Raw genomic sequence first — 113369 nt, forward strand, 5'->3', positions numbered from 1 at the left:
GACCGGGCATCCGGGCGGCGTCCAGCCCCTCACCGGGTGCGGAAGGGGAGAGGTGGAGCGGGTCGTGGTGGCCGATGGTCGCCATGTGCGTGCCTCGCTTCCTGCCGGCGCTCCTGCTTCTCGCTCAGCCCTACCTTAATGTTCGGCTTTGCCCGCGTACGGGGCCGGATGTCCCTTCCCTCTGGGGTCCACCGGCCCGCGCGCCACAACTTCGGCAACACGTTCCGCACGCACGGGTGCCGCCCGGCAGAAGGCCCCGGCCCGTCCACGGTCCCGAGGTGCCGGCCGGCCCCTGCGGCCGGGACGGTCCGCCCGGACACAGGGACCCTCGGGCCCCTGGTCCGTCGGCTGGCCGCGACCTGCAGGCTCGGCATCACCTGGCAGGCCTCGGTGCTGTAAGCGGTGGCCTCCGGCGGTTACGTCGCCTTCTCCGTCTACCTGCCCGTCTACCTGCCCACCCACCTGAAGACCGGCTACGGCCTGGGCCAGGCGGACGCCGCGAACCGGATGGCCGGGTTCGTGCCGCCGGCCGTGGCGATGCGGCCGGCCGGCGGCCGGCTGTCGGACCGCATCGGCGCGGTGCGCGTGCTCGTCGGAGCGCTGACCGTGGTGTTCGCGGGCGCGCCGTGCAGTCCGTGACCCCGTCGCCGGCCCCGACCGGCACCGTCGCCTTCCTCGCCATGGCCGCCGCGCTCGGCGCGGGCAGCGGCGCCGTGTTCGCCCTGGTGGCCCTGCCGGCCCCGGCCGAACAGGTCGCTCGGTCACCGGCATCGTCGGCACCGGCGGCGGCCTGGGCGACTTCCTGCCACCCTTGGTGATGGGGTCGCTGTACGGTGCCTACGGCTCGTACGCGATCGGCCTGGTCCTGCTGGGCCTGGTCGCCGCCGCGGCCCTGGCCCTTACCGGAACCGGCGTGCGCAGTGCCGTCACCCGGCGCGGTCGCCGGGTCGCCCGGCCCCAACTGCGCCGACCGGACGAGCCGGACGAGGAAGAGGGGCCGAACGGCCCCCGTCCCGAGCCCGGGCGGCCCCTGTCCGGGCTCGCCGGGGCGCGGGACGCTGGCAGGGAGAGCGGATCGGAGCGCGGGAGGTGTGGGTCATGGGTTTGCCCGTCGTCGCCGGGGTCGATGGTTCGGAGGAGAGTCTGGCCGCTGCCGAGTGGGCCGCGCGTGAGGCCGAGCGCCGGGGGCGGAGCCTGCGGCTGTTCCACGCCTGGAACTGGCACCCGGACCCGGCCGACGGCGTGCGGGTGGACGCGGCCCGGCGGCGTCTGGCCCGGCAGGTGCTGAGCCGGGCGGAGGACCGGGTGCGCGGCGCCTGCCCCGGTGTGCGCCTGGAGGAGGAGCAGGTCCTGGGGCCGGCGACCACGGCCCTGCTGCGGGCGGCCGGGCGGGCCGAGGTGCTGGTGCTGGGCTCACGCGGCCTGAGCGGCTTCACCGGCTTCCTGGTGGGCTCCGTCGCCCTGGGCACGGTGGCCCGGGCCGGCTGCCCGGTCGTCCTGGTGCGGGCCGGTGAGGAGGCCGCCGACGAGCACCTCCCGGCGGCCGACGGCAGCGCCTCCACCCGTACCGGCTACCGGGACGTGGCGCTCGGCCTGAACGTCGCCGTGCCGTGCGACGAGGTGATCGAGTTCGCCTTCCGGCAGGCGCAGCTGCGCCGGGCCCGGCTGCGGGCCGTGTACGCCTGGCAGCAGCCGTCCGCGCTGAGTCTGGGCCCCGGTGAGATCGCGCTGGTGGACGGCCCCGGGCGGGCCGAGGAGTGGCAGGGTTTCCTGTCCGCGGTGCTCCAGGTGTGGCGGGACAAGTACCCGGAGGTGGAGGTCGTCGAGACGGTGGTGCGGGACAAGCCCTCGACCGCGCTGGTGCGGGCCGCCTCCGGCGCGAGCCTGCTCGTCGTGGGCCGCCGCCCGTCCGCCCGCCCGGCGGGCCCGCACACCGGCCCGGTCACCCACGCGGCCATCCACCACGCCGGCTGCCCCGTGGCGGTCGTCCCCCACGGGTGAGAGGACCGCGATCTCCCCGGCGAGGGCCTCCAGGTCCCTCCCGGCCGTGAGCTCGGCGGCCTGCGCAGCGGGGACGGGCCTCTTCGCCGCGCCGGGTAACCTGGCGGGGTGACCGGCTCGGATGCAACTGTCTCGTTCCGGCTCGCGTACGTCCCCGGGGCGACGCCCGCCAAGTGGGTGCGGACCTGGAACGAGCGCCTGCCCGACGTCCCCCTCGCCCTCGTCCAGGTCCCGGCCGCCGAGGTGTCCGAGGTGCTGCGCGGCGGCGCGGCGGACGCGGGGATCGTACGCCTGCCGGTGGACCGCACGTTCTTCAGCGCGATCCCCCTCTACACCGAGACGACGGTGGTGGTCGTCCCCAAGGATCACCTGGTGACGGCCGTGGACGAGGTGTCCCTGGCGGACCTCGCCGACGAGGTCGTCCTCCACCCCCTCGACGACGTCCTCGGCTGGGAGCGGCCGCCCGGCGAACCCGCCTTCGAGCGGCCCGCCACCACGGGGGACGCCGTCGAGCTGGTGGCTGCGGGCGTGGGCCTGCTCGTCGTCCCCCAGTCGCTGGCCCGCCTCCACCACCGCAGGGACCTCACCTACCGGCCGGTCGTCGACGCCCCGCAGTCGAGCGTCGCGCTGTCGTGGCCGGAGGAGGCGCACACCGACCTGGTCGAGGAGTTCATCGGGATCGTCCGCGGCCGAACGGTCAACAGCACCCGGGGACGCACCCGGACCCAGCCCCAGGCCCCGGCCCGGAATCCGGCCCGGCGAGCCGACGGCAAGGACACCCGCCGCAAGTCCACGGCAACGGGCCGGTCCGCCAGGGAGACCCCCCGCAACCAGCGGGGCGGCGGCGCCAAGGGCGGCAGCCGAGGCAGGCCGGGCCGCAGGTCGTAGCCGCGAGACGCGGGGAAGGGGGCCTCGTGGGGTGCACGGCCCTGGCAGCGTGTCCTCGGCTTGGTCAGACCAGAAGCGGTCGGCTGCTGCCTTCGCCGCGAAGGGGACGGCCGGGAGGGGACCGCGGCGGCAGGGGGGCGACGGGCGGGAGCGGCGGGCGTTCATCGGGTCGTCCACGGGGCGGGAGGGCCCGGGACCGTCACCGCGGCCGTGGCCGAGCGCGGTGGGGCGTTGACCGTGCTGAGCGACGTGGGCGGCGTCCCCGACCCGCCCTGCCCGGCGCCGTCCCACGACGGCGGCACGCTCTACGCGGTCAGCGAGACGGCCGAGGGCGCGGTGGACGCGTACCGCGTGAAAGGCGGGACGGCCGAGCTCACCGGGCCCCGGTGCGGCCGGCGGCAGCGGACCCACGCACCTGAGCCTGCTCGACGGGCACGTCCTCACCGCCGAACACGGCTCCGGCAGCGTCAGCGCCGTCCCCTCCGCGCCGACGGCAGCTTCGCCCGGGCACCGGCCGCCGTGCTGCGGCACACCGGCGCCGGCCCGCACGCCCACCAGGTGCTGCCGGACCCGAGCGGCCGCTGGGCCGTCAGCGTGGACCTCGGCACGGACCCGGTCAGGGTGTGCACGCTGACGGACGGCCGGCTCGCCGGGCACCGGGAGATCGCGCCGCGCCCCGGCTCCGGGCCCCGCCACCTCGCCTTCCATCCTCCGGACGGCACGCACGCCTACGTCGTCAACGAGCTGACCCCCACCGTCACTGTCTGCCGCTGGGACGCCGCCGGCTCGCTCGGACCGCCGGCCGAGACGCGGGTCCTGCCCGCCGCCCCGGCCGGCGACGCCTCCCCCTCCGGCCTCGCGGTCGCGCCGGACGGCCGGTTCCTGTGGACCGCGACACGCGGCGAGGGCGTCCTGTCCGTGTTCGCCCTCGAGACGGACGGGGAGCGGCTGCGGCTGGTCGGCACGATCCCGTGCGGCGGTCACTGGCCGCGGGCGCTGACGCTGTCCGGAGGCTTCCTGTACGTCGCCGACGAGCACTCCGGGGACGTGACTGGTTCGCCGTGGACGAGGAGACCGGGCTGCCCGCGCGGGCCGGCGCGGTCGAGGTGACGGCCGCGTCCTGCGCGGTCTTCGGCTGAACGCGGCAAAAGGGCCCGCCCCTCACGGCTGAGGAGCGGGCCCTTGTCGTACAAGGATGAACTGTGCGTCAGCGGACCGGCGCGCCCTGCGGCTGCTGCGGGGCGATGCCCAGCGCCGTCGTGTACTTGGCCAGGGCGAGCTTGCCGATCGCCGGGTACGGGCCGAGCGCCTCCGCGGCGGAGCAGCCCGCCTCCTTGGCGGCGGCGTCGACCAGCTCGGCGTCGATCTCCGGACCGATCAGGTACGGCGCAAGGGCCAGCTGCTGCGAGCCGGAGGACCGCAGCTGCTCGGCGACGCCGGCGATCGAGCCCTCCTGGTCCAGGGCGGCCGCCATCACCGGCACGGCGAGGCGGGCTGCGAGCAGCATGCCGGTGATCCCGGCCGCCTGCACGGCCTCCTCGCCGCCGACCGACGCGAGGATGATGCCGTCCGCCGCGGTCGCCACGGTGAACAGGCGAGCGCGGTCGGCGCGGGCCAGACCCGCCTCCGACAGACGCACGTGCAGCGCCTCGGCGAGCAGCGGGTGCGGGCCGAGTACATCGGTCAGCTCGGCCGCGACCCGGCTGTCCATGACCGCCTGCCGGACCTGGCGCAGCAGTGCGTTGTCCGGACCGGCCAGCAGCGGCACGACGACCGCGACGGGACCCTCGGGTTTCCTGGCCTCCACACCGGCGGCGACGGCCTGCTCGTAGCGGGCGGTCCGCTCCTCGGCCGCGTGGGCGAGCACGGACCGCAGGGTCGGGTACTCCGCGTCGTCCCCGTCGAGGTACCCGATCCGGGCGTCGAGGCCGGGGAGCTCGGAGCGGGCGATGCTCACGACCTCCTCGGCGAGGCTGCGCGTGGCGGTGCCGGGCGTGCCCGGCACCGCGAGGACGAGCGCGGGCGCGCCCTCGGGTGCCGCCAGCGGTTCGGGTCGGCGGTGCCGGCCGGGCTGGCGGGGGCGCGGCATTCGTACTGGCAGGCCGGACGCGGGCCCAGTGGGGGAGCTCATGGCGCCGCATGTTACTGGCTTTGGGGGCTCCCCTGTTCGGGGAGGGTGCAGGTGAGCGGTATCCGTCCGGTTTTGTCTGATGAGTTACGTACGGATTCGAGCCGATCGGTCTGGGTGCGGGATCAATCCCCTTGTGGAGGTGGTACGTACAGCAACTTCTCGTCACCCGGCAGCGCCAGGACGTCCCTGGCCAGATCGGTCGCGATCCGCACGCAGCCGTGCAGCGGATCGCCCTCGGCGCGCACCCGCCGCGCGTGCGGCAGCCGCCCGGCCAACTCCTGCTCCAGCGGTACGACGAGAGGGCCGCCCAGCTTGAACAGGCCGCCGGTCAGGGCCAGCAGAGGCTCCCCCGCGGTCGGGCAGACCGCCGCGGCCGACTCGGCCATGTGCCGGGCCGCCGCGCGCAGAATGCCCGCCGCGACCGGGTCGTCCGGAGCGCAAACCGCCACCTGGGGCGCGAAGGAGGCCAGGACGGCGGCGCGGTCGGAGCGCGGGTAGAGCCTGCCGGGCAGTCCCGGCGTCGGCCCGAACGCCTCCTCCGCGAGGGCCAGCAGCCGCGCCGAGCCGCCGTCCCGCCCGTCGTGGGCGCGCAGCGCCGCCTCCAGGCCCGCCCGGCCGATCCACGCGCCGCTGCCGCAGTCGCCGAGCAGATGGCCCCAGCCGTCCGCGCGGCGCCAGCCCGTCAGATCGGTGCCGATCGCGATCAGACCGGTCCCGGCGGCGATCACCGCGCCCGGCCGCGGCCCCAGGGCGCCGGTGTACGCGGTGACCGCGTCGGCGACCAGCGCGACCCTGCGCACCCCGAGGTGCCGTGCCAGCGCGTCGGGCAGTTCGGCGCGCAGCGCGTCGCCCAGGGTGGCGAACCCGGCGGCGCCCAGCACGGCCGTCTCCAGCCGCTCCACCCCCGCCTCGGCGGCCAACGCCCACGCCATGGGCACCAGTTGCTCCATGAGGTGCCCCGGGTCGATGCCCCGCGCCCCGGTGCGCACCGGCTCCCCGGACTCGCGCCGCGCCAGCGGCCCGCGCCCGGGCACGCCGACCACGACCCGGACCCCGGAGCCGCCCGAGTCCACGGCGAGGAAACCGGTGGCGCCGGCCGCGGCCCCGCCCGTCACGGCAGGCGCCAGTCCACCGGCTGTCCCCCCTGCTCGATCAGCAGGTCGTTGGCGCGGCTGAACGGGCGTGAGCCGAAGAACCCGCGGTCGGCCGACATGGGGGAGGGGTGGGCGGACTCGACCGACGGGAGCCGGCCGAGCAGCGGGCGCAGGTTGCGGGCGTCGCGGCCCCACAGGATGGACACCAGCGGCTTGCCGCGCGCCACGAGCGCCCGTATCGCCTGCTCGGTGACCTCCTCCCAGCCCTTGCCGCGGTGGGCGCCCGGCTTGCGCGGGGCCGTGGTGAGCGCCCTGTTGAGCAGCAGCACGCCCTGCCGGGTCCACGGCGTCAGGTCGCCGTTGGACGGCTGGGGCAGCCCCAGGTCGCTGTTCAGCTCACGGAAGATGTTGATCAGGCTGCCGGGCAGCGGCCGCACCTCGGGCGCGACGGAGAACGACAGCCCCACCGCGTGCCCCGGGGTCGGGTAGGGGTCCTGCCCGACGATCAGGACGCTTACGTCGTCGAAGGGCTGCTGGAAGGCGCGCAGGACGTTCGGCCCGGCCGGGAGGTAGGTACGTCCCGCGGCGATCTCCGCGCGCAGGAAGTCGCCCATCCGGGCGATCTGTCCGGCCACGGGTTCCAGGGCCTTCGCCCAGCCCGGTTCGACGATTTCATGCAAGGGTCGTGGAGCCACGGGCGTCACCCTACTGCCGGACAGGGTCCGACGATCAAGCGGTGGCCCGAGCCCGGCCGAAGCCGACCGGACCGCCGGCTCTGGTGTGCGCAACTTTCCTTCCTTCTCCGGTGCGTTCGCTATCCCCGGGGCGCGTCGCGGTGGTCAACCGATCACCGCCGCGCGCACGCAGAGCACGTCCGGCAGATGCGAGGCCAGCTGCTGCCAGCTGTCGCCGTCGTCCGCCGACGCGTACACCTCGCCGTTGCGGTTGCCGAAGTACACGCCCGCCGGGTCCGCGTCGTCGGTGCACAGCGCGTCACGCAGCACCGTGCCGTAGTGGTCCTCGCCCGGCAGGCCCGCCGTGAGCGGCTCCCAGCTCCTGCCCGCGTCCGCCGTACGGAACACCCGGCAGCGGCGGTCGGCGGGCACCCGGTCCGCGTCCGCGTTGATGGGGAAGACGTACGCCGTGTCGCCGCGGTGCGGATGAGCGGCCACGGCGAAGCCGAACGTCGACGGCAGGCCCTCGCCGATGTCCGTCCAGCGGCCGCCCCCGTCGTCGCTGCGGTACACCCCCCAGTGGTTCTGCAGATACAGCCGGTCCAGGTTCTCCGCGTCCTGCGCGACCTTGTGGACGCACTGGCCGAACTCCGGGTTCGGATCCGGCAGGAACACCGCCGACACGCCGGAGTTGGACGGCGTCCAGCTCGCCCCGCCGTCGGACGTGCGGAACACGCCCGCGGTGGAGACGGCGACTGTGACCGCCTGCGCGTCGCGCCGGTCCGTCACCACGGTGTGCAGGCCCTCACCGCCACCGCCCGGCACCCACTTCGACCGGGTGGGGTGCTCCCACAGCGGGCGGACCAGCTGGAAGCTCTCACCGCGGTCCTCGGAGCGGTACAGCGCGGCCGGTTCCGTGCCCGCGTACACCACGTCCGGCTCCGCGGCCGCCGGGTGCAGCTGCCACACCCGCTCCAGCGAGGTGCCCGTGTCCTGGGGGAACTTCACGGCCGGCCGGGCCGGTTCGGTCCACGTGCGGCCCAGGTCGTCGGAGTGGAACACCGACGGCCCCCAGTGCGCGCTGTCGCCGCCGGCCAGCACCCGCGGAACGGTGCCGCGGGTGTCGACGGCGACCGAATACACGGCCTGTGCGTTGAAGTACGGACTGTCGTCGAACTCCCAGGCGCCACCGCGCCGCCGCCCGATGAACAGGCCCTTGCGCGTGCCCACGGCGAGCAGTACCTCGGTCATGCCGATCACCTCCGCGAGGTCTTCGTCCGGACTCCTTTGTCCCGGACATCGGCCAGTTTGCACCCCACCACTGACAGTCACCCTCGTGGTGGCGTCGTCGCAGGTCACACGTGTGGCTGGTCGAGATGGTCGTCACTGGGTCGCGGTTTCTGTCACTGCGGCAGCCCGACACCGTCCAGCGTCGCACGAGGTCGCTGACCCGTGACACGTCAGTGCTGCTGTTGGTGATCTTCACTCGGTTGGGTGAAGTCTGCGGGCCTTGTCTGTGTCGATGCCCTGGTGGTGCTGCGCTGGTGGGAGCGGGGCGGTTTCGGCGGTCGAAGGGGTGGCCGCGGTGGCAATGGGTTCGGGCCCGGGGCGGGTGATTCCGCCGCTGACGGTGCGGATGGCGCGGGCGAGCAATCCTCGTGGCACGGCCGCGATGTGGGTGCATGATCGGTTGGATGGTCTGTTCGCGGATGCGGACTTCGCCGACTGGTATCCGGCCAACGGGCGGCGTGGGCTTTCGCCGGCCCGGTTGGCGCTCGTGTCGGTGCTGCAGTACGCGGAGAAACTCACCGACCGGCAGGCGGCGGGCGCGGTCCGCTGCCGTCTGGACTGGAAGTACTGCCTGGGCCTGGAGCTGGATGATCCAGGGGTCGACTTCACTGTCCTGACACAGGGCGTGCCGGGAATGCGACGACCGCCTGAAGTGCACCGGCAACGTCGACGGCAAGGGACGCCACATCCTCCTGCTGCCAGAGCCTCGGCAGAAGACCCAGACGCAGGTCCGGAAAGGCCAGAAGGCCGGCACCTGGCAGCGGCGTCATGCCATCCGCGCAGGCTGCGAGGCCACCGTCTCCGAAACCGTCCACACTCACGGCCTGCGGCACTGTCGCTACCGCGGCCTGACGAAGACGCACGTCCAACACGTCCTCACAGCCGCCGGAACCAACATCGTCCGCCTCGGCGCATGCTTCCCACCCGGCACCACACCAGCTTCTCCGCCCCGACCACCCAGCCACTTCCAGCGACTCTGCCAAAGGCTGACGACCTAGAGATCACCAACAGCATCCAGAAGTTGAGCCAGAACCCGACTTCGGGAGGCGGCCGGGGACGACGGCGTTCGAATGGTCCGCGCGTTCCGGCAGCACCGGATGCGGGAGAATGCCTCGGAGAGCCTGGCACAGCAGACGGCGATGGAGCACCCCCGGGTTCACCCGGCGCTCTCTGAGCCGATGTGGGCGAGAAGCGAAGCGGTGCCGTCCTCTACGGCGATCCCGCGGGCGAGTTCGGCCGCGCGGCGGCGGTGGGCCGGCTCGGACAGGCAGGCCGTGATCGCGTCGCCGAGGGCTTCGGCGGTGAGGTCCTGGAACGGCACGGGCCGGGGGGCAACTCCCAGCTCGTACAGCCGGGACGCCCAGAACGGCTGGTCGGCCATGACGGGAACGGTCACGGCGGGCACTCCGGCCCGCAGTCCGGCTGCGGTGGTACCCGCCCCGGCGTGATGGACGACGGCGGCGGTGCGAGGGAACAGCCAGTCGTGCGGGACGTCGCCGATGGTCAGGACGTCGGCGCCGCAACCGCTCAAATCGGCCCACCCCGCCTGCACCACCGCACGCGCACCTGCCCGCTTCACCGCCGCAGCCACCAGCTCACTGAGCCGTTCCCCCTGCCCAGCCGCCATACTGCCGAACCCGATGAACACCGGGGGCGGACCGGCCTGGAGGAAGTCGACCAGTTCGGCCGCGGGTTGCCAGCCGTCCGGCCGCGCGGGCCACCAGTAGCCCGCCACTTCGACCCAGGCCGGCCAGTCCTCGGGGCGCGGCACCACCAGCGGGCTGAAGCCGTGGAAGACCGGCCGGATGTCCACCGGTGCCGAGGGCGCGCCGGCGGGCAGCCCGAGGCGGGCACGCAGCCGGGTCACGGCGCCCGCGAAGACCCCTTCCGCGCGCCTCAGCACATCCCGGCCCGCGGCGAGGTTTCCCTCCGGCCCCAGGGCGTCGGTGTTCCGTGCGTTGGGCAGCGGGAACTGTCCGGTGGCGAACGCCGGTACGAGGTAGGTGCCGATGACGGGGACACCGAGCGCTTCGCCGGCCGTCCGGCTGAGCGGTGCCGGGCCGAAGGCCGTGAGCAGCAGGTCGACTCCGCCCGCCACGGCCTCCACCACCCCATCGGCGAGCCCGTCCGCGTACGCCCTCGTCAGCGCCTGGGCCTCATCCCGCGACGTCGCCCGGGCCCAGTCCCGGATCAGCCCCTGCGGGTCTCCCGGCACAGGCCGGTGGTCGAGACCGCACCCGCCGACGAGTGCGGCAAAGGACGGGTGAGCGGCCACGGCGACCTGATGGCCCGCGTCCAGCAGCCGCCGCCCCAGGCCTGTGAAGGGCGCGACATCTCCCCGTGAACCGGCGGTGATGATCAGAATCCGCATGCAGCGATCCTCCTCGGCGGATGCCGCCCGGTCACCGTCGCCGGCCAAGGGGACCCTTAGCGCACCCATCTGCTGCAACCCCGGGCGTATGTGCTGTCGTTACTCATGAACATCGAACACCGCCAAGTCGGCGTGCTGCTCAAAGCCCCCGTGCATCCGCTGTCAGAACTCGGGCTCCGGCACACCTTCTGGAGTGGAGGTCTAGGGTCGGCCCGTGGACAGCACCCCCTGGTTCGTAGTTGAAGACCCTCAGGAGGACGGCGAGGAGCCCTGGGACTTCGATGCGGGCGAGCCGGCTTTCCTCGCGGCCCTGCAGACCCGAGCCGCTTCCTGGCACGTGTCGCCGGTATACAGCAGCGTCGGCCGCCCCGAAGACCTCACGGAGCTCGTCCGGGTATTCACGGGGTGCTGCCATGGTGCTGGTGGTTCTCCTTCGCCAGGACCGTAACCCTGGCATCAGGGACTCCACAAATCCCAGTACAGCTCAATTTGGTGACGACTATGTCGACCGGATTTTGAGGAGAAGACCAGGTCGTCCACCAGACTCGGTGACAACTGTCTCGATCAGTCACAACAGCGGCACGGTCGGGACACCGCCCAGCCTCGCGCGCGCCCCGGGAGGATCCATGCGGACGCCGGGGCGGGGAACTCGTCGTGAGCATCGGGGAGCCGCCCTTCGTATGGGAGGGCGGTCCGGCAGGTCCATTGGCTCGTGAGGAGGATGCCGTCGATGGCGTTCCGTGGTCCGAAGGTGTGGCTGTGGCGGTGGCGCCGCAATCCGCTCAAACGCCGCACCGACACGGTGGAGGCCTGGGTCCTGCTCGGCACCTGGGTGCTCACCGTTCTCGTCGGGGTGCTCGCCGGCTGGACGGCGTCCCGGGGAGTGGAGCGCGGACTGGCCCAGGAGCGCCTTCAGTGGCGGCCCACGGCAGCGCAGGTGACCGAGCGGGCGCCCGGCTCGCCCGCCGGGAGCGGCCAGGAGTCCGGCACCGCCCTGCGGGTGTGGGGAAAGGTGCGCTGGACCGCCCTGGACGGCACCGAGCACACCGGCCAGGCCCGGGTACGGCCCGGCAGCGAGGCCGGCACCCGCGTCACCGTGTGGACCGACCCCCGGGGCCGCCTGGTGACCCAACCGGCCACGTCCGCCCAGGCCCGCACCCGGGCCGGGATGATCGGCGGCCTGGTGGGCGCGAGCACCGCCGCCGTCCCCCTCGTCACGGGCCGCCTCCTGCGCACCCGCCTGGAGTGCCGCCGCATGGCCCAGTGGGATGCCGAGTGGGCCCGCTTCGGCCCGCTGTGGAGCCGCAACACCTGGTGACGTGGGCCGGGACCAGGGCCCGTCCGGCGGATCAAGTCGCGGGAAACCGGCGGCCGGCTGTCGGCCCGGGTGAGCGGGGGCGATGGGGTCCCCCTGCTCGAGCGAAGCCGAGAGCTCGGGGGAGTCGGCGACCGACGACAACGCCGTTGGGGTCCCCCCTGCTCGGAGAGCTTGGGGGAGTGCCGGCCCCCGCGTCTGCGGCATGATCCGCCGGACGGGCCCTAACCCGGCAGGGACCGATTCAGGATGGCGTCGAGGTCCGCGTCGGCCGGCAGTGTGCCGAAGGAGTGGCCCCAGTCGCCGCCGAGCCGGGTCGCGCAGAACGCGTCGGCGACGGCGGGCGGAGCGTGCCGGACCAGCAGGGACGCCTGGAGGGTCAGCGCCATCAGCTCCACCAGGCGGCGCGCGCCCACCGGGGACGCCTCGCCCAGACCGGACTTGAGACGGGTCACGGCCGCGTCCAGACGGGCATCGGCGCCGCGGGCCGGGGCGAGTTCGGCGAACAGCGCCTCGGCGGTGCCGGGCTCCCGGCCGAGCGCCCGCAGGACGTCCAGGGCGTTGACGTTCCCCGAGCCCTCCCAGATCGACAGCAGGGGCGCCTCACGGTAGTGCCGGGGCATGCCCGACTCCTCGACGTAGCCGTTGCCGCCCAGGCACTCCAGGGCCTCCGCGGTGAAGGCCGGGCCCCGCTTGGTGACCCAGAACTTGCCGACGGCGGTCGCGATCCGCCGGAACGCCACCTCGTCCCCCTGGTTGCCGTCCCCGCGCACCGCCCGGTCGGCCGCACCGGCCAGCCGCAGCGTGAGCGTCGTGGCGGCCTCCGACTCCAGCGCCAGGTCGGCCAGCACATTGCGCATCAGCGGCTGGTCGATCAGCGGCGCACCGAAGGCGGCGCGGTGCCGCACATGATGGCCGGCCTCCACGAGCGTCTTGCGCATCAGCGCCGCCGACATCATCACGCAGTCCAGACGCGTGCAGTTGACCATCTCGACGATGGTCTTGACGCCCCGCCCCTCGGGCCCGACCAGCCAGGCCACGGTGTTGTCGAACTCCGGCTCGGAGGAGGCGTTGGACCGGTTTCCCAGCTTGTCCTTGAGCCGCTGGATCCGGAAGGTGTTGCGGCTGCCGTCGGGCAGCACGCGCGGCACCAGGAAGCAGGACAGGCCGCCCGGGGCCTGCGCAAGGACCAGGAAGACGTCGCACATGGGCGCCGAGGTGAACCACTTGTGCCCGCGCAGGGTGTAGACGCCCGGCTCGGCGGTCGGCGTGGCGGTCGTCGTGTTCGTCCGCACATCCGAACCGCCCTGTTTCTCGGTCATCCCCATGCCCGCCAGCAGGCCCTGCTTCCGGGCCGGCGCCCGCAGCCCGGGCTCGTACACCCGGCTGGTCAGCAACGGCTCGTAGGCGGCGGCGAGTTCGGGCTGCGCGCGCAGGGCGGGGACGGCCGCGTACGTCATCGACGTCGGGCACCCGTGCCCGGCGTCGGTGTGTCCCCACACCAGCCCGCCCGCGGTACGGGCCACATGGGCGCCGGGCCGGTCGTCCGCCCAGGGCGCGCCGGCCAGCCCCTCGGCGACCGCGGTCCGCATCAGGTGGTGCCAGCCGGGGTGGAAGTCGACCTCGTCGATCCGGTTGCCGTACCGGTCGTGGGTGCGCAGCTCGGGCTCGTACCGGTTGGCCTGCTCGGCCCACTCCTGCGCCTGTTCGCTGCCCGCCAGCGTCCCGAGCCGCCGCAGGTCCGGCTCGGCCCACCCCGCGCCCTCCCGGCGCAGACCCTCCAGCAGCGCCGCGTCGTCGGACGCGTCGTACAGGGCCAGGGGAGGAGCCTGGTTGGTGACGGCGTGGGTGGAGGGCGACGGTGCGTGCGCGAGTGTCGAGGCCATGCGCTCAGTGTTGCACTGTCACTTCGATTGTAGCAATGATGCAACACGGTGGAAGTACAGTACGTGACCATGAACGCCTCCCAGGAGCCCGCCGGAGTCGACCTGCGCCCGCTGTCCGCGCGGTCGGTCGTCCTGAGTCTGCTGCTGGGCACACACCCGCCCGAACTGCCGGTGAAGGACCTCGTACGGGCCGTCGAACCCTTCGGGGTCGGCGGATCCACCCTGCGGGCGGCGCTGAGCCGGATGGTGGCCGCCGGCGACCTGCGGCGCTCGGACACCGTCTACGGCCTCAGCGACCGGCTGCTGGAGCGCCAGCGGCGCCAGGACGCGGCCGTGCACCCGGCCACGCGGCCCTGGGACGGGGAGTGGGAGATGGCCGTGGTGACGGCGACCGGCCGGGGGCCCGCCGAACGCGCCGATCTGCGCGCCCGGTTGACCGCCCTGAGGCTCGCCGAACTCCGCGAGGGCGTCTGGCTGCGCCCCGCCAACCTGCGCCGCCTCTGGCCCGACGACCTGGACCGGGTGACCCGGCGCTTCAGCGCCCGCCCCGAAAAGTCCGCCCCCGGCCTGGCCGCGAGCCTGTGGCCGGTCGACGGCTGGGCGGCCACCGCCCGGGCGCTGCTCGCCCATGTGGCGCGCGCGGACCGGCCGGCCGACCGCTTCACCGCCCTCGCGGCCGTCGTACGGCACCTGCTGGCCGACCCCGTCCTGCCCGCACCGCTGCTCCCCGCCGACTGGCCCGGCCCGGCGCTGCGCGCCGCGTACGCCGACTACCAGCGGGAGTTGACCGAAGAGATGCTCGGCCGCGCGAGGCGATGAGCCGCGCGAGGCGATGAGCGGACGGCGGCAGCGCGCGACGCCCAGGGGACGCCGCGCGCTGCCGCCGTCATCGCGAGGGGCTCACTTGTACGTGATGTCGGACGCCGCGTACTTGCAGTACGTGCCGTCGGCGTCCGTGCCGCCCTTGGTCGGCTCGGCGCCCGTGTTGTTGCCGATGTACTTCTGGCAGGGGATGATCTTCTTGCCGGAGTCCCCGATGATGGTGATCTTCTTCAGGGTCGCGCTGTCGCCGTAGTTGGTGTTGATGCCGGCGAGCCGGCCGCCCTTGTAGGTCGCCTCGATGGTGTTGAGGTTGATCGTCCGCTTGTACTGCGTCTTGCAGTTGCCGCACGAGCGGACGAAGGTGCCGAAGTTCTGCACCGCGAAGTTCGAGACGTTCAGCGTGCCGGCGCCGTTGAACTGGAAGACCTTGTCACTGGCCTCCTTCGCGCCGCCGCCGGAGACGGTGTAGACGTTGGAGGACGAGGAGCCGAGGAACGTGGCCGCGTCCTCGCCGACGTCCTCCCACCAGACGTTCTGCAGGGTGCAGCTGCCCAGGCAGTGGACGCCGTCGGCGGCGGGGGCGCCGATGATGACGTTCTTCAGGACGGTGCCGGCGGCCAGTTCCAGGATCGGCTTCTGGTTCTCGTCCTGACCGCCGGTGCCCAGGGCTCCGCTGCCGTACAGGCGCTTCATCCCGTAGTCCTTGGTGCCGGACACCGAGATGGTGGAGGTGACGGCCTGGCTGCCGTTGGCGGTGGGCCAGGTGGCGGCGCTCGCCGGAGACAGTGCCCCGTCTGTCATGACCATGGCAATCGAGAGACCGAGTGCGGCCAGGCCTCCGGTCAGTGCGCGCTGTCGCACGCGCGGTCGTGCTGCAGAAGTCATGTCCCGGTTCCTTCTGTGCGGTTGGCTGGTGAGTGAGCGGCTGTCAGAGCTTTCCGGCACCCGCGCCGGCGGTCACCGAGGCGACCACGCTCGATGCGGGCTCGGCGGTGTAGCCGTACGGCGGGCTGGTGAAGCCGCCCGTCTGCGAGACCTCGGTGGCGGCCCCGCCGAGGTCGTTGCCGCGCAGGTCGGCGTAGCCGTCCGTCTTGCTGTCCCGGTTGGTGGTGACGGCGACCTGGGTGCTGCGGAAGACGTTGTTCTCGACGAGCATCTGGGCGCCCATCCGCGAGTGCACGGCGGTCCCGGCGCCCACGACGTAGTTGTCGTAGAAGTGCCCGGTGCCGAAACGCAGGCTTGGGATGCGGGAGTTGACGTTGTTGAACCAGTTGTGGTGGTACGTCACCCGCAGATGCCCGGTGTCCTCGCTCGCGTTGCTGTCGCTGTGTCCGACCAGTGAGCCCTTGTAGTGGTCCTTGAAGGTGTTCCAGGACACCGTGACGTAGTCGGAGGCGTGCGAGACGTCGAGCAGGCCGTCGTAGTAGTCCTTGCCGTGGTCGCGGTCGGAGGACAGGGAGTTGTGGTCGATCCACACCTTCGTCGAGGACTGGACGGTGATGGCGTCCGTCTTGACGGCCTTGCTGATGTCGAGGTTGCGGATGACGACGTTGCCGACCTTCTTCAGCCGCAGCCCGCCGCCGGTGAACCCGGAGGACGAACCGACGCCCAGCACCGTGGTGTTGGAGCCGATGTCGACCTGACCGCTCAGTGGGATCGTGCCGTTGACCTTGACCACCTTGGCCGTGTCGCCGGCCACGGCCGACTTGAAGGCGTCGAGCGTGGAGACGGTCACCGCCGGGGCGCTGCCGCCACCGGTCGTGCCGGCGCCGAACCCGACCGGCGAGCTCTCGGCGGCCCCGGCCTGCTGGGGCAGGGCGAGCGCCGCGACCGTGGCGGCAGCGGCGACGGCCGCCGCCGGCGCCGACCGTCGCGCGTGTGTGCGTGGGGGGCGAGTACGCATGCGGGTGTGTCCCTTCGGGAGGACGAGGGGGGTCGTATACGTGAATGACGTACGCCTTGCGGAACGTCGCGCGCGGGCGACGTGACACAGAGGGCCCGGAGGGGCGCCTTTGGGTCACGCTGCTGAACGGACCGTAGGGTGAAAGCGCTTTCTGGTCAACGTCTCGCGCAATCCGCGTCCGATTGGCGCAGGGTGGTGGCGAAGGGTGCCCGGCCATTGTTGTGGGAGCGGTTCCATGAGGGGTGTGTACATGCCACCATGCCAGGCGCCCGCACCCTTGCAGACGCACCGGAGAACGCCATGACACCGCCTGTGGGTCCACCAGCCACCCCGCCCGGAAGAACCCGGCTCGTCGACCTGGTCACCGCCTGCGTCCTGGCGCCGGCCCTCCTCGTCACCGCCTCCGCCGTCACCACGCTCGCACAACGGCCGGACCGCGCGCCCACCGCCGGCCGGCCGCCGGCCGCGCCCCAGTGGCACTGGGTGAGCACCTGGACGGCGATGCCCCAGCTCACCGAACCCGGCAACCTCCCGCCGGCGCCCTTCACCGGCGACGGTGCCGTTCTGGTCGACACCACGCTCCGCCAGACCCTGCGCGTCTCCACCGGCGGCCACCGCGTCCGGCTGCGCTTCTCCAACGCCTTCGGCGACACCCCGCTGCCCCTCACCGCCGTGACGGTGGCGCTCCCGCTCCACGGCGAGGCCGGTGCCGGCGCCGTGGAGCCCGGTACGACCCGGCGGGTGACGTTCTCCGGACGGGCGTCGACGACCGTGCCCGCCGGGGCCCAGGCCGTTTCCGACCCGCTGGACCTCGAGCTGCGCCCCGCGTCCGACCTCACCGTGACGGCGTACCTGGCCGACGGCCAGCGCTCCCTCGCCCTCACCTCGCACCCGGGTTCGCGCACGACGTCGTACCTCGTCCACGGCGACCACACCCGGGACACCGACCTGCCCGGGGCGACGCCGGTCGACCACTGGTACCTGATCAGCGACGTCGAGGTGCGGGCCGACGCCCCGACCGAGGCCGTCGCCGTCGTGGGCGACTCGCTCACCGATGGGCGGGGCTCCACCACCAACGCCGACGACCGCTGGCCCGACCAGCTCCACGACCGGCTGCGCTCCCGCCGCGCCACGGCGCACGTCGCCGTCCTGAACCAGGCCGCCGGCGGCAACCGCGTCCTCCAGGACGGCCTCGGCCCCAACGTCCTCGCCCGCCTCGACCGCGACGTCCTCGCCCGCAGCGGGGTCGCCTGGCTGATCGTCTTCGAAGGCGTCAACGACATCGGCACCGCCGACGCCACCCCGGCCGCCCAGCGCCGGGTCACCGACGACCTGATCGCCGCCTACCGGCAGATCGTCGTCCGCGCCCACGCCCAGGGCATCCGCGTCTACGGCGCCACCCTGCTGCCCTTCGGCGGCAACACCCTCTACGACGACCCGGCGGGCGAGCGGAAGAAGTCCCGGCAGGCGGTCAACACCTGGATCCGCGCGCACGGGAACTTCGACGCGGTGATCGACTTCGACCGCGCCGTCCGCGACCCCGCGAAGCCGGGCCGGCTGCGGCCGGCGCTCCACGACGGGGACTGGCTGCACCTCAATCCGGAGGGCTACCGGATCCTCGCCGACGCCGTCCCGGAGGGGCTGTTCCGCCGGTCCTGACCCGGGCCCGGGGTTCCCTCCGACGCCACGCGGCGACGGAGGAAGTCCGGTGGCGGGGACGCGGTCGGTGACGTTCCCTGAGAGAGACGGGATGGCCAGCACGGTTGCGGGCACCCGAGGGGCACGCAGGACGATCTCACCCCGCGAGGAGAGTCATGGCTGAGCAGAAGTCGTCGTCGGCCCTTGCGGCGCCGCTCCACGGCGCGGCCGCGGTGCTGCGAAGGGTGCCGGGCGCCGGGGTGGTGAGCAGGGCCGCGCAGGAAACGCTGGACAAGGTCGGCGCCGTGTCGCCGCGAGGGCGGCGGATCGCGGTGTACACGGGGGCCGGAGTGCTCGGTGTCGCCGGTGTGGTGGAGTGGCCCGTCGCGCTCACCGGCGCGGCGGTGGCCTGGCTCACCCAGCCACGCCCCGAACACCCCGCCGGCGACGGGCAGAAGACCCTGGAGCAGACACCGGGCACGGGAACGACGCCCGAGGACACCGCGCCCGGCACGGGCATCACGGCCCGGGACGCCGCACCGGACACCGCAGCCGCGGCGAACGCCGCACCGGAGGGCGGCACGACCGCCCGGACCGCCGCCGCGGACACGGCACCCACCGCTCAGGACGCCGCACCGGATACCGCCGCCGCGCCCCAGCAGCCCGCGGAGGACATCGGCACGGCGGCGCTGAGGTCCGGAGGAGGGACCGGTTCCGAGGGGCGGGCCGCCCCGCCGGACACCGGGACCCGGGGCAAGGAGCCCAAGGGGCACGCGTCCACCGGACCCCTCGGCCCGACGGCGCGGCCCGGCCGCACCACCCTCTGAGGGCGCGCCATGGTGCTCGGTTTGCTGCCGGTGCCGTCGGCCGCCGCCCGCCTGCTCGCACGGACGGCGGCCCCGGCGGTGGGCGTGGCCGCCGGCGCGGTGGCCGGAACCGCGCGAGCCGGTGTCCGCGGCGCGGACACCGCCGTGCGGGTCACGCGCGTCGCCTGGAACGCGCTGCCCGGTGGGGGCGCCCACTGGCGGTCCGGCACGCGGGCGCACCTCGCGCTGCGGCCCGCGGACCCGGACCGGGTGCGGCGCGCGGGCGGGACGGAACACCTGGCCCGGCGCATGGCCGTGGCGCTGGCCGAACGGCCCGACGTGCTCTTCGCCTACTGGGACCAGGGACTCGCGCGCCTGGTCGTCACCGTGACGGAGGACGAGGCCGCCGACCGGGTCGTGAACCACGCCTCCGCCCTCGCAGCCCGGCAGGGGCTGGTCCTGGCGGGCGGCGACCCGGAGGAGATCACGCACCCCGCCGACCCGGCCGGGGTGCGGGCCGCCGCGGGCACGCTCGCCGCCGACGGGGTGGGCATCGCCGCGGGACTCGCCGCCTACTTCCTGCGTCTGCCCCCCTCTCCCCGCATGGCGACCGCCGCGGTGACGCTGCTGCGGGAGAATCCGCACTTCCGTGCCTGGCTGCGCGCCCGGCTGGGCAGGTCCCGTATGGAACTCCTGCTGGCCTGGGCGAACGCGGCCGTGCACGGCGCTGGCCAGACCCCCACCTCGCTGGTGCTGGACGGGGCACTGCGCGCCTGCCAGCTGGCCGACACGGTGGCCCGCTCGGCCGCCTTCGACGCGGTCCACGACCAGCTGTGCGCACCCCACCGCGCCAGCGTGGCCCCGGACCTCTCCTCGCGCCCGCCGCTGCGCATCACGCCGGCCCAGGAGTACGCCAACCACGCCTCCGCCGGCAGCCTGCTGGGCGCGGCGGTCACCCTGCTGGTCAAGCGGCAGGCGGGCGAGGCGGCCGAGGCGGTGCTCGCGGGTTCGCCCAAGGCAGCGCGCTACGGACCCGCCGTCTTCCACGCCGTACTCAGCACCACGCTCGCCCGGACCGGCGTGCTGGTCCGCGATCCGGAGCGGCTGCGGCAGCTGGAGATGGCCGGCACCGTCGTCCTGCACCCGAGCGCGCTGCGCACCGACGACGGCGAGGCGGACCCGTGGACCGAGCCGGTCCTGGACGCGGCCCGCCGGGCCGGCCTCAGGGTCGTCGTGGTGGACGACCCTGCCCTGGAGGACTTCACCCCCCTCGCCGACCAGGTCGTGGACGCCCGGCGCCCCCTGGACGACGTGGTGTACGGGCTGCGCGGTGAGAAGGGCGCGATCATCACCGTCGCCCGGATGCGGTCCGTCGACGACCACGACGTCCTGGCCGGGCTGCGCGGCAGCGACATCGCCGTCGCCCTGACGGACGACGGCGCCGCCGTCACCTGGGGCGCGGACATCATGGCCGTGCACGGACTGCCCGACGTGTGGCGCGTGCTGACCGCCGTCCCGGCCGCCCGAAAGATCGGCCACCGGGCCCAGACCCTGGCCCGGTCCGGCGCCGCGCTGTCCGGGCTGCTCGTGGCCGTCGGCGAGTCCAAGGGCGGACACGGGCGCCGCACCGTGTTGCCGGGACTGCGGCACGCACCGGTCGACGCCGCCGCGGCGACCGCCCTGCTGTCCGGGGCGCGCGCCGCCCTCGGCGTGGCGGCGGCCCGCGCCCCGCACCCGCGCCCGCGCGTGCACTGGCACGAGCTCGACCTGGACGAGGCCCAGGAACGGCTGGAGCACCAACCAGTCGCCGTACCGACCCCGTTCGAGCAGGTCACCGGCCGGGTCCGCAAGGTCGTCGGCCGCCTCACCCGGCACCCCGTCCTCGCCCCGGCCCGCTGGACCTACGACCTCGGTCAGGCCGTGCGCGGCGAACTGCGCGACCCCCTCACCCCGGTCCTGGCCGTCGGCTCGGCGGCCTCCGCGATCCTCGGCTCCGTGGTGGACGCCCTGCTCGTCGTCGGCGCCCTCGACCTGAACGCCCTCGTCGGCGGCGTCCAGCGGCTGCGCGCCGAGCGTGCGCTGTCCGGGCTGGTCGCCGGGCAGAAGCAGAAGGCGCGCGTCGCGCCGCCGAAGGGCGAAGCCCCGGTCGGCGGCACCCGTACGGTCGACGCCGGAAAGCTGCGGCCCGGCGACGTGATCGAGCTGAAGGGCGACGACGTGGTACCCGCCGACGCCCGGCTGCTGTGGGAGGACGGCCTGGAGGTCGACGAGTCCGCGCTGACCGGGGAGTCGCTGCCAGTGCAGAAGCAGACCGCCCCGACCCCGCACGCGGCGGTCGCCGACCGGCTCTGCATGGTCTTCGAGGGCACGACCGTGGTGGCCGGACAGGCCCGGGCCGTCGTGGTCGACACCGGGGACGACACCGAGGCCGCCCGCGCCGTGCACCTGGCCGCCCGCACGCCTCCGGCCGCGGGCGTGCAGGCCAGGCTGCAGGAACTCACCCGCAAGGCCCTGCCGCTCACGCTGGCGGGCGGAGCCGCGGTGACCGGCCTGGCGCTGCTGCGCGGCACCCCGATCCGCGAGGCGGTCAGCGGTGGCGTGGCCGTCGGCGTGGCCGCCGTCCCCGAGGGCCTGCCACTGGTGGCCACGGTGGCGCAGTTGGCGGCGGCCCGGCGGCTCAGCCGCGGCGGCGTCCTCGTACGGACCCCGCGCACGCTGGAGGCGCTGGGCCGGATGGACACCGTCTGCTTCGACAAGACCGGCACCCTCACCGAGAACAAGCTGCGCGTGGTGCGGGCGTCCGACGCCGCCGGAAACGTCCACGCGGTCGGCGAAGCGGCGTCCGCCGACACGCTGCGGGTCGCCGCGCGGGCCTGCCCACGGCTCAACGGCGGCTCCGACCGGCCGGTGCACGCCACCGACGAGGCCGTCCTCGACGCGGCCGGCCCCGACCCGGACTGGGTGCAGCTCGAGGAACTCGGCTTCGAGGCCGCCCGCGGATACGCCGCCGGCGTCGGACGTGCCGCGGACGGCCCCCGCATGCTCGTGGTCAAGGGCGCCCCCGAGACCGTCCTGCCCGCCTGCGCCGGCCTCCCGGCCCACGCCATCGACACCTCGCGCGCGCTGGCCGGCCACGGACTGCGGGTGCTGGCGGTGGCGCAGCGACGGCTCGACGAGCACGAGGACATCGAGAAGGCACTCGAACAAGATCTGGGGGGACTGGAGTTCATCGGCCTGCTGGCGCTGTCGGACGTGCCCCGCGAGACGTCCATGGCCCTGGTGCGCGGTCTGTACGAAGAGGGAGTACGACCGGTCATGCTCACCGGCGACCACCCGCAGACCGCCCGGGCGATCGCCACCGAACTGGGCTGGCCCGAGGACACCACCGTGGTCACCGGGGACGAACTCGCCGCCGCGGACCGCTCGGCCCGGGCCCGCATGCTGCGGGACGCCGGCGTCGTGGCACGGGTCGCGCCCGAGCAGAAGCTGCAGGTCGTCGAGGCGCTGCGGGACGCGGGCCGGGTGGTCGGCATGGTCGGCGACGGCGCCAACGACGCCGCGGCGATCCGTGCCGCCGACATCGGCGTGGGCATCAACGCCCGCGGCTCGGCGGCCGCGCGCAACGCCGCCGACATCGTCCTCACCGACGACGATCTGACCGTCCTGATCGACGCGGTCGGCGAGGGCCGCGCCCTGTGGCACAGCGTCGCCGACGCCATCGCCATCCTGATCGGCGGCAACGCCGGCGAGGTCGGCTTCGGCCTCCTCGGCACGCTGCTGTCGGGCACGGCACCGCTGTCCACCCGCCAGATGCTCCTGGTGAACCTGTTCACGGACCTGTTCCCGGCGATGGCGGTGGCGGTGACCCCGGAGGAGGACGGCGTGCGGGCGCAGTCGGCGGCGCCGGAGGACGCGGCCGGCGGGGTCCTGGGCGATGCGCTGATCCGGCAGATCCGCCACCGTGCCCTGACCACGTGTCTGGGCGCGCTCACGGCCTGGCTGATCGGCCGCTTCACACCCGGTACCAACCGCCGCTCCAGCACGATGGCCCTGTGCGCCGTGGTCGGCACCCAGCTCGCCCAGACCCTGCTCGACCGCCGCGACAGCACGCTGGTCCGGGTGACGTCCCTGGGCTCCGCGGTCGCCCTCGTCGCGCTGATCCAGACCCCCGGCGTCAGCCGGGCTTTGGGCTGCACCCCGCTCGGCCCACTCGCCTGGACCGGCGTCGCCGCGGCGATCGCCCTGGCCCTGGCGGGCCAGCGGGCCCTGCCCCGCCTGGAGGAGACGGTCGTCCGCCTGCTCCCGAAGAACAAGCCCCTGGAACCGGCTCAGCCCTGACGGCCGACGGCTGCCAACCGGCGACCACCCGCCACCGAGGGCTCGTTTTCGCCAGGTCCGGCGTCGGACGTCCGCAGTGCCCCGGCGCCGGAGCCCCCTCGACAGGCACGCCCGGAGAGCTCGGGGAGAGCGTGCCGGGCGCCGTCGGGCCGACGGGGGTTCGGCGACCGGTCCTACGAGGCCCCGCTGCGTGCCGCCGTGCGCAGGGACCCCCAGTCCGGGAGCTTGACCGCGCCGCGGCCGAGCGAGGCGCCGAGGGCCGCCTCGGCTCGTTCGATGGCCTGCCAGCCCGCCCATTCCACGGGCTCGACGCCCTCGGCGCGCAGGGCGGGGACGGAGTCGTCGGGGACCTGCCTGCGTACGAGCGCGGGCGCGTCCGCCAGCAGTGACGTGACCGTCTCCTTCGCGCAGGGCCGGTTGGTGCCGATGACGCCCGTGGGGCCCCGTTTGATCCAGCCGGCCACGTACTCGCCCGGCGCGACGGCCCCGTCGCGCAGGACGCGCCCGCCCTGGTGCGGCACCGTGCCGGTGCCGGCATCGAACGGCAGCCCGTCCAGGGGCGCTCCGCGGTAGCCCACGGAACGCAGCACCAGCTCGGCCGCGATGTCCTCGTACCGCCCCGTCCCGGTCACGCCGCCGTGCCCGTCCGGCACCGTACGTTCCAGCCGCACCGCTCCCACCCTGCCGTCCGCGGCGAGCAGTTCGGCGGGCCGCAGGAAGAAGCGCAGCCGGATCCGGCGGGCGCCGCCCTTCGCGGGCGCCGCCGCCCAGCCGCGCAGGACCTCGATGTTGCGGCGCTGGGCGGCGGGCAGCGCCGAGGGGTCCGTGTACGCCGGATCCAGCGCCAGCTCCTCCGGGTCGACGACGACGTCGGTGTCCGGCAGGGTGCCCAGCTCGCGCAGCTCCTTGGTCGTGAAACGGGCCTGCGAGGGGCCGCGCCGGCCCACCATGTGGACCTCGGTCACCCGGCTCGCCGCGAGCGCGGCCAGCGCGCCCTCGGGCATGTCGGTGCGGCTCAGCTCGGCCGCGCCGCGGGCCAGCATGCGGGTGACGTCCACGGCGACGTTGCCCACGCCGATGACGACGGCCGACCGCGCGCCGTGGACGAAACCGTCGTCCACGGCGTCGGGGTGGGCGCTGTACCAGGAGACGAACTCGGTCGCCGACCAGCTGCCCGGAAGGTCCTCGCCCGGGATCTGGAGGTGGCGATCGGTGGCGGCGCCCACGCAGTACACCACCGCGTGGTACAGCTCCCGCAGCCGCCCGGCGTGCAGCCCGCCGGAGCCGCCGACCTGCACGCCGCCCAGGAACCGGACCCGCTCGTGCTCCAGGACCGTACGCAGGTTGTTCTGCAAGGACTTGATCTTCTCGTGGTCCGGTGCCACGCCGTAGCGCACCAGCCCGTACGGGCACGGCAGCCGGTCGAGCACGTCGACGCACACCGAGGAGTCCTGCTGGACGAGGCCCTGAGCGGTGTAGCACCCGCTCGGCCCCGAGCCGACGACGGCGACACGCAGCACGGCGGAACTCCTTACCCCGGCGGATCGGAGGAGATCGCTGATGGCTCCAGCATCGCACCAAGCGGCCCGCCGGGGGAGACCGGCGGCACGGAACCGCCCGCGTGTCGCGCCGACGAGTCGTACGTCGGCCGCCGGACCACGGCTTCGGGGCTGCCGGACTACCGCTCCGGCGGGTGCGCCGGGTGCCGGTCGGTGGCGAAGAAGCGGGACAGGTCGGTGTCGCGGGATCCGCCGGGCGGCTGGGCCTCGGGCGGCAGGCCCATGTCCCGGTCGAGCCGGTAGCGCTTGAACAGCTCCGCCCGCAGCACCGGCACCGGCATCGGCGCCCCGGGCACCAGCGCCGCGTAGACGGCTCCCATCAGCAGGGCCCGCAGCATCGGGTAGTCGGCGTCGACGTCCGTCGAACCGCGCCGGGCGACGGTGTCCCGCAGGAGCTGGGAGAGCCGCTGCTGCTCCGGGCACTGCACGAAGCCCTCCGCCTGCAGGATCCCCGCCATGTGCTGCCGCATCAGCACCGGCCGGTCACGGGCCAGCCCCAGGATCGCGTCGATGGCCCGCGCCAGCCGCTCCCGGCCGTCCTCGGTGCGCGGCTCGCGTTCCAGCGCCTCCTCCAGCGTGCGGTGCATCAGCCGGTGCACGGCGGACTGCACCAGCTGGCGCTTGCCGGGGAAGTAGTAGGAGACCAGGCCGCGGGCCGCCCCCGCGCGGTCGGCGATGGCGCCGAGCGTCGTCGCGTCGTACCCGTGCTCGCCGACCAGCTCGACCGCCGCCTGCAGAAGCCGCTCCCGGGAACGCCGCCGCAACTCTTCATTGACCGAGGCGCTGCGCGGGGACATGCGAAACTCCTGTGTTGACTGGCTGCCGGCCAACTATACTCAGCGCGAGCCCACCGACTCCGGCAAGGGGACCGGTCGGGCTGCCGTCCGTCTCGGGCGACGCGGGGGATCGTCCGAGACGGACTCGTGTGTGCCCGGCGTTCGGCTCGGGCCGCTCGGCCGGCCAGGCCGAGCACCGGCAGAAGCGCGTCCGGCCGGTCCGTGACCGGCAGGTGGTCCACGAAGTGCACCCCGCAGCCCAGAGCCGCCGCACCGCCGTCCGCGCGGCGGTCGTCGCCGACCATCAGCACGTCCTTCGGGTCGGCGCCGAGCTCCGCGCAGGCGGCCGCGAACAGGCGCGGGTCCGGCTTCTGGATGCCGTGCTCGTACGACAGCACATAGGCGTCGACGTACGGGGCGAGGCCGTGGGCGCGGAACACCGGACGCAGGTCCCAGCCGATGTTGCTCACCACGCCCACGCCGATCCCGCGCTCGCGCAGCATGCGCAGCACCTCGGCCGCGTCCGGGTAGGGGGCCCAGGCCGCCGGGGTCTGCTCGTCGGGGAGCGTGTATGGCGTGTATGAGGCCGGTTTAGCTCGATCGTGTGATGGCCAGCTGCCTGCCTTGCGGTGTGCTGGGCCGGTCGGGGTAGCGCTGCCGTGCGATCTGGGACGCCGGGTGCGGTGCCGGCGTGCGGGGCCCCTGATCCACCAGAGAGATGGTTCAGGGCCTCCCCGTCGCCTCTGGCCGCTCCCACAGGCCAGGTCGCAAGGGACTCCGCCCGCCCGGCCCGGACCACGGACACGATCCGTGTCGCCGCCCGGGATGCGGCAGCATCCATCAGCGACCTCCGGTCGCGGAGGACGACCAGTGCGCCCAACTACCGTTCGGGGCGTGCGGCTGACCGGGCTCACTCCCGCTCAGTCCATAGGAACGGTCCCGGAGAAGTCGAAGAACACGACAGCCATGAAGTGATCATCGCTTACCCCGGTCGCCCCGGCCACCTGTTGTGGACGATCACCGCCACCGGCCGGGGCCACAGGTCAGCCCAGCGCCCTCAACCCCGGTACGAACGCCACCAGCACCGGCACCACCGGGACCAGCGACGCGAGCGCCGTCAGCCGCAGTCTGCGGGCCGCCGTCAGCCGGGCCGGGGGAGTGAGGAGGCGGTGCACCCGCTCGGGGACCTGGGCCCCGGAGGCGGGGCAGGGGCCGAACACGCCGCGGTGCTCGTTGAGTTCGACCGGGGCGAGGGCGGTCGTCAGACGGCCGAAGCGGCGCGAGGCCATGTCGTCGTCGGCGAGCTCGACCAGCCGGTGCATCTCGTCGCGGAACGCGGCGAACACCGGCACCTGCGGAAAGCCGCCCGCCAGCGCGGAGGAGCAGTGCAGCAGCCAGTCGTGCCGGGCCCGCGCGTGGCCCTGCTCGTGCGCGAGGACGGCGTCCAGCTGCCGTCCCTTGAGCCGTCGCAACGCGGCCGTGGTGATGACCAGCCGGGGCGAAGGACCGGGCAGCCACCAGGCGTCCGGCCGCTCGCCCTCCAGCACGACGAGCCGGTCGTTGCCGGGCTCCTCGCCGGGCAGCAGCGGGACACGGACGAGGAGTTCGGCCCGCCGGCGGCGGCGCCGCGCCCGGGCCCGTACGACCTCGCGGACCAGCATCGCCGCGCTCCAGACCCCGCCGCACGCGAGTGCCACCGCGGCCGCCGGCGCCCAGGCCCTGGCCGCGCCGAACGCGTACGCCTCCACCACCGAACGCGGAGCCGGGGCGAAGGGCCGGGCAGCCACCAGGCGTCCGGCCGCTCGCCCTCCAGCACGACGAGCCGGTCGTTGCCGGGCTCCTCGCCGGGCAGCAGCGGGACACGGACGAGGAGTTCGGCCCGCCGGCGGCGGCGCCGCGCCCGGGCCCGTACGACCTCGCGGACCAGCATCGCCGCGCTCCACACCCCGCCGCACGCGAGTGCCACCGCGGCCGCCGGCGCCCAGGCCCTGGCCGCGCCGAACGCGTACGCCTCCACCACCGGACGCGGAGCCGTGGCGAACACATGGCCGCGCACCCCGTGCCAGGCGGCCGCAGCACTGAGCGTCATCGACAGCACGCAGCACAGCAGGACTGCGGCCACCACGCACTGCCACGCCCACAGCGCCAGCACCGGCTCCCGGTCCGGCCAGTCGGCCCGGGCGAGCAGCCGAGGGGCGGCGACGGCGGTGAGGGCCCCGAGCGGCAACAGGACCGCGGGGACCACCATGCGAGCACCCTATGAGCGGCCGACTGTCCAGGGGTACGGCTCCACGCGGCAAAGTGACGCAGACCACGGCGCCGTACCCCCGTCCTCGCCGTTCCGGAGGGTGCCGTCTCACATGGTCAGCAGCATGGCCACCATGGCCATCCCCATGGACAGCCGGCACACCCGCGCCAGCTCCGGCCGGTCGCCCCACCTCGTGCCCCCGCCCACCGCGCTTCCGCCCACCGCGCTTCCGCCCACCGCCCCGGCGGGGACCAGCCGGGCGCCGGACAGCAGGACGTAGCCCGCGAAGTACAGCAGCAGCGCGCCCGTGACCAGTGGCGTCCCCGCCCCGCCGTGCATGTGGTGGGAGCCGGGCGAGACGGCCATCACCACCGACATGTAGACCATGGCCGACGCGCCTATCAGGTGGTGCAGATGGTGCGGACTCCGCCATGCCGACCACAGGGCATGCAGCGCTGCCGCCCCGAAGACCACCGCGTAGGTCGACCATGTCCACGCGGGTGGCGTGAACACTGCCGCCGGCACGGCCATGACGGCCATGCCGAAGCCCATCAGCGCCTCACCGCCCGCGGCCCGGCGCTGTTCCTCGTCGGTGCTGCGCATGCGCAGCAGGCAGTACGCCCCGGTCGCCGCGCACAGCGCCACCAGCAGCCAGCCGGCCGCAACCGATCCGTGCACCCCCACCTCCCCGCTCGACGGATCCCGGCCGCCGCCGGGCGGCAGGCCGTCGGTCAAGCGATGCCCGCGGCACGCGGTGTGCATACGGGCGCAAAGGGGTACGCGGGGAGCATTCGTCGGAGCATGGCAGGTCATCGCCGGGCCCCGGATATGTTTTACGAGTAAAATACCTGCTAAGCTTATTCGTCATGAGCAGTGTGACCCCCACCCCCACCGGCCGGTTCGCCCGGCGGCTCCCGCTCGCCGGCGTACTCCGGCTCGGGCGCCCCTCGGACATCTGGTTCAAACCCGCTCTGAGCGCCGTCGCCTCGGCCGCCCCGCCCAACCTCACCCTGCTCTTCCTCGGCCGGCTCGACCTGGCCATGTACACGATGGCCGGCTCGCTGTGCGCCCTGTACGCCCACAACCGCCCCTACGCGGCCCGGGCCCGCGCCCTGGCCTGGGTGGTGCTCGGCATGGTCGGCGGCCTCGCCCTCGCCCTGGTCACGGCCTCGCTCACCACCGACCCGGTCGTCCTGGTCGCCGTGGGCGCCCTGATGGCCGCCGTGCAGAAGGTGCTGTGCGACGCCACCCGCATCGGCCCGCCCGGCAACGTCATCCTCACCTTCATCAGCTCCGCCTCCCTGTTCGCCCCGCAGACCCTCGGCCAGGTGCCGGCCCATGTGGCGCTGGCCGCGGTGGCGGGCGTCTGGTCCTGGCTGGTCGGCATGGCGCCCAGGCTGCTGCGCCCGCACGGCCCGGAGCGCCGCGCCACCGCCCAGGCGCTGAACGCGGCCGCCGCCTACGCCGCCACCGGAGGCACCGGCGACGGTCACGCCCGGGCCCGCGCCGCGGCTGCCGCCGCCGTGCAGGCCGCCTGGCAGACACTGCTGTCCACCGGCGCACGCTCCGCGACCCGGCGCGCCCTGGAGCGGCTCGTCGTGCGCGCCGAGGTCGCGCTCGCCGCCCCCGCGGACACGGACCCCGACCTGCTGCGCACCTGGGCCCGCCAGGTGCGCGGCACCGGACCGGTCCCGCAGGCCGGCGAGACGACGGAGGCCGCCGACGAACTCCTCGGCGTGGACGCCGAGATCAGCGCCCCGCGCCGGCCCTGGTGGAGCCGGCTCCGCCCGCTCGCCCCGATCGCGGTGCGCACCGCCCTCGGCTGCGCCCTCGCCGGCTACGCCTCCCTCGCGCTCGGCACCGGCCGCCCCTACTGGGCTTTGGTCACCGCCGCCTCCCTGTACCAGGCCAACATCACCCTCACCTGGAGCCGGGGCATCCAGCGCGTCGTCGGCAACCTCGTCGGCGTCCTCGTCTTCGGCGCCGTCGTCCCGCTCGCGCACTCCAGCGGCCTCGCGCTCGTCCTGCTCTGCCTGGCCTTCAACTTCGGCGCCGAGGCGCTGATGGGCCGCAACTACTGGCTCGGCAGCATCTGTGTGACCCCGCTGGCGCTGCTCATCATCGAGTTCGCCGGGTACCACGAGCCGGGCGAGCTGATCACCGAGCGGGTCCTGGACACCCTCGTCGGCGCGCTGGTCGGCTTCGTGGCCGCCGTCGCCGTCACCAACCGCAGGGCCGGCGACCGCATCGAGCACGCGCTGACCGCCGTGGACCGGGCCCGTGAGCGGGTCGCCCGCCTGCTCGCCGAAGAACGGACGGCGCCCGCCGCCCTGGAGTCCGCCCGCCGGGGCCTGGCCGCCACGCTGGTCGACCTGCGGGCCACCGTCGACGCCGCGTCCGGCGAGTGGTGGCAGCGCCCCCTGCCCCAGGAGCGGGTGGTGCTCGCCGAGCAGTCCGCACACCGTACGCTCGCTGCGGCGATACGACGCCAGGGCCTGCACGCCCCGGCGACCAGCACGGACGTGACGACGGAGGACGTACGGCCATGACGGCGAGGAACGGACGGCCGGCTCAGGCGGGAGCGGTGAGCGCGGAGGCGGCGCGCGAGCGGACGCCCGGCGCGGAGGGCGTGCCGGGCGCGGCACCCGGCCCCGCCCACGACGACACCGTCGCCGGTGTCGTCCGCCAGTGGCGGGCCGTCCACCCCGACCTGGACACCGCGCCGATGGAGATCATCGGCCGGATCAACCGCTGTGCCGCGCTGTTCCAGCAGGCCGAGGACGCGCCGCTGCGCCGGGCGGGGCTCAGCCGGCCCGAGTTCGACCTGCTCGGGGCGCTGCGCCGCACCGGACACGAACTCACCCCGAGCGAGCTGGCCCGCGAGACGTTCTCCTCGGGAGCCGCCGTCACCAAGCGCCTGAAGCAACTCACCGAACGCGGCCTCGTGGAGCGCCGCGGCGACCCCCGCGACCGCCGTGTCGCCCATGTCCGCCTCACGGACGCCGGACGCGCCCTGGTCGACGGCGTCCTGCCGGAGCAGCTCGCCTACGAAAGCGCCGTTCTGTCCGGACTGGACGGCGAGAGGCAGGGTGAGCTGGCCGCGCTCCTCGGCGAGTTGCTGGGCCGGCTGGAGGGCCGCCTGGGGGCGCTGCGGATCTGAGAGGCGGCCGGCGTCGCGGCGCAGGCCTCAGCCTGCCTGGCCCGCCTGCTGACCTTTCCGGCCCTCCTGCCCCTCCTGGGCGTCCTGCTCCGCCAGGATTTCCTGGGCGGACCGGTAGATGCCGAACGTCGCGCCCTGCGGGTCGCGCAGCACCGCGATGCGAGGGCCCTCCGGGACGGAGGTGGGCTCCAGCAGGGCCTTGGCGCCGGCCCGTACCGCGACGTCCGTGGTCGCGTCGACGTCCTCCACCGCGAAGTACGGCATCCAGTGCGGCGGTACGTCGGCCGGGAACCGGTCGTGCATCGCCGTCACCCCGCCGAAGTCCTCGCCGTGCAGCCCCCACTGCGTGTACCACTCCGAGGCGTTGACGCTCCAGCCGAACACGCTCGTGTAGAAGTCCCTGGCCCTCTTGACGTTCCGGGTGGCGAGTTCCACCCAGCCCAGTGACCCGGGCCGGTTGAACACGTCGGCACCGCAAAAGTCCCGGGCCTGCCACATCTGGAAGGCCGCGCCGGACGGGTCGAGCGCCACCGTGAAGCGGCCCTCGTCGTAGATGTCCCTCGGGCCGTGGATCACCGTCCCGCCGGCCTCCACGACCTTGTTCGCCGCAGCGTCGGCGTCGGCGACGCAGAACGAGACGTTCCACGCGACCGGCTGCGACTGCTGGTACAGGGGAGTGATCGCGGCGACCGCCGCGTCGCCCAGATGCGCGATGGTGTAGCCGCCCGAGACCAGCCTGGGGTCGCGCTGCATGCGCCAGCCGAAGACCTCCGTGTAGAACCGCGTGGCCGCCTCCAGATCGCTGGTCCCCAGCTCCGCCCAGCAGGGTCCGCCGACCACCGGCTTGTCGAACTCCATGGCATCCTCCGGGAAGGCTCATCCCCACCCACCAGCACGCTAGCCCCGCCCGTCGACGCGGGCCAGTGGGAACGGGCCGGCATCCGGCGCCAGGGCCTGTCCGGCGGATCATGCCGCAGACGCGGGATCTGGCACTCCCCCAAGCTCTCCGAGCAGGGGGCCCCACCCCGAGTTCTTCGCGCCGGGGGACCCCCGAGCTTCTTCGAGCAGAGGGCCCCATCGCGTCGACGCCCTCCTCCGCCTTGCATCTGCATGCTCTCCCAAGCTCTCAATGAGCAGGGGAACCCCATCGCCCCCGCTCACCTGGGCTGATGGCCGACCGCCGATTTCCCGCGGCTTGATGCGCCGGACAGGCCCTAGGCCCCAGGCCGGAACCGCAGCGGATGGTCCGCCGGTACCTCGACGAGGACGACGGGTGTGCCGTCCGGATCGGCGATCCACATCTCGATCAGCCCCCACGGTTCGCGCGCCGGCGGACGTGTGATCCGGACGCCCTTGGCCCGCAGCTCCTCGTGGGCGGCAGCCACGTCCTCGACCTGGAGCCAGAGCCGCACGGCAGGGGACGGCGGGACGTCGGAGCGCCCCGAGACCTCCAGGAAACCGCCGCCGAGGAAGTAGACGGTGCCACGCTCCGGCCCCGTCCCGAACTCCCGGTAGACGGCGAGTCCCAGCTGTTCGCCGTAGAAGACACGGGAGCGCTCGGGATCGGTGGGCTGAAGCAGTGTCCGACTGCTGAGTACGTGCACCATGCAGCCGGAGCCTAGTGGCAGGATTGCCCCGTCCCCGCGCAGCCGCGCCCCACCCGAGCGAGTTTCGAGAGGCACCCTTCATGGAGACCGCCACCACTGGACCACTGACCTTCCGCGAGGCCTCGGACGCCGACGTCGACACGTTGGTGCACCTGATCCAGTCGGCGTACCGCGGGGACTCCAGCCGGGCCGGGTGGACCACCGAGGCGGACATCCTCGAGGGGCAGCGGACGGATCCGGAGGGCGTGCTGGAGGTGATCGAGTCGCCCGACAGCCGGCTGCTGACGGTCGAGCGGGACGGCCGTGTGGTCGCCTGCTGCCAGCTCGAGCACCGCGGCGACCACGCCTACTTCGGGATGTTCGCCGTCAGCCCCGCGCTGCAGGGCGCCGGCCTGGGCAAGGTGGTCATCGCCGAGGCGGAGCGCCAGGCCCGGGAGGGCTGGGGCGCCAAGGAGATGCACATGACCGTGATCACCGTACGCGAGGACCTGATCGCCTGGTACGAGCGCCGCGGCTACCGCCGTACGGGAAGGACCAGCCCCTTCCCGTACGGCGACGAGCGCTTCGGCGTTCCGCAGCGCGACGATCTGGAGTTCGAGCTGCTGGTCAAGGAACTCGGGTAGCTCGGGTGGTCGGAACCGGCTACGCCGTGAAGCGGCCCGTGCGCTTGATCTCCGGGTAGTCGGTGGTCGCCCCGTCCAGCTCGAACGCGCGGACCAGCCGCAGGTGGTCCTGGGTGTTCACGACCCAGCCGATGATCCTCAGATCCGCCTTGCGCGCGTGCTCGATGATCTCCAGGGTGAGCCGGCGGATGTTGAGGCAGAGCGTCGCGGCGCCGGCCGCGGTGGCGCGTTCGACGACGTCGGTGCCGTAGCGGCTGGCCACGAGCGCCGTGCGCACGCCCGGCACCAGTCGGGCGATCTCGGTGATCGCCTCGTCGTGGAACGAGGACACCTCCACCCGGGACACCAGGTCCCGCTGCCGCATGACCTCGCCCAGCGCACGGGCCGCGGCCACGTCCTTGATCTCCGCCTGCAGCGGAGTGCACACGGCGTCGAGGACCTCCTCGAAGACCGGGATCCGCTCGCCGCGCCCCGCGTCCAGCGAGCGCAGCTCGGCGAGGGTCTTGTCGGCGATCGCGCCGCTGCCGTCGGTCGTGCGGTCCACCTCGGTGTCGTGCATGACGACGAGCGCGCCGTCCTTGCTCAGGTGCAGATCGAGTTCGATGACGTCCAGGCCGGCCTGCTGGGCGGCGACGAAGGAACGGAGGGTGTTCTCAGGTTCGACACCCATGACTCCGCGGTGACCGATGGTAAGGAAGTTCAAGGTTCAACTCGCTTCCGTCGACGGCGGCTCGGCGCGGCGCGGAGCGGACGGACCCCGTCCGCGCGGCAGTGTCGCAGCCTAACGGCCCGGCGGCGGGTTGAACCCCCGCCTACACGGGGCAGTGGGGTGACGGCCGGGACAGCGCGGGGCCGTGCCCACCGGGGCGGTCACTCCGGCGTGGGCGAGTCGCCCGCGCATTGACCGACGGGGCCGCGGCCCCGCGCGCGGCTGCCCGCGGCTGGAAACCGCCCTCGGTGCGGCGAGGTCCGCACCACCCGACCGGCCCAGCGGAACTCGTGTCGCCCGGGTGCCCGACCGGAAAATAAGCGGTGACGATGGGTGTGTGCAGGATGATTTCCCGAAGGGCCCCTTGCTGGAAGAAACCTCGTACGGATACGGTCTCCTTACGCGAGGTTCTCCCGTGGAGGATGGAATATGACGGAAATTCTTGTGCAGGTGGGTGCGGAGGGGCAGGTTCCTCCGGTGAGCAGGGTGGTTGAGCACCCTGCGTGGCCCGTGCTCAAGGATGCCGTGGAGCGCATCCGGCCATGGCAGTCCAAGGACGGCTCGATCGACTTCGCGGCCGAGGGCGCCCCCGGCCGCGCGGACGCCGGCGCCGCCGTACGCCGCGTGATCGACGCCGTGGAGGAGCTGTCCCCGCTGCTGCCGCACGACGCCGCCTACCACGAGGCACTGGTGAAGGACCTGCGGCGCTGGGCCGAGGGCGGCTTCGAGGTGCCCGACTTCCTCGACTCGCTGCTGGCCTTCCAGCCCGCCGCGAACCGCGTGGACGGCCTGCAGCACCTGGTCGTCTTCCCGATGTACACGCAGAACGGCAACCCGGACCGCAACCTGGAGGCGGTCGTCCTGCGCATGGTCTGGCCGGACTGGCTGGCCGAGCTCGAGCGCACCCGCTACGACAACCCGCTGTTCTGCGGCATCACCTTCGAGGACTTCACGGCCGGCTACGACACCAACTCCGCCGTGCTCTTCCCCGAGACCATCGCCGTGCGCGAGGCGCCGGAGCGGTTCTCCTGGGGCGGCATCTTCTGCGACCGCGAGGCCGCCCGCTTCCGTCGTGTGACCGCCGCCGCCGTCGACCTCCTCGGCCTCGACCTGCCCGAGGACGTCGCCGCCATGGTCCACGACCAGAAGCGCTGCGAGGAGGCCTTCGTGCTGTGGGACATGGTGCACGACCGCACCCACAGCCACGGCGACCTGCCCTTCGACCCTTTCATGATCAAGCAGCGCCAGCCGTTCTGGATGTACGGCCTGGAGGAGCTGCGCTGCGACCTCACCGCCTTCAAGGAGGCCGTGGGGCTCCAGTCGGACGGCGTCGCCCAGGCCCGCGACGTGCAGTACGCCGTGCTGTTCGACCGCATGTTCCGCTTCCCGGTCACCGGTGAGCGTGTACGCAACTACGACGGCCTCGGCGGCCAGCTGCTCTTCGCCTACCTGCACCGGCACGACGTGGTGCGCTGGAGGGACAACAAGCTCTCCATCGACTGGGAGCGCGCCCCGCAGATCACCAACCAGCTGTGCGCCGAGATCGAGAAGCTCTACCGCGACGGCATCGACCGGCCGAAGCTGGTGCACTGGTTCGCCGGCTACGAGCTGGTCTCGGCCTACCTCGCCCCGCACCCCGGCTCCAAGTGGGCCAAGGGCCCCGACGCCCTGGACCTGACCCAGCCGCCGCGCAAGCTCGTCGATGACGTGCTTCCGGACGAGTTTCCGCTGAGCATGTTCTACGAGGCACTGTCCAAGAAGCTGAAGAATGTGATCGCCTCGACCAGGGGCATCACGGCGGACAGCGCCGAGCGGGTCGCCGCGTGAGCGGCCGCGGAACCGGTAACACTGCGCAGGAGGCGAGGAACATGGCGGTGAACGGAGCTCTCAGCGGTGCGGTGATCGCGGTGGCCGGCGCGGGCGGACCGGCCGGCCGGGCGGCGCTGCTCCGGCTTGCCGAGGCGGGCGCGACCGTCGTCGGCGCGGACAACGACCCGGAGCGGCTTTCGGAGGCCGTGGACGCGGCGAGGTACGCCGCCGGCGGCGCCACCGTCACCGGCGACACGGTCGACCTGCTCGACCTCAAGTCCACCCGCGCCTGGGCCGCGCACATCGAGAAGAGCTTCGGCCGGGTCGACGGCCTTGTCCACCTCGTCGGCGGCTGGCGCGGCAGCGAGACGTTCACCAAGACCAGCCTGGACGACTGGGACTTCCTGGAGCTGTTGCTCATCCGTACCGTGCAGCACACCTCCCTCGCCTTCCACGAGGCGCTGCAGAGCAGCGACCGCGGCCGGTACCTGCTGATCAGCGCCGCGGGCGCCAGCAAGCCCACAGCGGGCAACGCCGCGTACGCCGCCGCCAAGGCCGCCGCCGAGGCGTGGACGCTGGCCATGGCCGACTACTTCCGCAAGGCCGGGGGCCCCGACGGACCGACGTCGGCGGCTGCGATCCTGGTGGTGAAGGCGTTGGTGCACGACGCGATGCGCGCCGAGCGCCCCAACGCGAAGTTCGCGGGCTTCACGGACGTCAAGGACCTGGCCGACGCCATCGTCGAGGTGTGGAGCAAGCCCGCCGCGGAAGTGAACGGAAAACGTCTGTGGCTGACCGAGAAGCCGTGAACCCTCCCAGGACCGACGCACGTCGCCATCACGACCCTCAGGTCCGCGGTTTCGCCAGCGACAACTACGCCGGGGTCCACCCGGAGGTGCTCGCCGCCCTGGCCGTGGCCAACGGCGGGCACCAGGTCGCGTACGGCGAGGACGACTACACCGAGAACCTCCAGCGGATCGTCCGCAGCCACTTCGGCGCCGGCGCCGAGGCGTTCCCGGTGTTCAACGGCACCGGCGCGAACGTCGTCGCGCTCCAGGCGGTCACCGACCGCTGGGGCGCGGTGATCTGCGCCGAGAGCGCGCACATCAACGTCGACGAGGGCGGTGCGCCCGAGCGCATGGGCGGCCTGAAGCTGCTCACCGTGCCCACCTCCGACGGCAAGCTCACGCCCGAGCTGATCGACCGGCAGGCGTACGGCTGGGAGGACGAGCACCGCGCGATGCCGCAGGTCGTCTCGATCACCCAGAGCACGGAGCTGGGCACGCTCTACACGCCCGAGGAGATCCGGGCGATCTGCGAACACGCCCACGCGCGCGGGATGACGGTGCACCTGGACGGCTCCCGCATCGCCAACGCAGCGGCCTCCCTGAACGTTCCCATGCGGACCTTCACCAACGCGGTCGGCGTCGACATCCTCTCCCTGGGAGGGACGAAGAACGGCGCGATGTTCGGCGAGGCGGTCGTCGTCATCAACCCCGACGCCGTGCGCCGCATGAAGCACATCCGCAAGATGAGCATGCAGCTCGCCTCCAAGATGCGCTTCGTGTCGGTACAGCTGGAGGCGCTGCTCGCCAAGGACCTGTGGCTGCGCAACGCCCGTCACGCCAACGAGATGGCCCAGCGCCTCGCGGAGGGCGTGCGTGCCGTCCACGGGGTGGAGATCCTCCACCCGGTCCAGGCCAACGGCGTCTTCGCCAAGCTCCCGCACGACGTGAGCGAGCGTCTGCAGAAGCGCTTCCGTTTCTACTTCTGGGACGAGGCCGAGGGCGTGGTGCGCTGGATGTGCGCCTTCGACACCACGGAGGACGACGTGGACACCTTCGTGGCGGCGCTGAAGGAGGAGATGGCGCGCTAGCGGCGCCGCCGGGCGGCCGGTGAGGTTGGCCGTCGACGAGGCGATCGACCACGAGCACCCGGTGGTCCGCGAGACGGCTGCCCGCCTCGTCGAGGGGGTGGCGGACTCGTATGCCCATGCGCGCGCCGCGTACGAGTCCGTGCGCGACGCCGTCCCGCACTCGCAGGACTCGGGCGACCCACGCGTCACCTGGCGGGCCTCCGACATCCTGCGGCAGCGCACCGGCACCTGCCAGGCCAAGGCCCACGCCCTGGCCGCCCTGCCGCGGGCCGAGGACATCCCGACCGCGCTGTGCTACCAGCGCCCGGCGCACGACGAGGGCGGCGGACACGCGGTGCACGGGCTGGTCGCCGTACGGTTCAACGGCGCCTGGCACCGGCAGGACCCGCGCGGCAACAAGCCGGACGTCGACGCCCGGTTCCCTCGTCGGCGGGCGCCTGACTTTCGTACCGGACCCGGAGTCGAATGAGCTGGACTGCCCGGTACTGTACGCTGAACCGCACCCGGCCGTGCCTGCCGCCCTCAAGTCCGCCCCCGACCGGCCGCGGCTGTGGAAGACACCGCCCACCGCACTCTGACCCCGAGGCGAGAAGATGACGCTGCCCCTCACCGTGTCCGACGAGGTGCGCGCGCTCGCGCCCGGCTTCACTCACGTGGCCGTCGAGGCGCACGGGCTGGTCAACGGTCCGAGCACCGAGGCCAGTTCGGCGCTCCTGGACGACGCGGCCCGCCGCCTGGCCGTACGCCTCGGCGGACGTGCCCCGCACGAGGATCCGCACATGGCCGCCTGGCGCGCGACGTACACCGCGTTCGGCTCCAAGCCCTCCCGCACCCGCAACTCGGCCGAGGCGCTGGCCCGGCGGGCGCTGACGGACGCCGGGCTGCCCCGCATCAACGTGCTCGTGGACCTCTACAACGCCATCAGCGTCGCCCATCTCATCCCCGTCGGCGGCGAGGACCTCGACCTGATCCGGGGCTCCATGAGCCTGGTGCGCGCCAGTGGCGAGGAGGACTTCGCGACCGTGGCCGGCGGCGAGGAGACCGTCGAACACCCGGACGCGGGCGAAGTGGTGTGGCGCGACGAGGCCGGCGTGACCTGCCGCCGCTGGAACTGGCGCCAGGGCCCCCGCACCCGCCTCACCGAACAGACCGCCTCGGCCCTCTTCCTTCTGGAGAGCCTGTCTCCGATGCCGGTCCCCGAGGCCGAGACCGCGGCCGCCGAACTCGCCGGACTCCTGGAGAAGTTCAGCCCGGGAGCACGCGTCACGGTACGGGAGCCGTCCGCGTAGACGCGTAGAGCCGTCCGCCGGACAAGTCCTAACGGGCCGTGCGGAGCTGTTCCGGGGTCGGGGCCGTGCCGCCGAGGTGGGCCGGCATCCACCAGGTGTCGTGCTGGTCCTTGGGGCGGACGGGGTAGGCGCGCTGGGCGGCTTCCAGGAGTTCCTGGACGCGCTCGCGCAGGCGGCGGGTGATGGCGCCCGCGTACTGGTCGCGGGGAGCGTCCACAGCCTCGCCCACCCGGATCGTGATGGGGGTGTGGCTGCGCTTGAAGTTGCGCGGGTGGCCCTTGGTCCACAGCCGCTGCGTGCCCCAGACCGCCATAGGGACCAGGGGGACGCCCGCCTCCTGGGCCAGCCGCGCCGCACCCGACTTGAAGCTCTTCAGGGTGAACGACTGGGAGATCGTGGCCTCCGGGAACACCCCGATCACCTCACCGGACTTCAGAGAGTCCAGCGCGTGCGCGTACGCCGCCTCGCCCTGGGCGCGGTCCACCGGAATGTGCTTCATGCCGCGCATCAGCGGCCCGGAGATCCGGTTCCGGAAGACCGATTCCTTCGCCATGAAGCGCACCAGGCGCTTCTGCGGAAGCGCGGCGAGCCCGTTGAAGACGAAGTCCAGATAGCTGATGTGATTGCTCACCAGCACGGCACCGCCCGAGCGCGGGATGTACTCCGACCCCCGGCAGTCGATCTTGAGATCCCACACCTTGAACATCGTGCGGGCGAGACCGATGACGGGACGGTAGACGAGCTCTGCCATGAGCGCGGCGGACCCTTCTCTCTGCCAGGGAAGGGTATCCCGGCGGAAGTTACGCTGCCGTAGGTTTACGGCCTGTCGCAGATCGTGCCCCAAGAACGGCCACGGAGCCAGTCCACGTGCCCATCCCCGGCGAGATCCTCGTCACGTCGGCCCTGTGATTACCCCTGTCGGCCCACTGAACGGGAATCTTCACGCCCCCGGAAACGCTGGAGGGGAGGATGACCGAACCGGTGATGCGCGGCGGTGGAACAGGAGAGTGCGGGTGCGCGGACAGGACGAGGGCAGGAGGCTCGGGCCGGCCGAGCTGGGCGAGGACCTCGGCGCGCGCGCCACGCTCGTGCAGTTCTCCAGCGCCTTCTGCGCCCCCTGCCGGGCGACCCGCCGCATCCTCGGCGAGGTGGCCGGCATGGTCCCCGGAGTCGCGCACGTCGAGATCGACGCCGAGGCCCGCCTGGAACTCGTACGCCGGCTCGGGATCCTGAAGACGCCCACCGTGCTCGTCCTCGACGCCGACGGCCGCGTCGTGCGGCGCGCCACCGGACAGCCGCGCAAGGCGGACGTCATCGCGGCCCTGGGGAAGGCGGTGTGAGGCCCGTGCCCGTGACGGTGAGGCATCTCCCAGATGACGGGACGTACTTGACTGCACCCACCAACTATCGTCAGCCTGACCGTATGCTCTTGGAATTCCTTCTCCCCGGGCGGGTCCGCGCCGATCTCGCCCGCCGCGCGAGCGCGCGCCGGCCGGACTGTTGAGCAGTCACAGTTCCCGCTCGTCCCCCCAGCAGAAGGACCCCTCCATGACGGCCAACTCCATGACGGCCACCACCGACCTCACCACTCCCGGCACTCTCCAGCCCGCCTCTCCCGACCTGCTGCGCTCCGTCTTCCGGCGGCACGCGGCGGGCGTCGCGGTGATCACCGCCCGCGGCGAGACCGGTCCGGTCGGCTTCACCGCCACCTCCCTCACCTCCGTCTCCGCCGAGCCCCCGCTGCTCTCCTTCGGCGTCGGCACCGGCGGATCCAGCTGGCCGGCGATCGCCGCGACCGACCACATCGGCGTCCACATACTCGGCGAGCACCAGGAGGAACTGGCCGCCACCTTCGCGCGCCACGACGCCGACCGCTTCGGCGCGCCGACGTCCTGGCGCGAGGGCCCCGAAGGGGTCCCCGTCCTCGACGACGTGCTCGCCTGGCTGGTGTGCCGCGTCGTCGCGCGCGTGCCCGCCGGGGACCACCGCATCGTGCTGGCCGAGGTCGTGCTCGGCGACCCCACGGGAGCCGGTCGTCCGCTCCTGTACCACCAGGGGCGCTTCAACGCGCTGCGTGATTGATCACTGTTCCGCTCTCCTGCGAACCCGTCGGGTTCCGGTTACGCTGCGTTGCGAAGGTCACAGTTCAAAGCGCTTGCTTAGCGGGCATGATCTGGGTGTACTGACGAGTAATATTCTGCTCGGAGCGCGCGGTCGCCCCGACCGTGATCGGTCGCTTCAGGCGCCTATGCTGCCTGCAAGAAGGCAGCCCAGAAATGACGATGCAGTAGGAGAGCCGGCGTGAGCTTGAGGATCGTTGTCACTGTGAAGTACGTGCCCGACGCCACTGGCGACCGGCACTTCGCCGATGACCTGACCGTGGACCGGGACGACGTGGACGGTCTGCTCTCCGAGCTGGACGAGTACGCGGTCGAGCAGGCCCTGCAGATCGCCGAGGACGCCGACGACGCCGAGGTCACCGTGCTGACCGTGGGCCCGGAGGACGCCAAGGACGCGCTGCGCAAGGCGCTGTCCATGGGCGCCGACAAGGCCATCCACGTCGAGGACGAGGACCTGCACGGCACCGACGCGATCGGCACCTCGCTGGTTTTGGCCAAGGCGATCGAGAAGGCCGGGTTCGACCTGGTGATCTCCGGCATGGCCTCCACCGACGGCTCCATGGGCGTGGTACCCGCCCTGCTGGCCGAGCGCCTGGGCGTCCCGCAGGTCACCCTGCTGTCCGAGGTGGCGGTCGAGGACGGCACCGTCACCGGCCGCCGCGACGGCGACGCCGCCTCCGAGCAGCTGCAGGCCTCCCTGCCGGCGGTGGTGTCGGTGACCGACCAGTCGGGCGAGGCCCGCTACCCGTCGTTCAAGGGCATCATGGCGGCCAAGAAGAAGCCGGTTGTCTCCTGGGACCTGTCCGACCTGGACATCGACGCCGGCGAGGTCGGCCTTCAGAACGCCTGGACCACGGTCGAGGCCGCCACGGAGCGTCCGGCCCGCACCGCGGGCACGATCGTCAAGGACGAGGGCGAGGGCGGCCGGCAGCTCGCCGAGTTCCTCGCGAGCCAGAAGTTCATCTGAGCCGCGCCCGCTTTTCCGTCCCGCACCCTTTGCACGCAGGAGAGAAGAAGTCCCATGGCTGAAGTCCTCGTCTACGTCGACCACGTGGACGGTGCCGTCCGCAAGCCCACCCTGGAGCTTTTGACCCTGGCCCGCCGCCTCGGTGAGCCGGTCGCCGTCGCCCTCGGGGCCGGCGCCGCCGACACCGCCGCCGTGCTGGCCGAGCACGGCGCGGCGAAGGTCCTCACGCACGAGGCCGCCGAGTACGCCGACTACCTGGTGGTGCCGAAGGTGGACGCCCTGCAGGCCGCGGTCGAGGCCGTCTCCCCGGCCGCCGTGCTGGTCCCCTCCTCCGCCGAGGGCAAGGAGATCGCCGCCCGCCTGGCGCTGCGCATCGGCTCGGGCATCCTCACCGACGCCGTCGACCTGCAGGCCGGCGAGGCCGGCCCGGTGGCCACCCAGTCGGTGTTCGCCGCCTCCTTCACCACCACCTCCCGGGTGTCGAAGGGCACCCCGGTCATCACGGTCAAGCCGAACAGCGCGGCCGTGGAGCCGGCCCCGGCCGCCGGCGCCGTCGAGGCGCTGGACGTCACCTTCTCGGCGCAGGCGAGGGGCACGAAGGTCACCGGCCGCACGCCGCGCGAGTCCACCGGGCGTCCGGAGCTGACCGAGGCGGCGATTGTGGTCTCCGGCGGCCGCGGCGTGAACGGCGCGGAGAACTTCGCGCTCATCGAGGCCCTCGCCGACTCCCTGGGCGCGGCGGTGGGCGCCTCGCGGGCCGCCGTCGACGCGGGCTGGTACCCGCACACCCACCAGGTCGGCCAGACCGGCAAGTCCGTCTCGCCGCAGCTGTACATCGCCAACGGCATCTCCGGCGCGATCCAGCACCGGGCCGGCATGCAGACCTCCAAGACCATCGTGGCGGTCAACAAGGACCCCGAGGCCCCGATCTTCGACCTGGTCGACTACGGCGTGGTCGGCGACCTGTTCGAGGTCGTCCCCCAGCTCACCGAGGAGATCAAGACCCGCAAGGGCTGAACCTCCGGTGCTGACCGAGGCCCCCGTGACCCGCGCGGTCACGGGGGCCTCGGCTTGTCCCGGGCGGGTGGACGGCTCAGGCTGCGAAGGGGTGTTGACCGGCGGGAAGCTCCGCGGATAACTGTTGATTCCGTACGGCGGCAAGCGGGAGGACGCGGGATGGACCAGGGGCGGCAGCAGAAGGTGGCGACGAGCCTCGCCGGCGCCGTCAGCGAGGAGATCAGCGCCTCCCTCGCGCCGGTCGACGCCGAGCTGGAGCGCCGCTACCCGGGCGACCCCGGCACGCGTCAGCCCGTCCACACGGTCTATGTCCCCGGTGACGTCCTCGCCGCCGGCACCGTCCGCTCCTGGGGCGACCAGGCCCTCGCCGCGCTCGACGAGCACGCCCCCGACGCGGCCTCCTTCGCCGCCGTCCTCGGCCTGAGCGACGAACTGGCCGGGCCCGTGTACGACCGCGTCCGCGCCAAGCTGGAGCGCGAACCCGTCGAGGACCTGAGGATCGACTTCGAGGACGGCTACGGCCCCCGCCCGGACGCGGAGGAGGACGAAGCGGCCGCCCGCGCGGCCCGGCTGGTCGCCGAGGCGTACGAGAAGGGGACGGCCGCCCCGTACACGGGCATCCGCATGAAGTGCATGGAGGCAGCGGTCCGCGACCGGGGCATCCGCACCCTGGACATCTTCCTCACCGGCCTGATGCAGGCCGGCGGCCTGCCCGGCGGGCTGCTCCTGACGCTGCCGAAGGTGACGTATCCCGAGCAGGTCACCGCCATGGTCCGGCTCCTCGATGCCTTCGAGAGGGCCCATGGGCTTCCGGCCGGGCGCCTCGGCTTCGAGATCCAGGTCGAAACCAGCCAGGCCGTCCTCGCCACCGACGGCACCGCCACCGTCGCCCGGATGATCCAGGCCGCCGAGGGCCGCGCCACCGGGCTGCACTACGGCACCTTCGACTACAGCGCCTGCCTCGGCGTCTCCGCGGCCTACCAGGCGAGCGACCACCCGGCGGCCGACCACGCCAAGGCCGTGATGCAGGTCGCCGCGGCCGGCACCGGCGTACGCGTCTCGGACGGCTCCACCAACGTGCTGCCGGTCGGCTCGACCGAGAAGGTGCACGACGCCTGGCGCCTGCACTACGGCCTCACCCGCCGCGCCCTGGCCCGCGCCTACTACCAGGGCTGGGACATGCACCCCGCGCACCTCCCCACCCGGTACGCCGCCGTGTTCGCCTTCCACCGCGAGGGTTTCGAGCAGGCGGCCGCCCGCCTCGCCCGCTACGTCGGTCGCGCGGGCGGCGACGTCATGGACGAGCCCGCCACCGCCAAGGCGCTCAGCGGCTACCTGCTGCGCGGCCTGGACTGCGGCGCCCTCGACACCGCCGAGGTCACCCGGCTCACCGGTCTGACCCGCCCCGCCCTGGAGTCCTTCGCCGCCCCGCGGCGCGGGAACCTCACCGCCTCCGCCCAGTAGGGGTCACTCCGCCGGCAGCTCGCCCGAGCCGCGGGTGACCAGCCGGGTCGGGAGTTCGATGCGTTCCGGGGCGACGAGGGTGCCGTCCAGTTGGCGGAAGAGGCGTTCGGCGGCCGTGCGGCCGAGGGCGGCGGCGTCCTGGGCGACGACGGTGACGCCCGGCTGGAGCAGATCGGCCAGTTCGATGTCGTCGAAGCCGACGAGGGCGACCCGGCGCGGCTGCTCGGCCAGGACGCGGATCACGGTGACGGTCACCCGGTTGTTGGCCGAGAAGACCGCGGTGACCGGGTCGGGTCCGGACAGCATCGCCTCGGCGGCCCGGCGCACCCGCTCGGGGTCGGTGGCGCCCAGCGACATCCAGGAGTCCTCGACCGGTATCCCCGCGTCCTCCATCGCCGCCCGGTAGCCGCGCAGGCGCTCGGCGGCCGTGTGGATGCGCGGCATGTCGCCGATGAAGCCGATCCGGCGGTGGCCGTGGGCGATCAGATGGGCGACGCCGTCGCGGGCGCCGCCGAAGTTGTCCGACAGCACGACGTCGGCGTCGATGTGCCCGGCCGGGCGGTCCACGAACACCGTGGCGACGCCCGCCTTGATCTCCGGCTCCAGGTACCGGTGGTCGTCGCCGGCCGGGATGACGACCAGCCCGTCCACCCGCCGGGCGCACAGTGCCAGCGCCAGCTCCTGCTCGCGCTCCGGGTCCTCCGCACTGGAGCCGTTGATGAGCAGGGCGCCGTGCGCGCGGGCGACCTCCTCCACCGCGCGGCTGAGCGGGCCGTAGAACGGGTCGGCGAGGTCCTCCAGGATGAGCCCGATGCTCGCCGTACGGCCCTTGCGCAGTACCCGCGCGCTGTCGTTGCGCCGGAAACCGAGGGCCTCGATGGCCTCCTGGACGCGCCGCTCGGTGTCCGGGGTGACGCCGGGCTCGCCGTTGACCACGCGGGAGACGGTCTTCAGGCCGACCCCGGCCCGTGCCGCCACGTCCTTCATCGTCGGACGGTTGCCGTAACGGGGCGCGGGGCGGTCTGCTCGGCGGGCGGTCTCTGGCACGATGCGGCGTCCTGTCCTGTCGTCCACGGGGGTGCGGCGGTCCATGGGTTCGTATGAGGATGTGGCGTCGTCGAGCATAGAGCCTGGACAACGTTGTCATACGCGCGAGAGACTGTCCACCGCACACTCCGGCCGGCGTCCCCCACCGCGAGACCGGGCTGCGCCCACCTCTTGGTTTTCTCATGGTTGACGGGGAGATTCGACTCTGATGCACACCGACCTCGTGGCCGCGCTGGACATCGGCGGCACCAAGATCGCCGGAGCGCTGGTGGACGGCCACGGCAGCATCCTGGTGCGCGCACAGCGCGCGACGCCCGCGCAGGAGGACGGCGACACCGTCATGCGCGCCGTGGAGGAGGTGCTCGGCGAGCTGACCGCGTCGTCGCTGTGGGGACGTGTCGCGGCGCTGGGCATCGGCAGCGCGGGCCCGGTGGACGCCTCCGCGGGCACGGTCAGCCCCGTGAACGTCCCCGGCTGGCGCGGCTACCCGCTGGTCGAGCGGGCCCGTGCCGCCGTCGGCGGTCTGCCGGTGCGGCTGATCGGCGACGGCGTGGCCATCACGGCGGCCGAGCACTGGCAGGGCGCCGCCCGCGGCCACGACAACGCGCTGTGCATGGTGGTCTCCACCGGCGTAGGCGGCGGCCTGGTCCTGGGCGGACAACTGCACCCCGGTCCGACCGGCAACGCAGGCCACATCGGCCACATCAGCGTGGACCTCGACGGCGATCCGTGCCCGTGCGGCTCGCGCGGCTGCGTGGAGCGCATCGCGAGCGGCCCGAACATCGCCCGCCGTGCGCTGGCGGGCGGCTGGCGGCCGGGCCCCGACGGCGACACCTCGGCCGCCGCGGTGGCCGCCGCCGCCCGGGCCGGCGACCCGGTCGCCGTGGCCTCCTTCGAACGCGCCGCCCGCGCCCTGGCCGCGGGCATCGCCGCCACCGCGACCCTGGTCGAGATCGACATCGCGGTGATCGGCGGAGGTGTGGGCAAGGCGGGCGACGTTCTCCTCACCCCCCTCCGCAAGGCCCTGGCCGACTACGCCACCCTCTCCTTCGTCCAGCGCCTGACGGTCGCCCCGGCCCAGATGGGCACGGACGCCGGCCTGGTGGGAGCGGCGGCGGCCGCCCTCCGGGCGCGGACGAACGCGACGGCGGCGGGGGTCTGAGGGGGCTGCGGCGGCGGGTGCCGGACGGTGGCTGCGGCAAGTCCCGTCGTGGACAGCGGTCCTGCGGCCGAAGCCCCGACCACTGTGTGGCTGGTGGTGCTCGGGTGAAAGATGGGATGACATCATGTTCGCGTCATCGATGTGCGTTTACGACAAGTTGTGTCCAACTCTGTTGGAAGAGATGGGTAACGGTTGTTCGATATCTCGTCATAACCCTTGACGGCATGGTGAGATGACGGTGAGATCCAAGCCTCGCGTTCGTTTGTGTTGAGTGGCACCCCGAGGAGGGGGACATGACGCAGTCATCGTTCGCACGGCTCTTCCTGCCGGGAGGTGCGGCAGGACATCCGATGTCCCGGCGCGATCTCTTACGTGGTGCGGCCGCCGGAGCCGGCATGGTCGCACTCCCCGCCCTGCTGTCCGCCTGCGGCTCCGGACCCGGCGGAAACAAGAACGAGGTCACCGTCGGGTCGAACGCCTCGGACGCCGTACCGAAGAAGGCGTACGCGACGGCCTTCGACGCCTACCGGAAGCAGTCCGGCAAGAGGGTGAAGGTCAACACCAAGGACCACAACGACTTCCAGGAGAACATCAACCGCTACCTGCAGGGCGCGCCCGACGACGTCTTCATGTGGTTCGCGGGGTACCGCATGCAGTACTTCGCCCAGAAGGGGTTGCTGACCGACATCAGCGACGTGTGGTCGTCCTTCTCCGGGTTCTCCGACGCCCTCAAGACACAGTCGACGCACGACGGCAAGCAGTACTTCGTGCCGTACTACTACTATCCGTGGGCGGTCTTCCACCGGAAGAGCCTGTTCCAGCAGAAGGGCTACCAACAGCCCAGGACCTGGGACCAGTTCATCGCGCTGGCCAAGCGGATGTCCAAGGACGGCACCCCGGTCGCCTTCTGCGACAAGGACGGCTGGCCCGCCATGGGCACCTTCGACTACATCAACATGCGCCTCAACGGATACGACTTCCACAAGTCCCTGATGGCGGGCAAGGAGACCTGGACCGACAACCGGGTGAGGAAGGTCTTCGACACCTGGCGCGAACTCATGCCGTACTACCAGAAGGGCGCCCTCGGCCGGACCTGGGAGGAGGCCGGGCAGAGCCTGCAGCAGCGCAGGACGGGCATGGCCGTCTTCGGCATGCCGCACCCCGGCAGCCAGTTCCCGGAGAACGAACGCGACGACATCGACTTCTTCGCCTTCCCCGAGATCGACCCCAGCCACGGCCAGGACGCCGTGGAGGCGCCCATCGACGGCTTCCTGGTCGCGAGGAAGTCCAAGAACGTCACCGCTGCCAAGGACCTGCTCAAGTTCCTCGGCACGCCGAAGGCCGAGGACGTCTACCTGCGGTACGACCCCAACAACGTGGCCGTCAACTCCGGCGCCGACACCTCCGCGTACAGCGCCCTGCAGAAGAAGTCGGCCGACCTCGTCTCCGGCGCCAAGCAGATCTCGCAGTTCCTGGACCGCGACACCCGCCCCGACTTCGCCTCGACCGTGATGATCCAGGCGATCCAGGACTTCATCGGCAACCCGGAGGACGTCGACGGGCTGTGCAACAGCATCGAACGGCAGAAGAAGACCATCTTCTCCCAGCCCGTCGGCTGATCACTGGGGGCATCTTCCGTGGCGCTCACCTTCCCGCGGCGCGCCGGACGGCGACGGCTGCGGCGGTTCACCCGCCGTGACCTCCTCGTCCTCGGCGTGCTGCTCGGCATTCCGGTCCTGCTCGACACCGCCATCGTCTGGGGCCCGACACTGGCCTCCCTCGGCCTGTCCTTCACCGCCTGGGACGGCATCGGGGACATCCACTGGGTCGGCGGCGAGAACTACGAGAACCTGGTGGACAACTACCCGCCGTTCTGGCCGGCGGTCCGCCACAACGTCCTGTGGCTGCTCTTCCTGGGCCTGATCGCGACCCCGTTCGGACTGTTCCTGGCCGTCCTCATCGACCGGGGCGTCCGCTTCAGCCGCCTCTACCAGTCCGTGCTCTACATGCCGGTGGTGCTCTCGCTGGCCATCGTCGGCTTCATCGCCCAACTGTTCCTGGGCACCGACCAGGGCGCGCTCAACACCATCATCGGCAACCACGACAACCCGGTCGACTGGCTCGGCGACTCCCGCCTCAACATCTGGATGATGATGATCGCGGCGAGCTGGCGGCACGTCGGCTACGTCATGATCCTTTACCTGGCCGGCCTGAAGTCCGTCGACCCGGCGCTGAAGGAGGCGGCGGCGATCGACGGCGCGAACGAGCGCCAGACGTTCTTCCGCGTGGTCTTCCCGACGCTGCGCCCGGTGAACGTCATCGTCGGCGTCATCACGGTCATCGAGGCGCTGCGCGCCTTCGACATCGTCTACGCGGTCAACAAGGGCCGCAACGGCCTGGAACTGCTGTCGGTGCTCATCACCGACAACATCATCGGCGAGGCCGGCCGCATCGGCTTCGGGTCCGCCATCGCCGTCGTCCTGCTCACCGTGTCCCTGGGGTTCATCGTGACGTTCCTGGTCCAAGAGCTGCGAGGTGCCCGCGAGACATGACGGCCGACATCCGCACCACCGCGCCCGTACGCCGCCCGGCGCCCGCGCCCCTTCGGACGGCAGGGCCCGGCCGGCACCGCGGCCGCTGGGGCACGCAGATCTTCCTCGCGGCGGTCTCACTGGCGTTCCTCGCCCCGCTGCTGCTCGCCGTCTACGCTTCGCTGCGCCCGTACCAGGAGACGGCGCGGCACGGCTACTTCTCCTGGCCCAGGCACCTGTCCTTCGAGTACTACCGCCGCGCCTACACCGAGTCCGGCATGGGCACGTACTTCACCAACACACTGATCATCACGGTGCCCGCGGTGATCGTCACGCTGTTCCTGGCGGCCTTCGTGGCGTTCGCGGTCTCGCGCCTGAGACTGCGCGGCGGCCTGGTCCTGCTGATGTTCTTCACGGCGGGCAACCTGCTGCCGCAACAGGTGATCGTCACACCCCTGTACGTGCTGTTCAACAAGATCCCCCTGCCCTGGTGGATGTCCGACTCGCTGACGATGTACGACTCCTACTGGGCCGTCATCGTCGTCAACATCGGCTTCCAGCTGGGCTTCTGCGTCTTCGTGCTGGCCAATTTCATGCGCACGCTGCCCCAGGAGATCCTGGAGGCGGCGATCGTCGACGGCGCCGGCGTGTGGACCCGGTTCTGGCGCATCACCCTGCCGCTGTGCCGTCCGGCCCTCGCGGCCCTGGCCACCCTGGAGTTCACCTGGGTCTACAACGACTTCCTCTGGGCCCTGATCCTCATCTCCGACCCCGGCAAACTCCCGGTCACCTCCTCCCTGAACAACCTGCGCGGCCAGTTCTTCACCGACTACAACCTGCTGGCGGCCGGCTCGGTCCTGGTGGCCCTCCCGACGATCCTGGTCTTCCTGCTCCTGCAGCGGCACTTCATCGCGGGACTGACACTGGGGTCGACGAAGGGATGACATAAGGCGGTTCACGGCGTGACCTCCAGGCGGTCGCGGCGGTTGAACGCGGCATGAAGAAGCGCAGCATGCTCGCCCTCGCCTCCCTGGCCACCGGGTTCGTCGTGGCCGCCGTCACTCCCTCGCACGCCGCCGAGCACGGCCGGCTCGGTGATCCGGGCCTGAAGGACGCCGTGGGCACCGTCGACCAGGTCCTCGGGCAGACCGGCCTCCCCACGGACGACGAGGCCCCGCGGCACCACCGCTGAGGCCGGTCGGCCGGGTGCGGCGCCGGTGCCCCCGTCGCGGGGGTGCCGGCGCCGTCCTGCGGGCGCCCTCAACTGGGGCTGGTTTCCGTGGCAGGGTGGAGCGGGCAAGCCACAGGGGGCCAACAGAAGAGGGGGACCCGTGATCGTCTGGATCAACGGCGCTTTCGGTGCGGGGAAAACCACCACCGCACGGGAACTGATCGAGCTGATCCCGAACAGCACGCTCTTCGACCCCGAGGTCATCGGCAGCGCGCTCACGCACCTGCTGCCGCCCAAACACCTCGCCGAGGTCGGCGACTACCAGGACCTGCCGATCTGGCGGCGCCTGGTGATCGACGCGGCCGCCGCGATGTTCGCCGAGCTGGGCGGAACCCTCGTGGTCCCCATGACCCTGCTGCGCCAGGAGTACCGCGACGAGATCTTCGGGGGTCTCGCCGCCCGCCGCATCACCGTCCGGCACATCCTCCTCGCCCCGGCCGAAACGATCCTGCGGGAGCGGATAGCCGGCCGCGAGGTGCCGCCCGACCTTCCCGACGGCGAGATGCGCGTACGGCAGTGGTCCTACGGCCGCATCGAGCCCTACCGCGCCGCCCTCGCCTCCTGGCTCACCGCCGACGCCCACCCCGTCGACACCAGCGCCCTCACCCCGTACGAGACGGCCGTCCGGATCGCCGAGGCCGTCGGCAGCGGCGCCGTGCCCGTCTGCGACATCGTGCAGACCCCGGAGCCCACCGGCGAGACGGTCGCCTCCGGGGTGCTCCTCTTCGACGAGCAGGACCGGGTGCTGCTCGTCGACCCCACCTACAAGCCCGGCTGGGAGTTCCCCGGCGGCGTCGTCGAACCCGGCGAGGCCCCGGCCCGCGCGGGGATGCGCGAGGTCGCCGAGGAGACCGGGGTACGGCTGGACGACGTGCCCCGTCTGCTCGTCGTCGACTGGGAGCCGCCCGCGCCCCCCGGCTTCGGCGGCCTGCGCTTCCTCTTCGACGGTGGCCGCCTGGACTCCGCGGCGGCCGAACGCCTGCTCCTGCCCGGCCCCGAGCTGCGCGACTGCCGCTTCGTCACCGAGCGGGAGGCCGCGGGTCTGCTTCCGCCCGTCCGTTACGAACGACTCCGCCGCGCACTGCGGGCGCGCGAACGCGGAGCGGCGGTGTACCTGGAGGCGGGCGTTCCGGTCGGCTGACGCCTGACGCCGTCCGCAACTCCCGGTCCGCTCCGCGATGCCGGCCGGACAGCGGAATGGCGGGCGGGGGCTCAGCCCGCCGCGTAGTTGCGCAGGAACAGTGCTTCCGCAACCGACAGGCGCTCCAGTTCCCCGGGGGAGACGCTCTCGTTCACGGCGTGGATCCGGGCCTCGGGTTCGCTCAGGCCGATGAGGAGGATCTCGGCCTCCGGGTAGAGCGCGGCGAGGGTGTTGCACAGGGGGATGGAGCCGCCCTGACCGGCGTACTGCATGTCCTGGCCGGGATAGGCGACCGCCATCGCGTCGGCCATCGCCCGGTAGGCCGGGCCGGCGGTGTCGGCGCGGAAGGGCTGGCCCTGGCCGATCTGTTCGGTGCGCACCCGGGCGCCCCACGGGGTGTGGGCCTGGAGGTGGGCCTGGAGCAGCTTGGTCGCCTCGGCCGCGTCGACGCCCGGCGGCACCCGCAGGCTGAGCAGGGCCCGGGCGCTCGCCTGCACGGACGGGGTGGCGCCGACGACCGGCGGGCAGTCGATGCCGAGGACGGTGACGGACGGGCGGGCCCAGATGCGGTCGGCCACCGTGCCGGAGCCGATCAACTCCACGTCGTCGAGCACCTTGGCGTCCTCGCGGAACTGCTCCTCGTCGTAACTCAGGCCCTCCCACACGGAGTCGCCGGCCAGACCGTCCACGGTCGTCGAGCCGTCCTCGGCGCGCAGCGAGTCCAGGACGCGGATCAGCGCGGCGAGCGCGTCGGGGGCGGCGCCGCCGAACTGGCCGGAGTGCAGGTTGCCTTCGAGGGTGTCGACCTGGACACGGACCAGGGTCATGCCGCGCAGGGTGGTGGTGACGGTGGGCAGGCCGACGCGGAAGTTGCCGGCGTCGCCGATCACGACGGCGTCGGCCTTCAGCAGCTCCGGGTGCTCCTCGGCGTAGCGCTCCAGGCCGCCGGTGCCCTGCTCCTCCGAGCCCTCGGCGATCACCTTGACGCTCACCGGTATGCCGCCGCCCGCCTTCAGCGCGCGCAGCGCGAGCAGGTGCATGATGACACCGCCCTTGCAGTCGGCGGTGCCGCGCCCGTACCAGCGGCCGTCGCGCTCGGTCAGCTCGAAGGGCGGGGTGGTCCAGCCGGCCTCGTCCAGCGGGGGCTGCACGTCGTAGTGGGCGTAGAGCAGGACCGTCTTCGCGCCCTCGGGGCCGGGCAGGTGGCCGTACACCGACTGGGTGCCGTCCGGGGTGTCGAGCAGCGCCACGTCCGTGAACCCCTCGGCGCGCAGCGCGTCGGCGATCCAGTTCGCGGCGGCCTCGCTCTCGCTCCTCGGATACTGGTCGAAGTCCGCCACCGACCTGAAGGCCACCAGTTCGGCGAGCTCCGCCCGCGCCCTGGGCATCAGGGAGGCGACGGTCTCGGCGACCGGATTCGACGACATGGGCACGCTCCTTGCAGGTGCGACATCGCACTCGTGGGTACCGGGGTGGTACGTCCGAGCACTTCTGTGGTGCGGGTGATCGTGTCAGCGTAGGCGCGACCCGGTGTACGGGGCACGTACGCTGCAGATCCTCCCACAGCGGCCCGCGGCGAGGGCCGCCGTAGGATGCGACAGACAGCAGCGGCAGCCGGATTGATCGGGAGCGGTAGACCATCGTGAGCAGCGAGAACTCTTCGGCGGACGACGTGCGGGACGACGTGCGGCAGGTGTGGGACGTCGTCGTGGTGGGCGCGGGACCCGCGGGTGCCTCGGCCGCCTACGCGGCGGCGGTCGCGGGGCGGCGCGTGCTGCTGCTGGAGAAGGCGGAGCTGCCCCGGTACAAGACCTGCGGCGGAGGGATCATCGGCCCCTCGCGCGACGCGCTGCCGCCCGGCTTCGAGCTTCCGCTGAAGGACCGGGTGCACGCGGTGACCTTCTCGCACAACGGCCGCTTCACCCGCACCCGCCGCTCCAAGCAGATGCTGTTCGGGCTGCTCAACCGGCCCGAGTTCGACCAGCAGCTCGTCGAGCACGCGCAGAAGGCCGGCGCCGAGTTGCGTACGGGCGTCACCGTCTCGCGGGTCGAGCAGCACGGCTCGGCGGTGCCGGACCGGCGCACGGTGGCCGTGGTGCTCCAGGGCGGCGAGACGGTGCTCGCGCGCGCGGTGGTCGGCGCGGACGGCAGCGCCGGCCGCATAGGAGCCCACGTCGGGGTGAAGATGGACCAGGTGGACCTGGGCCTGGAGGCGGAGATCCCGGTGCCGGACACCGTCGCCGAGGACTGGCGGGGACGGGTGCTCATCGACTGGGGCCCGATGTCCGGCAGTTACGGCTGGGTGTTCCCCAAGGACGACACGCTGACCGTCGGCGTGATCTCGGCACGCGGTGAAGGCGCCGCCACCAAGCGGTACTTGGAGGACTTCATCGGCCGGCTGGGCCTGGCCGGCTTCGAACCGAGCGTCTCCTCCGGGCACCTGACGCGCTGTCGCGCCGACGACTCGCCGCTCTCGCGAGGCCGGGTGCTGGTGTGCGGCGACGCGGCCGGACTCCTGGAGCCGTGGACGCGCGAGGGCATCTCCTTCGCGCTCAGGTCCGGGCGGCTCGCGGGGGAGTGGGCGGTGCGCATCGCCGAGGCGCACGACGCGGTGGACGCCCGGCGCCAGGCCCTGAACTACGCGTTCGCGATCAAGGCGGGGCTCGGCGTCGAGATGGCCGTCGGCAAGCAGATGCTGGCGGTGTTCGCGCGCCGGCCCGGACTCTTCCACGCCGCCCTGACCGGCTTCCGGCCCGCCTGGAGGGCGTTCAAGGACATCACGCGGGGTTCGACCTCGCTCGGCGAGCTCGTCCGTACCCACCCCATGGCCCACCGCGCGCTGACCGCGCTGGACCGGCGGCCGGCCGGACCCGCCACGCCCGGCGCGGAGGACCCGGTCAGTTCGTGACCGTGATCCGGAAGACCGGGTGGTCGGGGGCGGCCGCGGCGATCTCCTCGTCGGAGGACTTCGCCGTGACGCCCCGGAAGTACTCGTCGACCTGCCAGCCCCACCGCTCCAGATAGGTCCGCAGGACCGGCGGCTTCTCGGCGTCGGACAGCTCCACCGCGGTGAACGTCCGCACCTTCCGCCCGACGCGCAGCTCTCCGCCGCCCGCCGCGCGCATGTTGCGGACCCACTGGGAGTGGCCGCGGGCCGAGACGAGGTACTGCGTGCCCTCGTGGGTGTGCGGGTTGACCGGGATGCGCTGCGGCTTGCCGCTCTTGCGGCCCCGCACGGTCAGCTCGGCGGAGCCGGCCAGGCTGAGCCCGTGCCGGGCGAGCCGGCCGACGATGCTGTTGAGGCGGGTGTTCATCCGGCTGCCCTTGAGGTAGTACGGCGACGGTGACGACGACATGGTGACCCCCACTCGTTGGGAGAGCAGTGCTCTCGTTCGAGAACAGTGTGCACTGGATCGGTGATCCAGCACAAGAGCGGTGCTCTCTTTCTGGTTCACTGCTCCGCTTGGTGTGCGCCGCTCCAAAACCGTGGAACACTCCTCTCCATGAGCACCGTGAAAGGCGCCCGCGCCCGGGCCAGGACGGAGATCACCGCAGCGATCAAGGACGAGGCGCGCAGACAGCTCGCGAAGGAGGGCGCCGCGAAGCTCTCGCTGCGCGCCGTGGCCCGTGAACTCGGCATGGTGTCCTCCGCGCTGTACCGGTACTTCCCCAGCCGCGACGACCTGCTGACCGCGCTCATCATCGACGCCTACGACTCCCTGGGCTCGGCCGCCGAGTCCGCGCACGAGACGGTGGCCGGCGCCGAGCCCCTCGCACGCTGGACCGCCGTGTGCGAGGCGGTGCGCGGCTGGGCGCTGGCGCACCCCCACGAGTACGCCCTCATCTACGGCTCGCCCGTGCCCGGCTACACCGCGCCGCAGACGACCGTCCCGGCCGCGGCCCGCGTCGGCCTGGTCCTCATCGGCATCGTGCGCGACGCCCACGAGCACGGCGGGCTGACCGGGCCCCCGCTGCCCGCCGAACTGCGCGGCGAGGCCGAGCGGATGACCGCCGAGCTCGCGCCCGGCCTGCCGCCCGAGGTGGGGGCCGCGCTCGTCGCCGCCTGGGCACAGCTGTACGGGCTGGTCGGGTTCGAGCTGTTCGGGCAGTTCAACCGGGTGGTGGAGGACCGCGAGCCGTTCTTCCGGCACGCGGTGGTCCGGCTCGCCCACGGGGTGGGCCTGCGCCCCGTACTCCCCGAAGAGCAGGAGTGATCACCTCACTCGGCCGCTGCCCCCGGCCGCACGGCCGGTACGGGCCCCTGCGATGGCACCGAGCCGACGAGGAGGACACGTCCGAATGGCCGCCCTGGTGTACGAGTCGTGGCTCGTACGCCAGGGCCGGCGCATGTCGCGTTGCGGTGGGCCATTCGGTGGGTTGGGGTAGTGGGAGACACACCTCCCATGTTCCGGACGGCGATCATGACGATGTCACCCTTCGGCGCCTCCTTCGGCGGCCCGGACCCGTTCTCCGAGATCCTCAACCGCTTCTTCGGCATGACGCCCGCCGCCTCGCCCCCGCAGGTGCAGCGCGTACCGATCGGACGGCTGCTGACCGAGCCCGCGCGCGAGCTGATCAACCAGGCCACCAAGCGAGCGGCCGAGGACGGCAGCTCCGACCTGGACACCGAGCACCTGCTGTGGGCGTGCACCCAGGTGGAACCGGCCCGCGGCCTGCTCGGTCAGGCCGGCGCCGACCCCGACCGGCTCGGCGCGGACCTCGCCGAGGCGCTGCCCGGCGAGAGCGGCATGCCCTCCGCGCAGCCCGGCCTGACCCCGGCGGCCAAGCGGGTGCTGCTGCGCGCCTACGAGCACTCCCGGGCGGCCGGAGTGTCGTACATCGGCCCCGAGCACATCCTCGGCGCGCTCCTGGACACGCCGGGCGCCCCGGCGGCGCGAGTCCTGGCCGCCCACGGCATCGAGGCCGACCAGGTGCGGCGCAGCGCCGACACGGCCTCCCGTCCCGACACCGCGCCGAGCGCGGGCGAGACCCCGAGCGCCACCCCGACCCTGGACCAGTACGGCCGTGACCTGACCGAGGAGGCCAGGGCCGGGAAGCTGGACCCGGTGGTGGGACGCGCCGCGGAGATCGAGCAGACCGTCGAGGTCCTCTCCCGCCGCTCGAAGAACAACCCCGCCCTGATCGGCGAGCCGGGCGTCGGCAAGACCGCGATCGTGGAAGGGCTCGCCCAGCGGATCGTCAACGGGGACGTGCCGAAGACCCTGGAGAACAAGCGGGTGATCGCCCTGGACCTCACCGGGCTGGTGGCGGGCGCCCAGTACCGGGGCCAGTTCGAGGAGCGGCTGAAGAACGTCATCGACGAGGTCAAGGCGGCCTCCGAGTCGACGATCCTGTTCCTGGACGAACTGCACACCGTCGTCGGCGCCGGAGCCACCGGCGAGGGCTCCATGGACGCGGGCAACATCCTCAAACCGGCCCTCGCCCGCGGTGAACTCCACGTCGTCGGAGCCACCACCCTCGACGAGTACCGCCGGTACGTGGAGAAGGACGCCGCCCTGGAGCGCCGCTTCCAGCCGGTCATGGTGCCCGAGCCCAGCGTCGAGGAGACCGTGCAGATCCTGGAGGGCCTGCGCGACTCCTACGAGGCCCACCACCAGGTCCGCTACAGCGACGACGCCCTGGCCGCCGCCGCCGAGCTCTCCGACCGGTACGTCACCGACCGCTTCCTGCCCGACAAGGCCATCGACCTGCTCGACCAGTCCGGGGCACGGGTGCGCCTGCGCTCCCTGGGCCGGTCCACCGAGGTCGTCGAGCGCGAGGACCGGCTGGCCAAGCTGCGCCGGGAGAAGGACCAGGCCGTCGCCGCCGAGGACTTCGAGCGGGCCTCCGAGCTCAAGGACCGGATCGCCGAGGTGGAGACGGAACTGGAGGGCCTGGCCGAGCGCCGCGAGGGCGTCCTCGAGGTGACCGTCGACGACATCGCCGACGTGCTGTCGCGGCGCACCGGCATCCCCGTCGCCCAGCTGACCGAGAGCGAGAAGGAGCGGCTGCTGAAACTGGAGGAGGCCCTGCACGCCCGGGTCGTCGGCCAGGACGAGGCGGTCACCGCGATCGCGCAGGCGGTGCGCCGCAGCCGGGCCGGCATGAGCGACCCGAACCGGCCCGTCGGCTCCTTCCTGTTCCTCGGCCCCACGGGCGTCGGCAAGACCGAACTGGCCAAGGCCCTCGCCGAGCTGCTGTTCGGCGACGAGGACCGCATGGTCCGCTTCGACATGAGCGAGTTCCAGGAGAGGCACACCGTCTCCCGGCTCGTCGGCGCCCCGCCCGGCTACGTCGGCCACGAGGAGGCCGGCCAGCTCACCGAGAAGGTGCGCCGGCAGCCCTACAGCGTGCTGCTGTTCGACGAGGTGGAAAAAGCCCACCCGGACGTCTTCAACACACTGCTCCAGGTCCTCGACGACGGCCGGCTCACCGACGCGCAGGGCCGCACCGTCGACTTCCGCAACACCGTGATCATCATGACCTCCAACATCGGCGCCCAGCGGATCCTGGCCCACCACGGCGACGTCGCCGGCATCAAGGAGCAGCTGATGGAGGACCTGCGCGGGAGGTTCCTGCCGGAGTTCCTCAACCGCATCGACGACATCATCATCTTCCACGGCCTGAGCGAGGACGACCTCGGCCGGATCGTGGACCTGCTGCTGGACAACAGCCGCCGCCGGGTGCGCGCCCAGGGCCTGGAGCTGGAAGTCACCGACGCCGCGAAGAAGCTGCTGGTCGCCCACGGTCACCAGCCCGAGTTCGGCGCCCGCCCGCTGCGCCGCACCATCCAGGCCGAGCTGGACAACCGCATCGCCTCCCTGCTGCTGAGCGACTCGGCCGACCCCGGCGACACGATCGTGGCGGACGTCGACAAGGACGCCCTGGTCTGCCGGGTCGAACACCCGGAGCTCCCCGGCCGGCTGACCTGAGGCACGGCGCCGCCCGTCACTCCTGCGCCGACCGCCGGGTCGCGAAGGCGATCACGGCGGCGACGGCGGCCAGCACGGCGACGCTGGTGAGCGCGGCCGACAGGGAGACCCAGTCGGCCAGGAAGCCGATCGCGGGCGGTCCGAGCAGCATGCCGCCGTAACCGAGGGTGGAGGCGGTCGCGACGCCGCTCGGACCGGCCAGCGCGCCGGCGCGCTCCACGGCCACCGGGAAGAGGTTGGCGAGCCCGAGCCCGGTGACGGCGAAACCGAGCAGCGCCGCCCACACCGACGGCGCGAGCGAGCCGAGCAGCATGCCGACCGCGGCGATCGCACCGCCGGCCACGACCGTACGGGTACGGCCCAGCCGCTCGAGCAGAGTCGTACCGCTCAGCCGTCCGAGGGTCATCGCCAGGGCGAAGCAGGAGTAGCCGGCCGCCGCCACGCCCGGAGAGGCGCCCAGGTCCTGCTGGAAGTGCAGCGCGCCCCAGTCGGCCATGGCCCCTTCGCCGTACGCCGTGCACAGGGCGATCAGGCCCAGGACCAGGACGAGTCCTCGGGGACGGCGGTCGAGGCGCCGTGGGCGGTTTTCTTCGGGCCGTACGCGCTCCGCCGGCACCGGGGGTTCGTGCCGCAGCAGGGTGGGGCCCGCGAGGGCGGTGACGAGCAGGCCGATCAGGGTGAGGCCGAGCAGGTGGCGGGCAGGGGACAGGTGCGCGGCCACGAGCCCGCCGAGTCCCGCGCCCACCATGGCGCCGAGGCTGAAGGCGGCGTGGAAGCTCGGCATGATCGGCCGTCGCAGCGCGGCCACCAGGTCCACGGCCGCGCTGTTGAAGGCGACGCTGATGCCGCCGTACGCCGCCCCGAAGAACAGCAGGACCGCGCCGAGTGCCAGGACGGAGTGGGTGAGCGGGGGCAGGGCGATGCTGAGGGAGAGCAGCACGGCGTACACGACGGTGATCCGGTGGCTGCCGTAGCGGCGGCACAGGCGGCCGGTCAGGGCCATCGTGACCACCGCGCCGGCGGAGACGCCGAGGAGGGCGAGGCCCAGGTCGCCGGCCGAGGCGTTGGTCTGTTGCTTGATCGCCGGGATGCGGACCACCCAGCCGGCGAAGACGAAGCCGTCCAGGGCGAAGAAGGCGGTGAGGACGGCACGGAGGCGGGTGAGGGCGTCGTCCCGCACGGCACTGTGCGGACGGACTTTGTTTATGAGCGGCACAAATTCAGGCTAGCAAGCACGCGCGCCGGGGCGGGAGACCGCCCGCCCCGGCGCGGGACGTTCCTCAGGCGAGCGTCACCTCCACCGGGAGCCGCTTGATGCCGTTGACGAAGTTGGAGCGGACCCGGGGTACGTCCCCGACCAGGCGGATGCCGGCCAGCCGCGGGATCAGCTCCTCGAACATGATCCGGATCTCGGTGCGGGCGAGGAGGTTGCCCAGGCACAGGTGGGGGCTGCCCTTGCCGAAGGTGACGTGGTCGTTGTTCTGCCGGGCGACGTCGAAGTCGTACGGGTTGCCGAAGACCTCCTCGTCACGGTTGCCGGAGGCGAACCACATGACGACCTTGTCGCCCTCCTTGATCCGCTTGCCGCCGAGTTCGGTGTCGCGGGTGGCGGTGCGGCGGAAGTGGTACACGGGGGAGGCCCAGCGCAGGAACTCCTCGACCGCGTGGGGGATCAGGGAGGGGTCCTCCCGCAGGCGGGCCAGCTGTTCGGGGTGCTGGAGCAGGGCCAGCATGGAGTGGGTGATGGTGTGCCGGGTCGTCTCGTTGCCCGCCACCACCAGCAGCAGGAAGTAGTTGTCGAAGTCCTGCTCGGACAGCGGGACGCCGTCCCGCGGGGCACGGCCGCATCCGGTCCGGGCCCCTCTTCTTCCCAGCCCCCCGTCCCGACGCCCTCAGCACGAGGAGGACCTGCCATGAAGGTCGTCGTCGACATGAACAAGTGCCAGGACCACGGTCAGTGCGTCTTCGCCGCCCCCGACGTCTTCAGCTTCGACGACGCCGGCCGTCTGGCCTACGTCAGCGACCCCGACGACGCGCTGCGCGACGAGGTCGAGGAAGCCGCCGACGTGTGCCCGCTGCAGGCCATCCGGACCGAGGACTGAGCCCGTGAGCTCACCCGTCGTCGTGGCCGGCGCCTCCATGGCCAGCCTGCGCGCCGCCGGACACCTCGGGCCGATCACCCTGGTCGGCGACGAGCCCCGCACGCCCTGCAATCGGCCGCCGCTGTCCAAGGAGGTCCTGGCCGGCAAGGCGTCCTTCGAGTCGCTGGCCTTCCGGCTCCGCGCCGCGGTCGCCGACGCCGAGTGGCGCCTGGGCACAGGGTCGTCGCGGCCGACCTCGACCGACGGCTCGTCGAACTCGACGACGGCAAGTTGCTGCCGTACGCCGGACTGGTCGTCGCCACGGATATGAGGCCCCGCCGGCTGCGCTGCTCCGACCCTCTCGACGGACGGCACACCCTCCGTACGATCGACGACGCCCGTGGGCTGCGCGACTTCTGCGACACCGACGCCGGCTCCATGCTGCGCGTCAAGGGCTCCGACACTCTCTGCCCGCTCGGCCCCGGCCTGGTCACCGACTGGGACTTCCGGGCCAAGCGGCTGCGGACCTACGTCAACGGCGAGGTCTCCAGGACGGCTCGACCGGCGAGATGACCTGGGACATGCACTACCTGGTCGCCGACACCGCCCGCACCATCACCCTCCACCCCGGTGACGTGCTGCTCTCCGGCACGCCCGCCAACTCCCGGCCCGTGAAGCCCGGCGACGTCGTCGAGGTGGAGGTCGAGGGACTGGGCCGGCTCACCAACCACATCGTCATCGGCCCGATCCCCATCCGCACCGACGTGGGAGCCCAGTCCACCGAGTCCGAGGAGGTCCTGTCCACCGTCCTCGGCTGCGACTGGGAATTCCGTGGCATCCGGCCGCCGCGCCGCTGACCGGCGCGGCGCCGGTAGGGTCGTGTCCATGACCGAGCCTGCGGAGACCACGAACCCGACGGAGCCGACGGCCTCCGCCGGGGCCGTCGAGTTGGGCGGGTCGGGGGATTCTGCGACCTCTGGCGGCCCGGCTGGGTCCGTGGCCTCCGCGGGGTCTGCCGAGCCTGCGGCTGCCGCTGGGACTGTCGAGTCCGGGGCGTCCGCGGACTCCGTCGAGCCCGACGGGGCTGTGGAGCCCGCCGGCTCCGCCGGGACCGACCGTGGGCGGCGGCCGCGTAAGCGGGTGCGGAACTACGGGGCCGGACGGGCCGCCCTGCTCGACGCCGCCGTACGCGTGGTGGCCCGGGGCGGGCTGCGCAGGCTCACCTACCGGGCCGTGGCTCAGGAGGCCGGGGTCACCCACGGGCTCGTCGTGCACCACTTCGGCTCACGCGACGCGCTGATCGAGGAGGCGCTCGCCCACGCCGTGCGCTCCTCCCTGAACAGCAGCGCGCTCGAGCCCGGCTCAGGCAGGGTCGCGGACTTCTCCGTGAGCCTGGCGGACATGGTGGAGTCCGGCCCGGACCTCCAGGCGTTCCAGTACGAGCTGCTGCTGGAGGCGCGCCGCCGCGAAGAGCTGCTGCCGCACCTGCGCGGTCTGTACGAGGACTACTTCGACGCCACCCGCCGGGAGCTCTCCCAGATGCTGTCCCGGCCGGTCGACCGCGGCCTGTACCGGCTGGTCTTCGCGGCCCTGGAGGGCCTGGTGCTGCACCAGCTCGTGTTCGGCGAGCGCGAGGTCACCGAGGAGGCCCTCGCCCAGCTGCGCGACCTGCTCCGGCGGCTTGCCGCGGACCCGGACGACGCCTGAGTCATACGCTTGACCGAGCGTGGCTCAGGGCCGCAGGTCACGGCGGCGTCCCGCTGTCCAGCGGCGGCGACCTCGCCCTGCACCGGTACGGCGCGGCCGACGCCCACGAAAGCGTCTACGACGTCGACGACCTCCAGGACGCCTTCGGTCTGGAGGTGGCCCGCCGGGCCCTGGAGTCGGGCCTGCCCCTGCTGGCGATCTGCCGCGGCCTGCAGGTGGTCAACACGGTGCTGGGCGGCACGCTGCACCAGGACATGGACGGACCCGGACAGGACCACCGGCACGTCCGGCACCCCGTTTGCCTCGCCCCCGGTTCGGCCCTGGCGGAGATCACCCGCGCCGACAAGGCCGAGGCCTCCTGCTACCGGGATTCATTCGCAGTGCACCGGCGTTCACGCCGGTGGTGAGGCGAATCCGGCGGTTGTGACGCGGAGCGTCGCCGGATCGTTCCGGCGGAGTGGGATTCGGCCGATCCGCCCCGGACTGTCGGTGACCGGTGCTAGCGTCCGGATCATGCAGCTTCGGTACGCCTTCCGTCTCGACCCGACGCCAGGGCAGCGCAGCGCGCTGGCCCGGGCGTTCGGGTGCGCGCGGGTGGTGTACAACGACGCGGTCGCCGCACGGGAGCGGGCCCGGTCGGTCGGGGAGGCGTTTCCCACCGCGGCGGTCTTGTCGCGGACACTGGTCACCGAGGCGAAGAGGACCCGCGAGCGGCGCTGGCTGGGCGAGGTCTCGGCGGTGGTGCTGCAGCAGGCGCTGCGGGACGTCGAGGCCGCCTACCGGAACTTCTTCGCCTCCATCAAGGGAAAGCGCAGGGGCCCGAAGGTGGGGGCGCCGCGGTTCAAGTCGCGCAAGGATGCGAGGCAGGCGATCCGGTTCACTGCCAACGCCCGCTGGTCCATCACCCCCACCGGGCGGCTGTGCCTGCCGAAGATCGGCGAGGTGCGGGTGCGCTGGTCGCGGGCCCTTCCCGCCGTCCCGTCCTCGGTGACCGTGGTCAAGGACGCTGCCGGGCGGTACTTCGCGTCCTTCGTCGTCGACACCGATTTGGCCACCGACGCAGCCCGCATGCCCGACACCGACCAGAGCGTCGGCATCGACCTCGGACTGACCCACTTCGCGGTCCTGTCCGACGGCACGAAGATCGACTCCCCGCGGTTCCTGCGCCGGGCGGAGAAGAAACTCAAAAAGGCCCAGCGGGAGCTGTCCCGCAAGCAGAAGGGCTCGAAGAACCGGGAGAAGGCCCGCCGGAAGGTCGCCCGCGCACACGCGCAGGTGGCCGACGCACGCCGCGAGTTCCACCATCAACTCTCCACCAAGCTGATCCGCGAAAACCAAGCGGTCGCCGTGGAGGACCTGGCGGTCAAGGCGCTGGCGCGCACCCGGCTGGCCAAGAGCATCCACGACGCGGGCTGGTCCCAGTTCGTGCACATGCTCGCCTACAAGGCCGCCCGGTACGGGCGCACCCTCGTCAGGGTCGGCCGGTTCGAGCCCACCAGCCAGGTGTGCTCCACCTGCGGCCACCGCGACGGGCCCAAACCCCTGCAGGTGCGGGAATGGACCTGCACCGCCTGCGGCGCGGTCCACGACCGGGACCACAACGCCGCGAAGAACATCAAGGCCGCCGGACTGGCGGTGACAGCCTGTGGAGCGTCGGCAAGACCGGACCCTGGTCCGGCACAGCGCGGTGAAGCAGGAAGCCACGGAATCCGCACCGGAGCCCGTGCCGCGTAGCGGCACAGCGCCCGGCCGGAAGGCCGAAATCCCCGGGCTCCGACCCGAGGAGCAAGTCAACACCACCAGCACATCGACCGGCTCGGCGAGGGCCTGACGGTCACCGCACGGGCCGCCGACGGCACGATCGAGGGCGTGGAACCCACCGGCGGCGCAGGCTGGTTCGCGGCCGTGCAGTGGCACCCCGAGGACACCGCACACGAGGATCCGGTGCAGCAGCGCCTGTTCGACGCGCTGGTGGAGGCGGCACGGGCACCCCGAGTCCGCTGAATCCCCCGGCTCACCCCTTGGCGCGGCGCCCGCTGCGCCGCGGCGCCGGGTCCGCGCCGTCCAGGAGCGACCGGCGGCGGTCCTCGCCGTGCTCCTCGACCTGCAGGACCACACGCCGCAGCATCTCCGCCAGGTCCCGGCACTCCTCGCCGCTCAGCCGCGAGGTCACGAAGGCCTCTTCCTCGTTGAACGCCGGAAAGACCCGGCTCATGAAGTCCTCGCCCTCGTCGGTGAGCGACAGCAGCACGAGCCTGCCGTCCGTGGGGTGGCCGGCGCGCCGCAGCAGCCCGCGCGACTCCAGCGTGCGGGAGACTCCCGTCAGGGTGCCCTTGGAGATGCCGGCCTCCTCGGCGACGTGCCGGGTCTCCGACTCGCCCCACACCCAGACCACCCACAGCACGACGAACGCGGTCCAGGTCAGGTCCGAGCCGCGCAGCACCGAGTTCTCCAGGTGCTGGCGGACCGCGGAGGCGGCCCGGTAGATGTTGGCCACCGCCGCCATCTGCTCCCGGCGCACGCGGATGCCGCCGAGCTTGGCCCGCGCGAGCTTCTCCGCCTCGGTGATGGAACGCTGGCCGGGCACGGGCACTCCCTCGCTGATCGCCGGTACCGGGCAGGCCGGTGCCGCCCGCCAGGTCGTTCGGGCTCGAAGTGTACGGCGATCAGCCTCGGGGATCGGAGTCCGGAGCCGTCGTCAGCCGGTCTTCCAGCCCCAGGGCGTGTCCACGCGCGCCCACTCCTTGTCCCACTGGTCGAAGCGGCGACGGTCGAGCCGGGACCGTACCAGCTTGGCGCCGCCGATGACCACGCCCGCGGCGGCCGTGCCCGCCCACAGGCCGCCCAGGGTCGACTGGAACGCGCTGTCGGCCCGCGAGGCGGGCGGGGAGGTCAGGACGCCGTGCCCGTTCGTCCACACCGTGACGTGGGTTCCGGGCGTCGCGGAGGCCGGGACCCTGGTCCGGCCCGTGTGCACCGAGCCGTCCGGACCCGTCCAGCGGACCGTCCCCCACATCAGGGCGCCGCTCGTCGGCCGAGTCGCCCCATGGGTCGCGTCCTGGGTCAGCACGGCCGGCAACGGACGGGTCTCGGCACGGACGCGGTCCGCGCTCCGCTGCATCGCGCCCGCCGTCAACACTCCTGCCAGCACACCACCGGCCACGGCGAGGATCCAGGCGACGAGCAGGATCCACGCCTCCACGGCGTCACTGGTCCGCCTGAGCGGATTCCGCCGCCACCGCCACAGCCACACTCCCGTACGACGTGTCACCTTCGACACCCCCTCGTGAGCACCGACGGCCCCTCTTCCAGTGTGCCCCCAGAAGCGATCAGCGGCTTCCGGAAGCGCGGAGAAGGGGAGCCGAGGCCCCTCAGGCGGTCGCGAGCAGGGTCGTACGCCCGCGCGCCCGCTCATCCCTTCCGCGCCCCGATGTCGCGCCCTCTTCGGACACGGATCGGTTAAGGCTTGCTCACGCGTCGGTTGCCGTGCGGTGAGCGCGCCATGATGGGACCATGACGCTCGCCGCGCGCGCCCTTGCCCAACTGGCCACTTGGCCCGATCTGACGGAGGCGGTGCCGAGTTGCGGCACCGGGCAGGCGCTCAGCTCGTCCCATGGCGAGATCGCGCACTTCCACTCCGGCCGGGACGTCGACCTCCACCTGACCGCCGCGGCCGTCCGCCGCCTGGCGGGCGACCTGCGGCGCTTCGCCGCGGTCCGCGTCGTGCCGGGCTCCCCCTGGGTGACGCTCCGCCTCGACGCGTCGGCCGACGTGGATCTCCTCGTGAGCCTGATGAGCGTCGCGCTCCAGGCCCACCAGGGCCCGCCGGACGACGGCCGGCCCGCCCCCTGCGGCTGCAACGACGGCCGCGGCGTGGGCTTCCTGCGCACCTGACGGCGCACGACGGGCGCTGTCAGACGGTGGCGCTGTCAGACGGTGAGGACCCGTACCCCCGCCTCCTCGAACCGGCGCACCGTCTCCTGCCCCGCCGCCGTGTCCGTGACCAGTGTGTCCACCGACTCGGCCGGGCAGATGCGGGCGAAGGCACGCCGGCCCAGCTTGCTGGAATCGGCGGCCACGACGACGCGTTCGGCGCGCTCGCACAGCAGCCGGTTGATGGCGGCCTCGGCCTCGTCGTGGGCCGCCGCGCCGTGCGTGACGTCGAGGGCGACCACCCCGAGCACCGCCATGTCGAGCGTGATCTGACTCAGCACGCCGTCCGCCAGCGGGCCGATCAGCTCGTACGACTGCGGGCGCGCCACCCCGCCGGTCAGCACGATCTTGAACTGGGGTCGTACGGCGAGCTCGTTGGCGATGTTGAGCGCGTTGGTCACCACGGTCAGCGCGGGTGAGCCGGAGGCTAGGTCGCTGCGCACCGCCAGGGCGCGGGCCACCTCCGTGGTGGTGGTGCCGCCCGTCAGCCCGACCGCCTCGCCGGGCGCCACGAGGTCCGCGACCGCCTTCGCGATCCGCTGCTTCTCGGAGGCGTGCCGGGCCGTCTTGTAGCGCAGCGGCAGCTCGTAGGAGACACCGTGCACGACCGCGCCGCCCCGGGTGCGGACGAGCATCTGCTGCTCGGCGAGCTGGTCGAAGTCCCGCCGGATCGTCGCGGCCGACACCCGCAGCTCGGCCGCCGCCTCCTCGACGTCCAGCCGGCCCCGCTCGACGAGCAGCTCCAGCAGCGCCTTCCAGCGCGCGTCGCGCGACATCCGCGGCCTCCGTTTCCCGGTCCTCCGCGACCCTAACGCAACCGGCACACGGTCGAATGCTTGATGATGCTCGAAAGGTGGCACTATCTTGCAGGAACAAGCAGATGCGGGAGGATGGGTCATGAGTCATGTCGAGGACGAGCTGACCAGCCAGCCCGAGTGCTGGGCCCGCGTCGCGGGCGACGCCGCCGCTCACGGCCGGGCGCTGCCCGCGCAGGGGGAGCGGGTCGCGATCGTCGGCTGCGGCACGTCGTACTTCATGGCCCAGGCCGCCGCCGCGCTGCGCGAGGGCTCGGGGCAGGGGGAGACCGACGCCTTCGCCGCCTCCGAGTTCCCCTACGGCCGCTCCTACGACCGGGTCCTCGCCCTCACCCGATCCGGCACCACCACCGAAGTGCTCGAAGTGCTCACGGAGTTGAAGGGGCGCACGCCCACCACAGCCGTCACCGCCGACCCCGGAACCCCCGTCATGGGCGCCGCCGACGAGGTCGTCGTGCTCGACTTCGCCGACGAACGCTCCGTGGTGCAGACCCGGTTCGCGACCACCGCCCTCACCCTGCTGCGCGCCCACCTCGGACTGCACAGCGACGACGTCGTCGTCGACGCCGGCACGGCACTGTCCGCTCCGCTGCCCGAACGGCTCGTCGACCGCACGCAGTTCACTTTCCTGGGCCGGGGCTGGACCGTCGGCCTCGCCAACGAGGCCGCACTGAAGATGCGCGAGGCCTCGCTGTCCTGGACCGAGGCCTATCCGGCGATGGAGTACCGCCACGGCCCCATCAGTGTCACCACCGAGGGCACGGTCGCCTGGATGTTCGGCAGCGCCCCGCAAGGACTGGCCGAACAGGTCCGGACCACGGGCGGGTTGTGGATCGAGGGCGAACTCGACCCGCTCGCCGAACTGATCCGCGCCCAGCGCCTCGCGGTCGCCGTCGCCCGGGCCCGCGGCCTGGACCCGGACCGCCCCCGCCACCTCACCCGCTCGGTGATCCTCGCGCCGTAGCCCCTCGGAAAGGTCAGGACAGGCCGTGCCGCTTGCAGCCACCGGCGAGTTGGTCGCCCGCGCCGCCGCCGCGCGTTCCGCCGTCGTCGCCTTCAACATCATCACGCTGGAACACGTCGAGGCCGTCGTCGCCGGCGCCGAGACGGCCGGCGCACCCGTCGTCCTGCAAGTCAGCGAGAACGCGGTCAAGTTCCGCTACGGACGGCTGCTGCCGCTCGCCCGCGCGGCCGCCGCCGCGGCCGAACGGGCCACCGTGCCCGTGGCGTTGCACCTCGACCATGTGCAGAGCGACGACCTGCTGCGCCAGGCGCCCGACGCGGGCTTCAGCTCCGTGATGTACGACGCCTCCCGGCTGCCGTACGCGGAGAACCTCGCCGCGACCAGCGCCGCGGCGACCTGGGCACACGCCCAAGGGCTCTGGATCGAGGCCGAGCTGGGCGAGGTCGGCGGCAAGAACGGCGCGCCGCCGCTGGATGCCCACGCCCCCGGCGCACGTACCGACCCCGCGGAGGCGCACGCGTTCGTCACCGGCTCCGGGGTGGACGCCCTGGCCGTGGCCGTCGGCAACACCCACGCCATGACCGAGCGCACCGCGGCCCTCGACCACGACCTCCTCGAACGCCTCGCCGGAGCACTGGACGTACCCCTCGTCCTGCACGGCTCCTCCGGCGTGCCCGACGGCGAACTGACCGCCGCCGTCACCGCCGGTATCGCCAAGGTCAACGTCGGCACCGCCCTCAACATCGCGATGACCGGCGCGATCCGGGACTTCCTCGCCGCCCGCCCCGAGGCGGTCGACTCCCGCAAGTACCTCAGCGTGGGACGGGAGGCGATGGTGGGGGAGGCGCGGCGGCTCATCGGGGTGATCGGCACGCCCCGTACGGCGGCTACCTCTTGACGGCCTTCAGCACCACGAACTTCGGGTCGCTCGCGACGAGCCGGCTGTTGCCGAACAGCCGGCGCAGCTTGACGTGGTAGCCCAGGTGCCGGTTGCCGATCACCCACAGCTCGCCGCCGGAGCGCAGCGCGCGCCGCGCCCCGGTGAACATGCGCCAGGCCGTCGCGTCCGTCGTCGCCTGGTGCGAGTGGAACGGCGGGTTGTTGAGCACCAGGTCCACACTGCCGGCCGGCACCCCGGCCAGCCCGTCGCCGACCCGGAACTCCGCGTGCCCGGGCACGCCGTTCGCCTTGTACGTCGCCTCCGCCGAGGCCACGGCCTGGAACGACTCGTCCGTGAACAGCACCTCCGCGTCCGGGTTCGCCAGCGCCAGCGCCGTACCGACGACACCGTTGCCGCAGCCCAGGTCCACCACCCGGCGGGCGCCCCGGCCGTCGGGGAGGTGCCGCAGGAAGAAGCGGGTGCCGATGTCGAGGCGGTCGGCGCAGAAGACACCCGCGTGGTTGACGACCCTCCGGCCGGATACGGCGCCGATGCCGCCGGGCAGCGTGTAGCTGTACGGCCACGGATTGGCGGGCCGCTCCAGGGCGGGGTCCGGGGTGCAGAGGATCAGCCGGGCCTTGCGCCGGGCGAGCGAGGTCCTGGTCGGGCCGAGGGTCCGCTCGAACAGCGTCAGCGTCGAGGTGTGGATCTCCTTCGCCATCCCGGTGCCGACGACGACCGTGCCCTCGTGCACGGAGGGCGCCAGGCGCAGCAGCTGGTCCTCCAGCAGGGCGAGGCTCTTGGGCACCCGCACCAGCAGCACGTCGATACGGCCGGGCGGCGGGTCCTGCGTGGTGAGCAGGCGTACCGCGCCGGGCTCGGCACCGTTGCGGGCGAGGTTCGCGCGGGTCGCCTCCTGCCCGAGGAACGAGTCGGTGATCTGCACCGGCCGGTGTGCCGCCAGCGCCGTGACCAGGGCGCCCCACCGGTCGCCCACGACCACGACGGTCCCGGACAGGTCCACCCCCTGCTCGTCGAGGTGCCGCAGCAGATACTCGTCGGAGGCGTCCCAGGCCCGCAGCCGGTCACGCGGGTCCTCGGGAAACCGGGCGAGCACCGGCTCGCCCCAGGCAGTCGTCATACGGTCGTCCATCGCCCGTCCAGGTTAGGGCCTGTCCGGCGGATCATGCCGCAGACGGGGGTCCGGCACTCCCCCGAGCTCTTCGAGCAGGGGGGACTCCCACCCCGAGCTCTTCGAGCAGGGGAACCCCCACCCCGAGCTCTTCGAGCAGGGGGGACCCCATCGTCCCCGCTCACCCGGGTTGACAGGCTCCGCGGGCTGGAGTCGGCCTGATCCGCCGGACAGACCCTGGCCGAGCCGCAGCTCACAGCCGCTGCGGCAGGATGGGAAGCATGGACGCCGAGCTGTTCCCCCGCAGCCGTAGGGAGGTCGCGCCGGGAGCCGTGCACGTACCGGACTGGCTGGATCCGGCGCGCCGGCACCGGCTGCTCGCCGCCTGCCGTGAGTGGGCCCGCCCGCCTGCCGGCCTGCGCACGGTGCGCACCCCGGGCGGCGGGACGATGACCGCGCGGCAGGTCTGCCTGGGCCGGCACTGGTACCCGTACGGCTACGCCCGCACGGTCGTCGACGGCGACGGCGCCCCGGTCAAGCCGTTCCCCGCCTGGCTGGGCGAATTGGGCCGCGCGGCGGTGACGGACGCGCTGGGGCCCGAGGCGGTCACGGAGGCGGCGTACGACATCGCCCTGATCAATTTCTACGACGCCGACGCGCACATGGGCATGCACCGCGACAGCGACGAGAAGTCCGACGCGCCGGTGGTGTCGCTGAGCCTCGGCGACACGTGCGTGTTCCGCTTCGGCAACACCGAGACGCGTACCCGCCCCTACACCGACGTCGAACTGCGCAGCGGCGACCTGTTCGTCTTCGGCGGCCCGTCCCGCCTCGCCCACCACGGCGTACCCCGGGTCCATCCGGGCACCGCCCCACCGGAGTTGGGTCTGACGGGGCGGCTGAACATCACCCTGAGGGTGAGCGGCTTGTAGACCGCGCCGCTGGTCACGACAGGTGCGGATCATGGGAGACTCGCCCTCATGAGCGGCAAGGCGGGCCCCCCGGCGGCGGGGGAAGGGAGCACCTCGAGGACGCGGCTGGACCGGGGGCGCGGTGCGCTCGGGCCCGCACTGGAGCTCGTGCACACCGGGCGGGCCCCGACCCGCGCGGTCCTCACCGCCGAGCTGGGGGTGACCCGGGCGACGGCCGGTGCGGTGGCCGCCGAACTGGAGGCGCTGGGCCTGATCCGGGTGGACGCCCGGCCGGGCGCGGCGGCCGGCTCGCAGGGCCGCCCCTCGCACCGGCTCTCGATCGCCGAGGACGGGCCCGTCGCCCTCGCCGCGCAGGTGCACGCCGACGGCTTCCGTGCCGCCCTGGTGGGTCTCGGCGGCCGTATCGTGGCGACCGCGCCCGGCTGCGAGACCGTCGACCCCGACCCCGCCAAGGTGCTCGGCTCCGTCGTCGAGGCCGGCGCGGGGCTGCTGCGCACGACCGGCCGGCGCTGCGTCGGCGCCGGGCTCGCCGTGCCCTCCGCGGTCACCGAACCGGAGGGCCTGGCCCTGAACCCGCTCCACCTGGCCTGGCCCCCGGGTGCGCCGGTGCGCCGGCTCTTCGCGGAGTGCGTGCGCGCGGCGGGGATCACCGGACCGGCGTTCGCCGCCAACGATGTCAACCTCGCCGCCCTCGCCGAGCACCGGCACGGCGCCGGCCGCGGCGCCCGCGACCTGCTGTGCGTGGCGACCGGACACCGGGGCGTGGGCGGCGCGCTGGTGCTGGACGGGCGGCTGCACTCGGGCAGTGCGGGCCTGGCGCTCGAGGTCGGCCACCTCACCGTCAACCCCGAGGGCCGCCCCTGCCACTGCGGCAGCCGCGGCTGTCTCGACGTCGAGGCGGATCCGCTGGCCCTCCTCACCGCCGCCGGCCGCGAGCCGGGCCCCGAGGTCTCGCTGCTGCGGCAGGCCGACGACCTGATCCGCCACCACTACGACGACCCGGACGTCCGCGCGGCCGTCGAAGCCCTCGTCGACCGCCTCGGCCTGGGCCTGGCCGGCCTGGTGAACATCCTCAACCCCGACCGCATCATCCTCGGCGGCCTCCACGGCACCCTCCTCGACGCCGCCCCCGACCGCCTGCGCGCCGTCGTCGCCGACCGCAGCCTGTGGGGCCAGAGCGGCGGCGTCCCCATCCTCCCCTGCACCCTCGCCCACAACAGCCTGGTCGGCGCGGCGGAACTGGCCTGGCAGCCGGTCCTGGACGACCCGCTGACAGCGCCGGCCTGAGCGGCTCGGGCGCACGGGCGGAGGGGCGGTGCCCTGTGAGCACCGGGCACCGCCCGGTCAGCCGGCGACGGCGGACCGGGCGGGGGCGGGGGCGGCGAAGCGGTGGGCGGGTTTCCCCGCGGTGACGAAGGCCGGTACCCGGGCCGGTACCGCGACCGAGGGGGCGGAGGTCGGCAGGGTGAACCAGACGACCTTGCCCTGCTCGCCGTCGGGGCGCGCGCCCCAGCTTTCGCTCACCGCGGCCACCATCGCCAGCCCCCGCCCTTCGGTGGCCAGCGGCGCGATCTCGCCCATGTCCTCCACCACGGGAAGGCGCGGGTCGTGGTCGCGCACGGAGACCGTGAGCCGGTCGAGCAGCAGCTCGAGCTCGACGGTGCACAGCTTGTCCGGCTGGGCGTGCTGGTGGACGTTGGTCAACAGCTCCGTCACACCGAGCGCGGCTCGGTCTATCAGAGGGTCCAGATGCCAGTAGCGCAAGTGCGCCGATACGATTCTGCGGACCTGGCCGATCCGCGACGGCAGGGCTTGGAGCTCCACCGTGCAGTGCCTGCTTGGGTGACTGATCACGGCTGCGACTCCCCGACGTTGAGGTCCGGAAGAACACGACGTTTCGGATGCAGCAGGACGCCTGCGTGACACCGCCGCCTGCTGCCGTGGCCGGCGGGCTGGTTCGCAGCGTTATCGCCGGTAAACCCTGAGTGACGTGAGACCAGAGTGACCCACGAGGTGGGGTCCCGCAACTCGCCGTCGCTCAGCCGCCGCGCCCCGCCGCCCGGCGTACGGCCTCGATGAACCGGCGGGCCGCCGGCGGCCCCGGCTCGCCCGGTGCGGGGTCGTGGTCGCCCAGGGTCAGCACGTACCGCTTGCCGTCGAGGTCGGCGAGCGCCCGGTCGTCCGGGGCGTACCAGGGCCTGGACGCGCGCACCGCCCCCAGCGGCGCGCTGTCGATCTCACTGCCGTAGCTGGTGAGCAACTCCAGCCTGCCGTCGCTGATCCGGACCTGTCCGGCCCGGGTGAGTGAGCGCAGTCGCTTGCCGATGCGCACGCCCGTGGCCGTGAACTCCGGTTCCGCCATCCTTTCCCGCCCCTTCGCGCGCGTCGCCGGCTCGGTGACTCCGCCTGGTCCACGAGTCGGCGGCCCGGCTCGTTCGAGATCCAGTGTGGGCCCCCGTCGGGCTCTTCGTCCCGCGCGGTGCAGTCTGCACGCCTTCGGCAGCGAGCACCAGTGCCCGAGGCGCGCTCGCGACCGGCGCCCGGAGCACTCGCGCGAATGCGCCCCCACCCGTGCGCGCATCGCGCCCCGGACGGACCCCGGCGAGCCGCGCTCTCAGCGCGTCTTTGAGTCCCTCAAAGATGCGTTTATGCAGGTGAGGAGCGTGTCGGAGGTGTCTATCATCGGTGGTGTCCGGCCGCGCGACACGCTGTCGGCGCACAGCACAAGGAGCCCTGCGTGAGCATCATCCGGCAGCGGCGGACCAGCGACACCCTGGACGTCGACCGCAGCGACAGCGGATACCGCGACTGGCTGAAAGAAGCCGTCCGCAAGGTCCAGGCCGACGCCAACCGCTCGGCCGACACCCACCTGCTGCGCTTCCCGCTGCCCGAGGAGTGGGGCATCGACCTGTACCTGAAGGACGAGTCGACCCACCCGACCGGAAGCCTCAAGCACCGCCTGGCGCGCTCGCTGTTCCTGTACGGCCTGTGCAATGGCTGGATCCGCCCGGGCCGCCCGGTGATCGAGGCCTCCAGCGGCTCGACGGCCGTCTCGGAGGCGTACTTCGCGAAACTGATCGGCGTGCCCTTCATCGCGGTCATGCCGCGCACGACGAGCGCCGAGAAGTGCCGCCTGATCGAGTTCCACGGCGGGCGGTGCCACTTCGTGGACGACCCGCGCACGATGTACGAGGCCTCCGCCGCCCTCGCGGCCGAGACCGACGGCCACTACATGGACCAGTTCACCTACGCCGAGCGGGCCACGGACTGGCGCGGCAACAACAACATCGCCGAATCCATCTTCCGCCAGCTTGAGTTGGAGCGCTTCCCGGAACCGGCCTGGATCGTCGCCACCGCGGGCACCGGCGGCACCTCGGCGACCATCGCGCGCTACGTCCACTACATGCAGTACGACACCCGTGTCTGCGTCGCCGACCCCGACAACTCCTGCTTCTTCGAGGGCTGGACCGCCGGCGATCCGGACGTCACCTGCGACTCCGGCTCACGCATCGAGGGCATCGGCCGGCCACGCATGGAACCGAGCTTCGTGCCCGGCGCCATCGACCGCATGATGAAGGTCCCGGACGCCGCCGCCGTGGCCGCCGTTCGCGCCCTGGAGCGGGCCATCGGCCGCAAGGCGGGCGGCTCCACCGGCACCGGTCTGTGGAGCGCCCTGAAAATCGTCGCCGAGATGCTGCGGGAGGGCCGCCGCGGCAGCGTGGTCACCCTCCTGTGCGACTCGGGCGACCGCTACCTCGACAAGTACTACTCGGACACCTGGCTGGCCGAACAGGGCCTGTACAGCGCTCCGTACACGGCGACGATCGAGTCGTTCCTGGCGACAGGGGTGTGGCCGGGCTGAGCGGCCCGTTCAGGTCCGTTCGCTCCGGTCCGGCATGTCCTCGGCGAGCGCGTCGAAGACCCGCTCAGATGTCCGCCGCGTCCTCGGGCTCGCCCGCCACCACCAGCCGCAGGTGCTCCGAGACCTCGGCGCGCGCCCCGGCCGGCAGCCCGGCGTCCGTCACCAGGGTGTCGACCTGCCCCAGCGCGGCGAAGGAACTCAGGCCCACCACGCCCCACTTGGTGTGGTCGGCGACCACCACCACGCGCCGCGCGGACCGCACCAGCCGCCGGTTGGTCTCGGCCTCCGCCAGGTTCGGCGTGGACAGGCCGGCCTCGGCCGATATCCCGTGCACCCCGAGGAACAGCACGTCGAAGTGGAGCGTGCCGATCGCCTGGTCGGCCACCGGCCCCACCAGCGAGTCGGACGGCGTACGCACCCCGCCTGTCAGTACGACCGTCGCCGCGCCCTGCCGCTGACCGGAGCCGCGCTGCGCCGAGTGGAAGACGTCCGCCACCCGCACCGAGTTGGTGACCACCGTCAGATCGGGCACGTCCAGCAGATGGTGGGCCAGCGCGTACGTCGTCGTACCGCCCGAGAGGGCGATCGCCGTACCCGGCGCGACCAGCAGGGCCGCCGCCCGCGCGATGTCCTCCTTGGCGGTCGGCTCCAGACCCGACTTGGCCTCGAAGCCCGGCTCGTGCGTACTGGCCTCCACGATCGGAACCGCCCCGCCGTGCACCTTCTCCAGCACGCCCTGGCGGGCCAGCGCGTCCAGGTCGCGGCGGACCGTCATGTCCGACACGCCGAGCTTCCGGGTCAGCTCGTTGACCCGGACACCGCCACGGCGCCGGACCTCGTCCACGATCAGGGCACGCCGCTGCTCCGCGAGGAGGTTCTGATTCTCACTCACGTGTGCTCAGGTTCCTTTCGCCTCAAGCCGCCCGACACGCGCCAAGGTCCCATCCTTTCATGAGGCGGCGCCCGCCGCGCCGGAGCCCGCCCGACGCGCACATGCCATCTTCGCGCTCCCGCGCGCGCCGGCCGTCACCCGTATCGGCGAAATTCCGGTGACAGGGGGTGTGCTACGGGCCACGAGCGGCGATCCTGGTGTCCGCACGGACACAGACCCACGGCACACACCCACGGACACCCACGGACGCGTCACGGGGGAAGCGAACAGTGGAACGTGCGCAGCAGCATCCGGCGACCGGATGCGCCCTGGAGCTCCTGGTCCACGGTGTCGGCGGCACCACGCCCGAGCGGATGCTGGACGATCCGCGGACGGTGCGGATCACCGGCGACGACACCGCGGCCGTCTTCCGCCGCGCCGACGACGTCGACGCCGAGACGCGGCCCGGGAAGCATCACGGCACGCCGGTGCCCGAGGCGTACGTCTGGTGCAACCTCACCTCGGGCAACGGAGCCCGCGCCCTGTGGCTGTTGCTGCTGCCGTTCATGGTGGTCAACCTCGCCCACTGGATGCGCCCCGGCGCACCCGGCCGCCTCCGCACCGTGCGCCTGTACGGCCTGCTGGTACGGCTGGCCGGCCTCACCCTGACCGTGCTGCTCGTCGCCGCCGCCTGCGAGGTCGCCCTGGACCTCACGGCCTGGCAGTGCGCGGGCACACACGCGTGTGCCGCACGCCACTCCTGGCTGGGCTTCCTGTCGCCCACGGCCGGCGGCTGGTGGAGCGCGCCCGGCCGCCGCCTCGCCCTCGCCGCCCTGGTGCCCGCGGCGCTCACCGGCCTGCTGTGGTACCTGGCCCACCGCACCTGGAGCGCCTACGAGTCCCAGCAGCCGATGTCCCGCGACCCCGAGCCCGAGGAGGACACCGGCAGCGGCTCCCTGGGCCGGCCCGGCTTCTGGTACGGCCGCCGCCTGGTGGCCCGGCTGCGCGCCGCCCACACCGCCGCCGGACTGCTCACCGTCGCCGCCGCGATCGCCGCGCCCACGGCGGCCCTCGACCGCCGCCCCGGCGGCCCCGCGGCCCTCGACGTCCTGGGCTGGCTTCTGCACGCCACCCTGCTCACCTGGGCCGCCGCCGTGGTCTGGGTCGTCTGCCGCCGCGGCCGCACCGAGCACCTGCTCGACCGGCAACTGGACCGCCACCTCGTACGGCGGCTGCCGCTCGGCGCTCTCCTGCTGCTCCTGCTCACCGCCGTGTACGCCGGCTGGTCACGCCCCGGCTGGACCTCGACGGGCCGGCTGGCCGGCGACACCACCTTCGGCGGCCTCGCCCTGGGGCAGGGCCTGCTGGTCGTCGCCCTCGGCATCGCCGCGCACGCCCTGTACCGCACCCGCCCCGACGCCCGCGCCGTGCTGCGGGGCCTGGGCGGGCCCGCGGTCGCGATGCTGGCCTGCGCGCTCGGCGGCGTGATGTCCGGCGGGGTCTGCCAGCGCGTGGCCGACTGGCTGGACGGCACCGGCACCTCCATCCCGGGCCCGCCGGTCATGCTCACCTGGCAGGCGTCCGTCATCCCGCCGCTGCTCCTCGTCCTGCTGGTGCTCTGCGGCCGGCTCGCCGGGCGCGCCTGGCGGCTGGCCCGCACCCTGCGCACCACGGTCGAACGGGACCACCCCGGTGAGCCTCCCGACCCCGAGCGCACTCGCCGGATCGCCCGCACCCGCGCCATGGCGACGCTCACCGACGACGCCCCCCTCGTCGTCGGCGTCGCCTCCGCCGCCACCCTCGCCCTCGGCGCCGCCGCACTCGCCGGCGCCCTCGGCACCGGCAGAACCCCGGCCGGAGCCGCCGCCGGCACCCACCCCGCCCTCCAGGGCGCGGCCCAGACCGCGCAGGCCCTGGGCTCCTGGCTGATCGGACTGGGCTTCGTACTCTTCGTCACCTGGGGCCGGCGCGCCTACAAGGACGCCTCCGCCCGGCGCACCATCGGCATCCTGTGGGACGTCGGCACCTTCTGGCCGCGCGCCGCCCACCCCTTCGCCCCGCCCTGCTACGCCGAACGGGCCGTGCCCGACCTCACCTGGCGGATGGCGACCTGGACCCGGTCCACCGGCGGCCGGCTGGTGCTGTCCGGGCATTCCCAGGGCAGCGTGCTGGCCGCCGCCGCGGCCTGGCAGCTCACCCCGCCGGTCCGCGGGCGGGTCGCGCTGCTGACCTACGGCTCGCCACTGGAACGGCTCTACGGCCGCTGGTTCCCGGCCCACTTCGGACCGGCCGCCCTCGGCGCCCTGCACCAGGACGTGGACTGCTGGCGCAACCTGTACCGGCTCACCGACCCCATCGGCGGCCCGGTCCGGCTGACCGGCGACCGCGGCCCCGAGGTGGACCGCGCCCCGCTCAAGGATCCGCTCGCCTACGGCCGCACCGCACAGCATCCCCTGCCCGCCCCGATCCTCGGCCACTCCGACTACCAGGCGGACCCGGCCTTCGCCGAGGAACGCGGGCGGCTGCTCGCCCGCCTGCGCCCGGACCTGCCCGCACCGCGCCACGGACCGCCCGAACTCCCGGCCGGCGAGCCGCGGACCGGCCACGAGCCGCCGGGCGGCACCGGGGCTCAGGACAGCGCGGGCAGGTCCTCGGCGTAGAGCAGCGTCAGGTCGTCCGTGCTGGGGTCGGCGAGCTGGGCGACCCGGCTCGCGTGCCGCTCCACCATCGCCTCGAAGGTCTGGCGCGCGGTACGGCCGTTGCCGAACGCCGGGCCCTTGGGGATCGCCGTGAAGTACGTCAGCAGGGCTTCGGCCGCCCCCGGCGCCAGCCGGTACTCGTGCTCCTCGGCCTGCTGCTCCACGATCCGCAGCAGCTCGTCGGGGCCGTAGTCGCCGAAGGTGATGGTGCGGGAGAAACGGGAGGCCACACCGGGGTTGACGGAAAGGAAGCGTTCCATCTCGGCGGTGTATCCGGCGACGATCACCACCACCGCGTCCCGGTGGTCCTCCATCAGCTTCACCAGCGTGTCGATGGCCTCCTTGCCGAAGTCCCGCCCGGCGTCCTCCGGGGAGAGCGCGTACGCCTCGTCGATGAACAGCACGCCGCCGCGCGCCCGTTCGAACGCCTCCTGGGTGCGGATCGCGGTGGAGCCGATGTGCTCGCCGACCAGGTCGACACGGGAGACCTCGACGAGATGCCCCTTCTCCAGCACGCCGAGGGAGGCGAGGATCTCGCCGTACAGGCGGGCGACCGTGGTCTTGCCGGTGCCGGGGGAGCCGGTGAAGACCAGATGGCGCTTGACCGAGGCGGCCTTCAGCCCGGCCCGCTGCCGGCGCCGGCCCACTTCGATCATGTCGGTCAGGGCGCGCACCTCCCGCTTGACGCTGTCCAGGCCCACCAGCGCGTCGAGTTCGCCGAGCACGTCCTTCGCGGTCCGGGCGGGCTGCTCCGGCCCGGCGGCGGTCACCAGCGGCTCCTGCTCGGTGGTGCGCTGCCCGGGGATCGTGCCCAGCAGACCGGGGGACGGGCTCGTGGCGTGCACGGCCGTTTCCCGGGCCGCGGGCGGGCGCACCCCGCCGCTCTCGTCGCCGGCGCAGTCCTCGACCACGGGACCCGACCCGGCGCCGGCGTCCGGCCCGCCGTCCGCGAACTCGTAGCCGCCGCGCGCGCACCGCTCCGTACGGCACTTCCTCAGCGTCGTACGGCAGCCGTCGATCACGTGGAAGCCGTAGCCGCCGCTGCCCGTCACCCGGCAGCCCAGGAAGCTGCCGCGGCCCCCGGCGGAGACGTAGAAGCCGGCCTCGGCGGGGGAGGAGACCGTGCACCGCTCGATGGTGGGGTCGGCGCCCTTGGTGACGATCACGCCGGTCTGGGTGCCGTCCAGGGTGCAGTTGCTGAGCGTGCCGCCGCTGCCGTGGTCGCGGAACCAGGCGCCCGTGGCCGCGTCTTTGATCCGGCAGTCGTCGAGCTGCGCGGTGGCGCCGTCGCTCACCGACACCGCCGTGTTGCGCACCTGGGTCAGGTCGCTGTCCACGACGTCCGCCCGGGAGCCGCGGTCCAGCACGAACAGCGCGTCCGGCACGTCGTGCACCCGGCAGGCATCGAGCACCACGGTCGCGCCGTCGCTGACCCACACCGCCGGATAGTCGCCGGTGCTGTCGAAGATCTCGCACTGATTGGCGTCCACGCGCGTGCCCGGGTCCCACACCGACAGACCGTTGCGCCCGAACCGGCGCACCGTCGTCCGCGTCAGCGTCAGCACGGAACGCGACCGCAGGTCCACCGCGTTCTCCGGGATGTCGTGGATACGGCAGTCGGCGAGCGTCAGCACGGCGTCGGTGTCGAGGGTGACGCCGTCCGCGGTGGTGCGGTGCACATCGCAGTCGGTGAGGTGCGCGGTGGCCCCGCCCGTGACCTGGACGCCGCTGCCCCGCACCTCGTAGACCTCGCAACCCACCGCTTCCAGCGCGGAGTTGTCGCCCGTCGCCGACAGGCCCGCGCCGGAGGTGTGGTGGATCCGGCAGCGCTCGAGCCGAGGGTGGGCACCGCCGCGGACCGCCACGCCCGACTGCCCGGCCGCGACGACCTCGCACTCCTCGAACACCCCGCCGCCGCCGTCGAGTACGGCGATGCCGATGCCGGCCGGATTGTCGACCGTGCAGCGCCGCACGGTCGGCCGGGCGCCGCCGCGCACCTCGATGCCGGCCGCGGACCGGGTCACGATCCGCACATTGCCGATCTCCGGCGCGCCCTCCTCCACCAACAGGGCCGGCGCGGCGGCGTCCTGGCCCTCCACATGCAGATCCTGCACCACGGCCGAGGCACGCACGGTCAGCGGCACCCCGTCGGCGGGGGCGATGCGTACCGAGCCGGGGGAGTTCTCGGGGCCGCGCAGTGTCACCGCCCGCTGGACCACGAGGTTCTCGCGGTAGGTGCCCGGGGCGACGGTGAGCACGTCACCGTCAGCCGCGGCCTCCAGGGCGGCGGCGAGCGACGCGTACTCACCTGTGCGGCGCCGCCACCGCGATGTGCCGGTGTGCGTCACCTGGACCGTGCCCTGTGCCATGGCGCTGCTGTGCCCCCACCTCGTCGTACGCGGGTTGGTTGATGCCGAGTGCGTCGGCCGGTCCACCGTAGCGTGCCCGCGGACGGTCGGTTGACCGGAGCCGGAAGGCCGTCAGCTGCCGGTGCCGGTACGGCCCCAGTCCGGGCCGACCCGCTCCCAGGCCCGGTCCCACTGCGCGTACCGGCGGCGGACCAGGCGCCAGAGGACCAGCCGGCGTATGGCCTCCACCAGACCCGCGGTCAGCAGGGCCGCGCCGAATCCCGCCAGTACCGCATGTGCGGTGGCCGTGGCGGAGTCCAGGGGCCGGGGCACTATGGTGCCGTGCGCGTCGGTCCACAGCGTGAAGGTCTCACCGGGCTTCGGGGACTTCAGGCTCGTGGAGACCGGGCCGTGTCGCCGGGTGCCGTCGGGGGCCGTCCAGTCGGCGAGGACGCGGCTGTGCACGTCCCGTCCCGGAGACATCTCCGGGTCGATCTCCAGCCGGTTCAGCTCCTTCACCACCGTGGCCGTCACCTGGTTCCGGGTCTGGCGCTGATCGCGCACGGACTGCTGCAGGGCTCCCTGGGCGGCGGTGCCGACCAGGGAACCGATCACGGGGGTGACGACGAGGGCGAGCAGCAGGGCCGCCAACGCCGCCCAGGACTCGACCAGATCGGTCGTGCGCCGCAGCGGATTGTGCCGCCAGCGCCAGAGTCCGCTGATCGCTCGCACGGTCCCACACCCCCTTCCCGCTCCGTCATAGCCCCCGGCGAGGCAGTCCGCCCCCGAACCCGACCGAAGAGAGAGGCACATCACCTCCGACCGTCCGACCAGGACCCTCAGGAACGTCTCGGGGAAACCAACGACCGGGCCCCGCCCCGGGGTTCCCGGCAGACGAAGGTCATTCGAGGACGGTGACCGGGTCGCCGAGCCGGATGGTGCCGGTCGACTCGGGCACCAGGTTCTGCCCGAAGACCAGTTCGCCGCCGAAACGGCGGTGCCGGCCGAGGGTGCGCAACGGCTCCTTGCCGCGGACGGTGGTGGCCTGGTCGGTGGTGGTCACCACGCACCGGCCGCACGGCTTGGCGACCCGGAAGGTGACCTCGCCGATCGCGATGCGCTGCCAGTCGTCCTCGGCCCAGGCGGGGGTGCCGGCCACCACGACGCTCGGCCGGAAGCGGTTCATCGGCAGCGGGCCCTCCTCGGCGTGGTCGCCCTCGGCGATCAGCGAGTTGAGGGAGTCGAGGGAGGACCGCGAGGTGAGCAGCAGGGGGTAATCGTCGGCGAAACTCACCGTCTCGCCCGGCAGGGCGTAGTCCGGGTCGACGGGACGGCGCGTGGCGGGGTCGTCCATGTGGACGAGGCGGACGCCGGCTCCGGCATGGCCGCTGCACCAGGCGTGGGCGGCCTCGTCCGCCGAAACGGCCTCCACCTCGTCGCCGAAGATGTCCACCGTCACCGTGGCACCCGGCCGCGGGACGGACACCGTGATCGGGGCACGTCCGGGTGCGGAAAGACGAAGGCCGCCGCCGGGCATGAGCTCGGCGGCGGCCAACGCGAGCTGTGGCAGCTGGCGTTGCGTGACGACCTTTCCCCCGTCGTCGATCAGCGCCCAGCGCCGGTCTCCGGCCAGCCCCCAGGGCTCCACGACGGCCTCCCGGAGCCCGACGGGCCGGAACGCCTTGACCGGGTGAATGTGCATGGACCACAGCTCCGCATTCCCCATGACCTCATCCTGCCAGGCGGCACGGACAGTCGGGGAGCGGATCAGTAACCGCGGTACTGCTGGTTGCCGTACGGGTCCTGGTAGGGCGCCGGGGCGGGCCGGGGAGCGGCCGGGCGCATGGCCTCGTAGCCGGTGCCGTTCACCGCCGGGCGCGGTGGCTGCGGCTGCTGCGGGCCGGGGTACCCGCGCGGCGCCGTGGCCTGTTGCGGGATGTAGGCCGTGGGCACCTGCTGCAGCGGGGCGGGCTGCGGCGCCTGCGGGTAGCCGTAGGAGGGCTGGGACGGGGCCGCCGGGAGGGCGGGCAGCGCCGAGGGGAGCGCCGGCAGGTGGCTGCCGCCCGTGTGGGGGTGGCTGCTCGTGTTCAGGTGGCTGCCCGTGTCGTACGGCGCGGGGACCCGGATCGGGGCGATCTGCGGGGTGCCCCGCTCTGCCACGAGCGAGTCGTAGATCGGGGTGTCCGGGAAAGAGGCGGAGTAGTAGCCGCCGCCGTAAGAGGAGCGGGGGGAGGTCATGGCCATAAGTTAAGCCCACGATGTGCAGATTGGGGAGACCGATAAGAGGGTTGTTTCCTGCGTCGGCGGTGACGCGAGGTCACTAATGCGAGTGAACTTGGACAACTAGGGCGGCGATCAAGGTGCGGTCGGGTGTAAAGGCCGAGCTCCGAGGCGGGTTACCGGCGGTTGGCCAGGCGCGTTCCGGTCCTCCTCATGCGAGACTGCCGGGACACGGCCTGGCCGACACACGATGGGGGCAAGCATGTCCATGCCGAAGGGGTCGAACACGCCGGTGCCCGCCACGGCCCTGCGCATCGAGGTGGGATGGCGGTCGGGGGCCGGTGTCCCGGACGCGGACGCCTCGGCGCTGCTGCTGGTGGGCGGCAAGGTCCGCTCGGACATGGACTTCGTCTTCTACAACCAGCCCGCACACTCCTCCGGCGCGGTCCGGCACGAGGGCAAGCGGACCGCCGGCGACCGGGTCACCGACACACTGCTCGTCGACCTCACGCGCGTGGAGCCCGCGATCGAGACCGTGGTGCTGGCCGCCTCGGCGGACGGCGGCACCTTCGGCCAGGTGCCCGGCCTGTACGTCGAGGTGCGGGACGCCGCCCAGGGCACGGTGGCCGCGCGCTTCGACAGCACGGGCGCGAGCGTGGAGACGGCGTTCGTGCTGGGCGAGTTCTACCGCCGTCAGGGTGCCTGGAAGTTCCGTGCCGTGGGCCAGGGCTACAGCAGCGGTCTGGAGGGCCTGGCCACGGACTTCGGTATCACGGTGGACGAGCCGCAGCACGCGCCGCGGCCCCCGGCGGGATCCCCGCAGCCACCGCCCCCGGCCGTACCTCCTGTGCCCCCTCCGCCGTCGGTGGCGCCCCCGGTCACCACGCCGCCGCCCGCCACGCCCGCGCCGCAGGCACCCTCCGCGCCCGCTGTCCGCCTGAGCAAGGTGACGCTCACCAAGGCGGCCCCCTCCGTGTCGCTGACCAAGCAGGGCGGCACCTCCGGCGCCATGCGCGTCAACCTCAACTGGCAGATGCGCAAACAGTTCTCCGGCTGGGGCAGCAAGCGCGGCCGGGCGGTCGCCATGCACAGGGACCTCGATCTCGACCTGTGCGCCCTGTACGAACTGTCGGACGGCCGCAAGGGCGTCGTCCAGGCCCTCGGCAACGCGTTCGGCTCGCTCCACCAGCCGCCGTACATCCACCTCGACGGCGACGACCGCACCGGCGCGGTCACGGAGGGCGAGAACCTCACGATCAACCTCGACCACAGACAGGACTTCCGGCGCATCCTCGTCTTCGTGACCATCTACGAAGGCGCCCGCTCCTTCGCCGACCTGCACGCCACGGTCACCCTCCAGCCGCAGCACGGGGCCCCGGTCGACTTCTCCCTCGACGAGTGCACCGTCCCTTCGACGGTGTGCGCGCTCGCCCTGATCACCAACACCGGCGGCGACCTCGTCGTCCAGCGCGAGGCCCGCTACCTGGTGCCCGAACGCGGGGTGAGCCCGCAGCGGACGATCGACCGCGCCTACGGCTGGGGCATGAACTGGACCCCCGGCCGTAAGTGAGCGGCCACGCGCCGGTCACCCCTCGTCGGGCACGGCGTCCGGACGCGCGTACGTGCGGCCCTTCCAGGCCGCACCCCGCCCCCGGTAGTGCTGCACCGCCGAGTCGACCGTCATCAGCAGATACAGGAGCGCGGTGAACGGCAGCAGGGGAGCGAGCCACAGCGGTCGGCGGTAGTAGCGGAGCATCGGGACGTACGTCGCCGTCATCACCAGCCACGCCAGACCCCCGACGAGCGCCGCCACCGCGCTGCCCGCCGCCAGGCCCACGGCCAGCGCCACCGGCGGCACCAGGTACACCAGCGCCAGTCCGGCCACCGTGCCGAGCAGCACCAGCGGGTTGTGGCGCAGCTGCGCGTAGGCGCTGCGCGAGACCATCCGCCACAGGTCGCGCAGGAGCGGATAGGGGCGCACGCTGTCCACCCGCTCGGCGAGACCCAGCCAGATGTGCCCACCGCCGCCCTTGACGGCCCGCGCGAGGGCCACGTCGTCGATCACCGCCTGCCGGATCGCGTCCGGGATCCGCGCCCGCTCGGCGGCCTCGGTGCGCAGCAGCACGCAGCCGCCCGCGGCCGCCGCCGTCCGCGCGCCCCTGCGGCCGATCCGGCGGAAGGGGTACAGCTGCGCGAAGAAATAGACGAAGGCCGGCACGACGAGCCGTTCCCACCAGGTCTCCACCCGCAGCCGGGCCATCTGCGAGACGACGTCGAAGCCCCCGGTGCGCGCCGCCGCCACCAGATGGCGCAGGCTGTCCGGGGCGTGGGCGATGTCCGCGTCCGTCAGGAGCAGGTACTCGGGTACGCGCGCGCGTGCCAGGCCGATGCCGTGCCGTACGGCCCACAGCTTGCCCGTCCAGCCGGCGGGCGGCTCGCCCGGCGAGGCCACGGTCAACGGCAGCCCGCCGTGCCGTCGGAAGAGTTCCCGGGCCAGCTCCCCGGTGCCGTCGGTGCTGCCGTCGTCGATCAGGAAGACCTCGGCCCGCCCCGGGTAGTCCTGCGCGAGCAGTGAGGGCAGGCTCGCGGGCAGCACGGCGGCCTCGTCCCGCGCGGGGACGACGACGCACACCGTCGGCCAGTCGTCCGGGGCCGGGTCCTCGCGGGGCGGCAGCCTGACGTCCGTACGCCAGAAGAAGCCCTGGCCGAGCAGCAGCCACAGCCAGGCGGCGAGTGATCCGACGGCACTCCACACGATCACGCTCACCCGCGCAGTCTGCCCCACCCGGGTGGCCGGTTCGAGGGGATCGTCTATCGTGGCCGGGTGAAGATCGCGCTCATGGACTCCGGGATCGGGCTGCTGGCGGCCACCGCCGCGGTACGGCGCCTGCGCCCCGACGCAGATCTCGTGCTCTCCCTGGACCCCGCGGGCATGCCCTGGGGTTTGCGCACGCTGGAGGACCTGACCGAGCGAGCCCTGGCCGTCGCCGAGGCCGCCGCCGCCCGTCGCCCGGACGCCCTGATCGTCGGCTGCAACACCGCGACCGTGCACACCCTGACCGCCCTGCGGGCCCGTCTCGAACCGGATCTGCCGGTCATCGGCACGGTACCCGCGATCAAACCGGCCGCGGCCGGCGGCGGCCCCGTCGCCATCTGGGCGACACCCGCCACCACGGGCAGTCCCTACCAGCAGAACCTCATCCGCGAGTTCGCCGGTGGCGTGCCGGTCGCCGAGGTGCCCTGCTGGGGTCTTGCCGAGGCCGTGGAACACGCGGACCAGGCGGCGATCGACGAGGCCGTCCTCGCGGCCGCCGCGCTGACCCCCGAGGGTGTGACGACCGTCGTCCTGGGCTGCACCCATTACGAACTGGTCGCCGACCGCGTCCGGGCCGCCGTGCAGCGGCCGGACCGCCCCCCGCTGGCCCTGCACGGCTCCGCGGGCGCCGTCGCCACCCAGGCACTGCGCCGGATCGGCGCCCGTCCCGAGCCCGAGGCTCCGGCCGAGGGCACCGTGACCGTCCTGCTGAACGGACAGGAGGGCGCCCTGCCCGCGCCCGCCCTGGCCTACGCGGAAGGCCGCCTCCTCCAGCAGGCCGCCCCCGTCCGCTGACGGCACGGTCACCCACGACGCGTCACCCGCTCGGCGAAACCTGGGTAACCTCATGAATATGAGGGACCACCCCCATCGCGAGAACAGCACCCATCCCGAGGTGTGGACCGGACGCGCCACCAACCGGATCCAGTGGCTGCTGGCGCTCGCCGGCGCCGCCTGCATGGCCCTCGGCATCGAGCTCGCCGTCGACTCCGCCTGGAATTCCGGCATCGCCCCGCTGGTGATGTCCGTCGTGGGCTGCATCGCGGCCGGTCTGCTGGTCCTCTTCGGCACCCTCGCCTTCGTGCACGTGGCGCTGCGCGTCGACAAGGAGGCCCTGGAGGTGCGCTGCGGGCACATGGGCCTGCCGCGCCGCCGTATCCCGCTCTCCCACGTCGCGGGCGCCGAGTTCGCCCCGCACGTCACCCCGCGCCACTGGGGCGGCTGGGGCTACCGCTGGCGGCCCGAGAAGGGCACCGCGGTCGTCGTACGGCGTGGCGAGGGCGTCGTCCTGCGTCTGTGGGACGGCCACACGTTCACGGTCACGATCGACGACGCGGAGTCGGCGGTCCGCGTGATCAAGGACCGGATGCATCCGACGGTTTCCGGCCGGGCCTGATCACGCTGCCGGCGCCCCGGTGACCGGCCGTAGACTCCCGGGGTGACCGTCACCGCAACTTCCGTCGACGAGTCGGACCGGCTGCGACCGCAGGCAGCGCCCGCGCCCTGGCGTGCGCGGCTCGTCCGACTCGTGCCCGCCGCAGCCGCGGCGCTGTCCGGCCTGCTCCTCTACGTCAGCTTCCCGCCGCGCCCCCTGTGGTGGCTGGCCCTGCCCGCCTTCGCGGTCCTCGGCTGGACGCTGCGCGGGCGCGCCTGGAAGGCGGCGCTCGGTCTCGGCTACCTCTTCGGCCTCGGCTTCCTGCTGCCGCTGCTGGTGTGGACCGGGGTGGAGGTCGGCGCCGGCCCGTGGCTGGCGCTCGCCGCGGTGGAGGCGGTCTTCGTCGCCCTGGTGGGCGTGGGCGTGGCCGCGGTCTCCAGGCTGCCCGTCTGGCCGGTGTGGGCGGCGGCCGTGTGGATCGCCGGTGAGGCGGTACGCGCACGCGTGCCGTTCCGGGGCTTCCCCTGGGGCAAGATCGCCTTCGGACAGGCGGACGGAGTGTTCCTGCCGCTGGCCGCGGTGGGCGGCACACCGGTGCTGGGCTTCGCGGTCGCCCTGTGCGGCTTCGGCCTGTACGAGGCCGTACGCCTGGCGGTGCGGGGGCGGCGCACCCGCGCGGTACGGCGCTCGGCCGCCGCCGCTGCCCTGCTGAGCGTCGCCGTCCCGGTGGCGGGCGCGGTGGCCGCCCGGCCCCTGGTGAGCGACAAGGCCGAGAACGGCACCGCGACCGTCGCCGTCATCCAGGGCAACGTGCCGCGCGCGGGCCTGGACTTCAACGCCCAGCGGCGTGCCGTCCTCGACCACCACGCGCGCGAGACGGAGCGGCTGGCCCAGGAGGTGAAGGCGGGCAAGGCCGCGAGGCCGGACTTCGTGCTGTGGCCGGAGAACTCCTCCGACATCGACCCCTTCGCCAACCCCGACGCGCGCGCCGTCATCAACCAGGCCGCCAAGGCGATCGGGGCGCCGGTCTCCGTCGGCGGTGTCGTGGAACGGGACGGCAAGCTGCTCAACGAGCAGATCCTGTGGGATCCCGTCCAGGGGCCCACCCAGACGTACGACAAGCGACAGGTCCAGCCGTTCGGCGAGTACCTGCCGCTGCGCCCGCTGCTCGGGGCGATCAACAAGGACTGGACGTCGATGGTCCGGCAGGACTTCAGCAGGGGCAGCGAGCCGGGCGTGTTCACCATCGACGGCGCCAAGGTGGGCCTCGCCACCTGCTACGAGGCCGCCTTCGACTGGGCGGTGCGCGACACGGTCACAGGCGGCGCGCAGATGATCTCCGTGCCGAGCAACAACGCGACCTTCGACCGCAGCGAGATGACCTACCAGCAGCTCGCCATGTCCCGGATCCGCGCGGTCGAGCACAGCCGTACCGTCACCGTCCCGGTGACCAGCGGCGTCAGCGCGATCATCATGCCCGACGGTCGGATCACCCAGAAGACCGGCATGTTCGTGCCCGCCCACCTGGTCCAGAAGGTGCCGCTGCGCTCCTCCGAGACGCCCGCCACCCGGCTGGGCGTCCTGCCGGAGATCGCCCTGGTGCTGGTCGCCGCCGGCGGCCTGGGCTGGGCGATCGGCGCCGGGCTGCGCGGGCGGCGCGCCCAGGACGCATGACCGTACGCCGGAGGCACGCCCCCCGAACCGCGCGATCACCGGGGGCTCGCCCGTTAGGGTCGCTCCATGGCCACTCCTGACTTCATCCGCACGATCCGGGCCACCGCCGGCAGCCAGCTGCTGTGGCTCCCCGGGGTCACCGCCATCGTCTTCGACGACGAGGGCAGAGTGCTGCTGGGCCGCCGCTCCGACACCGGCAGGTGGTCGGTGATCGGCGGCATCCCGGAGCCGGGCGAGCAGCCGGCCGCCTGCGCCGTGCGCGAGGTCCACGAGGAGACCGCGGTGCGCTGCGTCGCGGAGCGGGTGGTCCTCGTCCAGGCGCTGGCCCCTGTCACCTACACCAACGGCGACATCTGCCAGTACATGGACATCACCTTCCGCTGCCGTGCCGTGGGCGGCGAGGCACGGGTCAACGACGACGAGTCGCTGGAGGTGGGCTGGTTCGCCGTGGACGCGCTGCCCGACCTGAACGAGTTCGGCCTGTTCCGGATCAAGCAGGCCATGTCCGATGCACCCACGTGGTTCGACCCTACGGAATCTGGCTGAAATATGGGACGCGCCCACATGGGGGGAGGTGGGAGCGCTGCCTAGGGTCGACCTATGACCTCGCCCAGCCCCCTCCCCGCCCCCCACGCTCCCTCGCTCGACCTCGGCGGCCGTACCGCGCTCGTCACCGGCGCCGCGAGCGGCATCGGCCGCGCCTGCGCGCTGCGGTTGGCCGCCGCCGGGGCGAAGGTCGGAGCCGTCGACCGGGACGCGGCGGGCCTGGACGCGCTCGCCGAGCAGGCGGGCCCACTGGCCGGCACCCTCGAACCGCGGGTCCTCGACCTCACCGACCTCGACGCCGCCGAGGAGGCGGCCGTCGGCACCGACGTGCTCGTCAACAACGCCGGACTGCAACTGGTGCGTCCCATCGAGGAGTTCCCGCCCGAGGTCTTCCACACCGTGCTCACCGTGATGCTGGAGGCGCCGTTCCGGCTCATCCGCGGCGCCCTGCCGCACATGTACAGGCAGGGGTGGGGCCGGATCGTCAACATCTCCTCGGTGCACGGCCTGCGCGCCTCCGCCTACAAGTCGGCGTACGTGGCCGCCAAGCACGGCCTGGAGGGACTGTCCAAGACCACCGCCCTCGAAGGCGCCCCGCACGGCGTCACCTCCAACTGCGTGAACCCCGGCTACGTACGCACGCCCCTGGTCGAGAGGCAGCTCGCCGACCAGGCGCGGGCCCACGGCATCTCCGAGGAGCGCGTGCTGTCCGAGGTGCTGCTGCAGGACAGCGCGGTCAAACGGCTGCTCGAACCCGAGGAGGTCGCCGAGGCCGTGGCATACCTGTGCGGCCCGCACGCCTCTGCCGTCACCGGCACCTCGCTGGTGCTGGACGGCGGCTGGAGCGCGCACTGACCACCGTCCCGGTGCCCGCTCGCTCCGGAGTTTTCCACAGGCTCCCCACGGGAACCGGGCGATGGGTGATCCTGTGAGCATGTCCAGCGATCACGTGCGGTCCATCGAACACCCCGCCGCCGACACGGGGCCGGCCACCGGCGACGCAGCGGGCGGGAGCGCCGAAGCGCCCTTTCTCGAGCTGCTGGTCCGGGGCGCGCCCACCGCCGCGTACGAACAGCCCGTGCTGCTCGCCCGCGCCGAGGGCCGGCCGGCCGAGTGGATCGACGCGCTCGAACGCGCCCGGCTGCTCGCGCTGCGTGTGCGCGCGGAGCTGGATGGACGAAGGCGGCGCGAGGCGGAACTGTCGGCGCTGTTCGAGACCGCCCACGACCTGGCCGGCCTGCGCGACCTGGACGCGGTGCTGCAGGCCATCGTGCAGCGCGCCCGCTCCCTGCTCGGCACGGACGTCGCCTACCTCACTCTCAACGACCCCGCCCGCGGCGACACCTGCATGCGCGTCACCGAGGGCTCCGTGGCGGCCCGCTTCCAGCAGCTGCGCCTGGGCATGGGGGAAGGGCTCGGCGGCCTGGTCGCGCAGACGGCCCGCCCCTACGTCACCGACGACTACTTCAAGGACGCCCGCTTCCAGCACACCGGCACCATCGACGCGGGCGTACAGGACGAGGGCCTGATCGCCATCCTCGGGGTGCCGCTCATGCTCGGGCCGCACGTGATCGGCGTGCTGTTCGCGGCCGACCGGCGGGCTCGGGTCTTCGAGCGCGAGCAGATCGCGCTGCTCGGCTCCTTCGCGGCTCTCGCCGCGGCCGCCATCGACAGCGCCAACCTGCTCACCGAGACCCGTTCCGCCCTCGCCGACCTGGAGCGGGCCAACGAGATCATCCGCGACCGCAGCGCGGTCATCGAGCGCGCCTCGGACGTCCACGACCGGCTCGCCGAACTCGTCCTGCGCGGCGGCGGAGTCCACGACGTGGCCGCCGCCGTCTCCGAGGTGCTCGACGGCACCGTCGACTTCACCGAGGCCACCGCCGCACCCGCCGACGCCCTGGAGGCCTCCCGGGCCGAGGGGCACGCGGTGCGGCACGGGCAGGACTGGATCGCCGCCGTCGCCGCGGGCGGCGAACTGCTCGGCGCTCTCGTGCTGCGCGGCCACCCCGGCCTCGACCCCGTCGACCAGCGCACACTGGAGCGGGCCGCGATGGTCACCTCGCTGCTGCTGCTCGCCAGACGGTCCGCCGCCGAGGCCGAACAGCGCGTCCGCGGCGAACTGCTGGACGACCTCCTGGACGCCCGCGACCGAGACCCCCGCCTGCTGCGCGAGCGCGCCGCCCGGCTGCACGCCGACCTCGACGCCACGCACGTCGTGCTCGCCGCCCGCCTCGACGCCCCGGCCGCCGACGCCGAGCAGGAGGCCGCCGCCCGCCGCCGTCTGTGGTCCGCGGCCTCCCATCTGGCCGCCACCCGGCAGGGCCTGGCCGCCGCCCGCGACGGCGGCACGGTCCTGCTGCTGCCCCTGCGCCGCGGGGACAGCGCGACGGAGCTGGCCCGCCGCACCGCCCGCCACCTCGGCACCGGCGTCAACGAGGTGGTCACCGTCGGCGCCTCCGCCCCCGTCGAGAACCTGACCGCCCACCCCGACACCGTCACGGCCGCCTACGCGGAGGCCCGGCGCTGCCTCGAGGCCCTGCGCCTGCTCGGCCGCACCGGCGACGGCGCCGCCGCCCAGGACTTCGGCTTCCTCGGCCTGCTGCTGGCCGGCGACCGGGACATCGCCGGCTTCGTCGACCGCACCATCGGCCGGGTCGTCGCCTACGACGAGCGCCGCGGCACGGATCTCATACGCACCCTGGAGGCGTACTTCGCCTCCGGCATGAGCCCGGCCCGCACCAAGGACGAGCTGCACGTCCACGTGAACACCGTCGCCCAGCGCCTGGAGCGCGTCGGCCGTCTGCTCGGCGACGACTGGCAGACCCCTGCCCGCGCCCTGGAGATCCAACTCGCCCTGCGCCTGCACTGCTTGTCGGCACCGGCAACGCAGAGCTGACCCTCGTACGCGCGCGTACGGGGGCCGGGGAGAAGCGACAGGGGATCAGACGGTACGCGCTCCGGTGGCCCTGGCGGCCTTCGGCTCGGCGCCCTCGGAGCCCTCGACGGCGATGAGGTCGCGGTGCCGGGTCTCCTTGGCCACGCCGACCGCGATCAGTGTCAGCACGGCCGCAGCGATCACATACAGGGCGATCCAGGTGGAGCTGCCGTAGCCGGAGAGCAGGGCGGTGGCGGTCAGCGGGGCGGGCGCGCCCGCGGCCACGGAGGCGAGCCGGGCGCAGATGGAGGCGCCGGAGTAGCGCATCCGGGTCGCGGACATCTCGGAGAAGAAGGCGGCCTTCGGGGCGTACATCGCGCCGTGCAGCACCAGGCCCACGGTGACCGCGAGGAGAAGGTGGCCGAAGCTGCCGGTGTCGATGAGCGCGAAGAACGGGAACATCCCGACGGAAGCGAACCGCGCGTCGTGCGCGGCCCTCTCGGGCTGCCGACGGAAGTCGTGGGGCCGGACGGCACCCGCACGACCTACGCGTACGACGAGCGCGGCAACCGCACCACGCTCACCGATCCGGCCGGACACACCACCCGCACCGCCTACGACGACGCCGGCCGGCTTACCTCGGTCACCGACGCCCTCGGGGACACGGCCCGTGTGGTGTGCGACGCGGCGGGGCTGACCGTGGCGGTGACCGGCCCGTCCGGCGCCACCATCCGCACCGAGCGGGACGGGCTCGGCCGCCCGGTCCGCGTCACCGACCCGGTGGGCGCGGTCACCCGGCTGGAATGGAACGCGGACGGCCGGCTGGCCCAGATCGCGGACGAGGTCATCGAGAGAGCTCGAGGGGGCCGGATGAGGAAGGACGGCGAGTACCACGGAGACACCAAGCACGGCTTCACCGACGAACGGGTTCTGGAGATCCTGAAGAACCCGGACGCGGTTTACCACTCGACAGGTGGCGCCGGAAACCTCCTTTTCCGGCAGGGGGAGGACCTCGTGGTCGCACGAGGTCCCGGTTCTGGACCGGGCAACGCCGTCAGGGCATACGGCCCTTCGGGCATCAAGGGCGACTCCGGGGCAAAGGCACTGGGCGGCCTGCCCACCGACCCGGGTGCGCCGATTACCCACACAGACGTAGTGGAGGGCAGGATTCCAGCCAAGAACGGCTACATGGCTCCGGGCGTACAGATCCGACGAGGCGGCATTCACCGTGAGACTCACTCTCGACGACGACTGGACCGCGACGGTGACGGGCGATCCGCTGCACATCACCCCACGTTTCGATTTTCGGGACTTCCGTGTGCGCATCGCGACGTACGCAAACGTCGAGGAACGCGGGCGGTTCCTTCTGGACACCTTCGGCAGCCAGCCGTGGCTGTGGGACACGCCTGACGAGCTCCGGTTCGACCGGGTCGGCCGGGAACTGGTCGGCGCCGAGTTTCAGATCCCCGGTGTTGAGGCCGCCGATGCCGAGGACTCTGCCCGCGTTCCCGCCACACCCCTCGTCCACCCGGGCGGTCTCCGCGCTGACGAGGCCCGGGACTTCCGCCTGGAGGTGACCTCTGAGCTCTGCCGCGCCCCCGGGGACACCGTGCTGACCTGCCTGCGCGACCTCGACGTCCTCGACGAGCCTCTGGAGGCCCGCGTCGGCATCGCCGCCGACGTGGCGCTCCTGATCCAGCACGGCACCGTCGTCGGCTGGAGCCTCACGGATCCCGTCCGGTATCTGACCACCGGCTTCGCCGCCCCCGACCCGGCTCCTCCCGTCCCGGCCACCCGGCTCGTGTTCACCGAATGCCTGGACGTCGTCACCACGCCGCTGCTCGACGAGGTGAGGGAACGGAACCCGGCCGCCCTGGCCCGGCTCCGGGAGATCCACCAGGCCCTGCGCGCCCAGCGCGAGGACCGGCACCGCGCCGACGCCCTGCTCTCGCTCATCGGCAACCTGGTGGAGGACTACGCGGACCGGTGACGCTCAGCCGAGGGAGCCGAGCCGCACCTGGTGCTCCGGGTCGTCCTTCTTGACGGCGATCACTGTCGAGGGCGTGTCACCGGACGACGCCCGAGGTGACGACGGCGAGGATGTCGTCGACCTCGCTGAGTACCGCGTGCACGCCCTACTGCTGGGTGAGCCTGTCGAGGACGCCCTTGATCCGGACGATCTGGTTGATCGCGGAGGATACGTCCTCGATCTCGATACGGTGGGGCCTGGCTGCCCGAGCCTTGGGGACGGTCCCCGAGGAGATGTGCAGGTTCTCGTGGAGTGCCATCGCTTTCCTGGGACCAAGGGTGGGGATGGCCTCGAACCGTTTTCCAGTCGCTCCGGCGCGTGAAGCCGTGGGCCTGCGGGTGTACTGGAAGTCAGGAGGGCCCGTGCAGCGAGAGGTCGAGGCGAGTGCGTGAGCGACGGTGCCGTGACCAGGACTCCGAACGGCTACGGGCGGCGCCGGACCAGGTGAGCCACGGCTCAGGCTCTCGCACCGGCCGTGAGCCCGGCGGCACGCCCACTCTCCGGTCATCGCACGGAAGGCAGTGGACATGAGGGAAGCCGCCTCTTCACCCGAGGGTCTCGTGCGGGCCGTCCGAGCGGTCGGCATCAGTGACGAGCGCCTGCTCCAGGCCGTACGAGCGACGCCCCGAGAGGCATTCGTCCCCACCGGCCACCAAGCGCACGCCTACCAGGACGTGCCCATTCCGATCGGGCACGGACAGGTGACCACGCAGCCCTCGCTGTCGGCCATGATGATCGAGGGCCTTGACCTGAGCGGGGACGAGCACGTCCTCGAGATCGGTACCGGGATCGGCTTCCAGACCGCGCTACTGGCCCGGCTGGCCGCCGACGTCGTGACCGTCGAGATGTGGCCGGACATCGCACGTCAGGCACGACGCAACCTCGCCCGTCAGGGCGTTCGGAACGTTGAGCTGCGCACCGGGGACGGCAGCGGCGGCGTGCAGGACCGCGCTCCGTACGACGCGATCATCGTGTCCGCCGCGTTCCCCGAGGTTCCTGCCCCGCTGGCCGGGCAACTGCGTCTCGGCGGCCGCCTCGTACAGCCCATCGGACCGGGCGGCCGGGAACAGGTCGTGTCCTTCCTGCGTACCGCGACGGGACTGGAGCGCCGGCGGACAGTCACGCCCGCTCATTTCGTCCGCCTGCGAGGGCAGTACGGCTTCCCCTTGTGAGCCCTGCGGTCCGTCGGACTGCCGGCATTCCGTCGGACAACGCGACATCGGGAAGCACGACGGCGCGCGGTGTCCGGACCGGGGGTGGCTACTGGTCCGTGATGCGTACCACGGCGAGCGTGATGCTGTCGGGTCCGCCGGCCTCGACGGCGGCCTTCCACAGTTCGAAGGCGGCCCGTCCGTCGTCGTACTCCCGCAGCAGGCCGTCGAGGACATCGTTCGGCAGTGGGTCGGTCAAACCGTCGGTGCAGATCAGGTACCTGTCGCCGGGGGAGAGGGGAGCGGCCGTCACATGGGGGGTGATGGCGCGGTATCCCGCCGTGCCGTCGAGGGACTGGGTCACGAGGGAGGTGGTGCGCCGCCCGGGTTCGGGCGGTGGGTTGTCGTCCACGCTGACCTGGAGCAGTCCGTCCCGGGGTGCCGCGAAGACCCGGCCGTCGCCCACGTTGAGCGCCGGCAGCGACCGGGGCAGGACGACGGCGCCCGCGACGGTCGTGCCCATCGTGGCCTGTCCGTCACCGTCGTTGCGTGCGGCCGCGTGCACCGCGCGGTTGCAGGCGTGCAGTGCCGCGCGGGCCTCGTCCTCATCGGTCGGACGAGGCCCGGTCGTGGCGAGCCGGTGGACGACCGGGGCACCGGCCACCTCGCCGCCGGGCCGGCCGCCGAGCCCGTCGGCGACCGCGACGACGAGCGGCGTACCGAGCGGGAACACCAGCGTCTGCGGGTTCTCGGTGACGGTGGCGCACAGGGTCCACACCCCGACGACCAGGCCGTCCTCGTTCCGCTCGCGGATCAGACCCGGATGGCTCGGCGCGCTCACGGCGGCGTACGTCATCGGAGGTCACCGGCTTCCTCACCCGGTTCGATGAACCACGGCTCCGCGACCTCCTCGACTGCCGTCCTGCCGTACGCCCAGGTGCATCGGCCATGTGCGTCAGCACGCGGGAGTGGGCCTGGCTGAAGGGGCCTTGGGGTGTACATCCCGCCCTTGTTCGCCCTGGCGTACACCTGGGTCGGGACCGACTGCATCGGCCCGAGCGCGGCCTTCACCGCCGGGACGCGTCAGGAAGGGACGGCGCAATGCGTGCACGTGGTGCCGGTGGACCACGGTTCGGTACGGGCCGGGCGTCGGAGCGGGGCCCTGAGGCGGCGGAGGGTGCTGGGACGTCATGGTCCTCGACCGAGACCCAGAGCCTTCCGTCCGCCGGGCGGCCCCGCTCAGGTGTGCCGGTCCTTCGGGATCAGCTCGCGTACACGCGATGGACGAACTCGGTGAGCTGGTCGTCGGTGAGGTGGCGAGCGATGTCCGTCTCGCTGATCATGCCGATCATGTGCTTGTTCTCGATCACCGGAAGGCGCTTGATCCGGTGATCCTCCATCTCACGCAGGACATCGGAGACATCGGAGTCGGCGTCGATCCAGCGCGGCGTGCCCTCGCACAGGTCACCGCACGTAACCTGCGCGGGATCGTGACCTGCGGCGATGCACTTCACTACGATGTCACGGTCCGTGATGATGCCGCACATCCGGTCGTTGTTGTTCGGGTCGCTGACCGGCAGCGCCCCCACCTCGTGGTCCCTCATCATCTGCGCGGCGCGGTCCAGCGTCTCGGTGCGGGGAATCCACTGGGCTCCGGGGGACATGATGTCCTTGGCAATCGTCATCGTTCTGCTCTCCACTGTGTGCGGGCTTGGGCCGGACCCTTGTCGGTGTCGGCCGCGGTCACCCTCCGGCTTTCCGTCGCTTCCTGTTACCTGGTGCTTTCACCTACGTCGTACGGGCACCCATGGCATCCCGGCAGGACGTCAGCGCCGCCGGCGCGAGGCCACCGTGAACCGGGGGTCGGGGTCGCGACTGGTAAGGCTCACCCAGCGCGGCGCGCCGAACACGGACCCCGTGCCGACGACGTCCGTCGCACCGGAAGAGTGGGTTGTGCCGTGGTCCATGGCCGTCGCACCCCGGTTCAGTACGCCTGCGGCCACCGCCCTGACCCCAGTGTCCGACGAGGGGCCCGGGTCTGCATGTCGTCCTGCTCACACTCGCGGAGGCGAACCCGTCACCGCCGATTTCGACGACTGTTCGAGCGCATGAACCGGCTGCTGGAAGGCGCCGCCGCGGTACCCGCCGCACCGGCCGTTCCGAGTGCTGCGCCCTCCTGCCCGGGGATCTCGGCGAGGGTGAGGCCGACCTGCTCGTGGCAGCGGACGGTCTCGGCGGTCACACCGCTTGTGCCGACGAGGCGGAAGCGGCCCGGTGGGGCATGGCTGGATCACCCACCGTCCCGCTCGACGGCGTCGCCCCCTTCGCCCCGGCCACGGAGGCGCCGAGCGCGGCCGAACTGTGCCAGGCGCTGAGTGCGGGCCGGGCTGGACGATCCCGACGGTGCCGGCTGGGAGGACGACGTGCTCGATCCGGTCGGACAGTCCGGGCGTGGCCGGCCGGCTCCGAGCGAGCGGGGCCCGAGGGCCGTGCATCAGGCGGTGCCGCGTCACTTCGCCGCCACTCGTGTCGGTCGACTGGCGCGCTCATCCGGCCGACTGAGCCGGGCCGCGAGCAGTCCACAGCCCACCGCCTGGCCCCCACCCACTGCCGTCGTCGCGCGTCCACCCTGCCGGGAGGTGGGCACCAACGGCCTCTTGCGGTGGAGAAAGCAACGACTGCTGCATTCTCCGCTGTGCGGACAATGGATCGTGTGGTCACCGGCTCGTTCTCGTGGTCAAACTGCCCGCCGAGCCGTTCCGGCCCCGAGGACGCCGCCCGCCTCCAGGAGCTGTTCACCGCCGCCCGCTCAGCGGACCGGACCGAACTCCTCGCCGACTGCGGCAAGTTCGAGACCGAGATCGCCAAGGAGAGCCGCGACGCCAAGTTCACCCTTGCCGAGCTCGAGGAAGAGGAGCTGTCCCTGGAGCGGCTGCGCCGTCGGCGCGCGGGACCTGACCGCCCGGGACGTCTCCGTACTGCATGACGGCACAGAAGTGCGCATCTTCGTCGGCCAGTTGGCGGTCGGTGACCGGTTCGTCGTACGTCCCGGCGAGAAGATCGCCACCGACGGCACCGTCGTCGAGGGCGGTTCGGCCGTGGACGCCTCCATACTGACCGGCGAGTCGGTACCGGTGGACGTGACGGTCGGCGACGCCGTCACCGGCGCCACCGTGAACGCCGGCGGACGGCTGGTCGTCGAGGCGACCCGGGTCGGCGCCGACACCCGGCTCGCGCGGATGGCGAAGCTCGTCGAGGACGCGCAGAACGGCAAGGCCGAGGTGCAGCGGCTCACCGACCGGATCTCCGGCGTCTTCGTCCCCGTGGTCCTGGTGATCGCCGCGGCCACCCTCGGCGGCTGGCTCGGCGTCACGGGCGACGCGACCGCCGCCTTCAAGCCGAGATCGTCGAACTGCGCCGGCATCTCCGCCCTCGTCGCGCACGCAACCCGATCGCGTGGAGCGCCGACTTCGTCCGCCGGTCCGCGGCCGAAATGGTCGTCCCTTCCAACTCCCGCCGTTAGATTGCTTTTTGAGTGATCAACGGTCCGACTTGGAGGGCATCACGTGACCGAGAGCGCCGCCTTCGGCGAGCTGAGCAAGAGGATCAGGACGGACCAGCCGCACACGGCCCGTATCTGGAACTACTGGCTGGGAGGCAAGGACAACTACGAGGTCGACCAGCAGGCGGGAGACCAGATCCGCCGGCTGCACCCGGGGATCGGGGACTACGCCCAGGCGGACCGGCAGTTCCTGGGGCGGGCGGTGCGGCACCTCGCGGGTGAGCAGGGCATACGGCAGTTCCTCGACGTCGGCACCGGACTGCCCACCGCGGACAACACGCACCAGGTTGCCCAGAGCGTCGCGCCCGAGTCCCGCATCGTCTATGTCGACAACGACCCGATCGTCCTCGCCCACGCCGCCGCCCTGCTCAACAGCAGTCCCGAGGGCCGCACCGACTATCTCGACGAGGATCTGCGCGATGTCGACTCCATTCTGGAGCAGGCCGCGCGCACCCTGGACCTGAGTGAGCCCGTGGCACTGATGCTCCTCGGCGTCGTCATCTTCATCGAGGACGATCAGGAGGCGTACGGGATCGTACGGCGTTTCATGGATCACCTGCCGAAGGGCAGCTTCCTGGTCCTGTCGCACACCATCACGCGGCCGGACATGCCCGACGTCGACGCCGCAGTGGCTTTCTGGAACGAGCACGGCACCCCGAAACTGACCCAGCGCACTCCCGGCTCCGTCGCCCGGTTCTTCGACGGGCTGGAGGTGCTGACACCCGGCGTGGTCTCCTGCAACCACTGGCGTCCCGACACCACCGGAGGTGAGCTGCCCGAGGTCGCCATGTTCGGCGCGGTGGGCCGCAAGAACTGAGCCCGCAAACAGACGCAGCCGTCCTGGGAGGGGCCTCGCGCGCGGTACGCTGCGGAGGTGACCCCGCGACATCCCCCGTTCGCGGGGTCACATGCGTGTCCGTGAGCCGGGGCTGCTGGGGCGTCAGCGTCGGTCGGTGGTGTGGATTCGGCTGCGCCCCGGAGACGGCCGGAGCGATCGCGGGCGGTGCGGTGGTGAGCCGAGGGCGCTGCTGCGGTGCCGGTCCCCACGAGGTCTCCTTCCGCTCAGCCGGGGACAGCACGTGCGCCCGACAACGGCGCGCGGCGGGAACGGTCCCGCCGTCGGCCTTCACCGCACCGAAGACCGGACCCGCGTGCCGCCCGAAGGCCCGGCCGGTCCCGCCGAGGATCTCCAGGTCCTCCCGCCGCCGTCCTCCCTCCGCGGGGCGTGCCGCTCAGACCGTACGGACCGACAGCGCCGACGCCTGTCCGGTGCACGCGGCGAGGTGCGCCGCCTCCGCCTCCAGCGCCTCCTTGGGCACCTCCGGGCTCTCCCCGAACAGCCGCACGTCCACGGTGCCGTCCGTGGACTCCCGGACGCCCCCCACCCGTCCCCGGTGCACCACCACCGGAGAGGTCCGGCCGGACGTGCGGCTCACCGCCTTCCGCCGCTCCGCCCGCGGGATCCGGGTGTCGGAGGTGCCGGGCTCCAGCACGTACTGGTCGAAACCGGCCGCAGCCGTACCTCTGCGAGGGCTTCGCGCCGGCCGGTGCGTCCGCGTCCTCCGCCCGCACGTAGCACGCCGTCCCGTCGACCTCCACCTGTGCCGGCTCCGCGCCCAGCGAGGCGGACCAGCCGCGCGCGGGTCTTGGCGTCCGGAATGAGACCCGGGGCGTCGACGGCCAGGTGGACGCCCGTCGCGGCGATCTCCCGTGCGCCCCCGCGCCGGTGGTCCGTTCGACCCGGGCACGGCGGACCACGCCCTAAGGTGGTGGTGCTCACCGACGGCGTGCGGAAGGGGACGTATCGTGGCCGGCGTCACCCGGATCGGTGTCACCGGGCACCGTTCGATCCCGGCCACCCTGCTGCCCTCGGTGCGCTCCGGCATGCGCCGGCAGCTCAGCGGCGGCGGGAGCCTGGAGGCGCTCACCAGCCTCGCGGCCGGCGCCGACCAGCTCTTCGCCGACATCGCCCTGTCCGGCGGGATCCCGGTGACGGCCGTGATCCCCGGCATGGACTACGAGACCCACCTGGGTGACGCCGCCGCCCGGGCCGCCTACCGCCGCATCCTGGGGTTCTGCGCGGCCCGGGTCGAGCTGCCCGCCGAGGCGACGCACGAGGAGGCGTACTACGCGGCCGGCCGCTGGATCGTCGACCACGCCGACCGGCTGGTCGCGGTCTGGGACGGCCGTCCGGCCCGCGGCCTGGGCGGTACCGGGGACGTGGTGGCGTATGCACGGCGGACGGGCGTTCCGGTGACGGTGCTGTGGGAGCCGGGCGTACGGCGCGACTGACACGGCGCCTGCCCCGGCTGTCGCACCGTCACCTTCCGAACGTGCCCAGCCAGTCCGAGTGCTGCGGGGACACCAGCCGCTCCGCCTCGGCCACCGCCTCGGCCCAGCCGTCCTCGGTCACCGTGGTGGTCATCGCCACCCGCAGGGTGTCCAGGTCCTGCTCGACGAGCGAGTGCGCGTAGGTGAGCGGCCGGTGCCGCCGTACCTCCTGCCAGGCCACGCCCGCCGCCGCGGCCGCGCTGAACAGGCCGGTCAGGTCCCAGCCCCCGATCACGCCGGCGGCCCGCAGCACGGCCGCGACCAGGGCGAGCAGGGTCAGCAGGGCCGTGATGGACGACCAGTGCATGGCCGCCCGGTGCGCCTGGGCGGCCCGGCGCTTGTACCAGGCGTGCTGCTCCAGGAGCCGGTCGCGCAGATAGATGTCCCGGCGTACGTCGAAGGGTTTGGCCCGCACCGCCCGCATGGCCGGGGTGATCTGCCCCGCGCCCCGGGTCTCGGCCCCGTTGCGCGCGTCCTGCCAGCCGACCTTGCGCAACTCCCGCAGCCGCTCCTCCAGGCGCTCGGCGAACAGCGCGTCGGGGTTGGGCACCCGGGAGTGGAAGGGGCCGCCGTGCACCATGTACTGCCAGGCCAGGGACTTCGACAGTTCGGCGACGGCCCGGTGCGCCTGCCAGCGGGCGCGGGCGCGGCGCCGGGAGGTGTGCAGGCCCATGGCGATGCTCAGCGCGTACAGCACCGCGGCGAAGGCCGCGGGGATGTGGCTGTCGAGGCGTTCCGCCAGCATGGCGGCCGCGGTGCCGAGCAGCAGGACGACCAGCTGTGTGCGGACGGCGCGGAAGGATTCACTCTGACGGGCGATCGCCCACTGATCACTTGTGCGGAACAGGGGCGGCAGGTCACGGTCGGTCAACGTCGTGCTGGGACCCGGAACAGCGGTGCTCATCGACCACCCCCGAAGTCGTCGCTCACCCCGAAGGTTCAGAGTATGGACGCGAACGGCCCGCAAGGCCATCCTGCGGGCCCGAGCCTGAGGTATCGTCCGCCTAAACCCGCGCTGTCCCTTTCTCGGTGGTCCGGCCAAGGACCACGGCACCGGACCTCTGGTCCTGTTGGGGCCGGGGACAAGCCGGTTCCCCTGGAAGGAGACAACAGCACGATGAACGCACAGGTGATCGCCGAGAGTGGACCGGCCGCCGGTCCCGCGCCGCACCGACGGCTCACCCCGCTGGCGGCGATCGACCCCCGCGACGCCGCCAGGACGGCCGCCCGGGTCATGGAAGCCGCGGGCCGACGTCCCGCGAAGCCGGTCACGTTCAACTCCGCGCTCTGAACTCACACGAAGCGCTCCGGACTCACGCGACGCACGGCGGGCCGCGCCCGACACCACACCAGACGCGGCCCGCTCCTTCCCCCCACCCGTTGGCGTAACCCTTGCCGGTCAATCTCTGGTGACAGCAGGGAAATTGGCGGTAGAGTAAGGTAGTTGGGATGGCTGTTCGCGATAGCCTCTCGCGCATGAGCGACCCCGCGGACATTCCACTCCAGCAACTCGTACTCAAGATCCATAGTCGTTGTGATCTGGCGTGCGACCACTGCTACGTCTACGAGCACGCGGACAAGAGCTGGAAGGCGCGGCCCGTCGTCATCGCCCACGAGACGGTCGCGCAGGTCGCGCGTCGGCTTGCGGACTACGCTCAGTTACGCCGACCGGAGTCGGTCACCGTGATCCTCCACGGAGGCGAACCCCTTCTCGCGGGACCTGCCCGGATCCGCGCCATCTGCGCCGAACTCAGTGCCGTGGTGGGCGCGGTCGGCGCACTCGATCTGGGCATCCACACCAACGGCGTACAGCTGAGCAGACGTCACCTCGATGTGTTCAGGGAATTCGACGTCCGCGTGGGAATCTCGCTCGACGGCGACCGCGTCGCCAACGACCGGCACCGCCTCGACCGCCGTGGCCGCAGCAGCTACGACCGCGTTCTGCGCGCCGTCGGCCTGCTGCGCGAGCCCGAGTACCGCCACCTGTTCGGCGGGCTGCTGTGCACGGTGGACGTGGCCAACGACCCCGTCGCCGTCCACGACGCGCTCACCGCGCTGGACCCGCCCCGGATCGACTACCTCCTGCCCCACTCCACCTGGGACAACCCGCCGCCCCGCGGCTCCTCGGGCTCCCCGGTCCCGTACGCCGACTGGCTGCTGGCGATCTTCGACCGCTGGCAGGAGCAGGGCCGGAAGGTGCCGGTCAGGACCTTCGACTCGGTGCTGAGCACGCTGCGCGGCGGGCCCAGCCTGACCGAGGCCATGGGGCTCGCGCCGTCCGACCTGGCGGTCGTGGAGACGGACGGGACCTTCGAGCAGGCCGACTCTCTCAAGACCGCCTACGACGGCGCCCCCGCCACCGGATACGACGTCTTCCGCCATGGCTTCGAGGAGGTCTCCCGGCACCCCGGTGTACAGGCCCGCCGGCTCGGCATTCAGGGCGTCGCCGAGACGTGCCGGCGCTGCCCGGTCGTGGAGTCCTGCGGCGGCGGCCTTTACGCGCACCGCTACAGCAGCGAGCGTATGTTCGACAATCCCTCGGTCTTCTGTGCCGACCTGCGCGCCCTCGTCGAGGGCATCGCGGAGCGGATCACCGAGCGCGCCCTGACCCCAGGCGTCCGCGACGCCGGCGAGCTGCGGTTCGCCCGGCTCAGACAGGACCGCGACCTGCTCGTCCACGCGGGTGAACGGCTGGCCGGACAACCGGACTGGGATGAGGCCTGGCAGGCTCTGCTCCGGCTGGACGCCGCCGACGACACCGCCGCCCACCTCGATAGGGTCCTGTCCCACAGCCATCTGCGCGCCTCGCTGCGGCACACCGCGTCCGACCCCGTCATCACCGCCCGCCTCGCCGCCACCGCGGTGGCCGTGGCCGTCCACGCCCGCGTGCCCCTGCGCCTGTCTTGGGCCCACCCCGATCCGGCACTGCACCTGCCGACGCTCGGTACGCTGACCCTGCCCACCCCGGGGCGCGTCGAGGTCACGGTGCACGCTCGGGGATTCGCCGTCCGCATGTCCGACGGCACCGGTCTCACGGTGAGCGACGATGAACACCCCTCCCGGTGGCGGCCGCTGACCTCCGTGGACGTGGGCGGCCCGGAGCCGCTGCTCATCGACGACGCCGACCCCTGGCGTGCCCGCTACGGCGCCGCCGTCACCGATCCGCTGGACCCGCCGGCCCTGGCCGCGTTCGGGGAGCGGCTGCGTACCGCCCACCGGCTCCTGGCCGAGCGCGATCCCGGCGGGCCGGGCGACCTCAACGCGCTGCGCGCCGACGTCGTCACCCCGCTCGCCGCAGGCGCCGGAGTACGGCTGGACACCGACCGGCTCGGTGCCCCGGGGGTGGCCCTTGACGCCGAACCCGCCGAGATCGCACGCGAATTGCCACGCCTGGGCCGACGTGCCCGGCTGGCCGCTCTGCGGGAGACGACGGACCTGAACGTACCGGGCACCTGGGCCGGCCGCCTCCTCACCGAGGCCGTCGAGGCGCTCGGCGACGCCGCGTACCACGGCCCCGGAACGCGCGAGGCCGCCCGGGCGCTGGAGCAGGCGGGGCAGGCCCTGACAGAGCTGTCCGGCCCACCCGCGGGCGACCTGACCGAGACCGGTGCCGTTCTGGTGGCCGAGTCGCGCGCGGAGTGGGCAGCGTGGACGGGCGACCGGCATGCTGAGACCGAGGAGCTCAGTGAATCTCCAGGGGAGTTGCACAGAGACCGCACCGACGCTCCCGTAGCGCCCGTCCCGCCCGGCGGTACCCTGACCGGGGCCGGTGCCGTCCTGGTGGCCGAGTCGCGCGCGGACAGGGCCGCCGTGCGGATGGGCGGTCGGCGTGTCTGAGGCCCGGGAACTCTGCACAACCCTCGGTGAGCTGGGCATTCGCCGCGGCGGTGTCCTCATGGTGCACGCTTCGCTCCGCGGCACCGGCACGGCCCCCGAGCGGGTGCGTGACGCGCTGCTCGCCGCGCTCGGTCGCGACGGCACTCTCGTCGTGCCCGCCTTCACCCCGGAGAACTCCGACACCTCCCGCGCCCACCAGGCCCTCATCGAGGGCCTGGACGAGCAGGACGTGCGCGCGTTCAGGGAGGCGATGCCCCCCTTCGAGCCGCATGCCACGCCCTGCCCGACGATGGGCGCCCTCGCCGAGTGCGTACGGACCACGCCCGGTGCCGTGCGCAGTGCCCATCCGCAGACCTCGCTGGCCGGACTCGGGCCGCGGGCGACCGAGTTGCTCGACGGGCACCATCCGCACTGCCACCTCGGAGAGCGCTCCCCGCTGGCCCGGCTGTACGAGGCGGACGCCCAGGTCATGCTGCTGCGCGTGGGGTTCGAGGCGTGCAGCGCATTCCATCTCGCCGAGTACCGGATGACCCCGCCCCCGCCCCGGCGTACCTACCGGTGCGTGACCGGAAACAGGGGCAACTGGATCTCGTACGAGGACGCGGCCCTGGACGACGGTGACTTCGCGGCCGTCGGGCAGCGGCTGCCGAGTGATCTCCTCGTACGGCGGGAATGGTCGGGACGAGCGGTCGTGCTCTTCCGGATGCGGCCCGCCGTCGACGACGCAATGAGCCAACTGTCCAGATGTCGCTCATCGATTGGCGTGAAACAAGCGGCCCGCACGGGGCGGTCGTCGGGCACATTGTTGACTCCGGTCGGGTGACCGCGCGAGCGCGGGTGTGACAGCGGGCAGGGGGACGTGTTGGACGTACCCGGAAGGGAACGGGGGAGGGCTCCGGACGACCAGCCCTACTTCTTCCTCAGCTATGCCCACACACCGCGCGTGGGGCCCGGTGGCGGCGATCCCGACCACTGGGTGCACGTGCTGTACCAGGACCTGTGCGACCACATCATGGCGCTCACCGACCTGCCCGCCGGTGCGTCCGTCGGCTTCATGGATCGGGAGATGAGTTCCGGCGACGGCTGGCCGCAGAAGCTCAGCGAGAACCTCGCCCGCTGCCGGGTGTTCGTACCGCTGCTCTCCCGGCGCTACTTCACCAGCGAGATGTGCGGCCGGGAGTGGTACGCGTTCCACGAGCGACAGGTGCACGTCAAGGCCGTCGACGGCATGGAGGTCTCCGCCATCGTGCCCGCGCTGTGGACCCGCGTCGACTTCGCCCAACTGCCGGACTCCGTAAGGCACATGCACCTCGACCACGCCACCTTCGGTGAGCGGTACGCGACCAACGGCATCTATGGGCTGATCAAGCTCAGCCGACTGCGGGACGAGTACGAGGAGACCGTGCTCACGCTCGCCCAGCGGATCGTCCAGGTCGCCGAGCAGACCTCGCTGCCGCCCAGCCGGCCTCGCGACTACGAGCACACGCCGAGCGCGTTCCGGCCGCGTGGCGAGGGACCCCGGCACATCCACCTGACGGTGGCCGCGCCCACCCGGGACACCATCCCGGAGCACCGGAACGCCGGCCCGTACGGCGACGACCCGCAGGACTGGAACCCGTACCACTCGGAGTCGACACGGCCGCTGCCCGTGCTCGCCCAGGAGCTGATCCGCTCGTTGGACTACCGGATCACCGTCTCCTCCTTCGACGACGATGACATCCACGGCCCCGGGGAGGCCGGCGCGGGCCAGGAGGGCAAGGCGGCGGGCCGTCCGGGCATCCTCCTGGTGGACCGCTGGGCGCTCACCGACCGTGAACGGCGGAGTCGGCTCGAGGCGTTCGACCGCACCTCGCTCCCCTGGATCAGCGCCATCGTGCCGTGGAACCGCGCCGACCTGCAGTGCCACGGCGAGGAGGGCAGGCGGCTGACCGCCGAACTCGAACGCACCCTGCCGCTGATCCTGGAGCGCGGCAGACGCACCAACAGCCGGATCGCGGTCAATGGTGTGCCCACCCTGAAGGTCTTCACCGACGTGCTCCCGGCCGTCGTGGCGCACACCACCCGGCAGTACCTCAAGCACGCCGAGGCCCATCCGCCGCCCGGCCCGCACGTACCCAGGCCCCGCCTGATGGGCCCCATCCAGCCGCCGGACCCGGCAGGCGGACCCGACACCGGAGGAGAAGCATGACGGCCGCGCGGGACGGACGCATCATCACCTTCTACTCGTACAAGGGCGGCACCGGGCGCACGATGGCCCTGGCCAACACGGCCTGGATCCTGGCCGCCAACGGAAAGCGCGTCCTGGCCGTCGACTGGGACCTCGAAGCTCCCGGCCTGCACCGTTTCTTCCACCCGTTCCTGGACCCCGAGGCGCTGGCGGCCACCTCGGGCGTCATCAACATCATCGAGGACTACGCCTGGGCCGCGACCACGGGCACCCCCGAGCGCCCCGACGACTGGCACCTGCCCTACGCGCAGGTCGAACAGCACGCCCTCTCCATCCGCCCCGAACGCTTCGACCTGCGCTTCCCGGACGGCGGCTCGCTGGACTTCCTCTCCGCGGGCCGCCAGGACCGGGCGTACTCGACGAGGGTGACCTCCTTCGAGTGGGACAACTTCTACGAGCGCCTGGGCGGCGGGAAGTTCCTCAACGCGCTGCGCGCCGACATGAAGGCGACGTACGACTACGTCCTGATCGACAGTCGCACGGGTCTGTCGGACAACGCGGACATCTGCACCATGCAGATGCCGGACGTGCTGGTGGACTGCTTCACGCTGAGCGACCAGGCGCTGGAGGGTGCCGCGGCGGTGGCCCGCAGCATCGAGGAGGGCTACCGGCCGCGCCGCATCCGGGTGCTGCCGGTGCCGATGCGCATCGACGAGGGCGAGAAGGAGAAGGTCGACGCGGGACGGGCGCTGGCCCGGATGCGGTTCGAGGGACTGCCCAAGGGGATCGACGGCCAGACGCTGACCCCCCAGGAGCTCAGCGCCTACTGGGGCAACGTGGAGATCCCCTACCGGCCGTACTACGCCTACGAGGAGACCCTCGCCACCGTCGGCGACGAGAGCGGCATCGCCAACTCGCTGCTGTCCGCCTTCGAACGGCTGACCGCCGTCATCTCCGACCGCGAGGTCACCTCGCTGCCGCCGATTCCCGAGGCGGTGCGGCTGCGCTGCCGCGACGCCTACCTCAGGCGCCGGCCGCCGATCAGTGCGGCCGCCTTCCTGGTGACGTACGCCGCGGAGAACCGGACGTGGGCCGACTGGGTCAGGTACCTGCTCAGGCGGGCCGGCTGCGAGGTCACCCTGCACGACATCTCCGCCGGTCCGGCCGACCCGGCCGCCCGCACCCTGGTGCTGCTGTCGAAGGCCTTCGAGAAGTCCCGCTATGCCGACTCCGTCTGGCGGTTCCTCACCGACCCCTCCGCGAACGCTGCTCGACCCCCGGTGGTCGCGCTGCGGGTCGACGAGGTGCAGCAGCTCCCGGAGTCGTTCGTCGACCTGCACCGGCTCGACGAGGCGCAGTGCGTGGCCGCCCTGCTGCGCACCCTGGAACTTCCCCTGCTGCCGGTGGAGTCCGCGCCCACGGCGCCCCGCTTCCCCGGCAACACGCCGGCGATCTGGAACGCGCCGCAGCGCAACACCACCTTCACCGGGCGCAACATGATCCTGGAACGCGTCCGCGACCAGCTCGGCAGCACCTCCGGACCGCCGCAGCCGCAGGCGCTGTTCGGGCTCGGCGGAGTGGGCAAGACCCAGCTCGCCACCGAGTACGTGCACCGCTTCATGGCCGACTACGACCTGGTGTGGTGGACGTCCGCCGAGCACGCCGACGACGTCGTCGCCTCACTCGCCGAACTCGGCGCCCTGATCGGCGTGCCCGGCGGCGAGGACATCACGCTGGCCTGCCAGGAGACCGTGCACCGGCTGTCGCGCGGGCTGCCGAGCAAACGCTGGATCCTGGTCTTCGACAACGCCGACGACCCGGCCCAGCTGGCCCGCTACTTCCCCAAGGGCGGCGGCGGGCACATCCTCGTCACCTCCCGCAACCAGACCTGGTCGCAACACGGCGCGTCCGAGCAGATCGACGTCTTCCTGCGCGAGGAGAGCATCGAGCACCTGACCCGGCGCACCGACGGGGGACTGGCCGCCGAGGACGCCGCCCGGGTGGCGGAGGCCGTCGGCGACCTGCCGCTGGCGGTCGAGCAGGCGGCGGCATGGCTCGCGGAGACCGCCACCCCGATCGAGGACTACCTGCGGCAACTGGCCAGGCAGACCACCGAGGTGCTCGCCCTCAACCAGCCCTCCGACTACCCGAAGACCGTCGCCGCCACCTGGAACGTGTCGATCGCCCGGATGGAGAAACGCTCACGGGCCGCGGTCCGGCTGCTCCAGCTGTGCGCCTTCCTCGCCCCCGAGCCCATCTCCGCGCAGCTGCTCTACAGCAAGGAGATGATCGAAGCGCTCAAACCCTACGACCCCGCGCTCCAGGAGAGTCTGCTGCTCGGCCGGATCATCCGCGAGATCGGCCGGTTCGCGCTCGCCAAGGTCGACCAGAAGACCAGCAGCATCCAGGTGCACCGCCTGGTCCAGGCCGTGATCCGTTCCCAGATGTCCGAGGAGGAACAGCGGGAGACCCGGCACGTGGTGCACACCGTCCTGGCCGGCGCCCGGCCCGACGGCGACGAACCCATCGACGACCCCGAGACCTGGCCCCGGTTCGCCATCATCTGGCCGCATCTGGCTGCCTCCGACGTCCGCAGCTGCCACGCGGCCGAGACCCGCCGGCTGCTCATCGACCGGGTCCGCTACCAGTGGAAGCGCGGCGACTTCCCCGCCGCCAGACGGCTCGCCGAGGACCTGCTCGAGCACTGGAGGCCGGTGCTCGGCGAGGACGACGTGCAGTACCTCTACCTGCGCTGCCAGCTCGCCAACGTACTGCGCTCCCAGGGGCGTTACGTGGAGGCCCGGGCCATCGACGAGGAACTGCTCGAGCGGCAGAGCCGCGTGCTCAGCCCCTCGCACCCGCACACGTACGTCACCATGTCCTCGCTCGCCAGCGACCTCGCGGCGCTCGGCGAGTACCGGAGGTCGGTGGAGCTCGCCGAGCAGGCGTACAACGGATTCAGCCAGATCTTCCACGAGTCCCACCGGCGTACCCTCAGCGCGGCCAACAACCTCGCCCTCGCGCTGCGCATGGTCGGCAAGTACGGCGAGGCCCGCAGGATCGACCAGGACACCCTGGACCGGCGCATGGACGTCCTGGGGCCCGACCACCCCTACACGCTGGCCTCCGCGGAGAGCCTGGGCCGCGACCTGAGGGAGGTGGGCCGGTACGCGGAGTCGGTGACGATGCTGTCGCGGGCCTACGACGCCCACAAACGCATCCTGGGCAAGGAGTTCCCCGGCACGCTGCGCTGCGCCAAGTCGCTGGCGGTGTCGTTGCGCCGGAACGGCCAGTTCGAGGACGGCCACCGGCTGACGACGACCACCCGGGCCCAGTACCGGGCGCAGTACGAGGCGCCGACGCCGGACTCGCTGGCCTGCGACTTGAACATGGCGGCCGACCTGTTCGCGGCGGACGAGCGGGAGGCCGCGCGCGAGGTGGCCCTGGAGGCGCTCGCCGAGTACGTGAAGGTGCCGGGCGAGGCCCACCCCTATACCCAGGCCACGCTGAACAACCTCGGTATCTTCCACTGGGGCTGCGGCGACCTGGAGGAGGCCGAGGCGGTGTTCCTCAAGGTGCTGTCGCGCATGACAGAGGTGCTCGGCGAGGAGCACCCGCACACCCTGTTCGCCAGTGTGAACTACGCCAACGTCCTGTTCTCCCAGGGCCGGCTGGACGAAACCCGGGTCCGTGAGGAGCGGGCGCTGACCGTGCTGCGCGTCGTCCTGGGCGACCACCACCCCGAGAGCCTGGCCGTGGCCGCCAACCACTCGCTCACGCTGCGGACGCTGGGCCGCGAGGCCGAGGGACGGCTGCTGCGGGACGAGGCGCTGACGGAGCTGCGGCGGCTGCTCGGCGAGGACAACGGCATCACCCGGCTGGCCACCCGGGAGCAGCGCATCTACCGGGACCTGGAGCCGCTGGCGGTGTGACGGGGTTGGCAACTGCTCGCTAAGGAGCGTGTATAAGGCCGGTTTAGCTCGATCGTGTGATGGTCGGCTGGCAGGCTTGCGGTGTGCTGGGCCGGTCGGAGTAACGTGGCTGTGCGATCTGGGACGCCGGGTGCGGTGCCGGCGTGCGGGGCCCCTGCTCCACCAGAGAGATGGTTCAGGGCCTCCCCGTCGCCTCTGGCCGCTCCTACAGGCCAGGTCGTGAGGGACTCCGCCCGCCCGGCCCGGACCACGGACACGATCCGTGTCGCCGCCCGGGACGCGGCAGCATCCATCAGCGACCTCCGGTCGCGGAGGACGACCAGTGCGCCCAACTACCGTTCGGGGCGCGCCAGTGAGCGGACTCACTTCCGCTCACTGCCCAGGAACGGTCAGTCGGCAAGCAGCCAGTTCAGCACCTCCGGCAGCGCGCGCAGGGCGGCGAAGTGGGCCGCGTCGGCCTCCAGGACGGCCGTGGCGCGCGGGATGCGGTCGGCGAGCCAGGCCGAGTGCGAGGCCGGGGAGAAGACGTCCTGCGCGCCGTGCCACAGCAGCACGGGCACCCGGATCCGGGCCGGATCGAAACCCCACGGCCCGGTGAGGGCCAGCGCGTCGTCGATCCAGCCGTAGGGGGACGTGCGCAGTGCCTCGCGGTAGTTGCGCAGAAGCATCGAGCGGACGGTGTTGTCGGAGACGATCAGCCGGTCGTCGGCGGTGAGGACGCCGCGCAGCTCCTCCAGCAGCCGGGCGGGGTCGTCGCGGATGCGCGCGGAGCGCGGGATGATCCCGGCCGCGAACCGCTCCGGATCGGTGAACGCCGTACGGAACTCGGTGACGTTGGACGGCGCCATGCCCGCGAACCAGTCCAGGCCCTCCGCGTTCCGCGGTGCGAGGCCCACCAATGCGGCGGCCCTCGTCACCCGGTCGGGCAGCAGCGCGGCGCAGGCCAGGGCGTGCGGGGCGCCGCCGGAGCGGCCGGCCACCGCGAACCGGTCCAGCTCCAGGGCGTCGGCGACGACGGCCACGTCCTGGACGACGTCCGCCACCCGGCGGCCCGGCCGACGGTCCGAGCCGCCGTAGCCGGGCCGGTCGTAGCTGATCAGGCGGGCGCCGCGCTGGTACAGGAACATGGACCGGGGCCTGGGGCCCACCCTGCTGCCCGGCATGCCGTGCAGGAGGAACACCGGGCGTCCGTGCGGATCCCCCGAGACCTCGACCCGTAATCGCCGCCCGTCCGCCGTCCGCACATGGTCAGGCACCGCCGCGCTCCCCCTTCCCAGGCCCTTGGACCGGGACCACGCTGTCGGAACCCTGCCCGCGAGCCGCCGTGCCGAAACGGACGGCACCGGCAGGGCGGGGCGACTCCTACCGGGAGGCGCCGAAGTCCTGGGTCCAGTAGTCGCCGGGCTGGGCGAGACCGACGCCGATCTCCTTGAACGAGCAGTTGAGGATGTTGGCCTTGTGGCCGGGGCTGGACATCCAGCCGGCCATCACCTGCTCCGGAGTGCTGTAACCGTAGGCGACGTTCTCGCCGTAGGTGCGCCAGTTGTAGCCGGCGCGGGTGATCCGGTCGCCCGGGGAGGAGCCGTCGGACCCGGTGTGCGACATGTTCCGGTGGGACGCCATGTCATCGCTGTGCGTCTGTGCGGCCTTGGTCAGCGTCGCGTTCACCGTCAGGGGCGAGCAACCGGCCTTGGCACGCTCGGAGTTGACGAGTTCCACGACGCGTGCGGTGGTACCGGACGCCGTGGCGGTGGGCGTCGGCGTGCTCGGCGGCGTGGGGGCGGCGGAGGTGGGGGGAGCGGAGGGAGCGGTGCTCGGCGTGCCGGTGGACGGGGTCGGCCTGGGCTCGGGAGCCGTGGTCCTTCCCGTGTGCCATGGCGCGGCGGCCCTGGGCTTCTGGGTCGTGGTCCAGGGGTTCGGGTCGGTGGTCCTGGGCTTCTGGGGCTTGGTCCAGGGGTTCGGGTCGGTGGTGGCCGGAGTGCTCGTAGCGGCCGGAGTCTTCCACGGCGCCGAGACCGGTGCCTGGTTCCCGTCGCCGGGGTACCGGCTTCCTCCGCTCTCCCGCCAGTCGCCACAGGCCAGGGCGACGGACGGCGCGCCCACGGCGCCCACGGCGATGGCGGCGACGACTATGCGACGGTAACTCTGCTTCTTGCGGTGCTTGCCCATGCGTGACCTCACTAGGTGATCGCCGAACGCAGCT

The 113369-nt window shown here is 72.9% G+C and carries 96 protein-coding genes and 12 pseudogenes (1 of these 108 running past the window's edge); 65 read left to right on the forward strand and 43 right to left on the reverse strand.

The window, feature by feature from the left end; all coding sequences use genetic code 11:
• Window positions 1–85, reverse strand: partial view of a class I SAM-dependent methyltransferase gene (locus ACX25U_RS32890; protein ID WP_454385438.1) — the start only. Its footprint begins 767 nt before the window's first position; 85 of the gene's 852 nt are visible here — the first part of the coding sequence; its start codon is at window positions 83–85; its stop codon lies off the left edge, out of view.
• 248 nt (window positions 86–333) lie between these two features.
• Between ACX25U_RS32890 and ACX25U_RS32895 the strand changes: the two are divergent.
• The 4 genes and pseudogenes from ACX25U_RS32895 to ACX25U_RS32910 all read left to right on the forward strand — a co-directional run.
• Window positions 334–937 (forward strand): annotated as a pseudogene (locus tag ACX25U_RS32895) (MFS transporter); the annotation flags it as partial.
• A 161-nt stretch (window positions 938–1098) separates the two neighbouring features.
• Complete coding sequence (locus ACX25U_RS32900; RefSeq protein ID WP_454385439.1) at window positions 1099–2001, forward strand: universal stress protein; 903 nt, start codon at window positions 1099–1101, stop codon at window positions 1999–2001.
• A gap of 108 nt (window positions 2002–2109) precedes the next feature.
• Window positions 2110–2889 carry a LysR family substrate-binding domain-containing protein gene (locus tag ACX25U_RS32905; protein ID WP_454385441.1) on the forward strand — a complete coding sequence of 260 codons (780 nt, stop codon included), beginning with the start codon at window positions 2110–2112 and terminating at the stop codon, window positions 2887–2889.
• Between the two features lie 163 nt (window positions 2890–3052).
• Window positions 3053–4028, forward strand: a pseudogene (locus ACX25U_RS32910) (lactonase family protein).
• A gap of 68 nt (window positions 4029–4096) precedes the next feature.
• Here the strand turns inward: ACX25U_RS32910 and ACX25U_RS32915 are convergent.
• The 4 genes from ACX25U_RS32915 to ACX25U_RS32930 all read right to left on the reverse strand — a co-directional run bounded on the left by ACX25U_RS32915 (window position 4097) and on the right by ACX25U_RS32930 (window position 8039).
• Window positions 4097–5020 carry a sirohydrochlorin chelatase gene (locus ACX25U_RS32915; RefSeq protein WP_454385442.1) on the reverse strand — a complete coding sequence of 308 codons (924 nt, stop codon included), beginning with the start codon at window positions 5018–5020 and terminating at the stop codon, window positions 4097–4099.
• Between the two features lie 122 nt (window positions 5021–5142).
• Window positions 5143–6135 carry an N-acetylglucosamine kinase gene (locus ACX25U_RS32920; RefSeq protein ID WP_454385444.1) on the reverse strand — a complete coding sequence of 331 codons (993 nt, stop codon included), beginning with the start codon at window positions 6133–6135 and terminating at the stop codon, window positions 5143–5145.
• Complete coding sequence (locus ACX25U_RS32925; protein WP_454385446.1) at window positions 6132–6809, reverse strand: uracil-DNA glycosylase; 678 nt, start codon at window positions 6807–6809, stop codon at window positions 6132–6134. The genes ACX25U_RS32920 and ACX25U_RS32925 overlap by 4 nt, the downstream gene beginning before the upstream one ends.
• A gap of 144 nt (window positions 6810–6953) precedes the next feature.
• Window positions 6954–8039, reverse strand: a complete 1086-nt coding sequence (locus ACX25U_RS32930) for a WD40/YVTN/BNR-like repeat-containing protein (RefSeq protein ID WP_454385447.1) — start codon at window positions 8037–8039, stop codon at window positions 6954–6956.
• 421 nt (window positions 8040–8460) lie between these two features.
• On the opposite strand from ACX25U_RS32930, the pseudogene ACX25U_RS32935 reads away from it, so the two are divergent.
• Window positions 8461–8685, forward strand: a pseudogene (locus tag ACX25U_RS32935) (transposase); the annotation flags it as partial.
• A 40-nt stretch (window positions 8686–8725) separates the two neighbouring features.
• Window positions 8726–9076 carry a transposase gene (locus ACX25U_RS32940; RefSeq protein WP_454394622.1) on the forward strand — a complete coding sequence of 117 codons (351 nt, stop codon included), beginning with the start codon at window positions 8726–8728 and terminating at the stop codon, window positions 9074–9076.
• Between the two features lie 158 nt (window positions 9077–9234).
• Here ACX25U_RS32940 and ACX25U_RS32945 read toward each other — a convergent pair whose 3' ends face one another.
• Complete coding sequence (locus ACX25U_RS32945) at window positions 9235–10449, reverse strand: glycosyltransferase (protein WP_454385448.1); 1215 nt, start codon at window positions 10447–10449, stop codon at window positions 9235–9237.
• 730 nt (window positions 10450–11179) lie between these two features.
• On the opposite strand from ACX25U_RS32945, the gene ACX25U_RS32950 reads away from it, so the two are divergent.
• Entirely contained in the window at window positions 11180–11767 is a 588-nt protein-coding gene (locus ACX25U_RS32950) for an Rv1733c family protein (protein ID WP_454385449.1), read from the forward strand.
• 221 nt (window positions 11768–11988) lie between these two features.
• On the opposite strand, the gene ACX25U_RS32955 is transcribed toward ACX25U_RS32950, so the two are convergent.
• A complete protein-coding gene (locus tag ACX25U_RS32955) occupies window positions 11989–13650 on the reverse strand; it encodes an acyl-CoA dehydrogenase family protein (protein WP_454385451.1) in 1662 nt (553 codons plus the stop codon).
• A gap of 69 nt (window positions 13651–13719) precedes the next feature.
• Between ACX25U_RS32955 and ACX25U_RS32960 the strand changes: the two genes are divergently transcribed.
• A complete protein-coding gene (locus tag ACX25U_RS32960) occupies window positions 13720–14469 on the forward strand; it encodes a PaaX family transcriptional regulator C-terminal domain-containing protein (protein ID WP_454385452.1) in 750 nt (249 codons plus the stop codon).
• A gap of 81 nt (window positions 14470–14550) precedes the next feature.
• Here ACX25U_RS32960 and ACX25U_RS32965 read toward each other — a convergent pair whose 3' ends face one another.
• Complete coding sequence (locus ACX25U_RS32965) at window positions 14551–15357, reverse strand: pectate lyase (RefSeq protein ID WP_454385454.1); 807 nt, start codon at window positions 15355–15357, stop codon at window positions 14551–14553.
• 43 nt (window positions 15358–15400) lie between these two features.
• Entirely contained in the window at window positions 15401–16375 is a 975-nt protein-coding gene (locus ACX25U_RS32970) for a pectate lyase family protein (protein ID WP_454385456.1), read from the reverse strand.
• 312 nt (window positions 16376–16687) lie between these two features.
• On the opposite strand from ACX25U_RS32970, the gene ACX25U_RS32975 reads away from it, so the two are divergent.
• The 3 genes from ACX25U_RS32975 to ACX25U_RS32985 all read left to right on the forward strand — a co-directional run bounded on the left by ACX25U_RS32975 (window position 16688) and on the right by ACX25U_RS32985 (window position 23157).
• Window positions 16688–18034, forward strand: a complete 1347-nt coding sequence (locus tag ACX25U_RS32975) for an SGNH/GDSL hydrolase family protein (RefSeq protein WP_458633787.1) — start codon at window positions 16688–16690, stop codon at window positions 18032–18034.
• A gap of 155 nt (window positions 18035–18189) precedes the next feature.
• Window positions 18190–18840 (forward strand): hypothetical protein, encoded by a 651-nt coding sequence (locus ACX25U_RS32980; RefSeq protein WP_454385459.1) that lies wholly within the window; start codon window positions 18190–18192, stop codon window positions 18838–18840.
• A gap of 9 nt (window positions 18841–18849) precedes the next feature.
• The gene (locus ACX25U_RS32985) at window positions 18850–23157 is read left to right on the forward strand and encodes a cation-translocating P-type ATPase (RefSeq protein ID WP_454385460.1); all 4308 of its coding nucleotides are present in this window, start codon (window positions 18850–18852) and stop codon (window positions 23155–23157) included.
• A 173-nt stretch (window positions 23158–23330) separates the two neighbouring features.
• On the opposite strand, the gene ACX25U_RS32990 is transcribed toward ACX25U_RS32985, so the two are convergent.
• The 5 genes and pseudogenes from ACX25U_RS32990 to ACX25U_RS33010 form a co-directional block, all read right to left on the reverse strand.
• Entirely contained in the window at window positions 23331–24677 is a 1347-nt protein-coding gene (locus tag ACX25U_RS32990) for an FAD-dependent oxidoreductase (RefSeq protein WP_454385462.1), read from the reverse strand.
• A 158-nt stretch (window positions 24678–24835) separates the two neighbouring features.
• The gene (locus ACX25U_RS32995) at window positions 24836–25513 is read right to left on the reverse strand and encodes a TetR/AcrR family transcriptional regulator (protein WP_454385463.1); all 678 of its coding nucleotides are present in this window, start codon (window positions 25511–25513) and stop codon (window positions 24836–24838) included.
• 155 nt (window positions 25514–25668) lie between these two features.
• Window positions 25669–26256, reverse strand: a pseudogene (locus ACX25U_RS33000) (HAD family hydrolase); the annotation flags it as partial.
• Window positions 26257–26535: 279 nt separating this feature from the next.
• Window positions 26536–27264: pseudogene (locus ACX25U_RS33005) on the reverse strand (M56 family metallopeptidase); the annotation flags it as partial.
• A gap of 584 nt (window positions 27265–27848) precedes the next feature.
• The gene (locus tag ACX25U_RS33010) at window positions 27849–28418 is read right to left on the reverse strand and encodes a DUF5134 domain-containing protein (RefSeq protein ID WP_454385464.1); all 570 of its coding nucleotides are present in this window, start codon (window positions 28416–28418) and stop codon (window positions 27849–27851) included.
• Window positions 28419–28606: 188 nt separating this feature from the next.
• On the opposite strand from ACX25U_RS33010, the gene ACX25U_RS33015 reads away from it, so the two are divergent.
• A complete protein-coding gene (locus ACX25U_RS33015; RefSeq protein WP_454385465.1) occupies window positions 28607–30289 on the forward strand; it encodes an FUSC family protein in 1683 nt (560 codons plus the stop codon).
• Window positions 30286–30900, forward strand: a complete 615-nt coding sequence (locus ACX25U_RS33020; protein WP_454385466.1) for a MarR family winged helix-turn-helix transcriptional regulator — start codon at window positions 30286–30288, stop codon at window positions 30898–30900. The genes ACX25U_RS33015 and ACX25U_RS33020 overlap by 4 nt, the downstream gene beginning before the upstream one ends.
• Window positions 30901–30927: 27 nt before the next feature.
• Here ACX25U_RS33020 and ACX25U_RS33025 read toward each other — a convergent pair whose 3' ends face one another.
• Together ACX25U_RS33025 and ACX25U_RS33030 are read right to left on the reverse strand one after the other, a co-directional pair.
• Window positions 30928–31758, reverse strand: a complete 831-nt coding sequence (locus ACX25U_RS33025) for a VOC family protein (protein ID WP_454385467.1) — start codon at window positions 31756–31758, stop codon at window positions 30928–30930.
• A gap of 356 nt (window positions 31759–32114) precedes the next feature.
• Window positions 32115–32507: a VOC family protein gene (locus tag ACX25U_RS33030; RefSeq protein WP_454385468.1), complete on the reverse strand. Its 393-nt coding sequence runs from the start codon at window positions 32505–32507 to the stop codon at window positions 32115–32117.
• Window positions 32508–32587: 80 nt separating this feature from the next.
• On the opposite strand from ACX25U_RS33030, the gene ACX25U_RS33035 reads away from it, so the two are divergent.
• The gene (locus ACX25U_RS33035) at window positions 32588–33130 is read left to right on the forward strand and encodes a GNAT family N-acetyltransferase (protein WP_454385470.1); all 543 of its coding nucleotides are present in this window, start codon (window positions 32588–32590) and stop codon (window positions 33128–33130) included.
• A gap of 19 nt (window positions 33131–33149) precedes the next feature.
• Here the strand turns inward: ACX25U_RS33035 and ACX25U_RS33040 are convergent, their stop codons facing one another.
• The gene (locus ACX25U_RS33040; protein ID WP_454385471.1) at window positions 33150–33833 is read right to left on the reverse strand and encodes a glycerophosphodiester phosphodiesterase; all 684 of its coding nucleotides are present in this window, start codon (window positions 33831–33833) and stop codon (window positions 33150–33152) included.
• Window positions 33834–34268: 435 nt separating this feature from the next.
• Here ACX25U_RS33040 and ACX25U_RS33045 point away from each other — a divergent pair, with 435 nt between their 5' ends.
• From ACX25U_RS33045 to ACX25U_RS33065, 5 genes and pseudogenes are all read left to right on the forward strand, one after another.
• Entirely contained in the window at window positions 34269–35666 is a 1398-nt protein-coding gene (locus ACX25U_RS33045; protein WP_454385473.1) for a DUF6421 family protein, read from the forward strand.
• Window positions 35667–35707: 41 nt separating this feature from the next.
• Window positions 35708–36457 (forward strand): SDR family NAD(P)-dependent oxidoreductase, encoded by a 750-nt coding sequence (locus ACX25U_RS33050; protein ID WP_454385475.1) that lies wholly within the window; start codon window positions 35708–35710, stop codon window positions 36455–36457.
• A complete protein-coding gene (locus tag ACX25U_RS33055) occupies window positions 36454–37524 on the forward strand; it encodes a threonine aldolase family protein (RefSeq protein WP_454385477.1) in 1071 nt (356 codons plus the stop codon). The genes ACX25U_RS33050 and ACX25U_RS33055 overlap by 4 nt, the downstream gene beginning before the upstream one ends.
• A 19-nt stretch (window positions 37525–37543) precedes the next feature.
• A pseudogene (locus ACX25U_RS33060) lies at window positions 37544–38102 on the forward strand (transglutaminase-like domain-containing protein).
• Between the two features lie 15 nt (window positions 38103–38117).
• Window positions 38118–38813, forward strand: a complete 696-nt coding sequence (locus tag ACX25U_RS33065; RefSeq protein ID WP_454385479.1) for a B3/B4 domain-containing protein — start codon at window positions 38118–38120, stop codon at window positions 38811–38813.
• Window positions 38814–38841: 28 nt separating this feature from the next.
• Here ACX25U_RS33065 and ACX25U_RS33070 read toward each other — a convergent pair whose 3' ends face one another.
• A complete protein-coding gene (locus ACX25U_RS33070) occupies window positions 38842–39564 on the reverse strand; it encodes a lysophospholipid acyltransferase family protein (RefSeq protein ID WP_454385481.1) in 723 nt (240 codons plus the stop codon).
• Window positions 39565–39820: 256 nt separating this feature from the next.
• Here ACX25U_RS33070 and ACX25U_RS33075 point away from each other — a divergent pair, with 256 nt between their 5' ends.
• The 5 genes from ACX25U_RS33075 to ACX25U_RS33095 all read left to right on the forward strand — a co-directional run bounded on the left by ACX25U_RS33075 (window position 39821) and on the right by ACX25U_RS33095 (window position 44381).
• Window positions 39821–40153: a TlpA family protein disulfide reductase gene (locus tag ACX25U_RS33075; protein ID WP_454385482.1), complete on the forward strand. Its 333-nt coding sequence runs from the start codon at window positions 39821–39823 to the stop codon at window positions 40151–40153.
• Window positions 40154–40376: 223 nt separating this feature from the next.
• Window positions 40377–40895: a flavin reductase family protein gene (locus tag ACX25U_RS33080; RefSeq protein WP_454394624.1), complete on the forward strand. Its 519-nt coding sequence runs from the start codon at window positions 40377–40379 to the stop codon at window positions 40893–40895.
• 219 nt (window positions 40896–41114) lie between these two features.
• Window positions 41115–41900, forward strand: a complete 786-nt coding sequence (locus ACX25U_RS33085) for an electron transfer flavoprotein subunit beta/FixA family protein (RefSeq protein WP_454385483.1) — start codon at window positions 41115–41117, stop codon at window positions 41898–41900.
• Window positions 41901–41954: 54 nt separating this feature from the next.
• A complete protein-coding gene (locus ACX25U_RS33090) occupies window positions 41955–42917 on the forward strand; it encodes an electron transfer flavoprotein subunit alpha/FixB family protein (protein WP_454385485.1) in 963 nt (320 codons plus the stop codon).
• Window positions 42918–43076: 159 nt separating this feature from the next.
• The gene (locus ACX25U_RS33095; protein ID WP_454385487.1) at window positions 43077–44381 is read left to right on the forward strand and encodes a DUF6986 family protein; all 1305 of its coding nucleotides are present in this window, start codon (window positions 43077–43079) and stop codon (window positions 44379–44381) included.
• 3 nt (window positions 44382–44384) lie between these two features.
• On the opposite strand, the gene ACX25U_RS33100 is transcribed toward ACX25U_RS33095, so the two are convergent.
• Window positions 44385–45473, reverse strand: coding sequence for a LacI family DNA-binding transcriptional regulator (locus ACX25U_RS33100; protein ID WP_454385489.1), 1089 nt, complete (start codon window positions 45471–45473; stop codon window positions 44385–44387).
• A gap of 163 nt (window positions 45474–45636) precedes the next feature.
• Here ACX25U_RS33100 and ACX25U_RS33105 point away from each other — a divergent pair, with 163 nt between their 5' ends.
• The 6 genes from ACX25U_RS33105 (at window position 45637) to ACX25U_RS33130 (ending at window position 51493) form a co-directional block, all read left to right on the forward strand.
• Window positions 45637–46590 carry an ROK family protein gene (locus ACX25U_RS33105; protein WP_454385491.1) on the forward strand — a complete coding sequence of 318 codons (954 nt, stop codon included), beginning with the start codon at window positions 45637–45639 and terminating at the stop codon, window positions 46588–46590.
• A 350-nt stretch (window positions 46591–46940) separates the two neighbouring features.
• Window positions 46941–48209, forward strand: coding sequence for an ABC transporter substrate-binding protein (locus tag ACX25U_RS33110; RefSeq protein ID WP_454394626.1), 1269 nt, complete (start codon window positions 46941–46943; stop codon window positions 48207–48209).
• An 18-nt stretch (window positions 48210–48227) separates the two neighbouring features.
• Window positions 48228–49142 carry a carbohydrate ABC transporter permease gene (locus tag ACX25U_RS33115; protein WP_454385492.1) on the forward strand — a complete coding sequence of 305 codons (915 nt, stop codon included), beginning with the start codon at window positions 48228–48230 and terminating at the stop codon, window positions 49140–49142.
• Complete coding sequence (locus ACX25U_RS33120) at window positions 49139–50065, forward strand: carbohydrate ABC transporter permease (protein ID WP_454385494.1); 927 nt, start codon at window positions 49139–49141, stop codon at window positions 50063–50065. Before ACX25U_RS33115 ends, ACX25U_RS33120 begins: the two co-directional genes overlap by 4 nt.
• Before the next feature lie 53 nt (window positions 50066–50118).
• Window positions 50119–50313: a hypothetical protein gene (locus tag ACX25U_RS33125; RefSeq protein ID WP_454385496.1), complete on the forward strand. Its 195-nt coding sequence runs from the start codon at window positions 50119–50121 to the stop codon at window positions 50311–50313.
• Between the two features lie 139 nt (window positions 50314–50452).
• Window positions 50453–51493 (forward strand): NUDIX hydrolase, encoded by a 1041-nt coding sequence (locus tag ACX25U_RS33130; RefSeq protein WP_454385498.1) that lies wholly within the window; start codon window positions 50453–50455, stop codon window positions 51491–51493.
• Window positions 51494–51564: 71 nt separating this feature from the next.
• Here the strand turns inward: ACX25U_RS33130 and ACX25U_RS33135 are convergent, their stop codons facing one another.
• A complete protein-coding gene (locus ACX25U_RS33135; protein ID WP_454385500.1) occupies window positions 51565–52920 on the reverse strand; it encodes a M20/M25/M40 family metallo-hydrolase in 1356 nt (451 codons plus the stop codon).
• 215 nt (window positions 52921–53135) lie between these two features.
• On the opposite strand from ACX25U_RS33135, the gene ACX25U_RS33140 reads away from it, so the two are divergent.
• Window positions 53136–54401, forward strand: a complete 1266-nt coding sequence (locus ACX25U_RS33140) for a geranylgeranyl reductase family protein (RefSeq protein WP_454385502.1) — start codon at window positions 53136–53138, stop codon at window positions 54399–54401.
• Here ACX25U_RS33140 and ACX25U_RS33145 read toward each other — a convergent pair.
• Window positions 54391–54849 (reverse strand): nitroreductase family deazaflavin-dependent oxidoreductase, encoded by a 459-nt coding sequence (locus ACX25U_RS33145; RefSeq protein ID WP_454385504.1) that lies wholly within the window; start codon window positions 54847–54849, stop codon window positions 54391–54393. The genes ACX25U_RS33140 and ACX25U_RS33145 overlap by 11 nt on opposite strands.
• A 147-nt stretch (window positions 54850–54996) precedes the next feature.
• Between ACX25U_RS33145 and ACX25U_RS33150 the strand changes: the two genes are divergently transcribed.
• Both ACX25U_RS33150 and ACX25U_RS33155 read left to right on the forward strand, forming a co-directional pair.
• Window positions 54997–55707, forward strand: a complete 711-nt coding sequence (locus ACX25U_RS33150) for a TetR/AcrR family transcriptional regulator (protein ID WP_454385506.1) — start codon at window positions 54997–54999, stop codon at window positions 55705–55707.
• A 207-nt stretch (window positions 55708–55914) separates the two neighbouring features.
• Complete coding sequence (locus tag ACX25U_RS33155) at window positions 55915–58425, forward strand: ATP-dependent Clp protease ATP-binding subunit (RefSeq protein WP_454385508.1); 2511 nt, start codon at window positions 55915–55917, stop codon at window positions 58423–58425.
• 16 nt (window positions 58426–58441) lie between these two features.
• Here the strand turns inward: ACX25U_RS33155 and ACX25U_RS33160 are convergent, their stop codons facing one another.
• Together ACX25U_RS33160 and ACX25U_RS33165 are read right to left on the reverse strand one after the other, a co-directional pair.
• Entirely contained in the window at window positions 58442–59641 is a 1200-nt protein-coding gene (locus ACX25U_RS33160) for an MFS transporter (protein WP_454385510.1), read from the reverse strand.
• Between the two features lie 64 nt (window positions 59642–59705).
• Window positions 59706–60314, reverse strand: a pseudogene (locus ACX25U_RS33165) (cytochrome P450); the annotation flags it as partial.
• Window positions 60315–60338: 24 nt separating this feature from the next.
• Between ACX25U_RS33165 and ACX25U_RS33170 the strand changes: the two are divergent.
• The 7 genes and pseudogenes from ACX25U_RS33170 to ACX25U_RS33200 form a co-directional block, all read left to right on the forward strand.
• Window positions 60339–60527, forward strand: coding sequence for a ferredoxin (locus tag ACX25U_RS33170; protein ID WP_454385512.1), 189 nt, complete (start codon window positions 60339–60341; stop codon window positions 60525–60527).
• Between the two features lie 4 nt (window positions 60528–60531).
• Window positions 60532–60837, forward strand: a complete 306-nt coding sequence (locus ACX25U_RS33175) for a hypothetical protein (RefSeq protein WP_454385514.1) — start codon at window positions 60532–60534, stop codon at window positions 60835–60837.
• 71 nt (window positions 60838–60908) lie between these two features.
• Window positions 60909–61363: pseudogene (locus ACX25U_RS33180) on the forward strand (fumarylacetoacetate hydrolase family protein); the annotation flags it as partial.
• A gap of 283 nt (window positions 61364–61646) precedes the next feature.
• Window positions 61647–62213 (forward strand): TetR/AcrR family transcriptional regulator, encoded by a 567-nt coding sequence (locus tag ACX25U_RS33185; RefSeq protein WP_454385516.1) that lies wholly within the window; start codon window positions 61647–61649, stop codon window positions 62211–62213.
• A 26-nt stretch (window positions 62214–62239) separates the two neighbouring features.
• Window positions 62240–62578 (forward strand): annotated as a pseudogene (locus ACX25U_RS33190) (gamma-glutamyl-gamma-aminobutyrate hydrolase family protein); the annotation flags it as partial.
• 148 nt (window positions 62579–62726) lie between these two features.
• Window positions 62727–63947, forward strand: a complete 1221-nt coding sequence (locus ACX25U_RS33195) for an RNA-guided endonuclease InsQ/TnpB family protein (RefSeq protein WP_454385518.1) — start codon at window positions 62727–62729, stop codon at window positions 63945–63947.
• A 60-nt stretch (window positions 63948–64007) separates the two neighbouring features.
• Window positions 64008–64217, forward strand: a pseudogene (locus tag ACX25U_RS33200) (gamma-glutamyl-gamma-aminobutyrate hydrolase family protein); the annotation flags it as partial.
• 10 nt (window positions 64218–64227) lie between these two features.
• Here ACX25U_RS33200 and ACX25U_RS33205 read toward each other — a convergent pair.
• Entirely contained in the window at window positions 64228–64800 is a 573-nt protein-coding gene (locus tag ACX25U_RS33205; protein ID WP_454385520.1) for a MarR family winged helix-turn-helix transcriptional regulator, read from the reverse strand.
• A 111-nt stretch (window positions 64801–64911) separates the two neighbouring features.
• Complete coding sequence (locus tag ACX25U_RS33210) at window positions 64912–65484, reverse strand: Rv1733c family protein (RefSeq protein WP_454385522.1); 573 nt, start codon at window positions 65482–65484, stop codon at window positions 64912–64914.
• A 242-nt stretch (window positions 65485–65726) separates the two neighbouring features.
• Between ACX25U_RS33210 and ACX25U_RS33215 the strand changes: the two genes are divergently transcribed.
• Entirely contained in the window at window positions 65727–66107 is a 381-nt protein-coding gene (locus ACX25U_RS33215; protein ID WP_454385524.1) for a luciferase domain-containing protein, read from the forward strand.
• A gap of 35 nt (window positions 66108–66142) precedes the next feature.
• Here the strand turns inward: ACX25U_RS33215 and ACX25U_RS33220 are convergent, their stop codons facing one another.
• Entirely contained in the window at window positions 66143–66922 is a 780-nt protein-coding gene (locus ACX25U_RS33220) for a DeoR/GlpR family DNA-binding transcription regulator (protein WP_454385526.1), read from the reverse strand.
• A gap of 121 nt (window positions 66923–67043) precedes the next feature.
• Between ACX25U_RS33220 and ACX25U_RS33225 the strand changes: the two genes are divergently transcribed.
• On the forward strand, window positions 67044–67925 hold the full coding sequence (locus ACX25U_RS33225; protein ID WP_454385527.1) for an SIS domain-containing protein: 882 nt from the start codon (window positions 67044–67046) through the stop codon (window positions 67923–67925).
• Between the two features lie 25 nt (window positions 67926–67950).
• Window positions 67951–68823, forward strand: coding sequence for a class II fructose-bisphosphate aldolase (locus ACX25U_RS33230; protein WP_454385529.1), 873 nt, complete (start codon window positions 67951–67953; stop codon window positions 68821–68823).
• Here ACX25U_RS33230 and ACX25U_RS33235 read toward each other — a convergent pair.
• A complete protein-coding gene (locus ACX25U_RS33235) occupies window positions 68813–69946 on the reverse strand; it encodes a methyltransferase (RefSeq protein ID WP_454385531.1) in 1134 nt (377 codons plus the stop codon). The two genes, ACX25U_RS33230 and ACX25U_RS33235, sit on opposite strands and share 11 nt — an antisense overlap.
• Window positions 69947–70218: 272 nt before the next feature.
• Here ACX25U_RS33235 and ACX25U_RS33240 point away from each other — a divergent pair, with 272 nt between their 5' ends.
• Together ACX25U_RS33240 and ACX25U_RS33245 are read left to right on the forward strand one after the other, a co-directional pair.
• A complete protein-coding gene (locus ACX25U_RS33240; RefSeq protein ID WP_454385532.1) occupies window positions 70219–70869 on the forward strand; it encodes an alpha-ketoglutarate-dependent dioxygenase AlkB family protein in 651 nt (216 codons plus the stop codon).
• A 48-nt stretch (window positions 70870–70917) separates the two neighbouring features.
• On the forward strand, window positions 70918–72156 hold the full coding sequence (locus tag ACX25U_RS33245; protein ID WP_454385534.1) for an ROK family protein: 1239 nt from the start codon (window positions 70918–70920) through the stop codon (window positions 72154–72156).
• Between the two features lie 57 nt (window positions 72157–72213).
• On the opposite strand, the gene ACX25U_RS33250 is transcribed toward ACX25U_RS33245, so the two are convergent.
• The gene (locus ACX25U_RS33250) at window positions 72214–72723 is read right to left on the reverse strand and encodes an ATP-binding protein (RefSeq protein WP_454385536.1); all 510 of its coding nucleotides are present in this window, start codon (window positions 72721–72723) and stop codon (window positions 72214–72216) included.
• 184 nt (window positions 72724–72907) lie between these two features.
• Window positions 72908–73231: a hypothetical protein gene (locus ACX25U_RS33255; protein ID WP_454385538.1), complete on the reverse strand. Its 324-nt coding sequence runs from the start codon at window positions 73229–73231 to the stop codon at window positions 72908–72910.
• 375 nt (window positions 73232–73606) lie between these two features.
• Between ACX25U_RS33255 and ACX25U_RS33260 the strand changes: the two genes are divergently transcribed.
• Window positions 73607–74731 carry a PLP-dependent cysteine synthase family protein gene (locus ACX25U_RS33260; RefSeq protein WP_454385539.1) on the forward strand — a complete coding sequence of 375 codons (1125 nt, stop codon included), beginning with the start codon at window positions 73607–73609 and terminating at the stop codon, window positions 74729–74731.
• Between the two features lie 64 nt (window positions 74732–74795).
• Here ACX25U_RS33260 and ACX25U_RS33265 read toward each other — a convergent pair whose 3' ends face one another.
• Window positions 74796–75623: a DeoR/GlpR family DNA-binding transcription regulator gene (locus ACX25U_RS33265; RefSeq protein WP_454385540.1), complete on the reverse strand. Its 828-nt coding sequence runs from the start codon at window positions 75621–75623 to the stop codon at window positions 74796–74798.
• Window positions 75624–75892: 269 nt separating this feature from the next.
• Between ACX25U_RS33265 and ACX25U_RS33270 the strand changes: the two genes are divergently transcribed.
• On the forward strand, window positions 75893–78262 hold the full coding sequence (locus ACX25U_RS33270) for a hypothetical protein (protein WP_454385541.1): 2370 nt from the start codon (window positions 75893–75895) through the stop codon (window positions 78260–78262).
• Here ACX25U_RS33270 and ACX25U_RS33275 read toward each other — a convergent pair.
• The 4 genes from ACX25U_RS33275 to ACX25U_RS33290 form a co-directional block, all read right to left on the reverse strand.
• Window positions 78232–80670, reverse strand: coding sequence for a right-handed parallel beta-helix repeat-containing protein (locus ACX25U_RS33275; RefSeq protein ID WP_454385543.1), 2439 nt, complete (start codon window positions 80668–80670; stop codon window positions 78232–78234). The two genes, ACX25U_RS33270 and ACX25U_RS33275, sit on opposite strands and share 31 nt — an antisense overlap.
• Window positions 80671–80781: 111 nt before the next feature.
• On the reverse strand, window positions 80782–81381 hold the full coding sequence (locus tag ACX25U_RS33280; protein ID WP_454385545.1) for an Rv1733c family protein: 600 nt from the start codon (window positions 81379–81381) through the stop codon (window positions 80782–80784).
• 169 nt (window positions 81382–81550) lie between these two features.
• Entirely contained in the window at window positions 81551–82375 is an 825-nt protein-coding gene (locus tag ACX25U_RS33285; RefSeq protein ID WP_454385547.1) for an MOSC domain-containing protein, read from the reverse strand.
• A 41-nt stretch (window positions 82376–82416) separates the two neighbouring features.
• Window positions 82417–82887 carry a DUF6643 family protein gene (locus ACX25U_RS33290; protein WP_454385549.1) on the reverse strand — a complete coding sequence of 157 codons (471 nt, stop codon included), beginning with the start codon at window positions 82885–82887 and terminating at the stop codon, window positions 82417–82419.
• Between the two features lie 250 nt (window positions 82888–83137).
• Between ACX25U_RS33290 and ACX25U_RS33295 the strand changes: the two genes are divergently transcribed.
• Entirely contained in the window at window positions 83138–84439 is a 1302-nt protein-coding gene (locus ACX25U_RS33295; RefSeq protein WP_454394628.1) for a TerD family protein, read from the forward strand.
• Between the two features lie 15 nt (window positions 84440–84454).
• Here the strand turns inward: ACX25U_RS33295 and ACX25U_RS33300 are convergent, their stop codons facing one another.
• A complete protein-coding gene (locus ACX25U_RS33300; protein ID WP_454385550.1) occupies window positions 84455–85654 on the reverse strand; it encodes a glycosyltransferase in 1200 nt (399 codons plus the stop codon).
• A 39-nt stretch (window positions 85655–85693) separates the two neighbouring features.
• On the opposite strand from ACX25U_RS33300, the gene ACX25U_RS33305 reads away from it, so the two are divergent.
• From ACX25U_RS33305 to ACX25U_RS33330, 6 genes are all read left to right on the forward strand, one after another.
• The gene (locus tag ACX25U_RS33305; protein ID WP_454385552.1) at window positions 85694–86479 is read left to right on the forward strand and encodes a glutamate racemase; all 786 of its coding nucleotides are present in this window, start codon (window positions 85694–85696) and stop codon (window positions 86477–86479) included.
• A 58-nt stretch (window positions 86480–86537) separates the two neighbouring features.
• The gene (locus ACX25U_RS33310) at window positions 86538–87080 is read left to right on the forward strand and encodes a hypothetical protein (protein WP_454385554.1); all 543 of its coding nucleotides are present in this window, start codon (window positions 86538–86540) and stop codon (window positions 87078–87080) included.
• Window positions 87081–87122: 42 nt separating this feature from the next.
• Complete coding sequence (gene lnt, locus ACX25U_RS33315; protein ID WP_454385555.1) at window positions 87123–88733, forward strand: apolipoprotein N-acyltransferase; 1611 nt, start codon at window positions 87123–87125, stop codon at window positions 88731–88733.
• 66 nt (window positions 88734–88799) lie between these two features.
• Window positions 88800–89279: an NUDIX hydrolase gene (locus ACX25U_RS33320; protein WP_454385557.1), complete on the forward strand. Its 480-nt coding sequence runs from the start codon at window positions 88800–88802 to the stop codon at window positions 89277–89279.
• Between the two features lie 54 nt (window positions 89280–89333).
• On the forward strand, window positions 89334–90134 hold the full coding sequence (locus ACX25U_RS33325) for a 3-hydroxybutyrate dehydrogenase (RefSeq protein WP_454385559.1): 801 nt from the start codon (window positions 89334–89336) through the stop codon (window positions 90132–90134).
• Between the two features lie 79 nt (window positions 90135–90213).
• Window positions 90214–92178, forward strand: a complete 1965-nt coding sequence (locus ACX25U_RS33330) for a helix-turn-helix domain-containing protein (RefSeq protein ID WP_454385560.1) — start codon at window positions 90214–90216, stop codon at window positions 92176–92178.
• A gap of 45 nt (window positions 92179–92223) precedes the next feature.
• Here ACX25U_RS33330 and ACX25U_RS33335 read toward each other — a convergent pair.
• A pseudogene (locus tag ACX25U_RS33335) lies at window positions 92224–92619 on the reverse strand (MFS transporter); the annotation flags it as partial.
• Window positions 92620–93385: 766 nt separating this feature from the next.
• On the opposite strand from ACX25U_RS33335, the gene ACX25U_RS33340 reads away from it, so the two are divergent.
• Window positions 93386–94147 carry a hypothetical protein gene (locus ACX25U_RS33340; RefSeq protein ID WP_454385562.1) on the forward strand — a complete coding sequence of 254 codons (762 nt, stop codon included), beginning with the start codon at window positions 93386–93388 and terminating at the stop codon, window positions 94145–94147.
• A 145-nt stretch (window positions 94148–94292) separates the two neighbouring features.
• On the opposite strand, the gene ACX25U_RS33345 is transcribed toward ACX25U_RS33340, so the two are convergent.
• Window positions 94293–94445 carry a hypothetical protein gene (locus ACX25U_RS33345; protein WP_454385563.1) on the reverse strand — a complete coding sequence of 51 codons (153 nt, stop codon included), beginning with the start codon at window positions 94443–94445 and terminating at the stop codon, window positions 94293–94295.
• 268 nt (window positions 94446–94713) lie between these two features.
• Between ACX25U_RS33345 and ACX25U_RS33350 the strand changes: the two genes are divergently transcribed.
• Window positions 94714–95358, forward strand: coding sequence for a protein-L-isoaspartate(D-aspartate) O-methyltransferase (locus ACX25U_RS33350; RefSeq protein ID WP_454385565.1), 645 nt, complete (start codon window positions 94714–94716; stop codon window positions 95356–95358).
• Between the two features lie 88 nt (window positions 95359–95446).
• Here the strand turns inward: ACX25U_RS33350 and ACX25U_RS33355 are convergent, their stop codons facing one another.
• A complete protein-coding gene (locus ACX25U_RS33355) occupies window positions 95447–96193 on the reverse strand; it encodes a PP2C family protein-serine/threonine phosphatase (protein WP_454385567.1) in 747 nt (248 codons plus the stop codon).
• A gap of 406 nt (window positions 96194–96599) precedes the next feature.
• Window positions 96600–97022 carry a CBS domain-containing protein gene (locus ACX25U_RS33360; RefSeq protein ID WP_454385569.1) on the reverse strand — a complete coding sequence of 141 codons (423 nt, stop codon included), beginning with the start codon at window positions 97020–97022 and terminating at the stop codon, window positions 96600–96602.
• A gap of 1019 nt (window positions 97023–98041) precedes the next feature.
• Here ACX25U_RS33360 and ACX25U_RS33365 point away from each other — a divergent pair.
• From ACX25U_RS33365 to ACX25U_RS33375, 3 genes and pseudogenes are all read left to right on the forward strand, one after another.
• Window positions 98042–98323 carry a Chromate resistance protein ChrB gene (locus tag ACX25U_RS33365; RefSeq protein WP_454385571.1) on the forward strand — a complete coding sequence of 94 codons (282 nt, stop codon included), beginning with the start codon at window positions 98042–98044 and terminating at the stop codon, window positions 98321–98323.
• Window positions 98292–98732, forward strand: a pseudogene (locus ACX25U_RS33370) (P-type ATPase); the annotation flags it as partial. The gene ACX25U_RS33365 and the pseudogene ACX25U_RS33370, both read left to right, overlap by 32 nt.
• A gap of 171 nt (window positions 98733–98903) precedes the next feature.
• Window positions 98904–99716 (forward strand): SAM-dependent methyltransferase, encoded by an 813-nt coding sequence (locus ACX25U_RS33375; protein ID WP_454385572.1) that lies wholly within the window; start codon window positions 98904–98906, stop codon window positions 99714–99716.
• A gap of 415 nt (window positions 99717–100131) precedes the next feature.
• On the opposite strand, the gene ACX25U_RS33380 is transcribed toward ACX25U_RS33375, so the two are convergent.
• Window positions 100132–100392, reverse strand: a complete 261-nt coding sequence (locus ACX25U_RS33380; protein ID WP_454385573.1) for a hypothetical protein — start codon at window positions 100390–100392, stop codon at window positions 100132–100134.
• Window positions 100393–100705: 313 nt separating this feature from the next.
• Between ACX25U_RS33380 and ACX25U_RS33385 the strand changes: the two genes are divergently transcribed.
• Window positions 100706–101191, forward strand: coding sequence for a hypothetical protein (locus ACX25U_RS33385; protein ID WP_454385574.1), 486 nt, complete (start codon window positions 100706–100708; stop codon window positions 101189–101191).
• A 28-nt stretch (window positions 101192–101219) separates the two neighbouring features.
• Here ACX25U_RS33385 and ACX25U_RS33390 read toward each other — a convergent pair whose 3' ends face one another.
• The gene (locus ACX25U_RS33390) at window positions 101220–102134 is read right to left on the reverse strand and encodes a DUF4231 domain-containing protein (protein ID WP_454385575.1); all 915 of its coding nucleotides are present in this window, start codon (window positions 102132–102134) and stop codon (window positions 101220–101222) included.
• A gap of 213 nt (window positions 102135–102347) precedes the next feature.
• Between ACX25U_RS33390 and ACX25U_RS33395 the strand changes: the two genes are divergently transcribed.
• The 5 genes from ACX25U_RS33395 to fxsT all read left to right on the forward strand — a co-directional run bounded on the left by ACX25U_RS33395 (window position 102348) and on the right by fxsT (window position 111166).
• Complete coding sequence (locus ACX25U_RS33395) at window positions 102348–102521, forward strand: hypothetical protein (protein WP_454385577.1); 174 nt, start codon at window positions 102348–102350, stop codon at window positions 102519–102521.
• 185 nt (window positions 102522–102706) lie between these two features.
• Window positions 102707–105067: a radical SAM/SPASM protein FxsBH, inactivated beta-hydroxylase extension form gene (gene fxsBH, locus ACX25U_RS33400; protein ID WP_454385578.1), complete on the forward strand. Its 2361-nt coding sequence runs from the start codon at window positions 102707–102709 to the stop codon at window positions 105065–105067.
• A 58-nt stretch (window positions 105068–105125) separates the two neighbouring features.
• Complete coding sequence (locus ACX25U_RS33405; RefSeq protein WP_454385580.1) at window positions 105126–105890, forward strand: AAC(3) family N-acetyltransferase; 765 nt, start codon at window positions 105126–105128, stop codon at window positions 105888–105890.
• Window positions 105891–105929: 39 nt separating this feature from the next.
• The gene (locus ACX25U_RS33410) at window positions 105930–107255 is read left to right on the forward strand and encodes a TIR-like protein FxsC (protein WP_454385581.1); all 1326 of its coding nucleotides are present in this window, start codon (window positions 105930–105932) and stop codon (window positions 107253–107255) included.
• A complete protein-coding gene (gene fxsT, locus ACX25U_RS33415; protein WP_454385583.1) occupies window positions 107252–111166 on the forward strand; it encodes an FxSxx-COOH system tetratricopeptide repeat protein in 3915 nt (1304 codons plus the stop codon). Before ACX25U_RS33410 ends, fxsT begins: the two co-directional genes overlap by 4 nt.
• 389 nt (window positions 111167–111555) lie before the next feature.
• Here fxsT and ACX25U_RS33420 read toward each other — a convergent pair whose 3' ends face one another.
• Together ACX25U_RS33420 and ACX25U_RS33425 are read right to left on the reverse strand one after the other, a co-directional pair.
• The gene (locus ACX25U_RS33420) at window positions 111556–112422 is read right to left on the reverse strand and encodes an alpha/beta fold hydrolase (protein ID WP_454385585.1); all 867 of its coding nucleotides are present in this window, start codon (window positions 112420–112422) and stop codon (window positions 111556–111558) included.
• Between the two features lie 106 nt (window positions 112423–112528).
• Window positions 112529–113335 carry a CAP domain-containing protein gene (locus ACX25U_RS33425; RefSeq protein WP_454385587.1) on the reverse strand — a complete coding sequence of 269 codons (807 nt, stop codon included), beginning with the start codon at window positions 113333–113335 and terminating at the stop codon, window positions 112529–112531.
• Window positions 113336–113369: the final 34 nt, after the last annotated feature.

This window comes from Streptomyces sp. JNUCC 63 (genome assembly GCF_054366325.1).

Bases quoted from the DNA above. Each gene is read 5' to 3' on its own strand.
- ACX25U_RS32900 (WP_454385439.1), top strand. From the start codon at position 1,099: ATGGGTTTGCCCGTCGTCGCCGGGGTCGATGGTTCGGAGGAGAGTCTG.
- ACX25U_RS32915 (WP_454385442.1), bottom strand. From the start codon at position 5,020: ATGAGCTCCCCCACTGGGCCCGCGTCCGGCCTGCCAGTACGAATGCCG.
- ACX25U_RS32930 (WP_454385447.1), bottom strand. From the start codon at position 8,039: ATGACCGAGGTACTGCTCGCCGTGGGCACGCGCAAGGGCCTGTTCATC.
- ACX25U_RS32945 (WP_454385448.1), bottom strand. From the start codon at position 10,449: ATGCGGATTCTGATCATCACCGCCGGTTCACGGGGAGATGTCGCGCCC.
- ACX25U_RS32950 (WP_454385449.1), top strand. From the start codon at position 11,180: ATGGCGTTCCGTGGTCCGAAGGTGTGGCTGTGGCGGTGGCGCCGCAAT.
- ACX25U_RS32955 (WP_454385451.1), bottom strand. From the start codon at position 13,650: ATGGCCTCGACACTCGCGCACGCACCGTCGCCCTCCACCCACGCCGTC.
- ACX25U_RS32960 (WP_454385452.1), top strand. From the start codon at position 13,720: ATGAACGCCTCCCAGGAGCCCGCCGGAGTCGACCTGCGCCCGCTGTCC.
- ACX25U_RS32965 (WP_454385454.1), bottom strand. From the start codon at position 15,357: ATGACTTCTGCAGCACGACCGCGCGTGCGACAGCGCGCACTGACCGGA.
- ACX25U_RS32970 (WP_454385456.1), bottom strand. From the start codon at position 16,375: ATGCGTACTCGCCCCCCACGCACACACGCGCGACGGTCGGCGCCGGCG.
- ACX25U_RS32980 (WP_454385459.1), top strand. From the start codon at position 18,190: ATGGCTGAGCAGAAGTCGTCGTCGGCCCTTGCGGCGCCGCTCCACGGC.
- ACX25U_RS32985 (WP_454385460.1), top strand. From the start codon at position 18,850: ATGGTGCTCGGTTTGCTGCCGGTGCCGTCGGCCGCCGCCCGCCTGCTC.
- ACX25U_RS32995 (WP_454385463.1), bottom strand. From the start codon at position 25,513: ATGTCCCCGCGCAGCGCCTCGGTCAATGAAGAGTTGCGGCGGCGTTCC.
- ACX25U_RS33015 (WP_454385465.1), top strand. From the start codon at position 28,607: ATGAGCAGTGTGACCCCCACCCCCACCGGCCGGTTCGCCCGGCGGCTC.
- ACX25U_RS33020 (WP_454385466.1), top strand. From the start codon at position 30,286: ATGACGGCGAGGAACGGACGGCCGGCTCAGGCGGGAGCGGTGAGCGCG.
- ACX25U_RS33025 (WP_454385467.1), bottom strand. From the start codon at position 31,758: ATGGAGTTCGACAAGCCGGTGGTCGGCGGACCCTGCTGGGCGGAGCTG.
- ACX25U_RS33030 (WP_454385468.1), bottom strand. From the start codon at position 32,507: ATGGTGCACGTACTCAGCAGTCGGACACTGCTTCAGCCCACCGATCCC.
- ACX25U_RS33035 (WP_454385470.1), top strand. From the start codon at position 32,588: ATGGAGACCGCCACCACTGGACCACTGACCTTCCGCGAGGCCTCGGAC.
- ACX25U_RS33045 (WP_454385473.1), top strand. From the start codon at position 34,269: ATGACGGAAATTCTTGTGCAGGTGGGTGCGGAGGGGCAGGTTCCTCCG.
- ACX25U_RS33050 (WP_454385475.1), top strand. From the start codon at position 35,708: ATGGCGGTGAACGGAGCTCTCAGCGGTGCGGTGATCGCGGTGGCCGGC.
- ACX25U_RS33065 (WP_454385479.1), top strand. From the start codon at position 38,118: ATGACGCTGCCCCTCACCGTGTCCGACGAGGTGCGCGCGCTCGCGCCC.
- ACX25U_RS33070 (WP_454385481.1), bottom strand. From the start codon at position 39,564: ATGGCAGAGCTCGTCTACCGTCCCGTCATCGGTCTCGCCCGCACGATG.
- ACX25U_RS33080 (WP_454394624.1), top strand. From the start codon at position 40,377: ATGACGGCCACCACCGACCTCACCACTCCCGGCACTCTCCAGCCCGCC.
- ACX25U_RS33090 (WP_454385485.1), top strand. From the start codon at position 41,955: ATGGCTGAAGTCCTCGTCTACGTCGACCACGTGGACGGTGCCGTCCGC.
- ACX25U_RS33095 (WP_454385487.1), top strand. From the start codon at position 43,077: ATGGACCAGGGGCGGCAGCAGAAGGTGGCGACGAGCCTCGCCGGCGCC.
- ACX25U_RS33100 (WP_454385489.1), bottom strand. From the start codon at position 45,473: ATGGACCGCCGCACCCCCGTGGACGACAGGACAGGACGCCGCATCGTG.
- ACX25U_RS33105 (WP_454385491.1), top strand. From the start codon at position 45,637: ATGCACACCGACCTCGTGGCCGCGCTGGACATCGGCGGCACCAAGATC.
- ACX25U_RS33110 (WP_454394626.1), top strand. From the start codon at position 46,941: ATGTCCCGGCGCGATCTCTTACGTGGTGCGGCCGCCGGAGCCGGCATG.
- ACX25U_RS33120 (WP_454385494.1), top strand. From the start codon at position 49,139: ATGACGGCCGACATCCGCACCACCGCGCCCGTACGCCGCCCGGCGCCC.
- ACX25U_RS33125 (WP_454385496.1), top strand. From the start codon at position 50,119: ATGAAGAAGCGCAGCATGCTCGCCCTCGCCTCCCTGGCCACCGGGTTC.
- ACX25U_RS33135 (WP_454385500.1), bottom strand. From the start codon at position 52,920: ATGTCGTCGAATCCGGTCGCCGAGACCGTCGCCTCCCTGATGCCCAGG.
- ACX25U_RS33145 (WP_454385504.1), bottom strand. From the start codon at position 54,849: ATGTCGTCGTCACCGTCGCCGTACTACCTCAAGGGCAGCCGGATGAAC.
- ACX25U_RS33150 (WP_454385506.1), top strand. From the start codon at position 54,997: ATGAGCACCGTGAAAGGCGCCCGCGCCCGGGCCAGGACGGAGATCACC.
- ACX25U_RS33155 (WP_454385508.1), top strand. From the start codon at position 55,915: ATGACGATGTCACCCTTCGGCGCCTCCTTCGGCGGCCCGGACCCGTTC.
- ACX25U_RS33170 (WP_454385512.1), top strand. From the start codon at position 60,339: ATGAAGGTCGTCGTCGACATGAACAAGTGCCAGGACCACGGTCAGTGC.
- ACX25U_RS33195 (WP_454385518.1), top strand. From the start codon at position 62,727: ATGCAGCTTCGGTACGCCTTCCGTCTCGACCCGACGCCAGGGCAGCGC.
- ACX25U_RS33215 (WP_454385524.1), top strand. From the start codon at position 65,727: ATGACGCTCGCCGCGCGCGCCCTTGCCCAACTGGCCACTTGGCCCGAT.
- ACX25U_RS33220 (WP_454385526.1), bottom strand. From the start codon at position 66,922: ATGTCGCGCGACGCGCGCTGGAAGGCGCTGCTGGAGCTGCTCGTCGAG.
- ACX25U_RS33225 (WP_454385527.1), top strand. From the start codon at position 67,044: ATGAGTCATGTCGAGGACGAGCTGACCAGCCAGCCCGAGTGCTGGGCC.
- ACX25U_RS33235 (WP_454385531.1), bottom strand. From the start codon at position 69,946: ATGACGACTGCCTGGGGCGAGCCGGTGCTCGCCCGGTTTCCCGAGGAC.
- ACX25U_RS33240 (WP_454385532.1), top strand. From the start codon at position 70,219: ATGGACGCCGAGCTGTTCCCCCGCAGCCGTAGGGAGGTCGCGCCGGGA.
- ACX25U_RS33245 (WP_454385534.1), top strand. From the start codon at position 70,918: ATGAGCGGCAAGGCGGGCCCCCCGGCGGCGGGGGAAGGGAGCACCTCG.
- ACX25U_RS33255 (WP_454385538.1), bottom strand. From the start codon at position 73,231: ATGGCGGAACCGGAGTTCACGGCCACGGGCGTGCGCATCGGCAAGCGA.
- ACX25U_RS33275 (WP_454385543.1), bottom strand. From the start codon at position 80,670: ATGGCACAGGGCACGGTCCAGGTGACGCACACCGGCACATCGCGGTGG.
- ACX25U_RS33285 (WP_454385547.1), bottom strand. From the start codon at position 82,375: ATGGGGAATGCGGAGCTGTGGTCCATGCACATTCACCCGGTCAAGGCG.
- ACX25U_RS33290 (WP_454385549.1), bottom strand. From the start codon at position 82,887: ATGACCTCCCCCCGCTCCTCTTACGGCGGCGGCTACTACTCCGCCTCT.
- ACX25U_RS33295 (WP_454394628.1), top strand. From the start codon at position 83,138: ATGCCGAAGGGGTCGAACACGCCGGTGCCCGCCACGGCCCTGCGCATC.
- ACX25U_RS33310 (WP_454385554.1), top strand. From the start codon at position 86,538: ATGAGGGACCACCCCCATCGCGAGAACAGCACCCATCCCGAGGTGTGG.
- ACX25U_RS33320 (WP_454385557.1), top strand. From the start codon at position 88,800: ATGGCCACTCCTGACTTCATCCGCACGATCCGGGCCACCGCCGGCAGC.
- ACX25U_RS33325 (WP_454385559.1), top strand. From the start codon at position 89,334: ATGACCTCGCCCAGCCCCCTCCCCGCCCCCCACGCTCCCTCGCTCGAC.
- ACX25U_RS33330 (WP_454385560.1), top strand. From the start codon at position 90,214: ATGTCCAGCGATCACGTGCGGTCCATCGAACACCCCGCCGCCGACACG.
- ACX25U_RS33345 (WP_454385563.1), bottom strand. From the start codon at position 94,445: ATGGCACTCCACGAGAACCTGCACATCTCCTCGGGGACCGTCCCCAAG.
- ACX25U_RS33350 (WP_454385565.1), top strand. From the start codon at position 94,714: ATGAGGGAAGCCGCCTCTTCACCCGAGGGTCTCGTGCGGGCCGTCCGA.
- ACX25U_RS33355 (WP_454385567.1), bottom strand. From the start codon at position 96,193: ATGACGTACGCCGCCGTGAGCGCGCCGAGCCATCCGGGTCTGATCCGC.
- ACX25U_RS33360 (WP_454385569.1), bottom strand. From the start codon at position 97,022: ATGACGATTGCCAAGGACATCATGTCCCCCGGAGCCCAGTGGATTCCC.
- ACX25U_RS33365 (WP_454385571.1), top strand. From the start codon at position 98,042: ATGGATCGTGTGGTCACCGGCTCGTTCTCGTGGTCAAACTGCCCGCCG.
- ACX25U_RS33390 (WP_454385575.1), bottom strand. From the start codon at position 102,134: ATGAGCACCGCTGTTCCGGGTCCCAGCACGACGTTGACCGACCGTGAC.
- ACX25U_RS33395 (WP_454385577.1), top strand. From the start codon at position 102,348: ATGAACGCACAGGTGATCGCCGAGAGTGGACCGGCCGCCGGTCCCGCG.
- fxsBH (WP_454385578.1), top strand. From the start codon at position 102,707: ATGAGCGACCCCGCGGACATTCCACTCCAGCAACTCGTACTCAAGATC.
- ACX25U_RS33405 (WP_454385580.1), top strand. From the start codon at position 105,126: ATGGTGCACGCTTCGCTCCGCGGCACCGGCACGGCCCCCGAGCGGGTG.
- fxsT (WP_454385583.1), top strand. From the start codon at position 107,252: ATGACGGCCGCGCGGGACGGACGCATCATCACCTTCTACTCGTACAAG.
- ACX25U_RS33425 (WP_454385587.1), bottom strand. From the start codon at position 113,335: ATGGGCAAGCACCGCAAGAAGCAGAGTTACCGTCGCATAGTCGTCGCC.